Annotated in this window: 116 protein-coding genes, 4 tRNA genes and 1 pseudogene; 81 read left to right on the forward strand and 40 right to left on the reverse strand. The window is 39.8% G+C overall.

The window, feature by feature from the left end; all coding sequences use genetic code 11:
- The 3 genes from AC1M86_RS13090 to AC1M86_RS13100 form a co-directional block, all read left to right on the forward strand.
- Nucleotides 1-779, forward strand: a 779-nt coding sequence (locus AC1M86_RS13090) for a DUF2345 domain-containing protein (RefSeq protein WP_481596535.1), incomplete at its 5' end; no start/stop codon positions are given.
- A complete protein-coding gene (locus AC1M86_RS13095; RefSeq protein ID WP_481608144.1) occupies nt 776-2,224 on the forward strand; it encodes a hypothetical protein in 1,449 nt (482 codons plus the stop codon). The genes AC1M86_RS13090 and AC1M86_RS13095, both read left to right, overlap by 4 nt.
- Before the next feature lie 4 nt (nt 2,225-2,228).
- Nucleotides 2,229-3,296 (forward strand): PoNe immunity protein domain-containing protein, encoded by a 1,068-nt coding sequence (locus AC1M86_RS13100; protein ID WP_481608145.1) that lies wholly within the window; start codon nt 2,229-2,231, stop codon nt 3,294-3,296.
- 86 nt (nt 3,297-3,382) lie between these two features.
- Here the strand turns inward: AC1M86_RS13100 and AC1M86_RS13105 are convergent, their stop codons facing one another.
- Nucleotides 3,383-5,095, reverse strand: a complete 1,713-nt coding sequence (locus AC1M86_RS13105) for an electron transfer flavoprotein-ubiquinone oxidoreductase (RefSeq protein WP_481608146.1) — start codon at nt 5,093-5,095, stop codon at nt 3,383-3,385.
- Nucleotides 5,096-5,278: 183 nt separating this feature from the next.
- Here AC1M86_RS13105 and AC1M86_RS13110 point away from each other — a divergent pair, with 183 nt between their 5' ends.
- The 5 genes from AC1M86_RS13110 to AC1M86_RS13130 all read left to right on the forward strand — a co-directional run bounded on the left by AC1M86_RS13110 (nt 5,279) and on the right by AC1M86_RS13130 (nt 9,660).
- Nucleotides 5,279-5,890, forward strand: coding sequence for a DUF1285 domain-containing protein (locus AC1M86_RS13110; protein WP_035264966.1), 612 nt, complete (start codon nt 5,279-5,281; stop codon nt 5,888-5,890).
- 49 nt (nt 5,891-5,939) lie between these two features.
- Nucleotides 5,940-6,824, forward strand: coding sequence for a glutamate racemase (murI, locus tag AC1M86_RS13115; protein ID WP_481592062.1), 885 nt, complete (start codon nt 5,940-5,942; stop codon nt 6,822-6,824).
- A gap of 72 nt (nt 6,825-6,896) precedes the next feature.
- Entirely contained in the window at nt 6,897-7,859 is a 963-nt protein-coding gene (locus tag AC1M86_RS13120) for a DUF4062 domain-containing protein (RefSeq protein ID WP_481608147.1), read from the forward strand.
- A 125-nt stretch (nt 7,860-7,984) separates the two neighbouring features.
- The gene (gene hemH / locus AC1M86_RS13125) at nt 7,985-9,001 is read left to right on the forward strand and encodes a ferrochelatase (RefSeq protein WP_481596527.1); all 1,017 of its coding nucleotides are present in this window, start codon (nt 7,985-7,987) and stop codon (nt 8,999-9,001) included.
- 14 nt (nt 9,002-9,015) lie between these two features.
- Nucleotides 9,016-9,660: an MBL fold metallo-hydrolase gene (locus tag AC1M86_RS13130; RefSeq protein WP_092768141.1), complete on the forward strand. Its 645-nt coding sequence runs from the start codon at nt 9,016-9,018 to the stop codon at nt 9,658-9,660.
- Nucleotides 9,661-10,011: 351 nt separating this feature from the next.
- On the opposite strand, the gene AC1M86_RS13135 is transcribed toward AC1M86_RS13130, so the two are convergent.
- On the reverse strand, nt 10,012-10,191 hold the full coding sequence (locus AC1M86_RS13135) for a DNA gyrase inhibitor YacG (protein WP_481608148.1): 180 nt from the start codon (nt 10,189-10,191) through the stop codon (nt 10,012-10,014).
- 84 nt (nt 10,192-10,275) lie between these two features.
- On the opposite strand from AC1M86_RS13135, the gene AC1M86_RS13140 reads away from it, so the two are divergent.
- Together AC1M86_RS13140 and AC1M86_RS13145 are read left to right on the forward strand one after the other, a co-directional pair.
- Nucleotides 10,276-10,941: a class I SAM-dependent methyltransferase gene (locus AC1M86_RS13140; RefSeq protein ID WP_481608174.1), complete on the forward strand. Its 666-nt coding sequence runs from the start codon at nt 10,276-10,278 to the stop codon at nt 10,939-10,941.
- A complete protein-coding gene (locus AC1M86_RS13145) occupies nt 10,938-12,164 on the forward strand; it encodes a TIGR03862 family flavoprotein (RefSeq protein ID WP_481608149.1) in 1,227 nt (408 codons plus the stop codon). Before AC1M86_RS13140 ends, AC1M86_RS13145 begins: the two co-directional genes overlap by 4 nt.
- Before the next feature lie 24 nt (nt 12,165-12,188).
- Here the strand turns inward: AC1M86_RS13145 and AC1M86_RS13150 are convergent, their stop codons facing one another.
- Nucleotides 12,189-12,521 carry a HopJ type III effector protein gene (locus AC1M86_RS13150; RefSeq protein WP_035264987.1) on the reverse strand — a complete coding sequence of 111 codons (333 nt, stop codon included), beginning with the start codon at nt 12,519-12,521 and terminating at the stop codon, nt 12,189-12,191.
- A 118-nt stretch (nt 12,522-12,639) separates the two neighbouring features.
- Here AC1M86_RS13150 and crcB point away from each other — a divergent pair, with 118 nt between their 5' ends.
- Nucleotides 12,640-13,020 (forward strand): fluoride efflux transporter CrcB, encoded by a 381-nt coding sequence (gene crcB / locus AC1M86_RS13155; protein ID WP_481608150.1) that lies wholly within the window; start codon nt 12,640-12,642, stop codon nt 13,018-13,020.
- 73 nt (nt 13,021-13,093) lie between these two features.
- Here the strand turns inward: crcB and AC1M86_RS13160 are convergent, their stop codons facing one another.
- The 4 genes from AC1M86_RS13160 to AC1M86_RS13175 all read right to left on the reverse strand — a co-directional run bounded on the left by AC1M86_RS13160 (nt 13,094) and on the right by AC1M86_RS13175 (nt 16,726).
- On the reverse strand, nt 13,094-13,345 hold the full coding sequence (locus tag AC1M86_RS13160; RefSeq protein ID WP_035264993.1) for a type B 50S ribosomal protein L31: 252 nt from the start codon (nt 13,343-13,345) through the stop codon (nt 13,094-13,096).
- A gap of 78 nt (nt 13,346-13,423) precedes the next feature.
- Nucleotides 13,424-14,716, reverse strand: a complete 1,293-nt coding sequence (locus AC1M86_RS13165; protein WP_481608175.1) for an ABC1 kinase family protein — start codon at nt 14,714-14,716, stop codon at nt 13,424-13,426.
- A 144-nt stretch (nt 14,717-14,860) separates the two neighbouring features.
- Nucleotides 14,861-16,165 (reverse strand): MATE family efflux transporter, encoded by a 1,305-nt coding sequence (locus AC1M86_RS13170; protein WP_481608176.1) that lies wholly within the window; start codon nt 16,163-16,165, stop codon nt 14,861-14,863.
- 99 nt (nt 16,166-16,264) lie between these two features.
- Entirely contained in the window at nt 16,265-16,726 is a 462-nt protein-coding gene (locus tag AC1M86_RS13175) for a DMT family transporter (protein WP_035264998.1), read from the reverse strand.
- Nucleotides 16,727-16,838: 112 nt separating this feature from the next.
- Between AC1M86_RS13175 and hemW the strand changes: the two genes are divergently transcribed.
- Together hemW and AC1M86_RS13185 are read left to right on the forward strand one after the other, a co-directional pair.
- Nucleotides 16,839-17,993 (forward strand): radical SAM family heme chaperone HemW, encoded by a 1,155-nt coding sequence (gene hemW / locus AC1M86_RS13180; protein ID WP_481592059.1) that lies wholly within the window; start codon nt 16,839-16,841, stop codon nt 17,991-17,993.
- Between the two features lie 125 nt (nt 17,994-18,118).
- The gene (locus tag AC1M86_RS13185; RefSeq protein WP_481592058.1) at nt 18,119-18,532 is read left to right on the forward strand and encodes a hypothetical protein; all 414 of its coding nucleotides are present in this window, start codon (nt 18,119-18,121) and stop codon (nt 18,530-18,532) included.
- Between the two features lie 60 nt (nt 18,533-18,592).
- Here the strand turns inward: AC1M86_RS13185 and AC1M86_RS13190 are convergent, their stop codons facing one another.
- The 5 genes from AC1M86_RS13190 to hemF all read right to left on the reverse strand — a co-directional run bounded on the left by AC1M86_RS13190 (nt 18,593) and on the right by hemF (nt 23,844).
- Complete coding sequence (locus AC1M86_RS13190) at nt 18,593-19,198, reverse strand: SRPBCC family protein (RefSeq protein ID WP_481608151.1); 606 nt, start codon at nt 19,196-19,198, stop codon at nt 18,593-18,595.
- A 172-nt stretch (nt 19,199-19,370) separates the two neighbouring features.
- Complete coding sequence (locus AC1M86_RS13195; RefSeq protein WP_481597859.1) at nt 19,371-21,194, reverse strand: acyl-CoA dehydrogenase C-terminal domain-containing protein; 1,824 nt, start codon at nt 21,192-21,194, stop codon at nt 19,371-19,373.
- A 380-nt stretch (nt 21,195-21,574) separates the two neighbouring features.
- Nucleotides 21,575-22,363, reverse strand: a complete 789-nt coding sequence (aroE, locus tag AC1M86_RS13200) for a shikimate dehydrogenase (RefSeq protein ID WP_481586772.1) — start codon at nt 22,361-22,363, stop codon at nt 21,575-21,577.
- An 84-nt stretch (nt 22,364-22,447) separates the two neighbouring features.
- A complete protein-coding gene (locus tag AC1M86_RS13205; RefSeq protein ID WP_481608152.1) occupies nt 22,448-22,660 on the reverse strand; it encodes a hypothetical protein in 213 nt (70 codons plus the stop codon).
- A gap of 242 nt (nt 22,661-22,902) precedes the next feature.
- Complete coding sequence (gene hemF / locus AC1M86_RS13210) at nt 22,903-23,844, reverse strand: oxygen-dependent coproporphyrinogen oxidase (RefSeq protein WP_035265021.1); 942 nt, start codon at nt 23,842-23,844, stop codon at nt 22,903-22,905.
- Nucleotides 23,845-24,089: 245 nt separating this feature from the next.
- Here hemF and hemN point away from each other — a divergent pair, with 245 nt between their 5' ends.
- Nucleotides 24,090-25,460: an oxygen-independent coproporphyrinogen III oxidase gene (hemN, locus tag AC1M86_RS13215; RefSeq protein WP_481586773.1), complete on the forward strand. Its 1,371-nt coding sequence runs from the start codon at nt 24,090-24,092 to the stop codon at nt 25,458-25,460.
- An 86-nt stretch (nt 25,461-25,546) separates the two neighbouring features.
- On the opposite strand, the gene ribA is transcribed toward hemN, so the two are convergent.
- Complete coding sequence (gene ribA / locus AC1M86_RS13220; protein ID WP_179999334.1) at nt 25,547-26,149, reverse strand: GTP cyclohydrolase II; 603 nt, start codon at nt 26,147-26,149, stop codon at nt 25,547-25,549.
- Between the two features lie 317 nt (nt 26,150-26,466).
- On the opposite strand from ribA, the gene dxs reads away from it, so the two are divergent.
- The 8 genes from dxs to AC1M86_RS13260 all read left to right on the forward strand — a co-directional run bounded on the left by dxs (nt 26,467) and on the right by AC1M86_RS13260 (nt 35,192).
- On the forward strand, nt 26,467-28,371 hold the full coding sequence (gene dxs, locus AC1M86_RS13225) for a 1-deoxy-D-xylulose-5-phosphate synthase (RefSeq protein ID WP_481586774.1): 1,905 nt from the start codon (nt 26,467-26,469) through the stop codon (nt 28,369-28,371).
- Nucleotides 28,372-28,489: 118 nt separating this feature from the next.
- Nucleotides 28,490-29,320, forward strand: coding sequence for an inositol monophosphatase family protein (locus tag AC1M86_RS13230; protein ID WP_035265030.1), 831 nt, complete (start codon nt 28,490-28,492; stop codon nt 29,318-29,320).
- Nucleotides 29,321-29,728: 408 nt separating this feature from the next.
- Entirely contained in the window at nt 29,729-31,543 is a 1,815-nt protein-coding gene (locus AC1M86_RS13235; protein WP_180028266.1) for a DEAD/DEAH box helicase, read from the forward strand.
- A 422-nt stretch (nt 31,544-31,965) separates the two neighbouring features.
- Nucleotides 31,966-32,784, forward strand: coding sequence for an ABC transporter ATP-binding protein (locus AC1M86_RS13240; protein WP_481586775.1), 819 nt, complete (start codon nt 31,966-31,968; stop codon nt 32,782-32,784).
- Nucleotides 32,781-33,560: a lipid asymmetry maintenance ABC transporter permease subunit MlaE gene (mlaE, locus tag AC1M86_RS13245; protein WP_035265034.1), complete on the forward strand. Its 780-nt coding sequence runs from the start codon at nt 32,781-32,783 to the stop codon at nt 33,558-33,560. Before AC1M86_RS13240 ends, mlaE begins: the two co-directional genes overlap by 4 nt.
- Nucleotides 33,560-34,240, forward strand: coding sequence for an outer membrane lipid asymmetry maintenance protein MlaD (mlaD, locus tag AC1M86_RS13250; protein WP_481586776.1), 681 nt, complete (start codon nt 33,560-33,562; stop codon nt 34,238-34,240). Before mlaE ends, mlaD begins: the two co-directional genes overlap by 1 nt.
- 19 nt (nt 34,241-34,259) lie before the next feature.
- Complete coding sequence (locus AC1M86_RS13255; protein ID WP_035265038.1) at nt 34,260-34,892, forward strand: MlaC/ttg2D family ABC transporter substrate-binding protein; 633 nt, start codon at nt 34,260-34,262, stop codon at nt 34,890-34,892.
- 39 nt (nt 34,893-34,931) lie between these two features.
- Nucleotides 34,932-35,192, forward strand: a complete 261-nt coding sequence (locus AC1M86_RS13260; RefSeq protein ID WP_218945337.1) for an STAS domain-containing protein — start codon at nt 34,932-34,934, stop codon at nt 35,190-35,192.
- 110 nt (nt 35,193-35,302) lie between these two features.
- On the opposite strand, the gene AC1M86_RS13265 is transcribed toward AC1M86_RS13260, so the two are convergent.
- On the reverse strand, nt 35,303-36,316 hold the full coding sequence (locus AC1M86_RS13265) for a CorA family divalent cation transporter (protein ID WP_035265042.1): 1,014 nt from the start codon (nt 36,314-36,316) through the stop codon (nt 35,303-35,305).
- A gap of 155 nt (nt 36,317-36,471) precedes the next feature.
- On the opposite strand from AC1M86_RS13265, the gene AC1M86_RS13270 reads away from it, so the two are divergent.
- Together AC1M86_RS13270 and AC1M86_RS13275 are read left to right on the forward strand one after the other, a co-directional pair.
- Nucleotides 36,472-37,071, forward strand: a complete 600-nt coding sequence (locus AC1M86_RS13270; protein WP_481586777.1) for an LOG family protein — start codon at nt 36,472-36,474, stop codon at nt 37,069-37,071.
- Nucleotides 37,068-37,469, forward strand: coding sequence for an NUDIX hydrolase (locus AC1M86_RS13275; RefSeq protein ID WP_092768106.1), 402 nt, complete (start codon nt 37,068-37,070; stop codon nt 37,467-37,469). The genes AC1M86_RS13270 and AC1M86_RS13275 overlap by 4 nt, the downstream gene beginning before the upstream one ends.
- A 17-nt stretch (nt 37,470-37,486) precedes the next feature.
- Here AC1M86_RS13275 and AC1M86_RS13280 read toward each other — a convergent pair whose 3' ends face one another.
- Nucleotides 37,487-38,119: a ComF family protein gene (locus AC1M86_RS13280; protein ID WP_481608153.1), complete on the reverse strand. Its 633-nt coding sequence runs from the start codon at nt 38,117-38,119 to the stop codon at nt 37,487-37,489.
- A gap of 67 nt (nt 38,120-38,186) precedes the next feature.
- Entirely contained in the window at nt 38,187-40,232 is a 2,046-nt protein-coding gene (gene recG / locus AC1M86_RS13285) for an ATP-dependent DNA helicase RecG (RefSeq protein WP_481592047.1), read from the reverse strand.
- Between the two features lie 53 nt (nt 40,233-40,285).
- Between recG and AC1M86_RS13290 the strand changes: the two genes are divergently transcribed.
- On the forward strand, nt 40,286-41,083 hold the full coding sequence (locus AC1M86_RS13290; RefSeq protein ID WP_481592046.1) for a Rossmann-fold NAD(P)-binding domain-containing protein: 798 nt from the start codon (nt 40,286-40,288) through the stop codon (nt 41,081-41,083).
- 36 nt (nt 41,084-41,119) lie between these two features.
- On the opposite strand, the gene plsB is transcribed toward AC1M86_RS13290, so the two are convergent.
- Nucleotides 41,120-43,693, reverse strand: a complete 2,574-nt coding sequence (plsB, locus tag AC1M86_RS13295; protein ID WP_481608154.1) for a glycerol-3-phosphate 1-O-acyltransferase PlsB — start codon at nt 43,691-43,693, stop codon at nt 41,120-41,122.
- A 301-nt stretch (nt 43,694-43,994) separates the two neighbouring features.
- On the opposite strand from plsB, the gene AC1M86_RS13300 reads away from it, so the two are divergent.
- A complete protein-coding gene (locus tag AC1M86_RS13300; RefSeq protein ID WP_035265059.1) occupies nt 43,995-44,867 on the forward strand; it encodes an acyl-CoA thioesterase in 873 nt (290 codons plus the stop codon).
- A 168-nt stretch (nt 44,868-45,035) separates the two neighbouring features.
- Nucleotides 45,036-46,289, forward strand: a complete 1,254-nt coding sequence (locus AC1M86_RS13305; RefSeq protein WP_481608155.1) for a dicarboxylate/amino acid:cation symporter — start codon at nt 45,036-45,038, stop codon at nt 46,287-46,289.
- Nucleotides 46,290-46,345: 56 nt separating this feature from the next.
- Here the strand turns inward: AC1M86_RS13305 and AC1M86_RS13310 are convergent, their stop codons facing one another.
- From AC1M86_RS13310 to AC1M86_RS13335, 6 genes are all read right to left on the reverse strand, one after another.
- Nucleotides 46,346-47,290 carry a metal-dependent hydrolase gene (locus tag AC1M86_RS13310; RefSeq protein WP_481592044.1) on the reverse strand — a complete coding sequence of 315 codons (945 nt, stop codon included), beginning with the start codon at nt 47,288-47,290 and terminating at the stop codon, nt 46,346-46,348.
- A gap of 133 nt (nt 47,291-47,423) precedes the next feature.
- The gene (gene yihA / locus AC1M86_RS13315) at nt 47,424-48,278 is read right to left on the reverse strand and encodes a ribosome biogenesis GTP-binding protein YihA/YsxC (protein WP_481592043.1); all 855 of its coding nucleotides are present in this window, start codon (nt 48,276-48,278) and stop codon (nt 47,424-47,426) included.
- Between the two features lie 86 nt (nt 48,279-48,364).
- On the reverse strand, nt 48,365-48,811 hold the full coding sequence (locus AC1M86_RS13320; protein ID WP_481608156.1) for an RrF2 family transcriptional regulator: 447 nt from the start codon (nt 48,809-48,811) through the stop codon (nt 48,365-48,367).
- A gap of 106 nt (nt 48,812-48,917) precedes the next feature.
- A complete protein-coding gene (locus AC1M86_RS13325; RefSeq protein WP_481608157.1) occupies nt 48,918-49,679 on the reverse strand; it encodes a globin domain-containing protein in 762 nt (253 codons plus the stop codon).
- 149 nt (nt 49,680-49,828) lie between these two features.
- Nucleotides 49,829-51,412, reverse strand: a complete 1,584-nt coding sequence (locus tag AC1M86_RS13330; RefSeq protein WP_481608158.1) for a helicase HerA-like domain-containing protein — start codon at nt 51,410-51,412, stop codon at nt 49,829-49,831.
- Between the two features lie 12 nt (nt 51,413-51,424).
- On the reverse strand, nt 51,425-52,627 hold the full coding sequence (locus tag AC1M86_RS13335; RefSeq protein ID WP_481608159.1) for a PLP-dependent transferase: 1,203 nt from the start codon (nt 52,625-52,627) through the stop codon (nt 51,425-51,427).
- Between the two features lie 152 nt (nt 52,628-52,779).
- Between AC1M86_RS13335 and AC1M86_RS13340 the strand changes: the two genes are divergently transcribed.
- The 30 genes and pseudogenes from AC1M86_RS13340 to AC1M86_RS13485 all read left to right on the forward strand — a co-directional run bounded on the left by AC1M86_RS13340 (nt 52,780) and on the right by AC1M86_RS13485 (nt 69,010).
- Complete coding sequence (locus AC1M86_RS13340; RefSeq protein ID WP_481597845.1) at nt 52,780-53,538, forward strand: type 1 glutamine amidotransferase; 759 nt, start codon at nt 52,780-52,782, stop codon at nt 53,536-53,538.
- Nucleotides 53,539-53,773: 235 nt separating this feature from the next.
- The gene (gene rpsJ, locus AC1M86_RS13345; RefSeq protein WP_004725677.1) at nt 53,774-54,085 is read left to right on the forward strand and encodes a 30S ribosomal protein S10; all 312 of its coding nucleotides are present in this window, start codon (nt 53,774-53,776) and stop codon (nt 54,083-54,085) included.
- 59 nt (nt 54,086-54,144) lie between these two features.
- Nucleotides 54,145-54,783 carry a 50S ribosomal protein L3 gene (rplC, locus tag AC1M86_RS13350; protein ID WP_035265091.1) on the forward strand — a complete coding sequence of 213 codons (639 nt, stop codon included), beginning with the start codon at nt 54,145-54,147 and terminating at the stop codon, nt 54,781-54,783.
- A gap of 11 nt (nt 54,784-54,794) precedes the next feature.
- A complete protein-coding gene (gene rplD / locus AC1M86_RS13355; protein ID WP_035265093.1) occupies nt 54,795-55,397 on the forward strand; it encodes a 50S ribosomal protein L4 in 603 nt (200 codons plus the stop codon).
- Nucleotides 55,394-55,714, forward strand: a complete 321-nt coding sequence (rplW, locus tag AC1M86_RS13360; RefSeq protein WP_035265097.1) for a 50S ribosomal protein L23 — start codon at nt 55,394-55,396, stop codon at nt 55,712-55,714. Before rplD ends, rplW begins: the two co-directional genes overlap by 4 nt.
- 11 nt (nt 55,715-55,725) lie before the next feature.
- Nucleotides 55,726-56,550 (forward strand): 50S ribosomal protein L2, encoded by an 825-nt coding sequence (rplB, locus tag AC1M86_RS13365; RefSeq protein WP_035265099.1) that lies wholly within the window; start codon nt 55,726-55,728, stop codon nt 56,548-56,550.
- A gap of 19 nt (nt 56,551-56,569) precedes the next feature.
- The gene (rpsS, locus tag AC1M86_RS13370) at nt 56,570-56,845 is read left to right on the forward strand and encodes a 30S ribosomal protein S19 (protein WP_004281508.1); all 276 of its coding nucleotides are present in this window, start codon (nt 56,570-56,572) and stop codon (nt 56,843-56,845) included.
- An 11-nt stretch (nt 56,846-56,856) separates the two neighbouring features.
- Nucleotides 56,857-57,186 carry a 50S ribosomal protein L22 gene (gene rplV, locus AC1M86_RS13375; protein ID WP_035265103.1) on the forward strand — a complete coding sequence of 110 codons (330 nt, stop codon included), beginning with the start codon at nt 56,857-56,859 and terminating at the stop codon, nt 57,184-57,186.
- A gap of 1 nt (nt 57,187) precedes the next feature.
- Nucleotides 57,188-58,004 (forward strand): annotated as a pseudogene (rpsC, locus tag AC1M86_RS13380) (30S ribosomal protein S3).
- Nucleotides 57,944-58,357 (forward strand): 50S ribosomal protein L16, encoded by a 414-nt coding sequence (rplP, locus tag AC1M86_RS13385; protein ID WP_035265110.1) that lies wholly within the window; start codon nt 57,944-57,946, stop codon nt 58,355-58,357. The pseudogene rpsC and the gene rplP overlap by 61 nt, the downstream one beginning before the upstream one ends.
- Nucleotides 58,357-58,554: a 50S ribosomal protein L29 gene (gene rpmC, locus AC1M86_RS13390; protein ID WP_035265113.1), complete on the forward strand. Its 198-nt coding sequence runs from the start codon at nt 58,357-58,359 to the stop codon at nt 58,552-58,554. The genes rplP and rpmC overlap by 1 nt, the downstream gene beginning before the upstream one ends.
- Nucleotides 58,551-58,808 (forward strand): 30S ribosomal protein S17, encoded by a 258-nt coding sequence (gene rpsQ / locus AC1M86_RS13395; RefSeq protein WP_004691314.1) that lies wholly within the window; start codon nt 58,551-58,553, stop codon nt 58,806-58,808. Before rpmC ends, rpsQ begins: the two co-directional genes overlap by 4 nt.
- 91 nt (nt 58,809-58,899) lie before the next feature.
- Nucleotides 58,900-59,268, forward strand: coding sequence for a 50S ribosomal protein L14 (gene rplN, locus AC1M86_RS13400; RefSeq protein WP_035265119.1), 369 nt, complete (start codon nt 58,900-58,902; stop codon nt 59,266-59,268).
- An 11-nt stretch (nt 59,269-59,279) separates the two neighbouring features.
- Nucleotides 59,280-59,597 carry a 50S ribosomal protein L24 gene (gene rplX / locus AC1M86_RS13405; protein ID WP_035265122.1) on the forward strand — a complete coding sequence of 106 codons (318 nt, stop codon included), beginning with the start codon at nt 59,280-59,282 and terminating at the stop codon, nt 59,595-59,597.
- Between the two features lie 16 nt (nt 59,598-59,613).
- Nucleotides 59,614-60,150, forward strand: a complete 537-nt coding sequence (gene rplE / locus AC1M86_RS13410) for a 50S ribosomal protein L5 (protein WP_004809796.1) — start codon at nt 59,614-59,616, stop codon at nt 60,148-60,150.
- Between the two features lie 9 nt (nt 60,151-60,159).
- Entirely contained in the window at nt 60,160-60,465 is a 306-nt protein-coding gene (gene rpsN, locus AC1M86_RS13415; RefSeq protein ID WP_067731180.1) for a 30S ribosomal protein S14, read from the forward strand.
- A gap of 12 nt (nt 60,466-60,477) precedes the next feature.
- On the forward strand, nt 60,478-60,873 hold the full coding sequence (gene rpsH, locus AC1M86_RS13420) for a 30S ribosomal protein S8 (RefSeq protein WP_035265132.1): 396 nt from the start codon (nt 60,478-60,480) through the stop codon (nt 60,871-60,873).
- Nucleotides 60,874-60,886: 13 nt separating this feature from the next.
- Entirely contained in the window at nt 60,887-61,420 is a 534-nt protein-coding gene (gene rplF, locus AC1M86_RS13425; protein WP_035265135.1) for a 50S ribosomal protein L6, read from the forward strand.
- Between the two features lie 14 nt (nt 61,421-61,434).
- Entirely contained in the window at nt 61,435-61,785 is a 351-nt protein-coding gene (gene rplR, locus AC1M86_RS13430; protein WP_035265138.1) for a 50S ribosomal protein L18, read from the forward strand.
- Between the two features lie 2 nt (nt 61,786-61,787).
- A complete protein-coding gene (gene rpsE / locus AC1M86_RS13435; RefSeq protein ID WP_035265141.1) occupies nt 61,788-62,285 on the forward strand; it encodes a 30S ribosomal protein S5 in 498 nt (165 codons plus the stop codon).
- A 6-nt stretch (nt 62,286-62,291) separates the two neighbouring features.
- Nucleotides 62,292-62,468: a 50S ribosomal protein L30 gene (gene rpmD, locus AC1M86_RS13440; protein ID WP_004786899.1), complete on the forward strand. Its 177-nt coding sequence runs from the start codon at nt 62,292-62,294 to the stop codon at nt 62,466-62,468.
- A gap of 3 nt (nt 62,469-62,471) precedes the next feature.
- Nucleotides 62,472-62,912 (forward strand): 50S ribosomal protein L15, encoded by a 441-nt coding sequence (rplO, locus tag AC1M86_RS13445; protein WP_179999269.1) that lies wholly within the window; start codon nt 62,472-62,474, stop codon nt 62,910-62,912.
- A 45-nt stretch (nt 62,913-62,957) separates the two neighbouring features.
- Nucleotides 62,958-64,277 (forward strand): preprotein translocase subunit SecY, encoded by a 1,320-nt coding sequence (gene secY, locus AC1M86_RS13450; RefSeq protein WP_171076742.1) that lies wholly within the window; start codon nt 62,958-62,960, stop codon nt 64,275-64,277.
- A gap of 20 nt (nt 64,278-64,297) precedes the next feature.
- Entirely contained in the window at nt 64,298-64,414 is a 117-nt protein-coding gene (rpmJ, locus tag AC1M86_RS13455) for a 50S ribosomal protein L36 (protein ID WP_000867907.1), read from the forward strand.
- A gap of 106 nt (nt 64,415-64,520) precedes the next feature.
- Complete coding sequence (gene rpsM, locus AC1M86_RS13460; protein WP_035265156.1) at nt 64,521-64,877, forward strand: 30S ribosomal protein S13; 357 nt, start codon at nt 64,521-64,523, stop codon at nt 64,875-64,877.
- 19 nt (nt 64,878-64,896) lie between these two features.
- Entirely contained in the window at nt 64,897-65,283 is a 387-nt protein-coding gene (rpsK, locus tag AC1M86_RS13465; RefSeq protein ID WP_001040166.1) for a 30S ribosomal protein S11, read from the forward strand.
- Nucleotides 65,284-65,295: 12 nt separating this feature from the next.
- Complete coding sequence (rpsD, locus tag AC1M86_RS13470) at nt 65,296-65,922, forward strand: 30S ribosomal protein S4 (RefSeq protein WP_035265160.1); 627 nt, start codon at nt 65,296-65,298, stop codon at nt 65,920-65,922.
- Between the two features lie 17 nt (nt 65,923-65,939).
- The gene (locus tag AC1M86_RS13475; protein ID WP_035265161.1) at nt 65,940-66,947 is read left to right on the forward strand and encodes a DNA-directed RNA polymerase subunit alpha; all 1,008 of its coding nucleotides are present in this window, start codon (nt 65,940-65,942) and stop codon (nt 66,945-66,947) included.
- Nucleotides 66,948-66,965: 18 nt separating this feature from the next.
- Complete coding sequence (rplQ, locus tag AC1M86_RS13480) at nt 66,966-67,331, forward strand: 50S ribosomal protein L17 (RefSeq protein WP_034587447.1); 366 nt, start codon at nt 66,966-66,968, stop codon at nt 67,329-67,331.
- Nucleotides 67,332-67,519: 188 nt separating this feature from the next.
- On the forward strand, nt 67,520-69,010 hold the full coding sequence (locus AC1M86_RS13485; protein WP_481608160.1) for a flavin-containing monooxygenase: 1,491 nt from the start codon (nt 67,520-67,522) through the stop codon (nt 69,008-69,010).
- A gap of 48 nt (nt 69,011-69,058) precedes the next feature.
- Here the strand turns inward: AC1M86_RS13485 and AC1M86_RS13490 are convergent, their stop codons facing one another.
- A complete protein-coding gene (locus AC1M86_RS13490) occupies nt 69,059-70,231 on the reverse strand; it encodes an acyl-CoA dehydrogenase family protein (RefSeq protein WP_035265167.1) in 1,173 nt (390 codons plus the stop codon).
- A 179-nt stretch (nt 70,232-70,410) separates the two neighbouring features.
- Between AC1M86_RS13490 and AC1M86_RS13495 the strand changes: the two genes are divergently transcribed.
- The 4 genes from AC1M86_RS13495 to AC1M86_RS13510 all read left to right on the forward strand — a co-directional run bounded on the left by AC1M86_RS13495 (nt 70,411) and on the right by AC1M86_RS13510 (nt 75,858).
- Nucleotides 70,411-70,671, forward strand: coding sequence for an FAD assembly factor SdhE (locus AC1M86_RS13495; protein ID WP_179999273.1), 261 nt, complete (start codon nt 70,411-70,413; stop codon nt 70,669-70,671).
- A gap of 913 nt (nt 70,672-71,584) precedes the next feature.
- Nucleotides 71,585-72,628, forward strand: a complete 1,044-nt coding sequence (locus AC1M86_RS13500; RefSeq protein WP_035265182.1) for a hypothetical protein — start codon at nt 71,585-71,587, stop codon at nt 72,626-72,628.
- An 84-nt stretch (nt 72,629-72,712) separates the two neighbouring features.
- Nucleotides 72,713-73,300, forward strand: a complete 588-nt coding sequence (gene rrtA / locus AC1M86_RS13505) for a rhombosortase (RefSeq protein ID WP_481608161.1) — start codon at nt 72,713-72,715, stop codon at nt 73,298-73,300.
- Between the two features lie 1,172 nt (nt 73,301-74,472).
- On the forward strand, nt 74,473-75,858 hold the full coding sequence (locus tag AC1M86_RS13510; RefSeq protein ID WP_373687203.1) for a TRAP transporter large permease subunit: 1,386 nt from the start codon (nt 74,473-74,475) through the stop codon (nt 75,856-75,858).
- A gap of 92 nt (nt 75,859-75,950) precedes the next feature.
- On the opposite strand, the gene AC1M86_RS13515 is transcribed toward AC1M86_RS13510, so the two are convergent.
- The 3 genes from AC1M86_RS13515 to rnr all read right to left on the reverse strand — a co-directional run bounded on the left by AC1M86_RS13515 (nt 75,951) and on the right by rnr (nt 80,851).
- Nucleotides 75,951-76,160 carry a YheV family putative zinc ribbon protein gene (locus AC1M86_RS13515; protein WP_481586819.1) on the reverse strand — a complete coding sequence of 70 codons (210 nt, stop codon included), beginning with the start codon at nt 76,158-76,160 and terminating at the stop codon, nt 75,951-75,953.
- Nucleotides 76,161-76,200: 40 nt separating this feature from the next.
- Nucleotides 76,201-78,240, reverse strand: a complete 2,040-nt coding sequence (locus AC1M86_RS13520) for a M3 family metallopeptidase (RefSeq protein ID WP_481608162.1) — start codon at nt 78,238-78,240, stop codon at nt 76,201-76,203.
- Between the two features lie 172 nt (nt 78,241-78,412).
- Nucleotides 78,413-80,851: a ribonuclease R gene (rnr, locus tag AC1M86_RS13525; RefSeq protein ID WP_481608177.1), complete on the reverse strand. Its 2,439-nt coding sequence runs from the start codon at nt 80,849-80,851 to the stop codon at nt 78,413-78,415.
- 262 nt (nt 80,852-81,113) lie between these two features.
- Between rnr and AC1M86_RS13530 the strand changes: the two genes are divergently transcribed.
- The 4 genes from AC1M86_RS13530 (at nt 81,114) to AC1M86_RS13545 (ending at nt 81,854) form a co-directional block, all read left to right on the forward strand.
- Nucleotides 81,114-81,204 (forward strand) — tRNA-Ser (locus AC1M86_RS13530).
- 16 nt (nt 81,205-81,220) lie between these two features.
- Nucleotides 81,221-81,297 (forward strand) — tRNA-Arg (locus AC1M86_RS13535).
- A 43-nt stretch (nt 81,298-81,340) separates the two neighbouring features.
- A tRNA-Arg gene (locus AC1M86_RS13540) sits at nt 81,341-81,417 on the forward strand.
- A 360-nt stretch (nt 81,418-81,777) separates the two neighbouring features.
- A tRNA-Arg gene (locus AC1M86_RS13545) sits at nt 81,778-81,854 on the forward strand.
- Nucleotides 81,855-81,928: 74 nt separating this feature from the next.
- Here the strand turns inward: AC1M86_RS13545 and AC1M86_RS13550 are convergent.
- Nucleotides 81,929-83,236, reverse strand: a complete 1,308-nt coding sequence (locus tag AC1M86_RS13550) for an SRPBCC family protein (RefSeq protein WP_481608163.1) — start codon at nt 83,234-83,236, stop codon at nt 81,929-81,931.
- A gap of 171 nt (nt 83,237-83,407) precedes the next feature.
- Between AC1M86_RS13550 and AC1M86_RS13555 the strand changes: the two genes are divergently transcribed.
- Together AC1M86_RS13555 and AC1M86_RS13560 are read left to right on the forward strand one after the other, a co-directional pair.
- Nucleotides 83,408-83,911: a YcxB family protein gene (locus AC1M86_RS13555; protein ID WP_035265193.1), complete on the forward strand. Its 504-nt coding sequence runs from the start codon at nt 83,408-83,410 to the stop codon at nt 83,909-83,911.
- Between the two features lie 45 nt (nt 83,912-83,956).
- Nucleotides 83,957-84,595 carry a fumarylacetoacetate hydrolase family protein gene (locus AC1M86_RS13560; protein WP_481592033.1) on the forward strand — a complete coding sequence of 213 codons (639 nt, stop codon included), beginning with the start codon at nt 83,957-83,959 and terminating at the stop codon, nt 84,593-84,595.
- Nucleotides 84,596-84,646: 51 nt separating this feature from the next.
- On the opposite strand, the gene AC1M86_RS13565 is transcribed toward AC1M86_RS13560, so the two are convergent.
- The gene (locus tag AC1M86_RS13565; RefSeq protein ID WP_092768062.1) at nt 84,647-85,450 is read right to left on the reverse strand and encodes an AraC family transcriptional regulator; all 804 of its coding nucleotides are present in this window, start codon (nt 85,448-85,450) and stop codon (nt 84,647-84,649) included.
- A 102-nt stretch (nt 85,451-85,552) separates the two neighbouring features.
- On the opposite strand from AC1M86_RS13565, the gene AC1M86_RS13570 reads away from it, so the two are divergent.
- Nucleotides 85,553-86,494: a DMT family transporter gene (locus tag AC1M86_RS13570; RefSeq protein ID WP_481608164.1), complete on the forward strand. Its 942-nt coding sequence runs from the start codon at nt 85,553-85,555 to the stop codon at nt 86,492-86,494.
- Complete coding sequence (gene yddG, locus AC1M86_RS13575) at nt 86,491-87,378, forward strand: aromatic amino acid DMT transporter YddG (RefSeq protein WP_481608165.1); 888 nt, start codon at nt 86,491-86,493, stop codon at nt 87,376-87,378. The genes AC1M86_RS13570 and yddG overlap by 4 nt, the downstream gene beginning before the upstream one ends.
- A 37-nt stretch (nt 87,379-87,415) precedes the next feature.
- Here yddG and AC1M86_RS13580 read toward each other — a convergent pair whose 3' ends face one another.
- Nucleotides 87,416-88,660, reverse strand: a complete 1,245-nt coding sequence (locus AC1M86_RS13580; RefSeq protein WP_481608166.1) for a YihY family inner membrane protein — start codon at nt 88,658-88,660, stop codon at nt 87,416-87,418.
- Nucleotides 88,661-88,774: 114 nt separating this feature from the next.
- Between AC1M86_RS13580 and wrbA the strand changes: the two genes are divergently transcribed.
- Nucleotides 88,775-89,371 (forward strand): NAD(P)H:quinone oxidoreductase, encoded by a 597-nt coding sequence (gene wrbA, locus AC1M86_RS13585; protein WP_481608167.1) that lies wholly within the window; start codon nt 88,775-88,777, stop codon nt 89,369-89,371.
- Nucleotides 89,372-89,422: 51 nt separating this feature from the next.
- On the opposite strand, the gene AC1M86_RS13590 is transcribed toward wrbA, so the two are convergent.
- Entirely contained in the window at nt 89,423-89,797 is a 375-nt protein-coding gene (locus tag AC1M86_RS13590; RefSeq protein ID WP_035265212.1) for a hypothetical protein, read from the reverse strand.
- A gap of 271 nt (nt 89,798-90,068) precedes the next feature.
- Here AC1M86_RS13590 and AC1M86_RS13595 point away from each other — a divergent pair, with 271 nt between their 5' ends.
- The 3 genes from AC1M86_RS13595 (at nt 90,069) to AC1M86_RS13605 (ending at nt 93,041) form a co-directional block, all read left to right on the forward strand.
- A complete protein-coding gene (locus tag AC1M86_RS13595; protein WP_481608168.1) occupies nt 90,069-91,049 on the forward strand; it encodes an aliphatic sulfonate ABC transporter substrate-binding protein in 981 nt (326 codons plus the stop codon).
- Nucleotides 91,050-91,164: 115 nt separating this feature from the next.
- Nucleotides 91,165-92,211, forward strand: a complete 1,047-nt coding sequence (locus tag AC1M86_RS13600; protein WP_481608169.1) for an isopenicillin N synthase family dioxygenase — start codon at nt 91,165-91,167, stop codon at nt 92,209-92,211.
- Complete coding sequence (locus AC1M86_RS13605) at nt 92,211-93,041, forward strand: MetQ/NlpA family ABC transporter substrate-binding protein (RefSeq protein WP_481608170.1); 831 nt, start codon at nt 92,211-92,213, stop codon at nt 93,039-93,041. The genes AC1M86_RS13600 and AC1M86_RS13605 overlap by 1 nt, the downstream gene beginning before the upstream one ends.
- A 65-nt stretch (nt 93,042-93,106) precedes the next feature.
- Here AC1M86_RS13605 and AC1M86_RS13610 read toward each other — a convergent pair whose 3' ends face one another.
- From AC1M86_RS13610 to miaB, 7 genes are all read right to left on the reverse strand, one after another.
- Nucleotides 93,107-93,682, reverse strand: a complete 576-nt coding sequence (locus tag AC1M86_RS13610; protein WP_035265221.1) for a xanthine phosphoribosyltransferase — start codon at nt 93,680-93,682, stop codon at nt 93,107-93,109.
- Nucleotides 93,683-93,764: 82 nt separating this feature from the next.
- Nucleotides 93,765-94,478: a DUF3108 domain-containing protein gene (locus tag AC1M86_RS13615; protein ID WP_035265223.1), complete on the reverse strand. Its 714-nt coding sequence runs from the start codon at nt 94,476-94,478 to the stop codon at nt 93,765-93,767.
- A 141-nt stretch (nt 94,479-94,619) separates the two neighbouring features.
- Complete coding sequence (locus AC1M86_RS13620) at nt 94,620-95,300, reverse strand: hypothetical protein (RefSeq protein WP_179999309.1); 681 nt, start codon at nt 95,298-95,300, stop codon at nt 94,620-94,622.
- Between the two features lie 258 nt (nt 95,301-95,558).
- Nucleotides 95,559-95,852, reverse strand: coding sequence for an antibiotic biosynthesis monooxygenase family protein (locus AC1M86_RS13625; protein ID WP_180028263.1), 294 nt, complete (start codon nt 95,850-95,852; stop codon nt 95,559-95,561).
- A gap of 74 nt (nt 95,853-95,926) precedes the next feature.
- Nucleotides 95,927-96,415: an rRNA maturation RNase YbeY gene (gene ybeY, locus AC1M86_RS13630; protein WP_035269880.1), complete on the reverse strand. Its 489-nt coding sequence runs from the start codon at nt 96,413-96,415 to the stop codon at nt 95,927-95,929.
- A 30-nt stretch (nt 96,416-96,445) separates the two neighbouring features.
- On the reverse strand, nt 96,446-97,531 hold the full coding sequence (locus tag AC1M86_RS13635) for a PhoH family protein (protein WP_481608171.1): 1,086 nt from the start codon (nt 97,529-97,531) through the stop codon (nt 96,446-96,448).
- A 38-nt stretch (nt 97,532-97,569) separates the two neighbouring features.
- Nucleotides 97,570-99,027 carry a tRNA (N6-isopentenyl adenosine(37)-C2)-methylthiotransferase MiaB gene (gene miaB / locus AC1M86_RS13640; protein WP_179999317.1) on the reverse strand — a complete coding sequence of 486 codons (1,458 nt, stop codon included), beginning with the start codon at nt 99,025-99,027 and terminating at the stop codon, nt 97,570-97,572.
- 360 nt (nt 99,028-99,387) lie between these two features.
- Here miaB and AC1M86_RS13645 point away from each other — a divergent pair, with 360 nt between their 5' ends.
- The 5 genes from AC1M86_RS13645 (at nt 99,388) to AC1M86_RS13665 (ending at nt 103,909) form a co-directional block, all read left to right on the forward strand.
- On the forward strand, nt 99,388-101,301 hold the full coding sequence (locus AC1M86_RS13645; RefSeq protein WP_481608178.1) for a lytic transglycosylase domain-containing protein: 1,914 nt from the start codon (nt 99,388-99,390) through the stop codon (nt 101,299-101,301).
- 26 nt (nt 101,302-101,327) lie between these two features.
- Nucleotides 101,328-101,990, forward strand: a complete 663-nt coding sequence (locus tag AC1M86_RS13650) for a ribonuclease T2 family protein (RefSeq protein WP_481608172.1) — start codon at nt 101,328-101,330, stop codon at nt 101,988-101,990.
- Nucleotides 101,991-102,163: 173 nt separating this feature from the next.
- Nucleotides 102,164-103,150, forward strand: a complete 987-nt coding sequence (locus AC1M86_RS13655; protein ID WP_035269892.1) for a malate dehydrogenase — start codon at nt 102,164-102,166, stop codon at nt 103,148-103,150.
- A gap of 148 nt (nt 103,151-103,298) precedes the next feature.
- The gene (locus tag AC1M86_RS13660; protein WP_179999322.1) at nt 103,299-103,538 is read left to right on the forward strand and encodes a DUF2789 family protein; all 240 of its coding nucleotides are present in this window, start codon (nt 103,299-103,301) and stop codon (nt 103,536-103,538) included.
- A 119-nt stretch (nt 103,539-103,657) separates the two neighbouring features.
- Nucleotides 103,658-103,909 carry a DUF2789 family protein gene (locus AC1M86_RS13665; RefSeq protein ID WP_481586807.1) on the forward strand — a complete coding sequence of 84 codons (252 nt, stop codon included), beginning with the start codon at nt 103,658-103,660 and terminating at the stop codon, nt 103,907-103,909.
- Between the two features lie 27 nt (nt 103,910-103,936).
- Here the strand turns inward: AC1M86_RS13665 and AC1M86_RS13670 are convergent, their stop codons facing one another.
- Nucleotides 103,937-104,464: a hypothetical protein gene (locus AC1M86_RS13670; protein WP_035269895.1), complete on the reverse strand. Its 528-nt coding sequence runs from the start codon at nt 104,462-104,464 to the stop codon at nt 103,937-103,939.
- 58 nt (nt 104,465-104,522) lie between these two features.
- Entirely contained in the window at nt 104,523-105,125 is a 603-nt protein-coding gene (locus tag AC1M86_RS13675) for a 2OG-Fe(II) oxygenase (RefSeq protein ID WP_092768036.1), read from the reverse strand.
- 117 nt (nt 105,126-105,242) lie between these two features.
- Between AC1M86_RS13675 and AC1M86_RS13680 the strand changes: the two genes are divergently transcribed.
- Genes AC1M86_RS13680 through AC1M86_RS13690 form a run of 3 tightly spaced genes read left to right on the forward strand, consistent with a single transcriptional unit; the run spans nt 105,243 to nt 108,050 of the window.
- On the forward strand, nt 105,243-106,100 hold the full coding sequence (locus AC1M86_RS13680) for a 23S rRNA (adenine(2030)-N(6))-methyltransferase RlmJ (RefSeq protein ID WP_092768034.1): 858 nt from the start codon (nt 105,243-105,245) through the stop codon (nt 106,098-106,100).
- A gap of 39 nt (nt 106,101-106,139) precedes the next feature.
- Nucleotides 106,140-106,964 carry a CDP-diacylglycerol--serine O-phosphatidyltransferase gene (gene pssA, locus AC1M86_RS13685; RefSeq protein ID WP_035269898.1) on the forward strand — a complete coding sequence of 275 codons (825 nt, stop codon included), beginning with the start codon at nt 106,140-106,142 and terminating at the stop codon, nt 106,962-106,964.
- Nucleotides 106,965-106,982: 18 nt separating this feature from the next.
- Nucleotides 106,983-108,050, forward strand: coding sequence for a DUF6670 family protein (locus tag AC1M86_RS13690; protein WP_481608173.1), 1,068 nt, complete (start codon nt 106,983-106,985; stop codon nt 108,048-108,050).
- Nucleotides 108,051-108,264: the final 214 nt, after the last annotated feature.

The following is a 108,264-nucleotide window of genomic DNA, read 5'->3' on the forward strand; positions in this document are numbered from 1 at the left end:
TGTATGCAGGGAAAGGCAAGATCGAGATTCAAGCTCAAGGGGATGGTGCTGATCTGATTGCCAGAAAGGGTGTGCAGATTATTTCCACGGAGGCAAATGTCGACATCACGAGTGCGAAAGAAATCGTACTGACCGCAGGCGGTTCACAGCTAAAAATAAATGCTTCAGGGGTATTTCCTACGACTGCAAGTAAGTTTGAGGTTAAGGCAGGGCAGCATCAGTTTGTGAATGGAAAGAATGTATCAGCAAAATTTCCAGCTTTACCTACCTTTAAATTATTACCTAATAAAGTGGAATTAAAATACATTTATGATGACTTAAAACCTGTTGCACAAGCTCCATTTAAACTGATTTTTGCTGATGGTTCTGCCCAAGAAGGTGTATTGGATGCCGAAGGTTATGCCAAAGTCACTATTCCTAGTGATAAAACTCAACCTAAAGTCTACTATGGCTTTAGTAGTGTTGAGGCGAAACCAGATAGAGAAAAAATTGATAATCCTTTTAAAGATCAAAAAGTGATGAGTGTTAGTGAAGCTGAACAACTTATTGAGCAATACAACCAACAAGAATTAGATGCATTATTAGATGAATATTTCCCTGATGAAATTGAAGACATGCTCATGTCGAATAATATCGAATACGATGATCATGTAAGCGATTATGAAGAACAATTAATACCACAACAAAATAATGTAGATGATGCAATAGCAGATGATTTAGAAGAAATTTTACTTACAGATGATTCTACTTCTAGATTAGACCTAGGAGATAAACAATGAATACTGCCGTAGCCAAGGGTTCAACGCAAGCTGTAAGAGTAACAGCTAAAGGGGAAGAATCGGCGGCTCAATGGATTAAAGGTGTACTTGATGGTAGTGGCTCCAGTCCCGCTCAAATTATTGTTGCAGTTGTGATAGGTTGTATACCCTTTGTTGGTCAAGGCGTTGATGTCGGGAATGTGATTGTCTCAGTCGTTAAAATATCAGAAAAGCCAGATAATAAAGAGAATTGGTTTGATTTGGTATTTAATCTTGTTGCATTTGTTCCAATTGCTGGTGATGGATTAAAAATTGTTTTTAAACAATTGCGTTCAGGTAAAGCTATGGGAGCTATTTTGGATGCAATACCAAGCAAAACATTACGTGGTGATGTAGATAAATGGTTTAGAACCTTAAATTGGAATACATACACAAGAGAGCTGCAAACAACTAGTAATAAAATTATTGATGGTTTAATTGGCGTTTTTGATAGTTGGATGACACGAGCTGTTCTCGGCAATGCTAAGTTAAAAACATTAGTAACTCAGCTTCAGCAAATGAAGAAAGTTGCCAATCAAAAAATTGATATGGTTATGAAAGAAATGCAAGCAGCCCATAAAAAGGCACTAGCAACTCCTTATCCTAACACTACAGCTAGAGCTCCAATTACGACTCGAACACCGACAACAACCAGTAGACCAAATCAAAATCCAGCCCCACGAACTCAGCAAAATGGCAATGTTCCAAGAAATACTGGTGGTAATAATGCAAGTCCAGGGCGTCAAAATACGTCAACTAAACGGCAACAATTAAAACGTAAGCGAAGATCGAATCAAGAACTTGGTTCAGGTGGTGAGCACATTACGGATTATTACTATGTAAAACGCATGAAAAGTCGCTCTAAAATTAATAATAATGGCGTGCTGTACGAATATCACGATACGGGTCATAACGGACTTGATCATGTATGGCATAGTGCTCGACTAGCACATAAGTATCGTATTACAGACAGTAAAGCGACCAATGCACTAAGCCATAGAACACTCATGACACCAAAGGCAGCCATGATGGCATTGAAAATGGGTCTCGATGTTTATATGGCATCAGACCAAGATGATAAGGTTAAGCGTTCAGTGGGGACGACTGTGAGTGATGGTGTGCAGATGTCGCATTTATGGATTGCTAGTAAAATAGATTCAGCCAAAATAGTATCAAAACATGACAATTTATTGGATAAAATAGAAGATTGGCGACGAGTTAAATTCAAACCATCCACAGAAAGAAAACTAGGTAAAACCATCGCAATTCGATGCCCATATGATCGAAGTTTGGTCACTATTACTGGTGATAAATTCGATCATCATGAAAAATGTAAAGGCTTAAATAAACCTAAGTGTACACGGACAGTAACTGCACACGGTATTAAATTAGAATTTGTTTTACCAAACGAGATGTTGGAGAGATGAAAGTATGTCAATACAAGTAAATGATCAAGAAATAGATTGGCAAAAATGGTTGAGTTTAGAAGTAAAAGATACAAGTTTATTTAGAGATAAGTTGCTTGAGCAAGAAATGTATCACAAGAGATTTGATACGTTTGTTAATGGTATATATACAGTTGTTGATGGATTTAGCCATTATAAAAATGATTCTAAATTTGGTGGATATATAGCATCTGGTCATCAAAGATTAAAAGATGTTCTGAACTTGATATCTTTACAATATTCAGCAGGCGGGGATTTAAATTTTATAAAAGAACTTTATCCATATCTTCTTCATTGGACAGAAGAATATGCTGAAACGAGTCATCTTTATAATTTAAGCCCTGATGCAGGTGGACGTTATGTCTGGCATATTTCCTTGGGAACTGAAGATTATTGGTATATTGCTTTACGACTGATATGCTTTGGTTTACTGACAGGGTATGCAGATCAAATGAGTCGAATTATGACGATTATCGACTACACAGAAGCAACGCCTGAAGGACAAGAAAAAGATGGCTTAATCGAGCGATTGGTTGCTCCATTTGTAACAGATCGAGGCATACCACCAAATGAAGCACGTCGTCATTTACCTTATCGTAAGCTCATTAAAGTTTTTGATACTGCACCTGAAAAACGTCCAGCGATGATGTTGCAATACTTAGAAGATTGGTATGAAGCCAGTCGGCGTGAACCATACTTTGAACAGCACCCAGAAACCGACTTAAGATCTGGTAGGAGTTATTATGGTTATTGGTCATGGGAAGCAGCAGCAGTGACATGGCTATTAGATATTGATGACACCATTTATCGAGAGCATCAATTTTATCCAAAAGATTTAGTCGATTTTGCTAAAGCACAATCAGAAAAAGTACAAGCACAAGATTCGGTAGAAAAAATTAAAGTACGAGGCGGTGAAAAATGTTCTAAAACTGGTTTTTGGACGACACCTGCTCAGCCAAATCAACGTCTGCACTTTAATAAAGGTGACATTTTACCAATGCTTTCAGAACAAGACTGGGGTCAAGTATATTGGTATTTTGATGGTGAAGAATAAAACTATATCGCTCAAGGGGAAACTTTCGTATTTATCGAAGTTTAATAAAAAACCCGCTTACGCGGGTTTTTTGATCTCAAACGAGATTACATATTCGGATAGTTCGGACCACCCGCACCCTCAGGTACAACCCAAGTAATGTTTTGTGACGGATCTTTAATATCACAAGTCTTACAGTGAACACAGTTCGCAGCATTAATTTGGAAACGCTTAGAACCATCATCATTTTCCATGATTTCGTATACGCCAGCAGGACAGTAGCGCTGAGCAGGCTCATCCCATTGAGGAAGGTTAACGTTTACTGGAATTGATGGATCAGTTAATTTTAAATGCGCTGGCTGGTTTTCTTCGTGTACTGTATTTGAAACAAACACTGAAGATAAACGGTCAAATGTAAGCTTACCATCTGGTTTTGGATAGTTTGGTTTGAAGTTCACTGCATCAACAGTTTTTAAAGCACTGTAGTCAGGTGTCAAATCACGTAAAGTGAACGGAACTTTAAATACATTTTGATCGATAAAGTTGAATGCACCACCGAAGAATGTACCAAACTTATGCATTGCAGGGCCAAAGTTACGAGCATTATATAACTCTTCTTTTAACCAACTGTTGTTAAATTTCTCTGTATATGACGTTAACTCTTTAGCAAAGAAATCTTCGCCTTCTGTCACACGAGCAATTGCAAGGTCACCGCCTTTTTCTACACCAGCTTTAATTGCTTCAAATACAGCTTCACCACATAACATGCCTGATTTCATAGCTGTGTGTGAACCTTTAATTTTTGCAAAGTTCAAGAAGCCAGCATCATCACCAATTAAGCTTCCACCTGGGAAGGTGAATTTAGGAAGAGAGTTAAAACCACCTTTAACCACTGCACGTGCACCGTAAGAAATACGTTTACCGCCTTCCAATACATCTTTAATTAATGGATGTGTTTTCCAACGTTGCATTTCCATGAATGGATACATATGAGGGTTTTGGTAAGATAAGTCGACAATCATACCCAATGATACTTGGTTATTTTCAGCGTGATATAACCACCAACCACCAGATGAACCAGTTTCAGTTAAAGGCCAACCCGCACCGTGCATGACTTTACCTGATTTGTGCTTCGCTGGATCGATTTCCCAAAGTTCTTTAATACCGATACCGTAATGTTGAGGATCAGCGTCTTTATCTAAGCCGAATTGAGCGATTAGGCGTTTACCTAAATGACCACGGCAGCCTTCAGCGAATAACGTGTATTTCGCATGGAGCTCATAGCCTGGGGTAAAGTTATGTGTTGGCTCACCATCTTTACCAATACCCATATCACCTGTTTGGATACCTTTTACAGTACCATCAGCATGATACAGAATTTCCGCTGCTGCGAAGCCCGGGAAAATGGATACTTCAAGCTCTTCAGCTTTTTGTCCTAACCAGCGTACGACGTTACCAAGAGAGATGATATAGTTACCGTCGTTGTGCATTGTTTTAGGCACAAAAGCATGAGGCATTTTTTGAGATTTTTGATCTGAAAGAAGGAAGTACGTTTCATCTTCTGTAACAGGTACGTTTAAAGGCGCACCTTCTTCTTTCCAATTTGGGAACAATTCATTAATAGCGCGTGGTTCAAGCACAGCACCAGAAAGAATATGCGCACCTACTTCAGAGCCTTTTTCAACGACACATACAGATAAATCGTTGAGGTTGTTTTCAATTGCAAGTTGACGGATTTTGATCGCAGCTGAAAGACCCGCAGGGCCCGCTCCAACGATTACAACGTCAAACTCCATCGATTCACGTTCGATGTGTTCCATAAAGGACTCCTCATAAAGTAAAGGGTGGCAACCGATAATTCCGACGGTGCTGCCATGAGTGTTCTTAGTTGCAGGTACAATTTTGCTCTCGTACCTTTTATATATTTTGCGCTAGTATAGGTTCAAACCTTGATCAAGCCAATTGGCTGAGTCGCTTTATTTTCCGTCAGCAGGGCATAAACCATGGTAAAACAAAATGATTCTATAACAGCACAGCCTGATTCACTTGTACCTGATGATAAAAACTTAATCAATATCGTACAATATCTAAAAGATGCACAGTCAAGTCACAAAAGGTCAATCCCACCTCTTGAACAATGGAACCCAAAGCATTGTGGCTCAATGGATTTGAAAGTAAAAGCGAATGGTGAATGGTGGCACGAAGGTCAATTGATTAAAAGACAAAGCCTCATTGACCTATTCTCGACAGTACTGTGGAAAGAAGACAACAAATTTTACTTAAAAACACCCGTTGAGCAAATCGAAATTGAAGTCGAAGATGAACCTTTATTGGTCAATCAGGTAGATCAAGTCGAGATTCAAGGGCTTTCTTATCTACAGCTAACAACGACCACTCAAGATCTCATTATTGTGGATCAAGATCATCCAATCTTTATGCGTGATTTTCAAGGAGAGATGCGTCCTTACGTGCATGTGCGTTTCGGCATCAACGCATTGATACAACGATCAACTTTTTTTCATTTAGTTGAAATGGGGGAGTTGAGCGAAAATGAGCAAGGTGAATCAGTTTTGAATTTAAAAAGTGGTAATCTGCTATTGCAATTAGGGACTTGAGGTTTAAGCTTAGCCCATTCATTTAAGCATTATAAAAGTAGTCGTTGAGATGTCTGCAATTTTACCCCAACCGAGCTCTAATGAGCCTATGCCTCATGCACTTGAACATGCCCCTATTGGGATTTTCGACTCGGGGATTGGTGGTTTATCAGTTGCATTGGAAATAGCAAAATATTTACCCAATGAGCATATCCTTTACTATGCAGATACAGCTCATGTCCCTTATGGTCCGCGCGAAGATCAAGATATTCGTCAGCTCACAGCACATGCAATTGAGTGGTTGTATCGTCAAGGATGTAAAGTTGCGGTTGTTGCGTGTAATACGGCATCAGCTTTTAGTCTGGATTACTTAAGGACACATTATGGTGAGCGATTTCCGATCATTGGGTTGGTTCCTGCGTTAAAACCTGCAGTGTTACAGACACAGTCTAAAGTAGTGGCTGTATTGGCGACTCCAGCGACTTTTAGAGGCCAGTTAATCAAGGATGTAATGCAGAATTTTGCAGATCCTTTAGGTGTTAAAGTTCATCAAGTCACCAGTTTGGATTTGGTTCCTTTCGTGGAAGCAGGGCAACAAAATTCGCAAGCCTGTATTGCAACATTACAACGGATACTTGATCCCGTCATGCAAGATCAAGCCGATTATTTGGTGTTGGGTTGTACGCATTATCCATTTTTAAAATCAGCAATTGAGCATCTTTATACAGAGCGACTGACTTTGGTTGATTCAGGATTTGCTGTTGCACGCCAAACAGCAAGAGTCCTTATCAAAAATAAATTCAATGCTACTCAACCATATGACAAATCAGTGCAGTTGCGTTGTGTCGTCAGTGGCGGAAATGCGCTTGAACTTCAGCCTGTACTTCAAAATATGATCGGGCATGAAATACTATGGTCAATTGAAAATTTAACTGATACATTCGAAGAAGAATGATCAATATCAAGCTATATATTTTAAGCCTTATGAGTAAGGCATTTTTACCTAGATGCAGGATTGGATTAAGGCATGCTAGATAAGCGTTACCAAGTGTTTATTACAACTTCTGGTAAAGAGATGCAGCCAGAACGTATGGTTGTGTCTCAAACGCTGATCGGTATGGGTTTTTTTTCATGGGGTTTAGAACAAAGAACACCTGTAACAACCGCTTTTGCACGCCGTCAAATTGATGATTGTGATTATGTACTTCTGCTTTTAGGAAGCCAGTATGGTGAGCAATCTGTCTCTGGCATTAGTTACATGCACTTGGAATATATCTATGCAGTGACTAAGCAAAAGCCCATCATTGTATTTATGCATGAACAGCCAGAATCGCGTGCGGAGCATTTACGAGAGCATGAAGCGGATCTTCAACAGCGCTTTCAAAATTTCCGTCAACAGATCGTGAAAGAAGTTGATCAGGTCGTATGTTTTAAAAGTGCTCGTGAATTAGAGCTTGCACTCAGGTCTCATATGCCTCAAATGCTTGAGCGTTACCCTGTTTTGGGTTGGGTAAGACCACAAAGCATTCAAGCAAAACAAGATGAGATTGATCGATTAAGAGCTCAGCTGGCACAAGCAAAAATGGAACAAACCAAATCTGAAGTCGATCCTTTTCTATCTTTGCCTAGAATAGAGTGGGATGATCAATTCAGTTTTGATTATCGTATGCATGCCTATGTTGATAGTCATTTTAAAGAAATTATTTGTATACGTTCCATGCGATGGCATGAAATTTATACTGTTCTTGAGTCTCAATTTTCCCAAGCAACACCAGAAGATTTTTATTCTAAAGTGTTGAATCAGTATTTGACTGATACGGGGCTGGTCGATGCTCAATTGCAACTTCCTAAGGCACATATGGTATCTAGAGCACAGATTAATGTACGTGCATTGCATACCATCAAGCAACAAATGCGTAATAATGAATGGATCGTTCCTGTAGGACGAGATGATCGTCAGCGGATGTTATGGAAATGCATGAATAAATAGATCAAGTTCATATGATAGTTTTTCTCTTTCATTCACATTTTAAAAAGCAATCATAAAATCACGCCGAATTTACTTAGACTCTGATAAAGTATTTCTTAATTAAACAGTGAATTGATGTGGATCAGATGTCTGAGTTAAAGCCGAAAATCACCGTAATTATTGCCAACTTGGGAACACCAGATGCCCCTACAGTGCCTGCGGTACGAACTTTTCTAAAACAGTTTTTATCTGATCAGCGTGTGATTGAGATTCCATCGTTTTTGTGGAAAATTATCTTACATTGTTTTGTTTTACCATTTCGACCAAAGCATGTTTCTGAAGCATATGCGCAGGTGTGGAATGAAGATTCACCTATGCGTGAAATTCTGTTAAAGCAAACAGATTTAATCCGTCAAAAAGTTATTCAAGATTATCCAGATTTTGAGGTTCAGGTCGTTCCTGCGATGACTTATGGTCATCCTAGTATTCATGATGTTCTAAAAAAACTCTCTCAGACACCGCAAGATCACGTCATTTTATTTCCACTTTTTCCTCAATATTCAGCGACATCTACAGCACCTTTGTATGATGCATTGGCGAAATGGGTTTTAACGCAGAGAAATTTACCTGGCTTAAGTTTAATACGCGATTATTATCAACATCCAAAATTTATTCAGGCTTTGGCAAAGAGTGTTCAGGTTTTTCAGGCGCAACACGGTAAAGCGGAAAAATTATTAATGTCTTTCCATGGGATTCCTCAGCCTTATGCAGATAAAGGTGATCCATATGCCGACCGTTGTAGAGTTACAGCGAAAAAAGTCGCAGAGGCTCTGGGATTACGTGACGATGAATGGGCTATCAGTTTCCAATCACGATTCGGTAAACAGGAGTGGGTCAAGCCATATACAGATGCGTTGCTGACTGAATGGGGACAACAAGGAGTTCAATCTGTCCATGTGCTCAGCCCTGCTTTTTCAGCAGATTGCTTAGAGACTTTAGAAGAGTTGGCTGTGGAAAATGCCGAAACCTTTAAAACGGCTGGCGGGAAAGATTATGTCTATATTCCAGCATTAAACACTGATGCAGCACATATTGATTTGTTGGTCGATTTAGTAGAAGCTCAACTGGATGCACTCAAGATTACCCTTCAACATTCTGCATAAATTTAAAGGTTCCTATGCTTCAAGTTAAAATTATTCCTGTGACAGCATTTCAGCAAAATTGTTCCTTGGTTTGGGATCAAGAGACCAAAGAAGCTGTGTTAATTGATGCTGGAGGTGAGCCTGAAAAAATTATGCAAGTTGTGCAAGAGTTAGACTTAACCGTGAAGGAGCTATGGTTAACTCATGGTCATCTTGATCATGCTGGTGCGGTCGGAGCATTGGCGCGAGAGTGGGGTATTCCAGTAATTGGTCCTCATAAAGAAGATGCATTTTGGTTAGATATGATTCAGGAAGTTTCAGCACGATATGGGTTTCCGATACCTGAACCTGTTGTGGTTGATCAGTGGCTTGAAGGTGGTGAAACTTTAAAATTGGGGGATGAGTCCTTTGAGGTTCGATTCGCTCCCGGTCATACGCCTGGCCACGTCATGTTCTATAATGCTAACTATGGCTTGTTATGGACTGGCGATGTTCTTTTCAAGGGTTCAATTGGTCGAACAGATTTTCCCAAGGGAAATCATCAACAGTTGCTGGATTCGATTGAGAGAGAATGTTTTAGTTTGCCAGATGAAACACAGTTTATTTCAGGGCATGGTCCAATCAGTACCATTGGCTATGAGAAAAAGTTTAACCCGTTTGTGGCAGGTAAAGCTGGTTAATTAAAAACGAAAAAAGTGATCTCGATTGATGTCATTCAATTCCCAAAAGAGAAGGGCAGCGGCTAACACAAATAGTGCAGAGATTAAAATCAAGACGAAATCATGTTGATAAATGCCTAGACCTGCAAAAAGGAGGCCTAGGCAAGATAAAATTATACTGAGTGTGAATGTGAATTTATAAAGTCTCATGTATTTATGAAGGTAGAATTGTTGTTTTAATGTGATTATCATCACAATATCACAACATAAACTTAAATAAAATCACATTTATTGAGTTTTCTTAAAAAAGCTAATTTTTTTGTTTGTGTAAATATAATTGAATTATTCTTTTAATATTGAGCAAAGTTGGCATTATTCATGATATTCCCCTTGATCAGCTTGAGGAGAATCCTGTGTCGGAAGGCGATATTCATCATTTGCCCAAGCCCCTAAATCGATAAGTTTGCATCGTTCAGAACAAAATGGACGAAATTCATTGCCAGTCCATTGACTAGGCTGTCCACAGCGTGGGCACGGAAATGTTTTTGACATAAATGAATCCTAGTAAAATAAAACAGCTAAAATAGGCAAAAGCATCTAGAGTTGCTAGACTTGTCGCGTTTTCATAAGTTTGATCTGATTATGCCGATTCGTCAATTTCAAGCACAGCGTATGCATGCGCCACGCGACTTTCAACCGATTCTAGCTGAACCACTATGTGTTGAGATTGGGGCGGGTAAAGGTAAACATGCTTTATTGTTTACGCAACAAAATCCGCAAAGACAACTAATCGCGATTGAACGAACTAGAGAAAAATTTCTAGCGATGCAAAAACAGCATCAACTAGAGGGACAAACCAATTTGCGACCTGTACATGCAGATGCAATCCCTTGGATCGTACATGCGCTATTTCCACAGCAAGTTGAAGATTTTTTTATTTTATATCCGAATCCTGAACCTCATAATCCAGCGCAACGTTGGTTGAATATGCCTTTTTTTGAATTTTTACTGTCTCGATTGCAACCGAATGGTACGATCACTTTAGCCAGCAATATTCCTGAATATATTGACGAGGCAGAGCAACAACTGATTAATGTTTGGAACCTTTCTTATGTTAAAGAACGAATCTCTTCAACTTCGGCAAGAACGCATTTTGAAGTAAAGTATCTAGAGCGTGGTGAATTATGCCAGCAGTTGATTATTCAAAAACCTGAAGCGTACCAAACTCGCTTCGATCACTTTATGCCTCTGCAAGGGCAAATGCCGATCTCTTCTGAAAATCAACAAACGAATAATCTATGAATTTGGAATATTCAAAGCGAATCGCAATCGTAGGCGCAGGTCCAGCAGGTTTAATGGCTGCTGAAGTTTTATCTGCTCATCCTGCATTTGAAGTTCATATTTTTGAACAAAAGCCTTCAGCTGCACGTAAATTTTTGATGGCAGGTAAAACAGGTTTAAATATTTCTCATGCCGAACCTATCGATCAATTTATTGGTCGTTATGATCATGCCGAATGGCTTGCACCTTGGGTAAAAAAATGGGATGCGCGTTGGATTCGAAATTGGATGAAAAACCTAGGGATTGAATCCTATGTTGGAAGCTCTGGTCGTATATTTCCCAATGAAATGAAAGCAGCTCCATTACTGCGTGCTTGGTTAAAAAGTTTAGTAGATACCAAGGTCAATTTTCATTATCGGCATCAAATTACCGCGCTTAATCAAAATGAACTGACAGTTTTTGATACTCAATCCAATTCAATACGAACTGAGCAATTTGATGCGATTGTATTGGCGTGTGGCGCTGTGTCATGGGCACAGTTGGGTAGTGATGGGGCTTGGCAGTCATGGTTGGCTAAAGAAGAGTTAAAAGCGTTTTCCCCGAGTAATGCTGGTGTAGTCAGAGCTTGGTCTTCGTATATGGAACCTATATTTGGCTCGCCACTCAAACGAGTTGAAGCTTGGGTGGATCATCAGCCCAAAGCTAAGGGTGATATCGTGATCACCCATTATGGTTTGGAGAGTGGGTTGGTCTATAAGCATGGTCGGGCACTTCGAACACAATTGCAATATCAAGATTCCATGGTTTTAAATTTAGATTTACTGCCAGAATTATCTGAGCATGAAATCATCTCTAAACTTAAGAATGCTAAGAAGCAAAGTATTAATAATATTTGGCGAAAAATGGGATTAGACACTGCAAAGTCAAATTTATTACGTGAATTAACCCCAAAGCATGATTGGGCGATTGCAGAGAAAATGGCTCAGCATATTAAACATTTATCTATCAAACTAGATGGTTTTAGACCCATTGAAGAAGCCATTAGCTGCGCAGGTGGTGTACGGGAAATTGCCTTGACTAAACAGTTACAGTTGAAAAGTAATCCAATTGTTTTCTGCTGTGGAGAGATGTTGGATTGGGATGCCCCGACAGGTGGTTATTTACTTACAGCATGTTTTGCAACAGGTCGAGCAGCAGGATTAGGTGTAATTGAATACCTAAATAAAACTGTTGAAAAAGACTAGCCAAGCGCTAGTCTTTATTTATGATTATTTCGCAGTGAGTGCATTTCCTTCAAATTTAATGCCATCCCATCCATGAATCATGAATTGACGGATATTTTGATGATCTGATGCTTCAGGTGTCGCCAGAACAGAAGCGTAGTGTTCTGCAAAAAGCTGTAATGTTTGTTCTTGAGAAAGACCATTTAATTTGGCAAAGGAAAAAACTTTAGCACTCCCTTGATTTTCATTACTGGCATTATATTGTTGACCATTACTAAATGCGGTTGGCGTATGTGTATAACCTGCTTCAATAAATGAAATTACGTCGGCAAATTTTGCTTCGCCATTTTTTAATTGTTCCAATAATGCTTGAGCCATAATTGAGTCCTTACACGTTTAAATTTGCTACATCTTAACGAAAAAAGCGTGAATCCAAGACAATAATTCGTTACTTTTTAAGGTAAAAATATGATCAATACACGAGAACGGACATAATATGAGTTGGTTATGGGTAGCATGTGGTGGAGCGATTGGTGCAACACTTCGATATATGACCAGTATGTGGTTCATGCAAAATGCAGATCAATTTCCATGGGCAACTTGGATTGTGAATATCTTGGGCTGTGTTCTAGCAGGGGGATTTTTTGCATTCAGTTTACAATATCCTGTATTACAACATGAGGCTCGCCTATTTTTTATGGTTGGCATATTAGGTGGTTTTACCACATTCTCAAGTTTTGGCTTGGAAACTTTTCAATTGATAAAATCTGGGCAATACAATTTGGCACTGATGTATGTTGTGAGTAGTATCATGATTGGACTCTTGGGATTGGTTTTGAGTTTTTTCTTTACTCAATTTTATTTAACCAATAAATAACGATAAGAATAAAAAAAAGCCTAAATTGGAGGAGTAAATTTAGGCTTTAAAATAGTGAGAGTCGAAAATTTTTTTATTTACGTTTAAAGCGACCGAAACGCTTATTGAAACTTGCCACACGACCTTCATTATTGGCCTGACGGACCTCACCAGTATAGAAAGGGTGCGAAGCACTTGAAATATCTAGCGTGACATAGGGGTAAGTTTTCCCTTGATATTCTTTTGTTTGCTTTGACTGAATCGTACTACCGATGATGAAATACTGATCTGCGTTGGTATCATGAAATAGTACTTCATGGTATTCAGGATGAATATTGGGACGCATGAAAACACTCCGAATTATTTATATAATGTTATAATATAACATAACAATAATGAGGATTGTAAGGTCTTGTTAGTTTTTTCAAATCGGAACGAGCGTTTCAAACAAATCATTGAGATTGTCATCGACCTTTAAGTTAATCAGATTCCAATAGTGTCCAGAAATCGTACGATTGACCATTAATGTGTCTGGAGAGGGCTTAAATGTATCCCAATACTTAAGTGATTTTTTCACTAAAATGACGCCATCATGATGAGATGAGTTTTCAGCAAAATTGTATTGAGTGGTAAGGGGTCTGAGCAACACTTCTAACCATTGTTTGTAAAGTTCCTCAGGGAATTTTCCTGTTTCAGCAAGAGCATCCAACGCGAATAGATGTTGTTCAATCTCTTGGATATTTTCAGCACGACCAGCGCGAACTAATTTTTTAAATCGATCCACCAGTTCAGCAGATAAGGTTTTAACACCACCAAAATCATAGATGATGACACTACCATCTGAGCGGAAAGCAAAATTGCCAGGATGCGGATCACAATGAAAGCGTTTTAGATAGAAAATCTGATGGCCAAGAGCCTGAATTAGTCGACGACCAATTTCGTTACGTGTTTCAAGCGGCCAAGTGCTTGCGGTTTCAATATTGTCACCTGCTTCTAAGCTCAATGTAAGAACTCGTCTGCTGGAATAATCTTTGAAAACTTGTGGGATAATAATTTTAGAATCCAATGCTTGATGGAAGGTTCTAAATACCTCTAAATTTTGCGCTTCAATTTCATAGTTGAGCTCTTCGTGTAAGCTGTCTTGAATTTCTGCAAATAATCGATCTTGTAATTTTTTATCGACTTTTAATACACCCATCAAACGTAAAGCCAAGCGGACTTGTTTTAAATCGCTTTCGCATGCTTCATCTACGCCTGGGTACTGTACTTTTACAACGACTTCTTGGCCATTTTTTAAGGTTGCTTTATGAACTTGCCCAATCGAAGCTGCTGCAAAAGGTTGTTCATCAAATGTTTTAAAAACATCTAACAGTGGCTGACCAAGTTCTTTTTCAACTTGTTGCTTGATTTGCTGGAAGGGCATCGCAGGGGCTTGACGTTGTAATTTAGCAATAGCCTTTGCGACTTCAGGCGGGAAAATATCTTTGTATTGTGATGCAATTTGACCAACTTTCATTACAGCACCTTTCATTTCCCCAAGGGTATCTGCAATTTGAACACCAATGTCTTGAAAGAGCTTACTGCGTGCTTCATTTTTTTTATCATCATCTGCGTTAAAGGTGCGGATAGAGTTGGACACGGTTTTAGTAGCAATACTTGCAGTCATACCTGCGAGTTTCATGAAACGACGGCCGGGAGAGCTCGCTTTGTTTGCCATGAGTTGAGAACCTCGATTCATTATTTTCATCTTCTGATTTGATCATAGGCGACAAATCAAAAGATGCATATTTGAAATTGTTAATGAGTTGTAAGTAAATGATTGGCATAAAAAAATAAATCCCGAGCATTCGGGATTTATTGTTCATGATGATTGACTACGCTCAAGTCGCTGATTATTCATATATAAACGTCCGAGTAAGAGTACACAGGCAATACTTAACCCCACGATCAATCCAATCCATACACCCGCAGGACCAATGTTGGTAAATCTAGAGAGATATACGCCTACAGGGAATGCAATCACCCAATAGGCAAGCATAGTAATCCACATAGGACCCTTCGTATCTTGCATGCCTCTTAGACATCCTGCAGCACTGATTTGCCAAGCGTCCATCAGTTGGTAAGCAACAGCGAATAGAACCAAGTAAACCGCAATTTGAGTCACCAATACATCAGAGGTATATAACGCGACAATTTGATGGCGGAAGACCCACAATAAAACCATGGTCATTACTGCCAGTACAGTACTTGTTGCTAAACCCAACCATTGGACTTTACGCATAGATTGGTAATCCTTTTCACCATAATACGTTCCCACTCGGATGGTAAGTGCGATCGCGAGAGACATCGGGATCATAAATAATTGTGACGTAATGGAGATGGCGATCTGATGCGCTGCTACCGTAATTTCACCCAATGGACTCAATACAATTGCTGCAGTACTGAAAATACTGACCTCAAAGAAAATAGCCAAGCCAATTGGGAAACCTAAAGCAAGGATGCGTTTTAACCAGTAGCGATCAATTTTTTCAAAATGACTAAAGGGTTGGGTTTTTTGATATGCCTGATTATTCAAGATATACAATGCCAACGTGATCAGCATCAGCCATTGTAGAATTGCCGTTGCAAATCCACATCCAGCACTTCCTAATGCAGGAATTGGACCTAGACCATACATAAACACAAAATTAAGCGGAATAAGTACGACTAAGGCCATTAAACTGATCACAGTCACTGGGCGTGGATTACCAATCGCCTCAGAGTATCCTCGTAGTGCAGCAAACATGGTGACCGCTGGCATACCGAATCCAATCGCATGTAAAAATAGGCCAGCTTTATGGTGAAGTGAATCTGGAACGCCAAGAAGAGGAAGCGTATAGGGAAGAATCTGTAAGACTAGACCAGCAATAATCCCGAGAACTAAAGCAACCCATAATGCTTGTCGTGTAATAGTGGCAATTTTCTCTGGAGTCCTCGCACCGTTTGCTTCAGCAACCAACGGCGTTGTTGCAATCATAATACCGCTAAATAGCAACATGACAGGAATCCAAAGACCGACCCCGACAGCAATTGCCGCTAAGTCTAATGCAGATAAATGTCCTGCCATAATGGTATCAATCAGTCCTAATCCTGCTTGCGAAAATTGCGTAATCAAGATTGGGATCATGAGATGAAATAGTTTTTTTAATTCATAACTGATGTTGGAAGTTGCAGTCACATTAGACACAAAAATTACTCATCGTTTTTATGTGCTTAGAATGAAGGTTTAGCGTTGTAAAGTGAGAAGCACACCTATAAAAATCACCACGCCACCCAAAATGCGCTGCCAATTAATGGCAATTTTTTCTGTACCTAAAATTCCAAAATGGTCGACTATCATGGACATAACAATCTGTCCAAAAATAATTAATGCCGATAAGGTTAAGAAACCTAATTTAGGTGCGGAATAAATACTAATACTGATGGCATAAACACCTAAAAAACCGCCAAGCCAAAGATGCCAAGGAATTTGTACAATTTCGCTCAATTGTGGTTTTTCAGTCTGTTGAAAAAAAACCAGTATTGCGAGAACTATTGTACCAATCAAAAATGATAAAAGTGCAGCTTGTAATGGAGAATATAAATATTCACGTAATTGTGTGTTAATCGCAGTTTGGAAGGTCATTGCGATTCCGATCCCCAGCGCTAAAGGGATAAAGAATAAAAATTGGCTCGCGACTTTAAACATAAATGCACCCACGTCCTTGTTTTATATTGAGTGTAAAGTAAAAACTGAATCAGTTCTGAGCGTTATGGTGTAGTCATGTTAAAATAAGTTTTTTAAGTTTTGAGCTGTACGTTTGGCTACTTTGAATCCACAAGATATTCCATTGTCACTTTATATTCATATGCCGTGGTGTGTGCGTAAATGTCCATATTGCGACTTTAATTCGCATGCAGTACCCAATGGGGCATTGTCCATGGCGTTGGAGAAAGAATATTTACAAGCATTGGTTGAGGATTTCAAAACACAGATAAATTTTGCTCAGGGTCGTCAAATTCATAGCGTGTTCATAGGTGGAGGTACTCCTTCTCTCATTTCTGCTCAAGGGTATCAATGGCTATTTGCTCAGCTAAGCGCTTTGATTCCGTTTGAGGATGATTGTGAAATTACCTTAGAAGCCAACCCGGGAACGGTAGAACATGATCCATTTGCAGATTATTTAAAGGCGGGGATCAATCGGTTGTCTTTAGGTGTCCAAAGCTTTAACTCGAATCATCTTCAAAAACTGGGGCGTATTCATTCCAACCAAGATGCAATTTCAGCAATTGGTTTGGCGAAAGATGCAGGCTTTAAGCGAATTAATGTCGATTTAATGCACGGCTTACCTGAACAAACGCTTGAACAAGCATTACTTGACTTAAAACTTGCCGTGGAGCACGGTGCTACACATATCTCGTGGTATCAGTTAACCATTGAGCCCAATACCGTATTTTTTCGAACTCAACCTATATTGCCTGTCGATGATGTATTAGAAGAAATTCAGGTACAGGGTGAGGCCTATTTAATCGAAAATGGTTTTACTAACTACGAAGTGTCGGCTTGGCGTAAAGAAAAACCTTCAGCACATAATTTAAATTATTGGCAATTTGGCGATTACTTAGCAATTGGTGCTGGTGCGCATGCTAAAGTGACGCTAAGTGATGGTGTATATCGTTACCAAAAAACACGATTACCGAAAGATTATCTGGCGAAAGTCCCTGCAGAGCATTTACAGTTTAAGAAAATTGAAGCTGATGAAATGCCATTCGAATTTATGATGAATGCACTTCGACTTAATCAAGGTGTACCAACCTCACATTATGAAGCTCGTACAGGTTTATCTTTGCAAACAATCCAAGATCAAGTTCAATCATTGATTGACAGAAAATTAATGGTAGATGATCGAAATCGTTTGTCATGCACTGCTCAAGGACATTTATATTTGAACTCATTGCTTGAGGAGTTTCTGTAAGTTCTATAGTTAAACTCCAATGTAATTTTTAACACTGAAACTGTTAAATCCACATTTATTTCGCTTTTTTACTGTGAAAATAATGATGAGTCTTTTAATGGTTCTCATCACGATAGGTATTAAAAATGAAATTGGTTCTAGTGGCTTCAATCTTGGGATTGGCATTCGTTGGTTGTGCTGATAAAAACAAAAATAGTGATCAAATGTCAGAACAAGAGAGACCAGCGCATTTAAATGCTGAAGCTTCAGCGCCTGTTGATCAAGTTGCTCGTGCTGAAGGTGAACAGGTGATCCATTTTACTGGACCAATGGATTTAACATTAGAGCTAAAAACAAAAGACAATTTTCAGACGGCAGAACTCAGGGATAACTCGGATGCGGTTTATCACTTGAAGAGCGCGGTTGCTGCAAGTGGTGTAAAACTTGCAAATAGAGATGGTATTTCAATTCATTTTAAAAATTTCAATGGTTTGAATGAGGGAACAGTTGAACTCGTGAAAGATAAGCCAATAGAGATTAAAGAGTACCGTGAGCATTAAAATATATGCATTAATTTACAACACCTGATTGGTTGTTCAATCAGGTGCTTTTTTAATTCCTTAATTTGAGCTTTGATCTTCAACATACTTTTTTAAATGATTGGCCATTTCCCACTGAGAACCAATAAAACGATACAGGGCTTCAACTTCTTGTTTTGTCGCGCCTTGAATAAATTGATCGTCTAAAGTTACTTCAATAGTTCGTTCAAATTCTGTGCTATTGGCGTTGATACGATCAAATTCATAGGTAATTTTTGAATGGATTGGGACTTGAGCAAATTGTTCTATGGTTGCGATAACAAACTTCTTATCTTTCTCAAACTCAATCACATGCCATTCATTACTCCAATCTTTTATGCCTGGAATCGGGCTGCTAATAAATTCTTTGAAAGTCGTACCTTTTTGAACACGAATATTCTTAGGCTCAATGGCTTGAGTTGCACCCACATTAATTTTTGGCCAAAGATTCACATTGGTTAAAATATTGAAGACTTCACTCACAGGGCGATGAATAATGACCTCAGCAGATCCACTCGTCGAGTAATTCAAATGCTTTGTTGAATACGTCGTGGTTTTTTTGTGATTTTTAATATCCGATTCAGCGAAGCTATTTGTAGCGAGAAAGACTGCACTGAGTAAAGAGAAGGAGATCAATGTCTTATGCATATTATTTTCCTTTTTGTATATTGATAAAAGCTCATTTGGAATATTTATATCGCTTGATCAAGATACCACTGTTGTATTCTTGCTCTAAATGTAATTTCGTATTCTTAAAGTACAATGGTTTATTGAATTAATAAAAAAAGACCGCCTTGGCGGTCTTTTTTTCTATGAAATCTTAGTAATCAAAACTGAAGTGTTCAGCTTCTAAAGACATTAAAGTTTTCGAAGGGTTAACCATAGATTCAGCATGACCTTGGGCACGTGGAAGTAAACGCTCAAAGTAGAAATCTGCAACTTTGATTTTCGCTTTATAAAACTCAGGAGTTTCTTGACCATCACCTGATGCTAACTTCGCTGATGCCACTGCCGCTTGTTGAGCCCAGTAATATGCCATCATTGCATAACCAGAGAACATTAAGTAATCCACAGAAGCACTTGAAACGATGTCGCGATCTTTGCGTGCAGCAAGCATAATACGTACAGTTAATGCGTTCCATTGTGCACAAATCTTAGTTAAGTCCCAAGCAAAACGGCGCATGTATTTATTGCGTGCGTGCTGGCCACAGAATTTTAAGATTTCAGCTGTATAGTCACGAACGACTTTACCTTTAGAAGATAACAGTACTTTACGACCGATTAAGTCTAGTGCTTGAACACCAGTTGTACCTTCGTAAAGCGTTGAAATACGCGCGTCACGAACGATCTGCTCCATACCATGTTCTTTGATATAACCATGGCCACCAAAGACTTGCATACCGTGATTTGCTGCTTCTAAGCCTAACTCAGTTAAGAAGCCTTTCAAAATTGGTGTGTAGAAACCTAGTTTATCATCGTAATCATCAAACTTCGCTTGATCACCTTGAGCTAAAGCATCAGTCATTTTGTCAGCAAGCTGTGCAGCATGATAGATCATTGCACGGCCACCTTCAGCAATCGCTTTTTGAGTCAAAAGCATACGACGAACATCAGCATGATGGATAATTGAGTCAGCTACTTTTTCAGGCTCTTTTTTACCTGAGAGTGCGCGCATTGACATACGTTCTTTTGCATAAGGTAATGCACCTTGGAATGCAAGTTCTGCATGTGCTAAACCTTGAACAGCAGTTCCGATACGCGCCGTATTCATGAAGGTAAACATTGCGTGTAAGCCTTTGTTGACTTCACCAATCAGATAACCCGTTGCAGCATCAAAGTTCAGTACGGCAGTAGCAGACGCTCTGATCCCCATTTTGTGTTCAATAGAACCGCAAGTCACAGGATTGCGTTCGCCTACACCACCATCAGCAGTTGGGATGAATTTTGGAACAATGAATAAAGAAATACCACGTGTACCAGCTGGAGAGTCTGGAAGACGTGCCAACACAATATGAATGATATTTTCAGTTAAATCGTGCTCACCCGCAGAAATAAAGATTTTAGTACCTGTGATAGCATAAGTACCGTCACCTTTAGGCTCAGCTTTAGTTTTAACTTGACCCAAGTCTGTACCACATTGTGGTTCAGTTAAACACATTGTGCCTGACCATGTACCAGCAGTGAGGTGAGGCATGTAGGTGTTTTTCTGTTCTTCAGTACCAAATTGCATGATGGTATTCATACAACCCATACTTAAGCCCGGATACATCGTGAAAGACCAGTTTGCTGTACCCATCATTTCTGATTTGATCAGGTTCAGCGACATAGGCAGTGCTTGACCACCAAACTCTTCAGGATACGAAAGACCTTGCCAGCCACCTTGTACAAACTGCTCGTAAGCTTCTTTGAAACCTTTAGGCGTTTTGACTTCGCCATCTTTAAAATGACAGCCTTCTTCATCTCCAGGCTGATTAAGTGGAGATAATACATTTTCACAGAAATCTGCAGCACCTTCGATAATCATATCGACAGTATCAGAGTCAGCAGCTTCGCCGTTGCTTAGAGTTTTATAGTGCGCAGGATAATCAAAAACTTCGTTCATTAAGAAACGAATATCACGTACGGGCGCTTTATATGCAGGCATTGAACTTTTCCTAATTTGAATAGAGAAAATACTTTTTAGATGATCCGATTATTGACCTACAACACTAAAAAAACATTGATGTAAGTCACGGAAATAAATGTCAGAATTGCGAATTAGTGTTTAGGCTCTAGAATGAATATAAACTGAATTCATTTGTTGTAGTAGGAGTTTATTAGAAAAAATAATATTATTAATACATAAGCTTAGGTTGGTTTTGTTGTGTGGATGATCATATGTTTAATTTGAATTTATTCAATTTGAATATGCACTAAAAATATGTCACTAAAATCAATTCGAAGAGATTTAATCGATATTATAGAGAGAAAAAAGTGCAATTTAAAAAATTGCACTGTTCACAAGGCACTAAACGTGTGCAAAAACTAAATAAAATCTTTTAATTCTGGACGCACACCATTCCAAATCGCGAAAGATTCAATCGCTTGTCCAACGAGCATTCCAAATCCTTCTGCAGTCGGAATTCCACGCTGTTTCGCTTGATCAAGGAAAGTGGAAGGTTTGCCATAGGCCATTTCATAGGCATATTTGAATTTTAACTGTTGAGGTAGATTGATTGCATCGCCAGATAAGCTTGCCGAGGTAGCATTAATAACAATATCAAATTCACCTGCTATGTGATCAAGACCACAAGCGTTTAGCTCTAGATCTGGGACAGCAGGTTGTAAGTCCTGAATCAATTGCTCTGCGCGAGCAACCGTTCGATTAGCAATCATGATTTTATTTACACCAGCTTTATGCAGTGGATAAATCACGCCACGTGTTGCACCACCTGCACCTAAAATAAGCACGCTTGCTTGCTCAAGAGGCCAATTTAAATGTTGAATGGCTGCAACAAGTCCTTGGCCATCGGTATTGTCGCCATGCAATATACCATCTTTCATCCATAGTGTATTTACTGCTTTTGCAATTTTGGCACGTTCAGTGAGTACATCACATTGTGCAAAAGCTTGTTCTTTAAACGGCACCGTGACATTCAGACCAATACCACCAGCCTTAAAAAATTCATTGATACTCTGTGTAAAACCATCGAGAGGAGCAAGGCGTTTGCTATATTCAAGGATCACCCCAGTCTTTTGTGCGAACGCATGATGAAGCTCTGGAGATCGAGATTGTTCAATGGGATTTCCAATTACGGCAAATTGTTTGCGCATTGCTCTAATTCCTGATGAAGAAGTGGCAAACAATATACGTCAAATGCAGAAAGTTCCCAATATGAACATATTTAATGAAGTGTATTAATGACTTGGGTTACAAATTTCAAATAGGGTATGAAGTAAAATATGCGTAATGTTGAGCAGTAGACCAACAGCTGCAAACATCATCAAGCTAAAACCAAAGCTATCATTGAGTAGTGTTTCTGAAAATATAGTGGTACTGATTGCACTCAAAAGAGCGATAACCAGTGTCCAAAATACGACAACACGTGCGCGAATAGAGTTGTGTTGCATATCGATTCCTTATGCAGAAGTAAAAACTTCCATGAGTAATACAAGTAAAAATTGATTGTACAGTACTTTGCTTAAATTAAACTTAAGAGCTGTGTCAGAAGTGTGACAAAATTTAATCAATTTTATCTATTGTGCCTTTTTTTTTAAGAAAATGTAATGGAATTATTCAATTTCGTTAGACAATGGGATGAATATATTGCTCAACAAAAAAGCCCTGTTTTAACAGGGCGAGTGATTTACATTTAATGCAGTTCAGCGAGCCAATCTCTCGGTTTTAAATAGTAGTCGGTTAATTTTTTTTCAGCAGAGCCTTCATCCCATTCAGGTCTGTATTTCCAACCCGTTAATGGAGGAAGACTTACTAAAATAGACTCAATTCGACCGCCAGTTTGTAATCCAAATAACGTCCCTCGATCGTAAACTAAGTTATATTCCACATAGCGCCCACGACGATACAATTGGAAATCGCGTTGAGCTTCACTATAGGGTTTATCTTGATTACGTTGGAAGATTGGTAGAATCGCATTGAGATATCCATTGCCTACAGCTTGCATGTATTTAAAACAAGTTTCGAAATCCCACTGATTTAAGTCATCAAAAAATAACCCACCGACACCACGTTGTTCATCACGATGCTTCAAATAAAAATAATCATCACACCATTTTTTATGATCTTGGTAGACATGATCGCCAAAAGGTGCACAAAGATCGTGCGCAGTTTGATGCCATGATTTAACATCTTCATCATTCGGATAAAATGGCGTTAAATCAAAACCGCCGCCAAACCACCAAATAGGATCTTGTCCTTCTTTTTCTGCGACAAATAGTCTTACGTTGGCATGTGAGGTCGGCACATTTGGATTTCTAGGATGGATCACTAAAGAAACCCCCATGGCTTGTGCTTGTGCGCCAGCTATATGTGGGTGCCGTTCGGTAGCAGATGCTGGTAACTTTGAGATATTGATGTGCGAGAACATCACACCACCTTTTTCGATCACTGTACCATCTTGCAATACGCGTGATCTGCCACCACCACCTTCGGGACGTTCCCAATCATCGATCTCAAATTGGGCATTACCGCCACCTTGTTGTTCTTGTTGTTCAAGCGCAGCACAAATTCGAGTTTGTAAGTCGAGTAAAAATTCACGAACACGTTGAATATCTGCAGAAGTCGGGTGTGACATACCAAGCCTCTTGGGCAATGAAAAACTAGCTACATCAAAACATAAATTGTATGAAAGATTAAGGTGATTTTATCGATATAGCAGATCGAGATTTAAGTTTAGTCAGGGTAAACGTACTTTGTGATTTGAATTTGCTTATGAATCCTGACCAAGCTACTAGGTTGAATTAAAAGAATAAGCTCCTCAAAATAGGACGACTGAAAGCAGTTAAGCTTTTAATATGTGGTGATTTTAAAGGTGGGGATATGTTCGAAAACGTTGTTTCACTGGTGCAAAAATATAATGTTCCAGGTCCTCGATATACGAGCTATCCCACAGTTCCGTATTGGGAGCAGTCGACTTTTGATCGAGTACTATGGCAGCAAAAACTAAAAATACGTTTTGATAAATCGAATAGCCAACATGGTATTAGCCTTTACATTCACTTACCTTTTTGCGAGTCCTTATGTACTTTTTGTGGATGTCATAAAAAAATCACTAAAAAACATGAAATGGAACAGCCCTATATTTTGGCTCTGTTAAAAGAATGGAAATTGTATTGTGAGTTATTTGTAGAGCGTCCTTTGATTAAAGAGATACATCTAGGCGGAGGGACACCTACATTTTTTTCTCCTCAGCATCTTAAACAGTTGATTGATGGGCTTTTAGCGTTATCACAAGTAGCTGAAGATCATCAATTTAGTTTTGAAGGACATCCTAATAATACTTCCTACGAACATTTAAAGACGCTGTTTGAATTGGGTTTTAGACGCGTTAGCTTTGGTGTGCAGGATTATAATGAAACCGTGCAGAAAGCGATCCACCGAATTCAACCTTTTGAACACGTAAAGCAGGTTACAGAATGGGCGCGTGAAATTGGTTATACGTCTATTTCGCATGATTTGGTCTACGGGCTGCCCTTTCAATATTTAGATGATGTTTTAAACACAATTGATCAAACCATTCAAATTAAGCCAGATCGTTTAGCCTTTTACAGTTATGCACATGTACCATGGATCAAAGGTAATGGGCAACGTGGTTTTAAAGACCATGATGTTCCGCGCGATGAAGAGAAAAGACAGTGTTATGAGCAAGGAAAACAAAAATTATTGTCTGCTGGATATCATGAAATAGGGATGGATCATTTTGCGCTTGAGCATGATGATATGTATCAGGTATTTCAAGCCCAACAGTTACATCGTAATTTTATGGGATATACCGTTTCAAAAACAGAAGTGATGATTGGCTTAGGGATGTCAGCTATTGGTGATTGTTGGCAAGGTTTTGCTCAAAATGAAAAGAAGCTTGAAGATTACTATGCTCGATTAGAACAAAACGAAATTCCAGTTTTTAAAGGTCATCTTTTAACAGAAGAAGATTTGAAAATCAGAAAGCATATTTTAAATCTCATGTGCCATTTTGAGACGAATTGGCAAGGTGACATGGATTTTGCACAGCGACCACAAGTTTTAGAAGATTTAGCTGAAATGCAAAATGACCAACTTGTGAAGATGAGTGAATATGGATTGAAGGTAACGGAAGCTGGAAAACCATTTGTACGAAATATCTGTATGGCGTTCGATTTAAGGTTAAAAAGAAACAAACCTGAAAATCGGATATTTTCTATGACGATATAGTCATCTTCACAAATTGGGCTGAGTCTAAGTAAAAAAATACCCCTAAGCATCGGGGTATTTTTTACAGCGATTAAATTATGCTTTAGTTAAAAATCATCCTTTTGATACATATGTGACATGCGCTCATGTTTGGTTTTTAAGTATTCTTCATTGAATTTATTCAAACCGACCGTTAACGGGACACGATCAACTACATCAATTCCTAAATCAGTTAAAGCTTTAATTTTGAGAGGATTGTTTGTGACAAGTTTGACTTGTTTCACTTGTAAGTGATCCAGCATGATACTGCACATATCGTATTTACGCGCATCAGCGGGTAAGTTGAGCATCAGGTTAGCATCTACTGTGTCATGTCCTTGATCTTGCAAGGCATAAGCACGAATTTTATTGGTTAAACCAATACCACGACCTTCTTGGCGTAAATATAAAATTACGCCTTGTCCTGCTTCGTTAATCAGTTTTTGAGTTGCTTGAAGTTGTGGGCCACAATCACATTTTAATGAAGCAAAAGCATCACCTGTTAAACATTCGGAATGGATTCGTACCAAGACAGGAGAGGTGGGTGCTGTATCTAATCCTTTTGACAATGCTACGTGTTCTTCACCTGTTTTAGGATCTTGAAAAACAGTGATTTTAAAATCACCAAAGGCAGTGGGTAATTTAGATGTGGCAACAAACTCTATAGGCACAGCGACTTCCATTACATGTTCATAATTTGGCTAAAGTATAGCTGAATGATCAGACCATAGTTGAGTATCATTGTGCAAATTTACACAGAAGATTTCCTTTTTTTTGCAAAGCACAAGATAATAGTTGATAAGTAGCATCGATATTCAGGATAATCTAGCTACCTAACAACGCCCGTTTAGCGAAAGCTCAACACTGGACCAATATAAATGTGGTTGATTTAAGGTGTTTTTTTTCGATTTCTCGATCAATAAGAAGAATCGAGCTAACCCATTTACCTAGCTTAGGATTTGCCAGGCTTTAGAAGGCATTGCCACATATGTTGTATACCGAAATACCTAGTCAACGTCCTGTTACGCCTTTATTGGATGCGATTAATCATCCAATGCAATTGCGTCAACTAGCCAAAGAACAATTGAGTCAAGTGTCGGACGAGCTACGTCAATTTATTTTGTATGCTGCTGGACAAAGTGGTGGGCATTTCGGTGCCAATCTAGGTGTAATCGAATTAACTGTTGCCTTGCATTATTGTTTCAATACACCGCATGATCGTCTTATCTGGGATGTGGGACATCAAGCATATCCACATAAAGCTTTGACTGGACGTCGTGAGCAACTGACTACAATTCGTGCAAAAAATGGCTTGGCGGCGTTTCCAGCTCGTGAAGAGTCTGAATTTGATACTTTTGGTGTGGGCCACTCATCGACTGCTATTTCAGCGGGTTTGGGAATGGCTTTAGCTCGTCGTTATCAAAAAGATCCTTGTGAAGTGGTTGCAATTATCGGTGATGGTGCAATGACAGCAGGGATGGCATTCGAAGCCATGAATGATGCTGTTGCACATAATGCTGATCTCATGGTGGTGCTGAATGACAATGATATGTCGATTTCATGTAGCACGGGTGGTTTTGCAAAACATTTGGCTGCTATTTGGGAAAAAGGGCAATCTGTACACATTGATGAGCAGGGTAATCCATTTATTCAGGACTATCCTGAGTGGGACTACACTTCACGTTTACATTGTGCTGCTACCGAGGCTGCGGATAACTTATTTAAAGCGATTGGATTTGACTATTTTGGTCCATTCGATGGTCATAACGTCGATGAACTTGTTAATGTATTTAGTGCCTTAAAAAAACGTAAGGGGCCGCGCTTAATTCATATCTATACCAAGAAGGGTAAGGGCTTCGCACCTGCTGAAGCAGATCAAATAAAATATCACGCAATTGCTAAATTAAATGCTGCAGCAGTTTCAACAAAAGCACCCAAATATTCTGATGTTTTTGGGCAGTGGTTGTGTGAGGAAGCCCAGTTAGATGATAAGTTGTTAGCCATTACACCTGCCATGTGTGAAGGTTCAGGTATGGTGCAATTCGCCAAACAATATCCTGATCGTTATTTTGATGTGGCAATTGCAGAACAACATGCAGTGACTTTAGCTGCAGGTATGGCATGTGAAGGTTTAAAACCAGTAGTGGCAATTTATTCAACCTTCTTACAGCGTGGTTATGATCAGCTTATTCATGATGTGGCATTACAAAACCTTGATGTCACATTTGGTATCGATCGTGCAGGTTTAGTGGGTGAAGATGGACCAACCCATGCTGGTGCATACGATTACGCATTTATGCGTACAGTTCCGAATATCGTGATTATGGCACCAAAAGATGAAAATGAATGCCGTCAAATGCTACATACCGCTTATTTGCACCCGGGTCCTGCTGCAGTACGTTATCCACGCGGAAATGGTTTAGGTGTTGAAATTCAAAAAGAACTGACAGCGCTTGAAATTGGTAAAGCTGAGTTAACTTTGGAGCTGAATGTAAAAGCCGAAGAAGTGATTACTATTTTAGCTTTCGGTAGCCGCGTGAGTGTTGCAGAACATGCTGCTCAGCTTTTAGTTGATCAATTGGATGTTGCAGTACGCGTTGTGAATATGCGTTTTGTTAAACCCCTAGATGGTCAAATCATTCGACAATATGCAGATCAAACCCAACTTTTTGTAACGGTTGAAGAGCATGCAGTCATGGGTGGTGCTGGAAGTGCTGTGAATGAATTTATAATGGCCGAACACATTCTCAAGCCAGTTTTGAACATAGGCTTACCTGATCAATTCTTGGCACAAGCCAGTCATGGTGAGATGCTTAAAGATTGTGGATTGGATGCAGAAGGTATCCAATCTTCAATTCAACAAGCTTGGTTAAAGCTTGTACAGGTGGTTTAAATACAAGTCATAAAATTTTAGAAACATTTTTTACCTAAAAGCGCCGATATTTGATAAAATGTCGGCGCTTTTATGCATTATTCTTTATCAGTATCTTCAAATTTGTAGTGGGTGTTCAATGGAACCTATGGTGGTGATGGCTGCGCGTGCGGCTCAAACAGTTGGTCAAGAGCTTTTAAAAGCGCATCAGAATCGTCATAAACTTGATCTGCAAGTTGAAGAAAAAGGTATCGAAGGTCCTGTGACTCGCGTTGATCGCTATGTTGAAGAGTTGACGATCGATATCTTGCGCAAAAGCTATAAAAATCACAGCTTCCTTGGTGAAGAGTTTGGTATGCAAGAAGGTAAAGGTCACGATGCTGATTGGTGTTGGGTGATCGATCCTTTAGATGGTACTTTAAACTTCATTAATGGTGTCCCACACTTCTGTATTTCTATTGCAGTTCAACACAAAGGCGTGACTCAACACGGTGTTGTGTATGACCCAATCAAAGATGAATTGTTCTCTGCGAGTCGCGGTCGCGGTGCAATGATGAACCAACGTCGTATTCGTGTGAATGTAAAAGATAGTTTAGATCGTACATTCTTGGCTGTTGGTCATGCATATCGTGCTAAACGTGATGGCGAAGTAGTTTCTTATGCAAAAAATCACTTCGATTCTTTGTTGGCAGTATCTGAACAAGGCGCTCAATTCCGCCGTTTAGGTTCAGCAGCACTCGACTTAGCTTATGTTGCTGCTGGTCGTTACGATGGTTATTTCGAACTTGGTTTGAAACCATGGGATATCGCAGCGGGTGAGCTAATTGTTAAAGAAGCTGGTGGTACAGTAGTTGATGCGCGCGGTGGTTCAAACTCAATGGAAAATGGTCAAGTCTTGGCTTGTTCTATGAAATTATTGAAACCATTGATGCAAGCAGTTGTCCCAGCTTGGGGTGCTGCTGCTAAATAAGCAGATCAAATTTATGAAAGCTCCCTAATAGGGAGCTTTTTTATCTCCAAAACATGATAAATTTGAATATTTGTACTTGAATGCACCAAAAAGCAATTAAACTTAATGACATTATAAAAAAATCTGTTATACTCCGCGCACGCACTAAATTTCGTTCATTACCTGAACATTTCTCTTCTATATTGTGTATGCGCGTCCGGTCCAAAGAGAGGACATTATTTCGCGCCCCACCCAATCGCTAAAAGCGATTCCTTCAGGTTCAGGCTGTAATCATGTGTGCGTTATACGCATCGTCGTTCTCGGATCGCCGCTGATTCTATATTTTCAGCGATTATTGCTGTACCGCTTTTTGCCGATGTCCATCAGACTTTATTTAATGGAGCACCCAATTTTCGGGTGAAAAACTCTATGAGCAAAACTTTTGCTGATTTTCCACTACACGAATCACTTCAACAAGCATTACAAGCATTAGGCTTTACATCGCCTACTCCTGTTCAGGAACAATCAATTCCTGCTGCTTTAGATGGTAAAGATCTTTTAGTATCAAGCCAAACAGGTTCTGGTAAAACTGCTGCATTCTTATTACCTACACTTCACGCTTTAGCGGGTAGTGAAGATACGTTGCTTTCTTTCAAAGAGCGTATGCGTGCTGTAACTGCACCTACAATTTTAGTACTTTGCCCAACACGTGAATTGGCTCAACAGGTGAGCCAAGATGCGATTGCATTTGTACGTCACATGAAAGGTGTTCGTATTGCTGCGATTATGGGTGGTATGCCTTTTGGTAAACAAATCCAACAATTAAAAGGTGCACAAGTTGTTGTAGCGACTCCAGGTCGTTTACTTGATCTTGTAAACCGTCGTCAAATCAAATTGGACAAAGTTAAATCATTAATCGTAGATGAAGCAGACCGTATGCTTGATCTTGGTTTCTCTGAAGATTTAGAGGCGATCAGTGATTTAGCGGGTAACCGTGATCAAACATTAATGTTCTCTGCGACTTTCGCACCACGTATTATTACGTTGGCAGAACGTATGATGAATGAGCCTGAACGTATTGCGATTGAAACTGGTCACACGACGAATACTGACATCACTCAGACTTTACATTGGACTGATGGTTTTGAGCACAAGAAAAAGCTTTTAACACATTGGTTAAATGAAGAAGATCTTGATCAAGCCGTTGTATTTGCTTCTACGCAAGAAGATACAGATATGCTTGCAGAAGAACTGTCTGAAGCTGGTCTTTCAGTTGTAGCACTTCATGGTGCAATGCCACAGACTGTACGTAACCGTCGTTTGCGCAGCATCCGTGAAGGTCGCGCAAAAATTTTAGTTGCAACTGATGTTGCAGCACGTGGTCTAGATGTACCAACAATTTCACACGTGATTAACTTTGGTCTTCCAATGAAGAACGAAGATTATGTACACCGTATTGGTCGTACAGGTCGTGCAGGTCGTACTGGTAAAGCAATCACATTAGCGACTTACCGTGAACGTGGCAAAATTCGTGCTTTAGAAGACTACTTAGATGCACGTCTAGAAGTTTCTGAAATTGAAGGTCTTGAGCCATCTCCACCTCCAGCACGCGGTAGTCGTGATGGCGCTGGTCGCGGTCGTGGCCGTGGTGGTGAAGGCCGTGGCCGTGGTGGTTTCGGCGGTGGTCGTCGTTTTGAAGGTGAATCAAACTTCAAACGTCGCGAAGGTAATCGTGATGGTGAACGCCGTTCGTTTGGTGAAGATCGTCCACGTCGTGAATTCAATGGTGAGGATCGTCCACGTCGCGAGTTCAACAACGACCGTCCACGTCGTGAGTTTAATGGCGAAGATCGTCCGCGTCGCGAGTTCAACAATGATCGTCCACGTCGTGAATTCAATGGTGAAGATCGTCCACGTCGCGAGTTTAACAATGACCGTCCACGTCGTGAGTTTAATGGCGAAGATCGTCCACGTCGCGATTTCGGTGACCGTCCGCAACGTTCATTTGATGATCGTCCAAAGCGTGATTTCGGTGATCGCCCTCGTTCTAACGATGACAATCGTGGTAACCGTGTAGATTATAAACCTCGTGAAAACAGTTTTGGTGACCGTCCAAAACGTGATTTCGGTGACCGTCCAGCACGTCGTGAAGGTGGTTTTGATCGTCCAAAACGTACATTTGGTGATGACCGTCCAAAGCGTGAATTCAATAGCGATCGCCCACGTCGTAAATTTAACGACTAATCGGTATAGCTAAATAAACCAGCCTTCGGGCTGGTTTTTTATTGCTCATATAAAAAAATCTGTTAGAATAAAAGTGAATAAGTTCACATTATTTATGGTAAATGTAAAATATGAATAATAAGATTGTAATGCTTGAGACGAAGCAAATGAATGTGGGTGCAATCATGATGTACGTGTTCTTTTTATTGGTATTACTTAATCTTGCCTATTATTTTTTTAGTATCACATTATAAATTTTTAAAAAAGAATAATTTCAAATCATTGTTTCATAAATAAAACACATCTTTCTATAAGCAAAATTAATAAAAATGATCAATAATGCTACAATGTCCGCTTAACCTTGTATTTTATAAATAACATTTAAATTCAGTTATTTCAGAGTATAGTATGCAAGCTGAAAAATTGTAGGAACACGCTCAGCTATGAATAATCAAATACAAATCGATGAGCAAGCATTGATCGAAGTAAAAAATTTAAGCTTTAATCGTGGTGATCGTGTTATTTACGACCAAGTCAATTTAAAGATTCGTAAGGGGCAAATTACTGCCATTATGGGTCCTTCAGGGACGGGGAAAACCACGCTTCTTAGACTCATTGGGGGGCAACTTGTACCTGATGCAGGCGAGGTCTTGTTGGATGGCAAAAATATTAGCCAAATGAGTCGTCAGGAATTGTTTAAAGCACGTGCTCGTATGGGGATGCTCTTTCAGAGTGGTGCGCTTTTCACTGATATGACTGTCTATGAAAATGTAGCTTTCCCTATCCGCGCCCATACTCAATTGCCTGAACATCTGATTGCAGAACTGGTCGCTTTAAAACTCGAATCTGTGGGATTACGTGGCGCTGAGCAAATGATGCCTTCTGAGCTTTCAGGGGGGATGAATCGCCGTGTGGCGTTAGCTCGTGCAATTGCACTAGATCCAGATTTGATTATGTACGATGAACCATTTGCTGGTCAGGATCCCATCGTAATGGGGGTTTTAACCCGATTGATTCGTTCTTTACGAGAAGCGTTAGACCTAACGACCATTATTGTGTCTCACGATGTTGCTGAAACATTATCTATTGCAGATTACATTTATGTGGTTGCGGAAGGTAAAGTACAAGGCGAGGGTACACCTGATCAGTTAAAGAGTCATAGTTCGCCTTTCGTTCGTCAATTCTTAACAGGTTCGGTCGAAGGTCCTGTGGATTATCAATTTAGTCATCAAGCATATTTAAGTGATGAGGTGCGTACATGAATGCGATAGCCTCACTAGGTAGACGCGTTATAGAACGTGTTCAAGGTATTGGCGTTGCAGCCATTATGCTAGTTCAAATTTTATTTTCGATGCCGACTTGGATTGGAGTCAAACTCTTTATCTATCAAATGTACCGTGTTGGCGTATTATCATTGCTTATCATTGTGGTTTCAGGACTGTTTATAGGTGCAGTCTTGGGTTTGCAGATGTATAGCATTTTGGTCACTTTCGGCAGTGAAGCGATGCTTGGTGCAGCAGTTTCGTTGACCTTGTTGCGTGAACTTGCGCCAGTGGTTGCTGCACTTCTTTTTGCGGGGCGTGCAGGATCTGCTTTAACCGCCGAAATTGGTTTGATGAAAGCGACTGAGCAATTGTCTAGTATGGAAATGATCGGTGTTGATCCACTTAAACGCATTATTTCACCACGTTTATGGGCGGGTATATTTAGTTTGCCTATGCTTGCCGTAATTTTTGCTGCTGTGGGGATCATGGGCGGAAAAATGGTCGGTGTGGATTTTTTAGGTGCTGATGAAGGTTCGTATTGGAGTGGTATGGAAAGTGCCGTTCAATTTTATAAAGATGTATTTAATGGCACGATCATCAAAAGCTTTGTATTTGCTTTAATCTGTACGTGGATTGCCGTATATCAGGGATATTCATGCGAGCCTACATCAGAAGGCATTGCGACAGCAACAACAAGAACGGTAGTGTATTCATCACTATGTGTTTTAGGATTTGATTTTGTTTTGACTGCGGTCATGTTTGGAGGTGTGTAATGAAATCACGTACGAGTGAGCTCGCAGTTGGAATATTCGTGATTCTATTTGGTTGTGCATTATTTTTCTTGGCAATGAAAGTAAGTGGCTTAGCTGGGACAAATTTAAAAGATAGTTATAGCATGACGGCAACTTTTGATAATGTTAATGGTATTAAACCACGTGCTAAAGTTGCACTAAGCGGCGTAAAAGTAGGTGAAGTTGAGTCAATCACATTAGATCCGTTAACACGTCTTGCTACAGTGAAAATTAATTTAGATGGTGAGCTGACATCTTTCAATGATGAACAACTTAAAACTGTGCAAGAAGGTGCTTTAGAAGAGTTGCGCTATAGCAGTGACTATGAAGCTGCTACGCCATCGCAACAAAAAGAAATGGAAAAGCAACTGATCGCTAACATGAACTCCATCACCAATATTGATGAAGATGCTTACATTATGGTAGCGACAAATGGCTTACTGGGCGAGAAGTATCTCAAAATTGTTCCAGGTGGTGGTCTAAATTATTTAAAACGTGGTGATCAAATTGGCAACACACAAAGCACAATGGAAATTGAAGACTTAGTGTCTAAATTTGTGACAGGTGGTGCTGGTGACTCAGCTGCGAAAAAAGATTCAAATGGTTCATCAGATGCAGAGACTGTGGAATTCACAGATGAAACTGCTTCTTTTGTTAAATGATTAAATAGAGGAAAAATAAATGAATACGTTCGTAAAGCAAACACTGACTGTTAGCGTTTTATCGACGATGATTGCGAGTACAGCATTTGCTGCACCTACGGAGACTCCTCCTGCATTTATCAAAAAAGTAGCTGATGGCTTAATTTCACGTTTAAAAGCAGACCAAGCTAAGTTACAAAATAACCCTGCTGCGGTACGCGCAATTGTTCGTCAAAATTTAGATCCATATATTGATTCACAATCATTTACTCGTATCGTGATGGGAACTTATGCAACGAATCAATATAGTAATGCTGCTCAACGCGCACAGTTTGAGAAGAACTTCCGTGAAACATTGATTGAAAACTATGGTAGTGCTTTCTCTAAGTTTTCTAATCAGACATATACAATTCGTCCGTATAAAGCATCTAACACTAAAAACCCTGTTGTAACGATTGATTTTATTAACAAGGGTGAGAAGATCCCTGTATCGTTCCAATTGGCTGATAAAGGTGATCAGTGGAAGATTCGCAATATCAACGTTTCTGGAATTGACTTAGGTTTGCAATTCCGTAATCAGTTTGCTGCTACTGTGAAGCGTAATGGTGGCGATATCAATAAAGCAATTGCAAACTTCAAGCCTGATGCTGAAGCTGCAGTTGAGAAAAAATAACAGAGAACAATTGTGATTTCACTCAAAGATCAAGAAATTATGGTTTCTGGAAAAATTAGCTTCGACAATGCTGAACAGTATTATCAACAAGGTTTAATGTTGATTCAACAGGCAAAGCAGTTTCCACTTACTGTAAATTTATCAGGTCTTGAACATGGTAGTACTCTGGCGCTAGCTGTTTTAGTGCGTTTATTGCGTCAAGCACCTGGAACATCGAGTTTACAGTTTAAATCTGTGCCAGAAAAAATGATGAAAATCATTCAATCTTGCCATTTAGAAAATGATTTAAAATTGATTTGATTGAAAAATAAAAAAGCACCTTAGGGTGCTTTTTTATCGCTTTAAAATAGTAATTTACTCAACAGAAGGTACTTCATACGTTGTTTAAAAAACGCGACATCAAAGCGTACTCAAATCCATTTTTTCCATCTAAAATAAATCAGTGGTCCAAATAAGAATACTAGGATAATCAGACTGACAACAACAAAGCTCGTCGTTCCTTGAGCAAAGGGCAGTACATCAGTGTTCATACCATAAATACTGGCCACCAACATCGGGGGAGCAAGCATGCTAGGTAAAATCGAGAATCGACGAATCGTATCATTCTGTTCAGTATTAATGAAACCCGAAGTGGTATCCAATAGGAATCGAACCTTCTGGAACAAGAATGCATCATGTTCTACTAATGAGCGAACATCCTCACTGAGTTCTCGAATATCAGCATCATAAATATGACTGCCTAAGGCACGGGGTCTTGCTAAGAAGGTCAGAACGCGGCGTAAGTCTATTAAACAGAGTTGCGCTTTACCCAACATATCTTCTTTTTGAGCAAGACGGGTAATCATATCATCGAGATCAAGAATTTGTTCACGGTGGCGAACATTCAATACTTCTGTAGAGTAGAGTTCTAAATCCTTGTGGATATCTTCTAAGATATCCGCAAGCTCATCGAGTTTAGCTTCGAGTAAACCCAAAAGTATCCAAGTCGGATCTTTATAGTCAATGTCGTAATCATTACGGCGAGCACGTGCTCGAAAGGCACGGAAAGCAACGAGCTTTTCACCACGTAAAGTAAATAGTCGATCTTTATGTAGAATAAATGCAACGGTTTGAACCGTTCCTAGCATATTGGATGACTCTTCAGGGTCACCATCGACTTGGTAGTTTTTATTTTTCGTTAAAAAATACGTACTGATATGTAAAATGCCATCATCATCACGGTAGAATCGTGCAGATGATGAAATATCTTCTAATGATTTTAGTGTTGGAAGATTTTGTTTATAGGCATCTAAAACCCATTCTTGCTCATCTTGAGAGGGTGCAATTAAATCGATCCAAACCAATTCAGGGTGTAAATCAAACCCACCATTGATCGTTGCATCTTCTAGACTACCGCGCTCTGTGGCATAAAAGGCTTCAAGCATTTTATCTTTTCTCCCTTGCGCAGTTTGTGTGTGAACGATGGGTGTATTTTAGACAAGGATGCCATGAAAAAAAACTGATTCCATCATTAATTAGGTTAAAAAACACAGAACATATCATTTTAATTGTTGTTATAAAAACTTAAGGCTAATTTTAAATGAATTCTATTGCAATATTTTGTGGTTCAACATTAGGTTCCGATCCTGTTTATGCTGATGCAGCAAAGAAAACAGGGAAATATTTAGCGCAACAAGGCAAGACCTTGGTGTATGGTGGCGGTCGTTCAGGATTAATGGGGATTGTTGCGGATAGTGCATTAGAGGCTGGTGGAAAGGTCATTGGCGTGATTCCACAAGGATTGGTGGATCGTGAATTAGCACATCCAAATTTGACTGAACTTCACGTTGTTACCAGTATGCATGAGCGTAAAACGCTGATGGCAGATTTGTCGGATGGTTTTATTGCCTTACCGGGTGGTGCAGGAACAATTGAAGAAATTTTTGAACAATGGACATGGGCGCAACTCGGTATTCATCTTAAACCCTGCGCATTTTTAAACATTAACGGGTTTTATGATGATCTATTACAATTCATTCAACATACGACAGATCAAGAGTTTACTCGAGCTCGCTTTACCAATGCATTAATCAATTCAACTTCAATCGAGGATATTGTGTCAAAATTCGAGTCTTATCAGGCACCACAACCGAAATGGGGTGTCCAAGATCGAGAAGATTTGGTGAAACTAGATACATGAGCAAAGTCATTACTGTCGCAGCAGCGATTATTTCCAATGAGGATCAGCAGTTGTTGTTGGTTCGAAAAAAGAATACCCAGTTTTTCATGCAAGTTGGTGGGAAGTTAGAGGAGAATGAGCCTTCTGAGGACACGATTCTGCGAGAAATTAAAGAAGAAATTGGCGCTGAGGCAGTAATAGATCAATATATAGGTCGTTTTGAAACCAAAGCTGCAAATGAAGCGGATCATCAGTTGATTAGTTATCTCTATCGAGTTCAGCTTAAACAAGAGCCTCATATTCATGCAGAAATTGCTGAAATGAAATGGATCGATTTAGATGATGATGCTACGCCTTTAGCACCGTTAACTCGAGAAATCGTGATTCCTTGGTGTAGGCAGCATTTTAATGCCGATTAAAACTTAAAGTGACTGTGTCAATATTCTGCGGCTGCAATGCATGCGATCTGAATGTTCTGACAGCCGAGCTTTTCTAGTGCATTGGTCAACGCATTGACTGAACTCCCTGTGGTCACGACATCGTCAATAATCAGGATATTTCTAAACTTTCCTTTTTCTGAACGTATAGGTTTGAATTGAGATTGAATATCCTCGATTCTTTCTACACGTGTTAAGCCTTTCTGTGAGTGTTGTGCTGAACGTTCAATTGGCTGCCAAATGGGTATTTGCAGTTTTTTGGAAAGAATTTTTCCGATGACCATCATTTGATTATAACCACGCTCTTTCAAGCGCTCGTTTGAAATAGGCATAGGTACAATCGCTTGAAAACGTTTCAGTTTAAGTTCTAGCAATGTGTGTGCTAGAAAAGTTTGATAATGAAGTTGTTGTTCATATTTGAATAAGTGAATAATGCGATCTATAGGAAAGCTATAGTCGAAACAAGCATAAATATTTCTTTCATGTCGATGAATGAGTGAAGGGCTTTTCCATGGAAGCATTGTCCAACAGTCATCACATAGTCTGTGGGTTTGAGTTGGAGAGAATCCGCATAATTGGCAAGCGCGTCGTGATAATAATGTGTGATAGAGGTTATGAATAGGGCTCAGCATCATGGCTCAAGTTATTTTTATTGTGAGTACCTATGATTATAACTGAGCTCGTTGATTAAGGAACATATTAAACATACGCATATCTAGGCGCTTCTGGTAACCATCGTTTAAGAAGAGCATCCGCTTGATGTGGGTAATCTTTTAAAATTTGAGTCGCGACATAGTGCGCTTGAGTTAACAGATGGTCATCCCGTTCCAATTTAGCCACGCGAAAGCCCATGTCTCCAGTCTGTTTCGTTCCTAACAGTTCGCCTGGGCCGCGGATTTCCAAATCTTTTTCTGCTATTAAAAAGCCATCATTGGTTTCACGCATAATGCGTAAACGCTCTTGTCCATTCTGCGATAAAGGACTTTTATATAATAATGCGCAAAAACTTGCTTTAGCACCTCGACCCACACGGCCCCTTAATTGATGTAGTTGAGATAGACCCAGTCGCTCCGCATTTTCAATGACCATGATGGATGCATTTGGTACATCCACTCCAACTTCGATCACAGTTGTTGCGATCAGCAGTTGTAATTGATTGTCTTTGAACTGTTGCATGACAGCTTGTTTTTCATCAGCTTTCATTTTGCCATGAACCAAACCAATATTGAGGTGCGGAAAGCGTTCTTTAATCTCCTGATAAGTCGCTTCAGCAGCTTGGGCATCTAACGTCTCTGATTGTTCCACTAATGTACAGACCCAATAAGCCTGCTTACCTTCAGCGCAGTTTGTCGCAATACGCTGCAGGACCTCTTCACGACGATCGAGTGGAATAGTGACTGTTTGGATTGGGGTACGCCCTGGGGGTAACTCATCAATCACAGAAGTATCTAAATCTCCGTACGCTGACATTGCTAACGTACGTGGGATAGGGGTGGCGGTCATTACTAACTGATGTGGTGTCGTATCCTGTGCCCCTTTATTTCGTAATGCTAGACGCTGGTCAACTCCAAACCGATGCTGTTCATCAATGATGACAAGACCCAATTTATGAAACTGGACGTTATCCTGAAATAGTGCATGAGTGCCGACGACCAATTGGGCAGAGCCTTCTCTAATCTGCTGTTCTGCAGCAGCGCGTGCTTTCCCTTTTTGTTTGCCTGATAACCAAGAAACTTGGATGCTGAGTGGTTCGAACCATTTTTTAAAATTTAAATAATGTTGTTCTGCGAGGATTTCAGTCGGTGCCATAAGAGCAACTTGCCATCCCTCTTCGAGTGGATGACATGCCGCAATGCCTGCTACTAGGGTTTTGCCTGCGCCTACATCACCTTGCACCAGTCTGAGCATCGGTTTGTTTTGTTTAAGATCTTTCACAATTTCATTTGAAACACGTTTTTGAGCATTCGTCATTTCAAAGGGAAGTGTGGAGAGAAGTTGTTTGGCAAATGTTCGACTGGCTGAAAATGCAGGTGCGGAGATCTGTTGAATGTATGCACGACGAGTCAACAAACTAATTTGATGACTGACTAATTCTTCAAAGATGAGACGTTGCTGCGCAGGATGCTGCCCTTCAGCCAGTTGCAACATATTGGCATCGGTGGGAGGGTGATGAATATATTCTAGTGCTTCTTTTAAAGCATACCCATTGGTAAATTTTGCAGGAATCAGTTCTGGTAAATCATGGGCATGTTGTGCTAAAGCTTGTTTAATATATTCGCGCAGTTTAGGTTGAGTGAGTCCTTCCGTTGATGGGTAAATTGCGGTTAGCTGCGTTTTTGGAAGTGGGGTATGCTCCGTAATCAATTGAATTTCTGGGTGATACATTTCTAGGCCACGAGCGCCTACTCGGACTTCACCAAACACTCTTAAACGATTTCCAGGCTTTGCGCGATCCATCAATGCTTTATAAATATGATAAAAACGTAAGGTGACTTTTCCAAAATCATCTTGTAATAATATTGCCATGGATTTGCGTTTACCGGGCGGCATATCCATTGATGCGACAGTGCCTTCAAGTAAATAGCTTCGACCTACTTGAAGTTGATTCATGGGCACAATAGTACTGCGATCTTCATAATCTCGAGGCAGATGAAACAAAAGATCATCCGTATTCCAGATATTTAATTTTTCGAGTAAAGCGGCAGCGGCGTTTCCTACACCTTGCAACTGATGGACTGCAGTCATGTCCCCTCAACTTTGCTTAAATTGACTTTATAACACTAGAGAATAGGTCTTACATGCATATTCTATTTATCGGTTATGGTAAAACATCCCAACATGTTGCTAAACAATTATTTCAACAAAGACATCAAATTACCACAGTCAGTTTAAGCAGGAAAGATCAAGCAGGTGCTATGCATCTTCAACAAGATATACACCAACTTGATTTATCGACATTGTCGCCTATTGATGCAGTATACGTGTTGATTGCACCCAAAGACCCATCACTAGACGGGTATAAAGCTGCTTTCATAGATGCGATTCCACATATGAGAAATCAGCTGGCATTGCATCCCATCCAAAAGATTATTGTTGTCTCATCAACACGCGTTTACGGACAAGATCAAGGGGAGGAGATTGATGACCAAACAGAGATCAATCCGAAAGATGAGAAAGCATTAGTGTTAGCCACAATGGAGAAACTTTGGCAAGACGCCTTCCCACAGCAATGTATCATTGTGAGACCCACTGGTATTTATGGCGTATCCGTGAAGAGAATGATGCAGCTTGCTCAAAATACAATGACCTATCCCAATGTGCATTGGTCGAATCGAATTCATATCGAAGATTTAGCGGGTTTTCTTGTCCATTTACTTCACGTGGAACATCCAGAAAAAACTTATATTTGTAGTAATAATCAACCCATTCCATTACATGAAATTATTCTGTGGTTCCAAAAGCAGTTAAACATCCTTCCATTAAAATTATTGAGTGAGGCACAGCATGGAAAGAAAATTTATGCCTCTCGAATGTTAAGCACTGGTTTTAAATTGAAACATAATCAATTTTTTAAGGATTATCGAGAACTCATTTAGGCATAAAAAAACCCTCGCTGGGGAGGGTTTTAGATACTATTTTTTCTTGCGTTTTAAGCGTTTTTTGGCTTGTTGATCAGCAACTGCATCCAAAGCTTCTTTGAGCTCTTCATCGTTAAATGAAGTGATATGTTGCAACATTTGTAAGGTTACATCATCTAGTACCAAGTTGGCATATTGAGCAACCTCTTTGAATTGTGCATCAAAGACTATTGCGCCTTCTTCGTTATTACTGATATAGCCTTGTTGAGTCAGAACTTTGATAAAACTTTGGAAGAGCGCTTTATCAAAGAATTCAGGTGAGTTGAACTCATAAAGTACAGATAAACGCTGACCTAATAGATGGCTTAAATCTTCGACCTGCTTGGTCGTAATATTTCCAGAGCCACGTTGAGTAATTAGGGCAAGTGTCATGTAGTAGCGTTCAATACTTTGCTTCACTGGAGCAGCAAGCACGACTAACTGATTGTGTTGTTCAGAGTTAGGTGCAGGGCTACATAAATTTCCATGTTCATCAATCGTAATCAACTGTGCTTCTACCAGACCTTGAACATAGTTACAGATCTGTTCTTTAAGTTCATCCGTATTCCACTTAAGGAAAAGTTCAGCTTTCAAGAATGGATAAAGTGTACGAATGACATTAATCAAATCGCCCTGTGAAATTTTACCATTGTGCTCGACCATCGCAGCAATCAGTGATGGCAAGACATAAGCATGCAAAATATTATTGCGGAAATATGTCAGTAATACTGCTTGACCATCTTCAATCGCAATGATGTCGCCAAGGACATGTTTTACACGCTTAATCAACTTGAGTTTTAAACCATAAGCAATGATTTCTTTACCAGACAGTGGTGTGATTTGAACTCGATAATCATAAGGTAAAGCTGTTAGAAGATTGCGATAGGTATCTAACTGTTTAATGCAAATCTCTTCATCAAGCGTGTGCTTGGAAGTCGATAAAAGAATAAGTGACAATAACGAAACTGGGTTGATAACAGCAGCACGGTTAATATTTTCAAGAATTGCATTTGCTGAGGTGTTGACTGCATCAGAAACTTCTTGAGGAATCGGGTCATCATTCTTCTCAATTTTGATATTTTCAGCACCATGCTGTTTCAAAATCTCATCAAGGAAGACGGGTTCACCAAAGTTTACGTGTACTTTACCGAAGATGCGTTCAATCTTTCTTAAGGTTTGTAAAATACCAAAGATAGATTCGGCCTCTTTAGGCTTACCATTCATTTCACCGACGTAAGTTGCACCTTCCATCAGGCGTTCATAACCAAAATAGGTCGGGACAAATACAATAGGTTTAGCACGACCACGCAAATGACTATGCACAGTCATTGCCAACATACCTGTTTTCGGCGGTAATAAACGTCCAGTACGTGAACGTCCACCTTCAATAAAGTATTCTAATGGCGTGTTGCGCGATAGGATACTGTATAGATATTCTTTGAATACAGTGGTGTATAACGCATTTCCACGGAAGGTTCGACGTATAAAAAATGCACCGCCACCACGTAAAAGCTGACCAACGAATGGCATATTCAGGTTATCACCTGCAGCAATGTACGGTACCATCATCCCACGCTTATAAATCACATAAGAGAGTAATAGGTAGTCAATATGGCTACGATGACAAGGTGTATAAATAATTTCGTAGTCTTTCGCTAATTCACGAACTGTATTGAAATTATGTACTTCTACGCCGTCATAGAGTTGAGTCCAAAGACGCGTCAGGGCTTGTTCTGCAAAACGTACGGTTGCATGAGAATAGTCTGATGCAATTTCATTCACGTAGCCGATCGCACGGCGCTCAGCTTCAATCAAACTGATTTTAGAGCGAATACTTTCTTTGCGAATTCCGTCCTGAACATCTTGAGATTTAATCAATGATTGCATCACGTTTCGACGATCTGACAAATCTGGACCTAATACAACTTCACGCTGACGATCTAGATAATCATTGAGTTGATTGACGATATATGTTGCAGGAGACAAGTTTGGATGTGTTACACGTGCGTAATCTACCAATTCGCGCAGTGATTTTGGTTCATGGAATTCAAGAAAAGATTGGCGACCATGTAAACCAATATTCATCAGTTGTTTAACAGTACTTGGTGTTGCCCAAGTGTCCGTAAATAGCAATTTAAATAATGAATCTTCTTTGTCCGGTGAGCGGCCCCACAATACAGTCACTGGTACAAGTTCAATGTCAGTATCTGGGTGCTTATCCAATATCTCGATCAATCTGAGGAGACGAGGTGGAAATGCATGGGGTGGCGGATTAAGTAAGTTTGTTTCATCTTGATGTTGTAAAAATAATACAGCAGCTTTCTCTTTATGGTCCCCGATCATGAGTGGGTCAAGTGCTGGCGCGAGATTTAATCGACGAGTTTCGCCGTCAACCACTAACGCATTACTACGCGAGTAATTTTGTAATACATAGCACACCACTTTTTTGTGAGTCGTGTTATTTTCAGTGGGTGGTGTTGAAGGTTGGGTTTCAGTAGGAACCTCTCCAAGAACATGCGGTGTTACTACGAGGTCAAGCAACTTACTGGAAAGTCGACGATACATTTGACCAAAGCCATTCTTGGACATACATACTCCTAGCCAAAGACGAATTTCGCATGACGCGAATGAAGGCAATTATTTTCTTAAATCTGTGATCAAAACAATATGTCATTTTCTAACAAAATGCACAGAATTTGGATGAATTTTCGTTAATAATCGTATTTTTAGCCAAAATATCAAATTTGTTTTATGACAATATAGTCAAGCAAAGTTTAGTTGTTTACTCGGAAATTATGGCAAGATAGAGATTGAGTCATTAAATTGGAAAATCTGTTTAAATTCAACAGGACCAATTTAATGTCGTAGCAATGAAATATATAGGTCCGATATGAATCAGCTCACGCAAGAACTCGTAGATTTACTCACGCTAGAACGACTTGAAGAAAACATTTTTAGAGGCAAAAGCCAAAATTTGGTTGGCAAACGCGTCTTTGGTGGACAAGTTCTAGGTCAAGCTTTACGTGCTGCTTCATATACAACTGATCGCCCTGCACATTCATTGCATGCATATTTCTTATTTGGTGGAGATGTTAATGCACCCATTATTTATGAAGTAGATCGAATCCGAGATGGGCGTAGTTTCGTGAGTCGCCAAGTTCGTGCGATTCAACATGGCAAGACGATATTCATGTGTATGGTATCTTTTGCAGACCAAGAAGAGGGTCTCAATTATCAAGTTGCTGAACCAGAATACCCGCCAGTAGATGGGCTAAAATCTGAAGCTGAACTCAAGAAAATGATTGTCGATTTCGTACCAGAGAATGTGCGTGCCAGCTTTATGCGTGATCGTCATGTTGAAATTAAGCCTGTAATGCCAGTCAATCCATTCCAACCACAACCTGAAGCGCCGTCTTACGCGCACTATATTCGTACACACGATCGTTTGGCTGATGATGTAGATGAAAATGCATTACATCAGGCGATCGCTGCTTTTTATTCAGACTTTACTTTGATGACAACTGCACTACGACCACACGGACTCAGTTATATTTCACCGAGTTTACAATGTGCCAGCATTGACCATACCATGTACTTTCATAAACCATTTCGTGTAGATGATTGGATGCTCTATGACATGGAAGCAACGATTAGTGCAAGTTCTAGAGGATTGAACTTTGGAAGAATGTGGCAAAATGGACAATTGGTCTGTAGTACAGTGCAAGAAGGTCTAATTCGAATTCGTGAAATCGAAACGCAATAAGATAATTGATCCATGCTTCAAGCCAAATCTTCAGATTTGGCTTTTTACTTCATATTTGTATTTATAAATTATTCGTTTCGGTTGCAAAGCTAACAAGAAAAAATGATCGATTCTTGAGGGCGCTCATGGCATAGTGCGACTAATAAATCAAAATGAAAAGCACATGACATGAGTCTAAATACGCAAATTTTAATTGCTGCAATTTTAGGTGTGGCTTTTGGCTTCTTGTTAAATGTATTCCCTCATACAGCATTTTTTAACGGAAGTTTATATGGCTTAGGGATTGCCAGTAGTATCTTTATCGGCCTACTGAAACTATTACTGATTCCTCTCATTTTTAGTTCTATTGTTGTCGGAGTTTCCAATCTACAGACTGGTGGCCAACTTGGTAGAACTTGGAAAATTACCCTCGCTTGTTGTGTCACAACCACAACGTTGGCGCTGATTTTGGGGCTTGCGTGTGCGCATCTTTTTGAGGTCGGGAAGGGTGTAGACATCACTATTTTTCAAGAGACCATGAATCAGCATCAGACGCCTGATACTTTGACGCCCTCGAGTTTTTTTACCAACTTTATCCAAAATACACTAATAAACCCGTTTAAAGCATTTGCTGAAGGTAATGTGTTAGCCGTTGTCGTTTTTGCACTTTTAATTGGGGTGGCTCTTGTTAAAGGTGGTGAAAAATTTGAAACAGTGAAAGCGTTGAGTCAGCAATTTTTTGAAATCATGATGTTGATGATTGGTTGGGTGATGAAGCTCGCACCAATAGGGATTTTTGCGTTACTGGCAAAGTTAATCGCGACGGAGGACCTATCTGTTCTGAGTCGATTAGCAGAATTTGCAGCAGTAGTCACGGGAACGACCATCTTTCATGGTCTTGTTGTTTTGCCTTTGTTGCTCTGGATTTTCGGGAGAATGAATCCAATTACATTTTTTAAGGGAACACGAGCAGCCTTGATTACGGCGTTTGCTACCAGCTCAAGTTCCGCAACCATGCCGCTATCAATGAAGTGTGCTCAGGAAAATTTAGGAGTAAGACCCCAGACTGCAGGATTTGTGATCCCTCTCGGGACACAGTTGAATATGGATGGGACGGCATTGTATGAGGCTGCGGCGGCGCTGTTTATTGCGAATTTAATGGGGCTTGACTTAACGTTAGGACAACAATTGATTGTGTGTGCGACAGCAATGATTGCATCTTTAGGGGCACCAGGTATACCTAGCGCAGGTATGGTTACCATGATTATGGTTTTACAATCAGTTGGACTCCCAGCAGAAGCAATCGCGATATTATTGCCGATTGACCGTTTATTAGATACTGTCAGAACAGTGGTGAATGTGCAAGGGGATATGATGATTAGTGTTGTTGTAGATCGTTACACGAATCCTGATCATGAACCCATTGCAAAAAATACAGCTTAAAAGATTAGATCAGATATAAAAAAAGCAGGGATCACCCTGCATTTTTATTGAATACATTATGCAACTTTCAGTGCTGCGCGTTCCGCTGCTGGTGATTGATTTAGATAGTTGATCGCATCTTCAGTTTTTGCTTCATGAACAGGGTCGTACCAAGGCATTAAATAGCCGAGTTGTTGAGAAACAAGCCAGAATGGGTGTGGGAGTAAACCATTGTCTTTTTGGGCAATTCGTGCCCATTCACGCCAAATCCAAGGTTTGTAAACAGCTGGTTTAATTGATTTAAAGCGAGGGTCTTGACCCATAATATGAGCAGCACCATCAACCCATAAACCTAATACAGCAGCAATCACAACTACACTTTGATAATAACGAGAAATATAACCACCGCCGAGATGACGATATAAGTCAAATGCAACGGTACGGTGTTCAATTTCCTCAGCACCATGCCATTTTACGAGATCGAGCATATTGGCATCAGCGCCCAATTCACCCCATTTTTTGTTGTACAAGGCATATTTGCCGAGGACACAAGTCATATGTTCAACAGTAGCAATAATACCTAATCTGAATAAATCCCACTGATGATCTAAGGCTTTTGGGATGTTTAGACCTAAAGGTTTATCCGCTAAAAGTTTTCCAAAAAGAAAGTCCATGATATCGAGGTTACGTTGAATATCGATATGACGTGCGCTGAGATATTCTTTATTTGCTGAATTATGTGCTTGAGCGTGCATCGCTTCTTGGCGAATAAAAGCTTTCACATCTTCTGCAAGTTTTTCATCAGTAATTTTGGGCAAAACTTTGTTGTACAGACGACAAAACCAGAATTCGCCTGCTGGTAAGATGTTATTGATTTCATTGATAAAATAACTAACGAAAGGCTGATTTGGAACCCAATCTACTGGTGTATCCGCCCACTCAAATTTAACTTTACGAGGTTTGATGTGATACTCAATAGAAGATCCAATCTTACTATTTCTTAATCGAGACAATAATTTCATCACACTTTCCTGAATTTTTGTTGTGATTATCATTTTTCAGTATAAAAAAATGCCCTCAAATAACCTTAGCATTTGGGGACATTGATGTATCAATTAGTGAATGTAATGATTTAACCATTCGGTAGGGTAGATACTATTCGGCTTTGTTGGATTTTAGTTCGGTTGTTTCGCTTGGTGATTCATCATCTTCTTGAATAACATGATCAAAATCTTCATCGATGTCTGATTCACTTACTTCAGGAATTGCACTTAGATCAAATCCGTTAGGCTGCTCAAGCGTAAAATTTAAACGACCAGCAATAACGCTTGCGAGTTCTTCAAGACCATGCTTATTGAGGGATGAGAACAATTGGATAGAGAAGTTAAGCTTCATTTTCTTTAATTGAGCTTTGACTTCTTGCAATGCTTTGGAAGCTGGACCACGATTTAACTTATCTGATTTTGTTAATAAAACATGGACAAATAATTTACGTGAATAAGCCCATTCTAACATCATAACATCGAAATGTTGTAAAGGGTGTCGTATGTCCATTAACAGTACAAGCCCTTGTAAACTTTCACGATGAATGAGGTAGTTTTCAAGCTCTTTTTGCCAAACGATTTTCATGCTTTCAGGTACAGCAGCATAGCCATATCCAGGAAGGTCAACTAATCTTTGTTCGGCATTGCCCATGCTAAAAAAGTTAATCATTTGTGTGCGACCAGGTTTTTTAGACGCACGTGCAAGTTGTTTTTGATTGGTTAATGCATTAATCGCACTCGATTTACCAGCATTCGAGCGACCTGCAAAAGCAATCTCATAACCTGTGTCTTCTACACATAAATTCAGTTTTGGTGCACTCATTAAGAATTCGGCTTTGCGCAACCAGTTGAGCGCTTGAACCGAATATTCAGTAATCGCTGGATCGGCTTTTTTCTCATAGCTGATCTTTTGCTTTGGGGCATTTGACGCCTTACTGTTTTTCGACTTTCCTCTGCTGTGATGCATAGCTCAACTTCAATAACTCAATTTACAATCAGCTATTATAAAGGAAGTCGCGCATGCAAGCGAATACTCAATCGAATTGAGTCAATCTATGGTGTAACTTGAATGAAAGGAATGGGTGAATCTGAATTGAATTTTATACCTGAGGTGGTTATAACATCCTTCAGTTTAAATTGATCTAAATGCTGATAAAACTGTTGGACTGCATGATCTAAAATGCCTTTTAATCCACAGTCACTTCTTAATATGCATGGTGGATTATGACACTCAACAATTTGCTGATCGCCTTGAAGTGTTCTCACTAAAGTCCCTAATGAGATATTCAGAGTTTGAGGGGCTAGACGTATACCGCCACCTTTGCCTCGAGTGGTTATTAGCCAACTTTGTTTTGCCATATAGTGAACGATTTTCATGGCGTGGTTTTCTGAGACCTGCAATTGGTTTGCCAGTTCTGCAATGGTATAAGGCAAGTCGCGAGGGTGTGCGACATACATCAATATACGCAGCGCATAGTCGGTAAATTTATTCAGTTGCATAGATCATCATCAAAGATAGCTTATTTCTATCTTAACATTGAAAGCCCCGCGAACGGAGCTTTCAATGATCTCTTAAAATCTTATTTCGGTTAAAGATTTAGATGAATTAATTTTTTAGTGGTGCAGATACCTCAACCACATCACCTACTTGATAGTGGTTTAATAAGATATTTGCCACAGAATATTCAGTTGCTTCATCTACCGCTTTTACTGTGATTTGATACTGGTCAGCTTGTGCAGCATCAAAGCTAAATTGTTGTGGTTGGCGAATCTCTTGCCCCGGTACTTGGACTCGCACCGAAATATATTCACCTGCTTCAGCCGTCGCAATGGTGTGACCGTCTTTGGCAGCTAAAGTTAAGGTTTTGGTGTTAGCTTCAGCTTCAATCGCTGTAATTTTAAATTCACGCCAGCCAGCCCAACCGCCATCTTGTGCAGTCAAAGCTTCATATTTTGATTTTTCGACACCGATTAAAATGTCTGCCAATTGCATATACGCGGCTTTCCAAGCAGCAATCAGATCAGAGTCCATTGGCACATCTAATACTTCGCTGATTGAATGCAGAAGGTTTTCACCCACAATCGAGTATTGATCCGCTTGAATGTCTAAACTTACGTGTTTAGTGGTAATTCGCTCAATCGCTTTTGCCAAAACTGTAGGATTTTCAATATTTTCAGCATATGCCAAAACAGCAGCAGCTAAAGCACGTGGCTGACGACCAGTACTTTGGTGATCCATGTTAAATGTATTTTTTAACTCGGGGTTGTTGTTCAGCATGCGATTATAGAAATAGGTTGTAAGGGCTACACCATTCTCACGCAGGACGGGAACAGTCGCTTTTACAAGTTCAATATGTTGTGGCGTCATGAGCTTCAACTTTAGTTTTATTAAAAGATATATTTAAAATACATCTTTTAGGGTCGAGCTGCAATATGACTTGCATAGAAAACCTTAAAATAATTATGGGATATTAAAATATCCCATAATGAAGTTAGAAATGATGGGTAAAGGGAGGGCTATTTTTTTCCAAATAATGAGCCCAGTAGACCGCGTACGATTTTTTGCCCAGTGCTTCCGCCGAGGCTTCGTGCAGCACTTTTAGCAAACGTACCGACAATATCTTGGGTGAGTTTTTCGCGTTGTTTGGCTGCACGTTCTGCTTCTTTTTGTTGTTCACGGGCAAGGCGTTCTTGTTCTTTGGCTTGCTGTTTTGCGAAAGCTTCTTGCTCTTTAGCAATTTGCTTCGCGTAGGCCTCTTGTTCCTTAGCTTGTTGTTTTGCTAACGCTTCTTGTTCGGATTGTTGTTGACGCTGAACTACTTTGTTTTGCAGCATTTCAAAAGCACTTTCTCGATCAAGTACTTGCTCATAAACACCTGCAATCACACTGTTTGTCATGAGCGTCTTACGCTCTTCAAGCGTGATAGGTGTAAAAGATGAATATGGGGGCATAACCCAACCGCGTTCAACCATTTGTGGCGTACCTTGCTCATCTAGACAGCTAATCAGCGCTTCACCAACTGCCAGCTCCGTAATAGCATCTTGTACATTGAATGCAGGATTTGCTCTAAAAGTATCAGCTGCAGTTTTTACTGCTTTTTGATCTTTTGGTGTGAAGGCACGAAGTGCATGCTGAACACGGTTGCCCAGTTGTCCTAAAACACTTTCAGGTAAATCCAGAGGATTTTGGGTGACAAAATAAATACCTACTCCCTTAGAGCGGATTAAGCGTACCACTTGTTCGATCTTTTCTTGCAAAGCAGGGCTGGCATTGTCAAACAGTAAATGAGCTTCATCGAAGAAAAATACCAATTTCGGTTTATCCATATCACCGACTTCAGGTAATTGTTCAAAGAGTTCGGAAAGCATCCACAGTAAGAAAGTCGCATAAAGCTTTGGGGTATTCATTAATTTATCGGCAGCGAGCAAATTAATATTGCCGTGACCTTGTGCATCGGTTTGGATAAAATCCATGAGGTCTAATGCAGGCTCACCAAAAAATTGATCACCGCCTTGATCGGACAGTGCTAGCAAATTACGTTGGATTGCACCCAGGCTGGCAGGGGAAAGATTGCCGTATTCTGCTTTAAAGTCAGCTGCATGCTCAGTCACATAAGTGATCATCGCTTTGAGGTCTTTAAAGTCGATCAGTAATAAACCTTGATCATCCGCGATGCGGAAAATCGCAGAAAGCACACCTTCTTGGGTGTCATTCAAATTCAGCATTCGGGCTAAAAGCAATGGACCAATTTCTGATACTGTAGTCCGAATCGGGTGACCTTGTTCGCCAAATAAATCCCAAAAAACCACAGGTGATGCGCGAAATGGGATTGATTCAATATTGAGGCTCTTGATGCGTTCATCAAATTTTGAATTATTTTCACCTGCTTTGGCAAGGCTAGAGACATCACCTTTTGCATCGGCTAAAAATACCGGCACACCAATACGAGAAAAGTTTTCTGCCAAGACCTTTAAAGTGACTGTTTTGCCTGTTCCTGTTGCGCCGGCAATCAAGCCATGTCGGTTTGCCAGTTGCGAATGTAAAACAATCTCTTGGGATGTATCTGAGGTTTTTTTTGCGATGACAATTGGTGTGCCCATAATTATTCCTTTTTATTCGATCTTTTGTTGTTGCATTATTTTGAGTGCTTGTTGAATATCTTCTATCAAATCGTGAGGATGTTCCAGTCCTATACAAAAACGAACCAATATTCCTTCTTGTAAATGTGGATGTGCAAGCTCACGCATTTGATCAATTTGATAGAGCATTACTAAACTCACTGGGCCACCCCAGCTAAAACCTAATTTAAACAGGTGGAGAGCATCACAAAAATGGCGTATATCTTGAAGATTATATTTTTTATCAAAAATTACACTGATTAAACCTGCACTTAATTCTGATATGCAAACTTCCTTCCAAAAAGTATGACCTGCAGATTTTGGATTGGCAGGGTGTAACACTTGTGCAAACTCATTTTGCTGTTGAAGCCAGCTCAATAAAGTTAGCGCTGATTTAGATTGGTGCGTATAACGGAGTTCCATTGAAGATAGGCTGCGCTGAATCTGTGCAGTATCATCGCCTGATATTGAAATCCCTTGAATTGCATGCATACGAAATAGCTTGTGGTATAAATCCTTGGTTTTTGTAACGACACTCCCCATGAGAATGTCACCACCACCGCTTGGATATTTGGTGAGTGCATGGACGGTGATATCGACTGCTAAATGTTCTGTACCAAAATCAAAAGCATTAAAAGCCAGACCTGCTCCCCAAGTATTATCAAGTGCGGTAAGGATCTTATGCGTTTGAGCTTTTTTGACCAGATTCTTTAAATCTGGAAATTCGAGTGTTACAGATCCTGCAGCTTCTAACCAAATTAACTTAGCTTTATCACTGGGTTTAAAGCTCTCAACATCAATTGGGTTATAGACCTTAACGGCAATACCATAACGTGATTCTAGGTTTCGCAAATGCTCCATATTTGGACCGTAAATATTGTCAGCGACCCAAACTTCATCACCATGTGCTAAAAAACAAGAATTCACCAAGTTGATTGCAGAGAGTCCGCTTGGTGCAAGGAGGCAGTATTCTCCGCCTTCTAATTGTGCAATATTGTCGCCTAGCGTAAACGTAGTGGGGGTGCCATGCGTTCCGTAACTATAGTCATAAGCATTGGTCCAATGGCGATTGAAAAGAGCATCGGTATTTTCAAAAATGATCGTTGATGCACGATAAATAGGAGGTTGAATACTATTTAAAAGTTGAGGTGCTTTTCTAGGGCTATGTATGAGTTGAGTTTGCGTATTTATTTTCACAATTTACCTGTATAAACCGTCATTTTATAACTAACAAAACATACTACTAAAAAACTGCATAGCTGTGCTTTGTTTAAAATTATTTAACAGCCTATAGGTTGGCTTCATTTTTGCAACTGCTAGTGCAATATAAGAAAAGTTCGGGTTGGAAAATGAAGCCATTAAAAGTGCATTACTTTCAGCATATTGCTGGTGAAGGGTTCGGAAGTTGTTATGAGTATTTAAAATCAATTGGAGCACAAATTAGTGCTACCGAGTTTTTTGCATTACCTGTTGAGATGGCATTAGAAATCGAGGCGTTACCAGCAATTGAAGATATTGATTTACTAATCATCATGGGTGGAGCAATGAGTGTAAATGATGAGGCAAATTATCCATGGCTAAAAATAGAAAAAAGATGGATCCGTCGATATTTATCACTAGGCAAGCCAGCAATTGGTTTGTGTCTCGGAGGTCAGCTTATAGCCAATGCTTTGGGAGCAAGTGTACGTTTAAATGAACAACAAGAGTTAGGTTGGACTAAAGTCTTCAGAACTCAACATGGTTTATCAGATTACTTTGAAATACCTAAAGAATTGGAAATAATGCAATGGCACAGTGAAACTTTTGAGATTCCTAAAGGAGGCGTCAGACTGGCTGAAAATAATGTGTGTGCAAACCAAATGTACCAAATTGGAAAGAATGTGCTGGGTTTTCAGTTTCATCCAGAAATAACGCCGAAAGTTTTACAAATGTATATTGAGAATGAAGAGCATGAGAAGGTATTTTCTGGCACTTATGTACAATCATTAGATACCTTAAAACAAACAAAAAAAACGAGGTTTCAAAAAGGGAATGAATTGCTGATCGATGCAATTAATTATGTATTGGGGTTCGGGCAGGGTGTACAAAAGAAAGCCGCCAACGCTTAACCGTAAATTGAGAAAAAATGATAAATAGGTTTGCTTAACAGTTAAACAATCGTTATAATGGGCGACCCTTTGATATTAAGGGCTAAACAACGTTGATTGTTGTTTAGATCGTTACAGTCGTGGCATCGATCACGACCTTAGTGATTTTCACTGCCTCTGACACTTGCCTTGTTTTCGGACAGGGGGAGATGCGTCATGGGTGATTCTTTATATATTTGGCTTGGAGTTTACTGGTATGTCTAACCAGAGAATCCGTATCCGTTTGAAGTCTTTTGATCACCGTTTAATTGATCAATCTTCTCAAGAGATCGTAGAAACAGCAAAACGTACTGGCGCACAAGTTTGTGGTCCAATCCCGATGCCAACTCGCATCGAGCGTTTTAACGTTCTAACTTCACCGCACGTTAACAAAGACGCGCGTGATCAGTATGAAATCCGCACTTACAAGCGTTTGATCGACATCGTTCAACCTACAGACAAAACTGTAGATGCATTGATGAAATTAGATCTTGCAGCTGGTGTAGACGTTCAGATCGCATTGGGTTAAGGCTTTCGGTTAATTAACACTCTAAGTTAATTAAGCCGCTTTTTTAGAGGTTTATGCACATGGCTATTGGTTTAGTCGGTCGCAAGTGCGGTATGACACGTATCTTTACAGATGCTGGTGTTTCTGTACCTGTTACAGTGATTGAGGTTGATCCTAACCGCATCACTCAAATCAAAACGCTTGAAACTGATGGTTATCAAGCGATTCAAATCACTACTGGTGAACGTCGCGAATCTCGCGTTACTAATGCTCAGAAAGGTCACTTCGCTAAAGCGGGTGTTGCTGCTGGTCGTTTAGTTCAAGAGTTCCGTGTTACAGAAGCTGATCTTGAAGGTCGTGAAGTTGGCGGAACTATCGGTGTAGATTTGTTCACAGTGGGTCAAATCGTTGACGTAACTGGTCAGTCTAAAGGTAAAGGTTTCCAAGGTGGTGTTAAGCGTTGGAACTTCCGTACTCAAGACGCTACTCACGGTAACTCTGTTTCTCACCGTGTTTTAGGTTCTACAGGTCAAAACCAGACTCCTGGTCGCGTATTCAAAGGCAAAAAAATGGCTGGCCATTTAGGTGCTGAACGCGTAACTACACAGGGTCTTGAAATCGTTGCTATCGATACAGAGCGTTCAGTTCTTGTAGTTAAAGGCGCGGTTCCTGGTGCTACCGGTGGTGACGTAACTGTTCGTCCTACTATCAAGGCTTGAGGGGAAATAACGTGAATTTAAATACTGTTTCCGGCTCTGCTGTTGAATTATCAGAAGTTGCGTTCGGTCGTGAATTCAATGAAGCTCTTGTACACCAAGTTGTTACAGCTTATTTAGCTGGTGGTCGTCAAGGTTCAAAAGCTCAGAAATCACGTGCAGACGTTTCTGGCGGTGGTAAAAAACCATTCCGTCAAAAAGGTACTGGTCGCGCTCGTGCTGGTTCTATTCGTAGCCCAATCTGGGTTGGCGGTGGTAAAACTTTTGCTGCTCGTCCACAAGACTGGTCTCAAAAAGTAAACCGTAAAATGTATCGCGGTGCTATGCAATGCATCCTAGCTGAACTTGTTCGTCAAGATCGCTTAGTTTTAGTTGAAGAGTTTGCTGTAGCTGCTCCAAAAACTAAAGAATTGCTTGCAAAACTTAACGACTTGAATGCTACTCGTGCATTAATCGTTACTGATGCTGTTGATGAGAACTTGTATCTAGCTGCTCGTAACCTTCCACACGTTGATGTGGTTGATGCTGCTGCTATCGATCCTGTTAGCTTGATCGCGTTCGATAAAGTTGTTATGTCTGTAGCTGCTGCTAAGAAAATTGAGGTAGAACTCGGATGAACAACGAACGTATCTATCAAGTCCTAAAAGGACCTGTATTCTCAGAAAAAGCACAAGTTTTAGGTGAAACTGCTGGTGTTCAAGTGTTTAAAGTTGCTATCGATGCAAACAAACTTGAAATCAAAAAAGCAGTTGAACAATTATTTGGTGTAGAAGTTGTTAAAGTTAACACGACTATCACTAAAGGTAAGACTAAACGCTTTGGTAAAACTATCGGACGTCGTTCTGATGTTAAAAAAGCATACGTCACCCTGAAAGCTGGCCAAGATGTAGAAATGGCTGACTTGGGCGATACCGCTGAAAGCACAGCGGAATAAGGACGAGAATTATGCCTATTCAAAAATGTAAGCCAACGTCTCCAGGACGTCGCTTTGTAGAGAAAGTCGTTCACGACCATCTTCACAAAGGTGCGCCTTATGCTCCGTTGGTAGAAGCTAAAAAACGTACTGGTGGTCGTAATAACAACGGTCACATTACTACACGTCACGTTGGTGGTGGTCACAAGCAACATTACCGTATTGTTGACTTTAAACGTAACAAAGATGGCATTCCTGCGACTGTAGAGCGTATCGAATACGATCCTAACCGTACTGCACACATTGCATTAGTTTTGTATGCTGACGGTGAGCGTCGTTATATCATTGCGCCTAAAGGTCTACGTGCTGGTGATAAAGTTCAATCTGGTAACGATGCTCCAATTCGTCCAGGTAACTGCTTACCACTTCGTAACATGCCTATCGGTTCTACTCTTCACAATATCGAGCTTAAAATCGGTAAAGGCGCTCAATTAGTGCGTTCTGCTGGTGCTTCTGCTCAGTTATTGGGTCGTGACGGTTCTTACGCAATTATTCGTCTACGTTCTGGCGAAATGCGTAAAGTACACGTTGAATGTCGCGCAGTTCTTGGTGAAGTTTCTAACCAAGAAAGCAACTTACGTTCACTAGGTAAAGCTGGTGCTTCACGCTGGCGTGGTGTTCGTCCTACCGTTCGTGGTATGGCGATGAACCCGGTAGATCACCCGCATGGTGGTGGTGAAGGGCGTAACAAAGGTATTCAACCTGTAAGCCCATGGGGTCAAAAAGCTAAAGGGTACAAGACACGTACCAATAAGCGTACGACTAAGATGATCATTCGCGACCGTCGCGTTAAGTAACAAGTAAAGGAATCTGACAATGCCTCGTTCTCTGAAAAAAGGCCCATTCGTCGATGCGCACTTGTTCGCTAAGGTTGAAGCGGCTATCGCGGCTAATAACCGTAAGCCGATCAAAACTTGGTCGCGTCGTTCGATGATCCTCCCGGATTTTGTTGGTTTAACAATTTCTGTACACAATGGTCGTAACCATGTTCCGGTAATCGTATCTGAGCATATGGTTGGTCACAAGCTTGGTGAATTTGCACCGACTCGTACTTACCGTGGTCACGGTGTTGACAAGAAATCTAAACGTTAATAGGTGCTATGATGGAAGTAACTGCTAAATTACGCGGTGCCGCTATCTCGGCACAAAAAGCTCGTTTGGTTGCAGACTTGATTCGCGGCAAATCTGTTGCGCACGCTCTTAACATCCTAAACTTCAGCAACAAAAAAGCTGCAGTTTTAGTTAAGAAAGCGTTGGAATCTGCGATTGCAAATGCTGAACATAATAACAGTTTAGATGTAGACGATCTTAAAGTTTCTACGATCTACGTTGATGAAGGCATGAGCCTTAAACGTATTTTGCCACGTGCTAAAGGCCGTGCAGATCGTATTACTAAGCGTACTTGTCACATCACCGTTAAGGTAGGGGTTTGATATGGGTCAGAAGGTTCATCCAATCGGTATCCGCCTAGGTGTTGTGAAACGTCATAACGCTAACTGGTATGCGAATCCGAAACAATACGCTGAATACTTGCTTAAAGATCTTCAAGTTCGTGAGTTTTTAAACAAAAAACTTAAGAATGCGATGGTGAGCAATATTCTTATCGAACGTCCAACAGGCGCTGCTAAAGTAACAATTAGCACTGCTCGTCCTGGTATCGTGATCGGTAAAAAAGGCGAAGACATTGAAAAATTACAGCGCGAACTTACCAATATTATGGGTGTTCCAGCGCAAGTAAGTATCAACGAAATTGATCGTCCAGATTTAGACGCTCGTCTAGTTGGTGAAGCAATTGCTTCTCAATTAGAAAAACGTGTAATGTTCCGTCGTGCTATGAAGCGTGCGGTTCAAAACACTATGCGTGCTGGTGCGAAAGGTATCAAAGTTGAGGTTTCTGGTCGTTTAGGCGGTGCAGAGATTGCACGTACTGAATGGTATCGTGAGGGTCGTGTACCTCTACATACTCTTCGTGCTGACATCGACTATTCAGCGGTTCGCGCAGAAACTACTTACGGTACGATCGGCGTTAAAGTTTGGATCTTCCGTGGTGAGATCTTGGGCGGCATGAAACAAGTCATGAACCCAGCTCCAGCTGAAGAACGTCCAGCTAAACGTGGTCGCGGTCGTGGTGAAGGTCAAGAGCGTCGTGGTCGTCGCAATGATCGTTCTGCTGAAAAAGGAGAATAATCCATGTTGCAACCTAAACGTACTAAATTCCGTAAAGTGCAAAAAGGCCGTAACACTGGTCTAGCACATCGCGGTAGCACAGTATCTTTTGGTACTATCGCACTTAAATCAGTTGAACGTGGTCGCATGACTGCGCGTCAAATTGAAGCAGCGCGTCGTACAATCAGCCGTCGTGTAAAACGTGGTGGTAAGATCTTTATCCGTGTATTCCCGGACAAACCAATTACTGAAAAACCATTAGAAGTTCGTATGGGTAAAGGTAAAGGTTCTGTGGAATATTGGGTTTGTGAAATCAAACCAGGTAAGATCCTGTACGAAATGGAAGGTGTGAACGAAGAATTAGCGCGTGAAGCATTTACGCTTGCTGCTGCTAAACTTCCGTTTAAAACCACTATCGTGACTCGGACGGTAATGTAATGAAAACTAAAGATCTACGTGAAAAGTCGGTAGAAGAATTGACAGCTTTGCTTGATGAGCAACAGTTGAACCAATTCCGTCTTCGCATGGCTAAAGCAACTGGTCAATTGGGTAAATCGCACGAAGTGCAATTAACTCGTAAAACTATTGCTCGCATCAAGACCCTCCTTACCGAAAAACAGGGGAACGCACAATGAGTGAGCAAACAGTTCGCACGTTAACAGGCAAAGTAGTAAGCGACAAGATGGACAAGTCTATCGTTGTTCTTATCGAACGCCGCGTTCAACACCCGTTGTATGGCAAATCAATCCGCCGTTCAACAAAATTACACGCTCATGATGAGAACAACACTGCTAAAACTGGCGATGTTGTAACTATCAAAGAAAGCCGCCCAATTTCTAAAACTAAGTCTTGGACTTTAGTTGAAGTTGTTGAAGCAGCTGCTGAGTAAATAACGTTCTTGTTGCATCATCGGTCAATTTCGAGTACTCTTTGAGCCTTTCGAAATTGTGACCGGTGATGCTCGGTTTTGGAGTAGGGCAATGATTCAGACCGAAACTATGCTCGACGTAGCAGACAACAGTGGTGCTCGCCGCGTACAATGTATTAAAGTACTTGGTGGTTCACATCGTCGTTATGCTTCAGTTGGCGACATTATTAAAGTTACTGTAAAAGAAGCAATTCCACGTGGCCGTGTTAAAAAAGGCGACGTAATGAATGCAGTAGTTGTACGTACAAAATTCGGTATCCGTCGTCCAGATGGTTCTGTTATTCGTTTCGATGATAACGCTGCTGTTATTTTGAACAACAACAAAGCTCCGATTGCTACTCGTATTTTCGGACCAGTGACTCGTGAACTTCGTACTGAACAGTTCATGAAAATCATTTCATTGGCTCCTGAAGTTCTATAATAGAGGCAATCATGGCTAAGATTAAAAAAGGCGATCAAGTAATCGTGATCGCAGGTAAAGAAAAAGGCAAACAAGGTACTGTTTTGTCTGTTTCTAATGACCGAGTTAAGGTTGAAGGTCTTAACTTAGTTAAGAAGCATCAAAAGCCTAACCGTGCAACAGGTGCTGAAGGCGCTATCGTTACACAAGAAGCTTTGCTTCATATCTCTAACGTGGCAATTTTTAATGCTACAACCCAAAAGGCTGACCGTGTTGGTTACCAAGTGATTGATGGCGTGAAAACTCGCGTTTACAAATCAAATGGTGAATCAGTGGCGGTAGCGAAGTAATAGGTTGAAATAGGCAATGGCCAGACTTAAAGCGCGTTACAACGACGAACTTAAAGCTCAATTACAAGAACAATTGGGCGTTAAGAATGTGATGGAGATCCCTCGCATCACTAAAATCACGATCAATATGGGTGTTGGTGCAGCAGCTGCTGACAAAAAACTCCTTGATGGTGCTCTTTCTGATATGCAAGCTATCGCTGGTCAAAAACCAGTTCTTACGTTAGCTCGTAAATCTATCGCTGGTTTCAAAATCCGTGATGGTTGGCCGATTGGTTGTAAAGTTACTTTACGCGGCGAACGCATGTACGAATTCTTAGACCGTTTGATCTCTATCGCGATCCCTCGTATCCGTGACTTCCGTGGTTTCTCTGCGAAATCATTTGACGGTCGTGGTAACTACTCTATGGGTCTTAAAGAACAGATCATGTTCCCTGAGATCGATTTTGATAAGATTGACCGTATTCGTGGTATGGATATTACCATCACTACGACTGCTCGCACCGATGACGAAGGCCGTGCGCTTATGCGTGCATTCGGCTTCCCGTTCAAATAAGAGGTCGATATGGCTAAGAAAGGTATGATTAATCGCGAATTGAAACGCGAAGCTACTGTTGCTAAATACGCTGCAAAACGTGCTGAATTAAAAGCTGTTATTGCAAACGTAAATGCAAGCGACGAAGAGCGTTTCGAAGCGATGATGAAGTTACAAGCATTACCACGTAATGCATCTCCAGTACGTCTTCGTAACCGTTGTGGTTTAACTGGTCGTCCTCATGGTTACTTCCGTAAGTTCGGTTTAAGCCGTAACAAATTACGTGACACAGTAATGCAAGGTGATGTACCGGGCGTTGTTAAGGCAAGCTGGTAAGGAGCACTATAAATGAGTATGCAAGATACCGTTGCCGACATGTTAACACGTGTTCGTAACGCACAAATGGCGAAGAAACAAACTGTTTCTATGCCAAACTCAAAGTTAAAAGTTGCGATTGCTAACGTTCTTCAACAAGAAGGTTATATCGCTGATGTAGCTGTTGCAGATGCTGAAGGCAAACCAACACTTACTTTGACTTTAAAATATTTCGAAGGCAAACCAGTTATTGAAACTGTGAAGCGCGTTAGCCGTCCAGGTTTACGTCAATATCGCGGTAAAGATAACCTTCCAAGCGTTAAGCAGGGTTTAGGTATTGCAATTGTTTCTACAAGCAAAGGCATCATGACTGATCGCGCTGCACGTGCTGCAGGTATCGGTGGTGAAGTTATTGCTTTTGTTTCTTAATAGGTGATTCCTCATGTCTCGTGTGGCTAAAGCCCCAGTAACTGTACCTAACGGTGTAACAGTTACTCAGAACGGCCGGCAGGTCGAAGTGAAAGGCAGCAAAGGTACTTTGTCTTTCAACCTGCATGCGCTGGTCGAGCTAAAACAGGAAGACGGTATTCTAGCTGTTGCTCCTAAAGCTGAATCTAAAGATGCTTGGATGCAAGCTGGTACTGCTCGCGCTGTGCTTAACAACCTTGTTAAAGGTGTTAGCGAAGGTTTCGAACGTAAGTTACAACTTATCGGTGTTGGTTATAAAGCTGCGGTTAAAGGGAACACAGTTCACCTTAACCTAGGTTTCTCTCACCCGATCGATTACAACCTTCCTGAAGGTGTAACTGCTGAAACTCCTACAGCTACTGAAATCGTGCTTAAATCTGCTGATAAAGCAGCTTTAGGTCAAGTTGCTGCAGATATCCGTGGTTACCGTCCACCAGAGCCATATAAAGGTAAAGGTGTTCGTTATTCTGATGAAGTTGTACTTCGTAAAGAAGCTAAGAAGAAATAAGGCGCGAGGTTCTTATGAACGAAAAGAAACAAACCCGTTTGCGTCGTGCGAAAAGCACACGCTTGCACATCCGTGCATTGGGTGCGACTCGTTTGTGTGTAAACCGCACTCCGCGTCACATCTATGCTCAAGTAATCTCAGCAGATGGTGGCAAAGTATTAGCGCAAGCTTCTACTTTAGATGCTACGTTACGTAGTGGTACTACAGGTAACGTTGAAGCAGCTACTAAAGTTGGTGCTTTAATCGCTGAACGTGCTAAAGCAGCTGGCGTAACTAAAGTTGCATTTGACCGTTCTGGTTTCAAATATCATGGTCGTATCAAAGCCTTGGCTGATGCTGCTCGTGAAAACGGCTTGGAGTTCTAATCATGGCTAAAGTTGAACAAAACGAAGGTCTTGTTGAAAAGCTGGTTGCCGTTGATCGTGTAGCCAAAGTTGTTAAGGGTGGTCGTATCTTCTCTTTCACAGCATTAACTGTTGTGGGTGATGGTAATGGTCGCGTAGGTTTTGGTCGTGGTAAAGCTCGTGAAGTTCCAGCTGCTATTTCTAAAGCACTTGAAGCTGCTCGTCGCAACATGATTACTGTTGAACTTGTTGATGGTACTGTTCAGCACCCTATCAACGCTCGTCACGGTGCTAGCCGTGTTTACATGCAACCTGCTTCTGAAGGTACTGGTGTAATTGCTGGTGGCGCTATGCGTGCTGTTTTAGAAGCTGTTGGTGTGCGTAACGTATTAACTAAATGTTATGGTTCTACTAACGCTGCGAACGTAGTAAACGCGACTTTTAATGGTCTGCGTGATATGACTTCTCCTGAGAAAGTTGCTGCGAAACGTGGTCTTTCAGTAGCACAAATTCAAGGGTAATCAATCATGAAAACGATTAAAGTTACCCAGACTAAATCTGCATCGCATCGCTTGAAAAATCACAAGCTTAGCCTTAAAGGTTTAGGTCTGCGTCGTATTGGTCACACTGTAGAAGTTCAAGATACTCCTTCTAACCGTGGTATGATCAATCAAGTTTACTATATGGTTAGTGTAGAGGAATAAGCCATGACTCTGCGTTTAAATACAATTGCACCTGCAGAAGGTGCTAAACGTGATAACCTTCGTTTAGGCCGTGGTATTGGTTCTGGCGTTGGTAAGACTGGTGGCCGTGGTGTCAAAGGTCAAAACTCACGTAAGAGCGGTGGTACTCGTCCAGGTTTTGAGGGTGGTCAAACTGCATTATATCGTCGTCTACCTAAGTTCGGTTTCACTAGTCAATTGGCTTTGAAAACTGCTGAAGTACGTTTGTCTGAACTTAACAAAGTTGAAGGCGATATCGTGTCTCTTGAAACTTTAAAAGCAGCGAACGTTGTACGTAAAGATATGATTCGTGCTCGTATCGTTCTTTCTGGTGAAATCACTCGTGCATTCACTGTTCAAGGTGTTGCATTGACTAAAGGCGCTAAAGCTGCTGTTGAAGCTGCTGGCGGTAAAGTCGAGGAGTAATCGCGAGTGTCTATGTCTCCTAGTTCTACAGGTCATGTTCACATGATGAAAGGTCAACCATTTCACGTTAAATATCGTGAAATTATACGCCGATTAATGTTTTTAATTGGTGCTTTGGTGGTCTTTCGACTAGGAGCGCATATTCCGCTGCCAGGTATTGATAATGTCGCTTTAGAACGTTTCTTTAATGCAAACCAGGGTACTTTCCTTGGTTTGTTTAATATGTTCTCAGGCGGGGCATTGGAACGAATGTCCATTCTTGCGTTGGGGATCATGCCGTATATTTCTGCATCGATTATCGTGCAGTTAATGTCAACGGTTGTTCCTTCGCTGGAAGCATTGAAAAAAGAAGGCGAGCAGGGCAAGCGTAAGATTAACCAATATACGCGTTACGGCACATTATTCCTTGCAATTGTACAAGGTATTGGTATGTGTGCGGGTCTGATCAGTCAAGGGATTACCTTTACTTCAGGTTTAGCATTCTATATTCCTGCATTAACGTCTTTAGTTGCAGGTACCATGTTCTTAATGTGGTTGGGAGAGCAAATTACCGAACGTGGTGTTGGTAATGGGATCTCTATGATCATCTTTGCAGGTATTGTTGCTGGTTTACCAAGTATGGTTGTGCAATCATTTACCCTTGTGGAAAATGGTCAATCAAGTTTAATTGGTATTGCTATATTTGGCTTATTGTCTTTAGCTGTTTTAGCTGCGATTGTGTTTATTGAAAAAGCACAACGTCGTATACCTGTTAACTATGCTCAAAAGCAGCAAGGTCGCCGAGTATTTACTGCACAGCAGACTCACTTACCATTAAAAATAAATATGGCGGGTGTAATTCCAGCAATTTTCGCAAGTTCGTTATTGCTGTTTCCTGCAAGTTTAGGTCAATGGTTAGGTAGTTCTGATCCTAATGCAGGGATCGTTAAGCGTACACTACAAGATTTGGCATTAGTTTTATCGCCTGGACAACCATTATATTTGGTGCTATTCGGTGCGCTTATTATTTTCTTCTGTTATTTTTATACGGCACTAGTTTTCAGTCCTAAAGAAGTATCAGAAAACTTAAAGCGTAGTGGAGCTTATGTACCTGGTATCCGCCCAGGTGAGCAAACTGCTCGTTATTTAGATCATATTCTTAGTCGTTTAACATTTATCGGTTCGATTTATATCACTGTTGTATGTTTAATGCCGATGGTGCTTCAAAGTTCTTTCGGTATTCCATTCCATTTGGGTGGTACATCGCTGTTGATCGTGGTTGTTGTAGTTATGGACTTTATGGCTCAGCTACAGGCACACCTCACATCGCGCCAATATGATAATCAAACACTAATGAGTAAAACGACTGCTCATCCTAAGGGATAAGCGCACTTAGAGGTTTCATCATGAAAGTTCAAGCTTCTGTAAAGAAAATTTGTGGTAGCTGTAAAGTTATCCGTCGTAATGGGGTAATCCGCGTGATTTGTAGCGCTGAACCTCGTCATAAGCAGCGTCAAGGTTAATCTGATCAAGACCTGTTGATTTCAGTAGGCTAATTAGGTTATTATCCGCCCCTCAAAGATTTTGTGGGGCGGTTGATTATCTCTACTGCCTTTTTGGAGAAAGTGAATGGCTCGTATTGCCGGTGTAAACATTCCGGATAACAAGCATGCTGTTATCTCTCTTACGTATATCTTTGGTATTGGTCGCCATACTGCTAAGCAAATCTTAGCTGCAACTGGTATTGCACCAACTACTAAGATCCGTGAATTAGATGACGCTCAGCTTGATGCGATTCGTGCAGAAGTTGCTAAGGTTCCGACCGAAGGTGACTTACGTCGCGAAATTTCCATGAACATTAAACGTTTAATGGATTTAGGCTGCTACCGCGGTCTTCGTCATCGTCGCAGCTTGCCTGTCCGCGGACAACGCACCAAAACTAACGCACGTACCCGTAAAGGTCCGCGCAAACCTATTAAGAAATAAGATTTCTGGAAGCTAAAAGATGGCTAAAGATACTCGCACACGCAAGAAGGTCACTCGTACCGTCTCTGAAGGTGTTGCACACATTCACGCTTCTTTTAATAACACCATTGTGACTATTACCGATCGTCAAGGTAATGCACTGGCTTGGGCCACTTCAGGTGGACAAGGCTTCCGTGGATCACGTAAATCAACTCCGTTTGCTGCTCAGGTAGCTGCTGAAGTTGCTGGTAAAGCTGCTTTAGATTACGGTTTGAAAAACTTGGACGTCCTTGTTAAAGGTCCTGGTCCAGGTCGTGAATCTGCGGTTCGTGCTTTAGGTGCAGTGGGTTATAAAATTAATAGCATTACCGATGTGACTCCAATTCCTCACAACGGTTGCCGTCCACCTAAAAAACGTCGCGTGTAAGGAGAAACATTCATGGCTCGTTATATTGGTCCAAAATGCAAACTCTCTCGCCGCGAAGGGACAGACCTGCAACTTAAATCAGGCGTTAAACCGTTTGATGTTAAGACAAAAAAACATGCTAAAGCTCCTGGCCAACATGGTGGAGCTCGTGGTGGTAAACAATCAGAGTACTCACTACAATTACGTGAAAAACAAAAAGTACGTCGTATGTACGGTGTTTTAGAACGTCAATTTAGTAACTACTATAAAGAAGCTGCTCGTGTTAAAGGCGCAACAGGTGAAAACTTGTTGAAATTGCTTGAAAGCCGTTTAGATAACGTTGTTTATCGTATGGGCTTTGGTTCTACACGTGCAGAAGCTCGTCAGCTTGTATCTCACCGTTCAATCACTTTAAATGGTCGTCGTGTTAACATCGCGTCAATCCAAGTTAAAGCTGGTGACGTGATTGCAGTACACGAAGGCGCTAAACAACAATTACGTATTAAAAACGCAATTGAATTGGCTGCTCAACGTGGAACTCCTTCTTGGATGGAAGTTGACCATTCTAAATTAGAAGGTACATTCAAATCTGCACCTGATCGTTCTGATTTACCTGCTGAAATCAACGAAAGCTTGATTGTTGAATTGTATTCTAAATAATCCTTGAGGTAGCAATAATGACGCGTACTGCAAACGAGTTTCTAACTCCGCAAGCGATCAAGGTCGAAGCGGCAAGCGGGACCTCGGCAAAAGTGATTCTAGAACCTTTAGAGCGTGGCTTTGGTCATACTCTAGGTAATGCTTTACGTCGCATTCTTTTATCATCTTTACCTGGCGCTGCTGTGGTTGAAGTTGAGATTGAAGGCGTCGAGCACGAGTACAGTACTTTAGAAGGCTTGCAGCAGGACATCGTCGAGCTCTTGCTGAACCTTAAAGGATTGTCTATTAAGCTGTTCGATCAAAATGAAGCATATTTGACATTAGAGAAACAAGGTCCTGGCGATGTAACTGCCGCTGATCTTCGTTTACCTCACAATGTTGAAGTGGTTAACCCTGAACATTTGATCGGCACGTTAAGTGCTTCAGGCTCATTGAAAATGCGCTTGAAAGTTGTTCAAGGTCGTGGTTATGAGACTTCTGATTCTCGCTTCCCAGAAGGTGAAACTCGCCCAGTGGGACGTTTACAATTAGATGCGTCTTATAGCCCGATTAAACGTGTTTCTTACACAGTTGAAAATGCTCGTGTAGAACAACGTACAGACCTTGACAAGTTGGTCATTGATCTTGAAACAAACGGGACTGTTGATCCTGAAGAAGCGATCCGTAAAGCGGCAACAATCTTGCAACAACAAATTGCAATCTTTGTTGATCTTCAGAAAGATCAAGCTCCAGTTGCTCAAGAACCTCGTGAAGAAGTTGACCCAATCTTGCTTCGTCCAGTAGATGATCTAGAGCTTACTGTTCGTTCTGCTAACTGTTTGAAAGCAGAAAATATTTACTACATTGGTGATCTTGTTCAACGTACTGAGGTTGAGTTGTTAAAAACTCCTAACTTAGGTAAAAAATCGTTGACTGAGATCAAAGATGTTCTGGCTTCAAAAGGCTTACAACTCGGCATGCGTTTAGAAAACTGGCCACCAGCTAGTTTACGTATGGACGATCGTTTTGCCTATCGTAGTCGTTAATTAAGTAGGACTATCACCATGCGTCATCGTAATAGTGGTGTGAAATTAGGCCGTACAAGCAGTCATCGTAAAGCGATGTTCCAAAACATGGCTAATTCTTTGTTTGAACACGAGTTGATCAAAACAACTGTGCCTAAAGCAAAAGAGTTACGTCGTGTAGCTGAGCCTTTAATCACTTTAGCTAAAGTCGATACAGTAGCAAACCGTCGTTTAGCGTTTGCTCGTACTCGTTCAGCAGCAACTGTTGGTAAATTATTTACCGTTCTTGGCCCTCGTTACAAAGAACGTAACGGCGGTTATCTACGTGTTCTTAAAGCGGGCTTCCGTGCAGGTGATGCTGCACCGATGGCTTACGTTGAGCTAGTAGATCGCGAAGTTAAATAATTTCGTGTAGAACATCGCAAGTTGTTCAAAAAAGGTCGGTTGAATAAACCGGCCTTTTTTTGTCTAACAATTGGCATTACTTGACCTCAATTGATATGTTTTTTGCAACTTTTAGTCAAACTTGACATTGTGTATTGTCAAAAATATGTTTTAATAAAAATGTTCTTATAAAAAGGTTAATAAAAGAAATGGATAAGCAAGTCGATATTCTTATTGTTGGTGCTGGTATCTCTGGAATTGGAATTGCAGCACATTTAATTAAAAATAATCCGAACCGTAAATTTGAAATACTCGAACGTCGTAAAAGTTTCGGTGGAACGTGGGATTTGTTTAAATACCCAGGTATTCGCTCCGACTCAGATATGTCTACTTTTGGCTACAATTTTAAGCCGTGGCGTAAAGCGAATGTGCTTGCAGATGGCGCTTCGATTAAAGGTTACTTGGGCGAAGTTGTTAGTGAGTACAATATTAAAGAAAAAATTCATTTTGAACATCGTGTACTTTCAGCGAATTACGATACTTCAATTAAAAAATGGATTGTAGAAATCCAAGATCAAAATGAAAAGAAACAAACTTGGCAAGCTAATTTCGTCTTAGGATGTACAGGCTATTATAACTACGATCAAGGTTTCCAACCTGATTTTCCAAATCAAGATAAATTTAAAGGTCAATTGATTCATCCACAATTTTGGCCTGAAAATTTAGATTATACCGGTAAGAAAGTAGTTATCATTGGTAGTGGAGCAACTGCAATCACTTTAGTACCAGCAATGGCAAAACGTGGGGCTGGGCATGTAACAATGTTACAACGTTCACCAACGTATATTGCTTCAATTCCTTCGATTGATTTTGTTTATGACAAAACACGTAAATTTATGACAGAGGACATGGCATATAAGTTCACGCGTGCTCGTAATATCGGAATGCAACGTGCGATTTTTGCTTTGTCAAAAAAACAACCTCAATTGGTTCGCAAGTTACTTCTTAAATCTATTGAAATGCAGTTGAAAGGTAAAGTGGATATGAAGCACTTTACCCCAAGTTACAATCCTTGGGATCAACGTTTATGTGTAGTGCCAGACGGTGATTTATTCAAAATTTTACGTAGTGGTAAAGCAAGTGTTGAAACAGATCATATTGAATCCTTCACTGAAAATGGTATTCAATTAAAATCTGGTAAACACTTAGATGCAGATATCATTGTTTCTGCAACTGGTCTAGAAATTCAAATTATGGGCGGTATCAAAGCGACTGTTGATGGTCAGCCGATCAAGACTAGCGAACATATGCTTTATAATGGTGTGATGGTAAGTGATGTACCAAATATGGCGATGGTTATTGGTTATGTGAACGCGTCATGGACCTTAAAAGTAGATGTCGTTGCTGATTATATTTGCCGTTTATTCAAATATATGGATCAGAACGGTTATGATGAAGTTGTCGCACCAACTGACCATTCTGCAATGCTCGATGAAACAGTTATGGGTGAAATGTCATCAGGTTATATCGCGCGAGCGGCTGATCAACTTCCAAAACAAGGTACTAAGGCACCTTGGATGGCAACGCATAACTATTTAGCTGATCGTAAAGATCTCAAAAATGCGACTTTTAACGATGGTATTTTAAAATTTTCGAAGGCTCCCGCACAGTCTGTAAAAAAGCCTAAATTAGTATCTTAATGAATAGCTATTAAAATAAAAAAGGAAGCGAAAGCTTCCTTTTTCTATTTATAAAGAACGTGATATGAGTTCTTTCATGATTTCATTGGTGCCTGCATATATACGATTTGCACGGTTATCAATATATGCGCGTGCAATAGGGTATTCAAGCATGAAGCCATAGCCACCATGTAACTGCAAGCATTCATCGACGACTTTAGAGAACATATCAGAAATTTTATATTTTGCAGCTGCGGCCGCATCTACACCTAACGTACCCTCAAGTTGTAATTCCATACAACGATCTAAATAAGAACGACAGAAGTCTATTTCAGTTCGAAGTTCTGCTAGCTTAAAACGTGTATTTTGAAATGCACCAATTGGCTTACCAAATGCTTTACGATCTTTTGTATATTGTACTGTGTGCGCAAAGGCAGCTTCTGCACCTGCTTGGCAGATAATTGCAACAAGCATACGTTCCCAAGCGAGTTCTTTCATAAGCATGATGAAGCCCATGCCTTCCATACCAATCAAATTTTCCTTTGGTACACGAACATTATCAAAGAACAATTCACAAGTATCTTGTCCTTTCATACCAATTTTATTGAGTGGTTTACCTTTAGTGAATCCAGCTCGATCAGCTTCGACAATAATGAGAGATAAGTTGGCTGAACCTTTATCACTATTACCTGTTTTGCACACAACAATTGCCATATCACATAGATAACCGTTGGTAATAAAAATTTTAGAACCATTGATGACATATTCATCGCCATCTAAAACTGCAGAAGTTCGTACAGCTTGTAAGTCTGAACCTGTACCAGGCTCAGTCATCGCAATGGCAGTGACAACTTCGCCAGAAGCCATTTTAGGGAGCCATTTTTTCTTTTGCTCTTCGTTGGCAAAATTATTCAGGTAATTCGCAACAATATCCGAATGCAATGAAAAACCAGTTGATGAATCCATTGCATAAGCTTGTTCTTCAATGAGGATCATACTGTAGAGTCGATCTACACCATATCCACCATATTCTTCAGGCATTGTGGTGCACAATAGACCCATTTCACCCGCTTTATTCCATAAGTCACGATCTACATGTTGTTGTTCTTCATATTTTGCAATATTTGGAACGACTTCTTTTTCATAGAATTTTCGGACAGTATCACGAAAGGCTTCATGTTCTGCATTGAATAATTTTCGAGGCAACATATTAGGAATTGGTCGAATTGCGCCTGATTGCATATTTATATTTCCATAAGTGTTATTAGAATAGCCACAACATAAGAGAGCCTGAACATTGGTGCAATGTGTTGAATGCTCAAAACACAAGAATTGCTGATGAATTTGGTCAATTGATATTTTTAAAACACAAAGCTCATGGCTTCAGTTAAAATGGAATGAACACAGATTAGGGGATAAAAATGTACGATGAATTAACGCTTGAAGAGCGTAAAGTTATCTATCGCGCACGTCGTGGTTTAAAAGAAATTGACGTGTATTTTGATCCTTATGTAAAGCAATACTATTTGCAAGCTGAACCTGAAGAGAAAGCAATGTTTGCTGAATTGGTTGAGCAAGAAGATCCTGATTTATTGGATTGGTTTATGGAGGTTTCTGAACCACCTCGACCTGAATTGCGCCATTTTATTCAAAAATTAAAAGATTATGTCCATAATCCATGAGCGCTATTCACTGAAACACAGCTTTTATTCGGCTGTGTTTCATGTTTTCTTTATGCTCATCACGAGTATTACTTTATTAATCTGTATTGAGCTCATTTATGCTTTGGGCAGTATTATATTTATACTGATTATCTGGTGGAATTTTAGAAAAAAACCACAATTAAAAGAATTACAAAAAATAGACAAAGATTTATGGTCGATTCAAATGACTTCAAATCCAATAATATACCAAGCAAAACTGAATCGAGTTTTTCATTTTCATTACTTCGTAGTACTCAGTTTTAACGAAAATAAATTCGACTCTTTGGTGATTTGGAGAGATCAAATAGATGAAAAACAATGGAAAAGCTTGATTACTCATGCAAATTTTGGCTAATTGTTAGACAATAAGTCTTTTATTTTTAAATTTAAAACATGATAAAAAACAATTATTTAAAAATATATAATATGTATAAAAAATAAATTGTTTGACGAAAGTGAAAGAAAATCTAATTGTTAGACAAAAATACGGTGAAATCTTAATTTCTAAAGTACATTAAATATACCAACAGCTAATGAGGAATTTCAAAATGAGCGAAATTCATATGTGGTTGTTTCTAGTGGTTGCTGCTGTTATGGCAATTATAATTGGAAGACTAGGAACTGTGCTGAAGGAACGAATTGAACACCACAACAACGAACAAAATAAACTCTCTTGAGTTTACCATTTAATAAGTAGCATGTGCCGAACCGTCGCAATGCTACTTTTTTTTGCCCAAAATTTTAACAATTCAAAAAATAAGTCAATTATTTCAATTCAGATCAATGACAGACTAATTGTTAATGAAGTGCATTGCTGCACTTTTATTCAGCGATTGCATCTGATATTTTAAATCGCAAGGATGACAAAATTATAAAATTGAGGACAGGAAGTATGTCTAAATTAAAGACTCAAGGTCTTTTCACGGCAATTGCGGTTGTAGCAGCTACAACTTTATCTGGATGTTCATACGTAATCAAAACTGGTGCGAATGCATCACTTGCGTTTAGTGAAAAACACATCTTACCGCCAGTACTCTCAATGGGTGATGTGGATATGGTGTGTAATCAGGGCACAGCTTTGACTCCTGTGATTATGGCGACTAAAGATATGGGTGCTGATCCGACCCGTATGGCAGTTCTTTTATATTCAGCTTCAGGGATGTGCGCAGAAAATCGTGCCTTAGATGCAGAATTAAGATACCTAAGAGCATCAAAAGCAGGTCAAGTGACAGAAGCACAAGATGCGCGTATTGAACAAAAGCGTTGGGCTGCTGTTGCTGCCGAACGTCAATATACGGGTTATCAATTGTTTGCGGAGCGTTGGCAGTCTAAATATAAATATAATTTAGGTGACTCATGTCCAACTATGCGTCGTAATCTTGACCAAACAGTATATCTGTTAGGTATGTTAAGTGGCTTACAAGCGATGACCAATGATATTGCTTCTGGTGGTCAAGTGCATGTTCCTAAAGATATCGCAGCAATTGTTGAACGTGGCATGGTCTGCCTCGATAACAACAAGTTCTGGGGCGTACCGAATGCTACTCGAGCAGTGATTTGGACATTATTACCTGGAGCTGATGCAGGCAAACCAGATCCATACCAAACGCTTAAACAATCTATGCAAATTGGTGAGCAAAAAGGAGTACGCTTATCGCATGCCTTGTATGCTGTTGCAGCACAAGCCAGTGGTGACGATGCAAAAATACGTGATGCATTACGTTCTTATGCTGCTTCACGTGCAGAAGAAGTTCCTGTAAATCCAGAGTTTAAGTTATTGGATAATATGGCAGGACAAATGATTCAAGCGATCTCAGACCGTTATTGGACGGAGAATACAGGTGTTCGAACTGAAGCAGATGGAATGTCGAGCTTCTGGGATGATCAAGCGACCAATGAAGCCGATGATCTTTTCGAGAACACATTAGGCGAATAAGGTTTTTTAATTTTGTTCAAAATTAAAAATGGAGTTATTCAAGAAAAAGAGCTTAAAGCTCTTTTTCTTTTAGGAATACGAAAGATGAAAGATACTATCCTGATTCGAAAAATACTGTTTATTGCATGCTGTATCAGTATTGCTGCTAGTTTGCAGATTTTTCAGGAGTATTTTTTCTATTGGCGTCCTGTATTGGATGAAGAAATTTGGCGAGTATGGACAGCCCACTATGTACATGTGGGCTGGATACACTATGCATTGAATATGGTGGGTTTAGCCTGTCTGCCATTCATCTTCCCATATGTCAAAATTAGGTACATGTTGTACTTGTTGATCGCACTCCCGCCATTAGTTAGTTTAAGTTTTTATTATGTTTATCCTCACGTTGAAGCTTATGCAGGTCTATCAGGGGTACTACATGGTATGTATACGGCTTTGGCAGTTTATTTTTTAAAATTTGAAAAAGAACGTAAATTCTCGCTGCTTGTATTAGCTTTAATCACGGGCAAAATTTTGTGGGAAAATATCTTTGGTTCTCTCGATACTGCGCAAATGATTGGTAGCCCAGTATTGGTTGAAGCACATTTAACAGGTGCAATATGGGGGGCATTACTCAGCATGCTCTTTTTAATTTATCAGCATATCTCCGTGAAGGACACACACATCTCTTAATTCCTCTGATGCTTAATTATCACTTTTTTAATGTGTGATCAGATTCAAATCTTTTGCATTTATTTTTTTAAGGTCATATTTGTTTAAAAAAAGAAATACAGTATGGTATAGCCTACTGATTTAGTTGGTTTTTATCTCGCTCTTAAGAGGTGAATTGATGAAAATTGGCATAAATTTAAAAAAAATGGAAAAGTCAGTCATTCTTTTTTAAAAAAAAATCAGTCAGATTCATGTGATAAAAGTGGTAAGGAAATTAGGTAAAGGATTTTGCCTAAGCCCGAATTAGAAAAGATGAGCTGTACAGGCAATGTATAGCAGTATTAAATAATGGAATAACAATGCAAGAGCCTTCTAAAAAGAGATCTGGGTTAGGTCTACTTAGTTATATATGGACTGAGTGGATATCTGCGTTTACGATTTTGCTTCTACTGTTACTGACGCTCATCATCGGGACAGGAGAAATGATTCACGGGCAGATGTTACGTATAGGTGAAAGTCTATACGGTGACGAAAAAATTGGTATGCAGTATTCATTCTTGCGTGCCGAACCTGAAAAGCCAGTCTGTGATCGAAATCCAAATATTGACCTTTTGGTTCAAAACCAAATGCAAGCCAATGCAAAAGATGAATTTGCAGATATCTTTGGTACAACGTCTGAAGAAGATGTTCGTGCCTCTGTATTGGCTGGTCAACAGTTATGTGAAGAAAAATATGCCTTCTACGATAAATCAATTCAGTATTTAGAAGATAATCCTTCAATACGAACTTACCGAACCATGGAAACAACTTTCTTTGGTATTTTCCAATTTGGTACGGAAAATAAGGCAGTTCTATTGATTATCATGGTGGTACTTGCAGCGATAACTGCAACACTTAAAATCCACCACATTGGTCTACGCGGTCCAAGTTCTGTTTTAGATTATCGGGTTTACGCTGTCGCAATGATACTTGCGAACAGTTTCTTAACCAGTTCAGCGATCAGTCAGTATAGATCTGTATTGAACTCTGGTGTTCCGCCAACCAGTGAGATGACAATCATCTATTGGTTATGGATAATCTTGTTCAGTACACTGACATTAATTAGTTTGTACCAATTGTTCCGTGTACCAGAAAATGCGAAGCCAGGTGGTACGATTGGCATGGCATTATTGTCAGTCCCACTTTATGCCTATATGGCGATCACAACAGGATTTAACTTTACCTTTGTGATGGACTATCCAATGGGTCAAGGGATTTATTTAGGGCAGCTGGTTGAGTTCTCTACCATTTTCCTTAATTTATCACTGTTCATTTGGGCAGGTATGCTGCTAAAGCAGACCTTGATTGTTGATAAATTCCTAAACATTTTACGTCCATGGAATCTAGCGCCTGAAACGCTTACCTGGTTAATCTTACTTGCTGCTGCATTACCTACAGCTTATACAGGTGCATCAGGTATTTTTGTAATCGCTGCAGGTGCGATCATTTATAAAGAAGTTTGGAATGCGGGCGGACGCCGTCAATTCGCTTTGGCTACGGCTGCAATGTCAGGTTCGCTTGGTGTGGTACTCCGTCCATGTCTATTGATTGTTGTTGTTGCATCGCTGAACAAAGAAGTGACGACTGACTTGTTATACCAATATGGTATTGGTGTTTTCCTCATCACTTCAACTTTGTTCTTATTGATTTCACTGTTCTTTGCTGAGCAAAAATTCCGTATTGCAGCGCCATCAGTTGCATTCCCGAATTCAGCTAAGGCATTAGTGGCAGTAGTTCCTTATGTGATCGTATTCCTGATTGTGTGGGCATTCTACAAGTATGCGTTAAATACCAACTTGAATGAGTTTACTGCACCAGTCATGATGCCAATCATCTTACTTGTCATGGTGCTTTATGAAAAATTACGTCATGAACCAGCACCGCTCGCACCAGTAGGACATTGGGATACGACATTAAGCCATACTTCGGTTGAACAAGAAGCAGCTAAGGCGCGAGTGTCAGCATCTGAAATTGCAGCACAGGATAGTCCAGACAATCCTGCACGTAAAGTGAGTTTCTGGAAGTCAATTCATGTATCTGCAAGTGAAACAGTCGGACATATCGGGGCGCTTGTGATCTTAATGGCATTGTCTGTCAGCGTTGGTGGATACTTAGAGCGTATCGAGTTGATGGAACACTTCCCAACGGATATTGAAAATATCTATATCGTGATTACCTTGATCGTATGTCTCATGGTATTCGTCGGGATGATTATGGATCCGTTTGGTGCTGTCATCTTAATTTCAGCAACAGTTGCTCCTGTCGCCTACGCTTATGGTATAGATCCTGTTCACTTCTGGATGATTGCTTTAATTGGTTTCGAATTGGGTTATGTATCACCTCCAGTTGCACTCAATCACTTGCTCGCAAGGCAGTCGATTGGTGATGAAGAGGTGGCTGCTGCCGATGCAGAAGTGAAAGATAAAACGTTCTACTACAAATACGAACGTTGGATTCTTCCTCTGATTGTGATGATTCCAGCTATGTTAATTATCGCCTATGTACCTTATATCTTTAAGTTATTTGGTTGGTATCAATAATTAAATAAAATAAGCACCTTCGGGTGCTTATTTTTTAATGAATTTACAATAAAGCCAGCTCTATAGAGCTGGCTTTATTGACTTTAAGCATCTTAATTTCTTGGACTAGGTTTAAATTGAATAACACCAATTTCGTCTGCAACCTCAGGCATTTGAGGTTCGTCAATGTGTGTCGGACGATTTTCAGAATAGTTGCATTCAATACATTCGATCCATTCTGAATCACCTGAAGTGAGCATGACAATACGATCCATAGCTTCACATTTCGGACATTTTGCACCTGCAATGAAACGACGTTTGATCGACATAATGACTCTCACCTTCAAAAATTAGTAGCGTAGTTTAAGCAGTTTTAGTGTCATTCGTCCAACCTTGATGGCGTAATAATGCATCAATTTTAGGCTCACGACCTCTAAATTTAACAAAGGCATCAAGCGCTGTATCTTTACCGCCTACAGCCAGCACTGCCTTGCGGAAAGCAAGTCCAGTCTCTTGGTTGAAGATCCCTTCTTGTTCAAAGCGATCGAATGCATCACTTGCTAAAACTTCAGCCCATTTGTAAGAGTAGTAGCCTGCGGCATAACCCCCTGCGAAAATATGGCTAAAACTATTTTGGAATCGGTTGTATGGTGCTGTAGGGAGAACAGCATATTGTTCACGAATTTCGTTTAAGGATTGTTGAATACCTGTTGCATCTAAAGCAGGAGATTGTTTATGTATATTCAAATCAAACATGGCAAACTCAAGCTGTCGAAGGGTTTGCATGCCTGATTGGAAAAATCTCGCATCCAAAAGAGACTTAAGGAGTTCTTCAGGTAACGGTGTTTTGGTTTCAATGTGTTGGCTGATTAAAGCCAAGCTTTCATTATCCCAAGTCCAGAATTCCATAAACTGACTTGGCAGCTCGACGGCATCCCAAGCGACACCATGTGTGCCTGCTACAGAGATATGATCTACTTCTGTGAGCATATGATGCAGACCATGTCCAAACTCATGGAAAAGAGTAACGACTTCATCATGTGTCAAAAGCGCAGATTGTTGACCAATCGGTGGTGTAAAATTACCGACCATGTAACAAATCGGTTTCTGCATGCCATTGTTGGTTTGCATACGTGAGCGGAATCCGCTCATCCATGCTCCACCACGTTTCCCACTTCTAGCGTACAAGTCAAAATAGAATCCACCTATGACACTGCCTTGATCTTCAAGCTCATAATATCGTGCATCTGGATGCCATACTGGTGCTTCACGTTCAATGACTTGAATACCATATAAACGCTCCACAATTTTAAATAAACCTTGAATGACGACAGGGGTAGGGAAGTATGGCTTAAGTGCTTCCTGAGACAGATTAAACTGTTGAACTTTGAGTTTTTCCGAGAAATACGTCGTGTCCCAAGGTTGTAGTTCATCTACACCATGAGATTGAGCAATTGCTTTTAATGCCTCAATTTCTTGTAGGGCAGGTTTACGAGCATGTTCTGCCAACTCAATCAGGAATTGATCTACAGCTTCAACACTTGGAGCCATCTTACTTGCCAGTGAATATGCTGCATAATGATCAAAACCTAAAAGTTGAGCCATTTCTTGGCGCAATTTGAGAATTTCTTCCATCACCGCAGTATTGTCATATTCAGGGTGATCTGACTGATCCGACGCTCGCGTGGTATATGCTTTATATAAGGCTTCGCGAAGCTCTCGATTATCTGCGTAAGTCATGATCGCAAGATAAGAAGGGAAATCCAATGTCGCCACGGCTTGATCGAGTTCACGTTGTTGACCGTATTGCTTTAGCAGTTCGATACTGCTCGCAGGTAAACCAGCAAGTTCATCTTCAGTTAATGGTTTGAAATATGATTGTGTGGCATCAAGAACGTGGTTAGAAAAATCTGAAGAAAGCTGCGATAAACGAGCTGATATTTCTGCGTAGCGTTTTTTTGCATCGCCTTCTAGAGCCACGCCTGAGAGTTTAAAGTCTCTAAGTGCAAGTTTAATCGCACTCTGTTGAGCTTCTGGTAAATCCGAAAAAATAGGTGCATCATGCACATGTTGGTAGGTTTGATAGAGCGCAGTATGTTGCCCTAATTGTGTGTAGTATTCACTTAAGCTAGGTAAAAGAGACTGATAAATCTCGCGGGTTTCAGGATTGTTCATCACAGCATTTAAGTGAGACAAAATTCCCCAAGATTCGCTCATTTGGTTTTCTAATTCATCGATTTGATCGAGCACATTTAGTTGTAATTGTACCGTGTCTGGGACTTTCTCGAGTTGGTTTATAAAGTGTTGACCATTTTGAATCGCTTGTTCAATCTGTGCTTTAAGTTGATCAAGTGTAATTTGAGAAAAATCGGGTACAGGCAAAGTTGCCTTTTCTAAAGTCATTCAAGGACCTAATTGATTCATTTACTTCATTTAGATGTAGGGGTTTATGGACTTTAAATCAAGTGATACATTCAATTATTTACGTAAGTGCTAAATAAAGAATCGGTGCACTTGATTATAAATTAAAAAAATAAAGCTTAAAAAAAAGAGCGCCGTAGCGCTCTTTAAAGATTTAGTCTAATTTAGCTTTCGCATTCGACTTTTTCTTTTTCACTTTAGCTTTCTTTTTCGCTTTATCTTTTACTTTTCCATCAGATTTTTTGTCTGATTTTTTAGAATAAGAGCTTGGTTTTGCCTTGGACTTTTTCTTACGAACAGGGCGTTCACCGTTTTCATCTTTATCTTTTAGGAGTTCGACAGGCTCATTCAACATGCGATTTAACGCTTCTTGCTTGGTGACCGGTTTTTCCTTTACGACACGTGGTGCTCGACTACGAATAGCGCGACCTGCATGGCTGAGTTGTTGAATCAATTCAAAATCAATCTTACGTTCTTCTAAATTGACACCTGCAACCTTGATGCGTACTTCATCACCCAAACCGAAGGTCTGACCACGATTTTGCCCAACTAAACTTTGACTCGCTTGATCGAAGACAAAGAAGTCATCGCCAAGCTGGCTTACATGGACCATACCATCGACATATAAATCTTTTAAAGTGACAAATAGACCAAACTCAGCCGTAGCACTAATGACGCCAACAAACTCTTCACCAAGATGCTGTTGCATATAATGGCATTTTAACCAAGTGGTTACTGAGCGAGAAGCTTCATCAGCTCGACGTTCTGTTGCCGAGAAATGATTACCGGCTTCTTCTAGTGCGCCACCTGAGACTGGTGCAGGTTTATTTTTCAGGTGTGCTTTGATAGCACGATGTAATAATAAATCTGGATAACGACGAATTGGAGAGGTGAAATGAGTGTATGCCTCATACGCCAAACCATAGTGACCAGCGTTATTTGGCCCATAATAAGCTTGCATCATGGAGCGAAGAAGCACAGCATGAATACTTGGCGCATCAATACGGTCTTTAGTGGCTTCAATGACCGCTTGGTAGTCCGCTTGCGTAGGTTGATCAGGGAATTTCAAACCTAATAACTTAACAAAGTCGCGAACTTTTTGAATGCGTGAGAATTCTGGTGGCTCATGCACACGATACAACATTGGAATTTCGTGTTTTAAAGCAAATTCAGCAGCAGCGACATTGGCTAACAACATACATTCTTCAATGAGTTTATGAGCATCGTTACGTGATCTTGGTAGAATTTCTTTAATTCCACCAAGTTCATCAAAGGTCATGTACGTTTCAACGGTTTCAAATTCCATTGCATGGCGTTCTGCACGTAAACCTTTTAATACTTGGTAAAGTTGGAATAATGTATTCAGTGATTTACGCACTGTACGATCTTCAGGTACAGCTTGACTATCACCTTCAAAATATTTTGCAACTTGGTCATAGGTGAGTCGTGCTTTAGAGTGCATCACCGACGGATAGAATTCAAATTTTGTGACTTTACCTGCGCGACTTAAATTCAAATCACAGACCATACATAGACGATCGACATTTGGGTTGAGTGAGCATAAGCCATTTGAAAGTGCTTCAGGCAACATCGGTAAGACAAAGTGAGGGAAGTACACAGACGTACCGCGTTCTTGTGCTTCATCATCTAAAGGTTTACCAATACGAACATAATGACTGACATCTGCAATTGCAACCACGACGCGATAGCCGCCACCAGGACGTTTTTCTGCATAGACAGCATCGTCGAAGTCACGCGCATCTTCACCGTCAATTGTGACTAAGGGTAAATCTCTTAAATCAATGCGTCCTTGACGATCTCGTGCTGTCGGTTCTTTAAAACTTTCAGCTTCTTGAACTACTTCTTCTGGAAATTCGTAAGGTAAACCATATTCTAAAATGGTTTGAGGAATAATAATTTCAGTATCAGATTTGTCGGCCATAGATTGAATAATATGACCTGTAGCAAACTCTTCACGATTTGGAAAATCATCAATTTCAACTCGAAGAGAATCACCAACTTTAGCTTTCGCATGCGCAATGAGTTCTTTTTCTAAGGTAATCGGTTGATGCGCATTTGGATTTGCTGGTTGAATGAAGTATTCACCTTCATATTCTGCGAGTTTTCCAATGATTTGTTTGACGCGTCGTTGGGTAATTTCAGTAATGAAACCCCATGGTTTACCTTTACGGTCAACAGAGGTCTGTTGAACTTTAACTCGGTCACCATGGAAGACTTGACGTAATTCACGCTCAGGTAACAAATATTCTTCTTTCTTACCATCTATACTCGCAACCCCTAAACCTTTGCTATTGATATAGATGGTCGCATCATGAACAGGTTGATCTGCCATAAGCTGGAACTTATAACCTTCTTTCGTCAATTGACCATCACGAACCATCGCACTTAAACGGTGACTAAGTGCTTCAATACTTTTTTGATCCGCAATTTCGAAGTGTTCCACAAGGTCTGCATGAGACAATGCTTTTTTCTTATTCTCAATCGTTTCTAGAATCAGAACACGGCTTGGAATAGGATTATCGTAACGTTCAGCTTCCGCTTTGGCTTCAGGGTCGACCCAATTTTTCATAATGTCTTTGGCTTCATATCAGAAGATAAGTTTAGCATAAGACATGATGAGAAATACTGCACGTAAATGATTGCAATAAAGTGTTTTTAGTTCATAAATTATAAAAGAGATGCAGAATAGACAGTATTAAAGTGAAATTAATGCAGATTAAAGGCAAAAAACCTGAAAATTGTTTAAAAAATATATGATTGAACAAAAAACATAGAATTTTTTAAATTCTCACTTGAAGAGTAGGGACGAAGTTTGTATTATGGCGTCTCGTTACGGTGAGGTGGATGAGTGGCTGAAATCACTTCCCTGCTAAGGAAGCATACCTATTACTGGTATCGAGGGTTCGAATCCCTCTCTCACCGCCAACGATAAACTTGAAATGCGCTCATAGCTCAGCTGGATAGAGCACTTGGCTACGAACTAAGGGGTCGGGAGTTCGAATCTCTCTGAGCGCACCAATCAAGTTAATCGATGTAACGAAGTCGTAAGACACTCAAGTACGCGCTCATAGCTCAGCTGGATAGAGCACTTGGCTACGAACTAAGGGGTCGGGAGTTCGAATCTCTCTGAGCGCACCAACTTGATCATCTCTAAGATGTAAAAAAGAGAAGAAACCGCTTAATTGCGGTTTTTTTGTTTCTAGAATGAAGTGATGCTATAAATCATCATATTTTATTAGCTACTTAAGAAAGAAATAAATTTTAAAATTTCTACACATATTATTTTTAATTAATAGATATTAGCTCTTATAAAAACATCATCAATCCAACTCAGGATTGTTTGGAATTTGGATTGATCTTGTTGACCATCTCTTAAATTGTTGATTATCTAGCCATAATTTACATTTACGTATAAATACTGTTCGCTTGATTTAAATTTTATTAAAAAGTACTTAACAAATAATAATATTCATATATAATGCACTCCATCAAGACGTCGCGCTCATAGCTCAGCTGGATAGAGCACTTGGCTACGAACTAAGGGGTCGGGAGTTCGAATCTCTCTGAGCGCACCAACTTGATCATCTCTAAGATGTAAAAAAGAGAAGAAACCGCTTAATTGCGGTTTTTTTGTGTCTATTTTTTTATCTTATTTCTTCTGCTCTTCGTTTTTGACTTTCAATGCAAAGACGACATTCGCCCCAACTGTAGGGAGCACATCATGATAAGGCAAGCTCCGTGCTGCACGAATCAGGAACGGTGCTTTTTCATCTATTTTTCCAGCATTCGTCATTTTCAATAAAGTACCTTGTTGAAACTTATCAAATTGCATTTTTCCTTTAATGTATTTCAGATCACCGCCTTGAGCATAAAAACTATTCTGATTCGACTGAGGAAAGCTAAAATTTAGTTTAAATCGGAATGGAATTTGAATAACTCCTAACCCGAGTTCAACTTTAAAATCTGCCAATTGTGTTTGGTCTTTTAGGGTTTCGATATCAATAGATTTGAGTTGGCGGGGAAACAACTTTTTATAATGTACAGGCTGTGTCCATTTTTGTAATTGTTGCACTGGTTGGGAATAATACTGATACGTCGTCACAAAACGCATTGATTCTGCACTGTGTTGATAAGGCACGGTTGTCGGTGTATGGACAAAACTTACAGGGTGTCCGGTGATACGACTGATTTGTGCGATTTTGGCCAATTGATTTGTCGTTAATTGGTCGGATGGAAATTGCCCTGGTTTGAGCGCACTCGAAGAAGGCGCTGTTAATTTTTTTCGAATTGATTCAAGTAAAAATGCATGTGTACCACTTGGAATTCCCATTTTTGCTTCAGGCACTGCATTCAGAACTTTGCTAAATAGAAAACCTTTAGGTTGGTTTAAATCTCCCCATTGCGTTAGGGTTAGAAGGGTATGATTCTGATCCAATTTGAACCATTCAAATTTGCCTAGACCATAAGGAACAGGTGCATCCACAATCAAGCTCGAAATACTGTTGGCTTCAATATGATGCTGAAACACTATGGTCTCATTAAAGTTGAGCACTGGTATCGGTGTTGGAATGGAAATTTTATATTGAACCTGAGTGATATTTTTATCTTGATCTAATATTTTAGCTGATTTCAATGTCGGGAATAATCCAACAAAATTTTCAAACTGTGAAAGCGTTTTGGCGACCTTTTCTTCATTAACAGGCAATACGATGGCAGATGATGTGAACTTCACATTTGGATTGGGTTGTTTTTTGCGTGTCGGAATAGATGTTTGGGTATTTGTGTGCGCATAGATGAGAATCTGATCTTTTGCGATGCTGGCGAGTTCGGTACTATTATTTTGAAATGGTTTTAACGCACTGGGTATATTTTCTTTCCATTCAATAATCGCACTGTACGACAAGCTAGGTACAAAAATAAGGCTTAAGCACAATGCTCGATAGTTAAAGTATTTCATTTTCATCCTGAACTATGAATTTAGACTTTTTATTTTGTGTCATTTTAAATCGTGTGATGCTTTCATCAATAGTGCGATGATGTAATCAACAGTATTCATTAAAACGACAATTCGATTTCAGGTAAAGTGGTGTAATATCTTTGCTTAAGAAAATCGATTGTTGAATCCCCTATGTCTGATACTCAACCAGTTTTATCTGTCCGTTACTTCTTAAATTTACAAGAGTCTCAGGATGGTTTTGCATTAGCTACTTTTGGCAAAAAACAATTTACGCGTTTTTTAACGCCACTTGTCAGTATTGCGATCGTGATTTGGGGGCTTTATCTTGGATTAGAGGGTGTAGGACGCTATTACGTGGCTTTAGGCACGTTCTTTATCTTTTTACAAATCGTTATGCGTTACTGGTTCTTACCTATGATGTTCAAGCGTCAGTTTGAAAAATATCAATTTGGTAAGACTGAACAAGGTATCGATTTGTTTCAAAACTCTGCCGAGCTTTTTTCAAGTGGTCGTCCTAAACAAGCATTTGCCTACAGTGAAGTACAAAAATTTGTAGTGGGTAAATTGACCTATATGCTTGAACTCAAAAATCATACAGTGGTCATTATTCCAAAACGTGCATTTGAGTCTGATGTAGATAGAACACTGTTTGAAAATACATTCCAAAAACGTTAAGTTTAGATGAGTTCATTATTCAAACTATAAATAAGAGAGATTTTCATGAGTGCAGTTCCATCAAAAATTGTATGTGTCGGTCGCAGTTATGCTGCGCATGCTCAAGAATTAGGTAATGCGATTCCTGATCAACCTGTCTTATTTATCAAGCCGCCGAGTAGCTTGGTGTCCTTAGCAGAAGGGATTGATTGGAATCGTGCATTGGGACAGTGTCATCATGAATGTGAACTTTCATTACGAATAGATCGACCGCTCAAAAACGTTAAGGATCCTCAAGAGGCATTAGCAGCAGTAGGTGCAGTCACCCTTGGTTTGGATTTGACTTTAAGAGATCAACAAGATCAGCTTAAAAAGAAAGGACAACCTTGGGAACGTGCGAAAGCATTTGATGGATCTTGTATTTTGGCAGATTGGATTTCGCTTGATCAGGTCCCAGCATTAGATCAAGTCCAGTTTAAGCTCGAAATTAATGATCAACTTAGGCAACATGGTGATACGGGGTTACTGATTTTTAAATTAGGAGCGCTTTTGGCAGAAATCAGTCAAAACTTTAGCTTAATGTCTGGTGATGTTGTCATGACGGGTACGCCTGCAGGTGTGGGACCATTAGAATCGGGTGATCAGCTCAAAATGACTTTGACTGGCTTAAAACAAGATTTTGTGTGGACTACGCAAGTGCATTAATGATGCATCAAGCTCAATTAAAAAGGATGATGGTTCATCCTTTTTTTATGGCTAGAGATTGTCTGAGTTGATGTTTTTACGAAACTGTTGGGGCGTGATGTGCATCCAGCGTTTAAACATATTGATAAAGGCTGAGGCGTTGGCATAGCCCAAATCTAGAGCAATATGTTCAACGGTTTTATTTTCAGACAATAAGCTTAATGCTCGTGTAATTTTAAAGCGTTGACGCCATTCATTGAGCGACATCGAAATTTCAGCTTCACATAGGCGAGATAAAGTGCGCTCACTCATATTCACCATTTGAGCATAATCTCTCAGTGGACGCTGATCACTGAGATGCTCATGCATGTAGGTAAATATCGTTTGTAATGCAGGATGATCAGAATGGGGTAAGTAGCTTTTGAGCAGTGGTGAACTTTTTAATTGATCCAGCAAAACCATTAAGAGTCGTTGATATTCGGGTTGATCATATTTGAAATAAGTTTTTCTGAGTTCATTGAGTAGCGCCGTCACTAAGGGGGAGCTTAGTAAAATACCTGATTGTTTGGGCAGTGCATCACACAGGCTTTCATGCACGTATAAGGTGGCATGAGAAACAGCTGTGAGATTAATACTGCTGTGATGCAGATGCGGCGGTAGCCAAATTCCGTAGGGCGGAGGTGTTAAATATTGATTTTGATCAATATGAACTTCCATTACACCATCAAATGCATAGATAAATTCGCCCCATGCATGACCGTGTTTAGGATATTCCGAATGGGCTGGATCATTACGGAATGTTAGCCAAAGATTCTCTTGGATATGATCATAATTATCTAACTGAACGAATGATTCATGTGGATGGCGTTTTGGCATATTAAATTGCCTGAATAAATGTATTTGTTGTCTATTTTGAATTATATATTCTAATTCAGTCAGCAGTATAGTGACGACTTGTTTGTGTGAAGAGTGCCACTCATGGGTGAGCGAAGAGGTCTTGACCTTCAGGCGTCAAGCTTAATGATCGTATTGTGTTTAGTCTGGGGTTTACAGCAAATTGTCTTGAAACTTGCAGCTACTGATATTAGTCCTCTGATGCAAATCGCATTGCGCTGTGGTTTGGCAACCTTGCTTGTCGTTCCATTATTGTATCGACAACGAGTGCAACAACTGTTCAATTACCGTTATGTTGTTCCTGGAATTTGGTTAGCCTTTTTATTTTCTGCAGAATTTTATTTGGTTGCTGAGGCACTCAGGTACACCAGTGCTGCGCACACTGTTGTTCTGCTCTATACCGCGCCTATTTTTGTGGCTTTAGGCTTACATTGGAAAGTCAAAGCTGAAAAATTGAATAATCTGCAGTGGTTTGGTATTTGTTTCGCATTTCTTGGCATCGCTTATACTTTTTTAGTGCGTGATCAAGCTCAGAGCCAACTCAGCCTTATTTTATGGGGAGATTTTCTTGCTCTAATGGCGGGGATGATGTGGGCATTGACTACGATTTCTTTAAAATTTTCAACGCTTTCAGAGGCACCGCCTACTCAAACATTATTTTATCAATTGCTTGGGGGCTTTATTTTTTTATTACCCTTAGCTTTTTGGACTGGACAAGCAGATGTGCGCTGGTCACAACTGACGTTTCTGAGCTTAACATTTCATGCGGTTGTCATGTCTTTTTTAAGTTTACTGTTATGGTTTTGGTTGTTACGAACTTATTTAGCAAATGGCTTAGGTGTGTTTTCGTTTTTAACCCCCATGTTCGGCATGTTGTTTGGTGTCTGGCTATTAGATGAGGAGATCGAAACGAGTTTCTTGGTCGGTTCTTGTATGGTTCTTGCAGGGATTATGATTGTATCTTTGCACCGTTATTTGAGAATTTATCTTGATCGAATCAGCGCAAGAATTGGAGCATTCCATTGAATCAGTATACATGGCTGGGATTAAGCTCGATTTTGATTTGGGCCTCGTTGGTTGCGGTGGTGAAACTTGTAACTGAATCATTAAGCCCGGTACAGGCGGTGGCACTGATCTATAGTTTTAGTGCATTGTTCATGTTATGGAAAAATGGCTTTCCCAAGCTTTTACTCATGCCTAAAAAATACCTATTGGGCTGTGGTGCTCTTTTTGTTGGCTATGAAATCCTATTTTTAATTTCGATTGCTCTTTCAACACATCGAGAACAGGTATTAATTATTGCAATGATTAATTATCTTTGGCCTCCTTTGCTGATTGTATTTTCGATTCTTGCACGGCAATTGAGCGCGAATATTTGGGTGATTACTGGCTTTGCATGTGCCATTCTTGGGTTAATGATGGTTGTTAATCCAGATATTCTCGAGCCGAAAAGCATATTGGTGGCCGTGCTTGAAAATCCATTGGCGTACTCATTTGCTTTCATCGGCGCCGTACTATGGCCTTTGTACAGTATATTTACCAAGAAATATGCAGAAGGTCATAATGCTGTTCCATTTCTTTTTCTAATGACTGCAGTTGGGTTGTGGGCTGTACATTTTGTGATGCGAGAACCGTTTGTTGAGCTGAATTTGATGACATGGCTGATGGTTGTAGTCATTGGCAGCTTAATTGGCTTGGCTTACAGCAATTGGAACCAAAGCATGCAATATGGACATCTCAAAATTTTAATTTTGGCAACGTATTTTATGCCCATTTTTTCAAGTCTGATGTCGATGCTGATTCTAGATGTGCAACCTCTAATGAGCTTTTGGATCGGTTGTGTCTTAGTGACCTTAGGCGCACTTATTTGTTGGCAATCTACACGTCCATATAATCCGTCTACGAAATAAGAAAAGACCTATAGAGGTCTTTTCTTATTGCAAGAGTTTATTTTTCTTCAAGTATGGTCGATAGCGGTACGGAGAGCTTTGCAGCCAGATAATCATCAGCTTCAATCAGTGCAGGACCAATACGGTTCATCCATACATCATCTTCATGAATTTTTCCGATATCATTTTTATCAGGCAGCGTATAAGGCAATGATTTATAAAATGACCAAAAATCAAGATGATCTAAATTTCTAACCAAAACATATTCATTATTATCTGTACGTTTAATAATATTCTGCTGTTCCAATAGATTGACATATTTAGGCCAGCGGCCAATTTCACCGCGTCCTAAAATATCAAGTGCCTCCAGATCGGTTACGGTTTTACCTTGTTTTTGTTTTTTATAGAATAACTCAAGCATATCTAGAAGCATGAGAATTGGATGGCGCGTTTCGGTCTTACCTGTATGAAATGCTGTGAGGGCATAACTTATCTCAACACCAAGCAGTACGATGTTCCAAGAGAGATAAATCCACAACAGGAAAATTGGAACTGCTGCAAAAGCACCGTAAACCAACTGATAACTGGTAAAGTTAGTCATCACGAAGCCGAATAAATTTTTCAGTAACTCGAAGGTAACAGCACTAAAAATCGCAGCAATCATGGCTGCTTTTATTGGAACAGAGCGGTTTGGAATCGTCCAATACAAGGCAAAAAAACCAAATGCGGTGAGTGCAAATGAGATGACCCATAAAATAAAAGTGCCATTCAATTCATAACCTGCAAAATTATTGCTTAGGATGTTCATAGACGCTAAAGTCGATGAAATCACAAAAGCCGAACCCAGCAGGATTGGTCCCAGTGAAATGATGGTCCAATAGCGCATAAAACCAATAATGCCATTACGCGTTTCTGTCACACGCCAAATACGATTGAATGCTGTCTCAATGCTAGTGAGCATCATTACTGTGGTAAAGAATAAAAACAGCACACCAATAATGGTTAAGTTGCTCGAATTGTCAGTAAATGCATTCAATGCTTTGTCAAACGCGATACTGGTTTTAGGCAGAAAATTACTGTAGATCAATTGTTGTAATTGTTGCCGAGCAGGTTCTAATGCTTTAATCGATGAAATGATAACCAAGAATACGGTCAACATCGGCACGACAGCGAAAAGTGTGGTGTAAGTTAAAGAGCCTGCTTGCTCACGACAATTGTTAGCTTCAAAGCGTCGTAGTACAAACAAAATAAACTGAAACCATATTTTATTGTAGAAAGGTAACTTTTTTAAGATTTCCGCCATAAATAATGAGTCTCGAGTATTTTTTAGTTAAAATTCTGTACGTTCGTTGCACAGCTTAACCAAATTTTAAAAAAAATACCGTATAGTTTTCTTTTTTCATTGGATGATCTTTTTATGCAAGCATATGTTCTAGTTTTGTATTACAGCAAATATGGTTCAACCAAGGAAATGGCACATTTAATTGCTCAAGGAATTGAATCTACTGGAATGCTTGCGAAAATTAGAACAGTTCCACAGTTGGCAACAGTGGTGACCGAAGCAGCACCAAGTATTCCAGAGGAGGGCGATATTTATGCGACTTTGGATGATCTTCAACATTGTTCGGGACTTGCATTAGGATCACCAACTCGATTTGGCAATATGGCATCAGAAATGAAATATTTTTGGGATCAAACAACGAGTTTATGGCTCAGTGGTGCATTGCATAATAAACCTGCTTGTGTATTTGGTTCATCGGGCTCTATGCACGGCGGGCAGGAAAGTACATTACTGACTATGTTGCCACCTTTGTTTCATCATGGAATGTTGATTTTGGGTTTAACCAATGCCAACCCAGCTTTATCGAATACAAAATCAGGTGGGACACCCTACGGTGCTACACATGTCAGTGGTCCTAGACACGATCAATCTCTAAGCCAAGATGAAAAATCACTGTGTATCGAGCAAGGGAAACGATTAGGTGAAGTGGCGTTGCAAATGTTAAAGAAATAATTTTAAAGATTATTTTATCATGCATAAAAAAAGTGAGCTTCTCGCTCACTTTTATTTTGAAATATGTTTTTGTTCAAACCGGTGTTTGCACTTTTTGCATTGGTAATCGAGGAAAACATTTTTATCGACGATTTCTCCCGCTTTTTTTCCAAAACGATGACCTAAAAAGCCACCAGTCACACCCACACTGATTGCACCAACAAAAGTGCCAATTGTGCCACCCATGATTACACCTAAAGGGCCCGCAACAGCACCAATGGAAGCACCAATAGAAGCCCCTGATGCAGCACCACCCACAGTACCCGCAGTTGTACCTGCTGCGGAAAGAAGAACACCACCTGTTTTTTGCAGTAATTGTTCATGGTTGCGTTTTTCAATATCAGTTGAACCGCATTTTGGACAGTGTATTTCTAAGTTTTCAGTCATTTAGGATTGCTCTAATCTATACATCCATTTATTTAAAAGATTCTAGCATTGCGCTTAAAGTTGCAACATGGCCGAATGTAGAAAAACTGTAATGCCAGACAAAATAAAAAATTGATTTGAAAATAGATTAATTTAATTTTTAAGGATAAAACCATATTTTATGAGCAGGATGGCTTAGATCTTGAACTGAATAACTAAGCGCAAATAGTGATTTAATTTTTTTCGAAGTTTGGCTTATTTTTTTATTCCAATCAAAAAAATTACCAAGACAATGAAAAAATTATTTGTACTAAGCACCATTGTGACATTGAGTTTTAGCCTCATTGCATGCTCAAAGGAAAAGCCTACTGAGCTTAAGGGTCAAGATGAATCAAAAGAAAAGTTAACAACCTTGAATATTGGTTATCAAAAAGCGGCGCTTAAATTCATCGTTGCAAAACAAAATAAAACTTTTGAGCAGGCATTCCCTGGTGTGAAAATTCAATGGAAAGAATTCCCGGCAGGTCCTCAAACACTAGAAGCATTAAATGTCGGTGCTATAGATGTGGGGTATACAGGGGATACACCTGTAATTTTCGCACTTTCTGCAGGTAAACCAATTCAATATTTAGCTTATGAAAATGGATCTAAAAACTCACATAGCTTGCTCTTACCCAAAGACAGTACGATTCAAAGCTTAAAGGATCTAAAAGGTAAGCGCATTGGTGTTACACAAGGTTCAAGTGCGCATTACTTTCTCTCACAAATATTAGATCAAGCTCAATTGAGCTGGTCTGATATTCAACCCGTCTGGTTAACGCCTGCAGATGCACGAGCTGCTATTGATAAAAAATCACTCGATGCTTGGGCGATTTGGGATCCTTATGCAAGTGCTGCTTCGCTTAAAGGTGATACACGTGTTCTTATTGATTCAAAAGCTTTGCCATTGGCATATAGCTTCTATTTGTCTTCACCAAAATTTTTAAAACAACATGCGGTTGAAGCCCAAAAAATTGTGCAAACATTAAATCAAGTAGATGATTGGATCAATCAACACCCAGATCAAGCCGCAAAAATTTTGGCGCAAAGTACAAGCTTGGACGAAAATATTACCAAACTGGTTTTAGAAAAAAGAAATATTCCTGCTTATGCCAAACTGGTCGATACAGATACAGTCACGGCGCAACAAAAAATTGCAGATTTGTTTTATCAACTTAAACTCATTCCGAATGCCGTGTCTTTAAAAGATCATGTGTGGACTGGGCAAGAGTAAGTGATTGAACGTGAATCATATTTTTATAGACGCATAAGTATCCAATTTAAATGATTTCAAAAGCATTCATCTTTCAGTCATTAATACAATGAAGTATTAGAAAGATGAGTGCATCATGACTCAACCATTAAAACAAAGCTTAAACGCATTTCCTATTCTGAATTTAAGTCAATTTGATCAATCATCAACGCAAGCAGATTTTCTGCAACGACTTGCACATATCGCCAAGGATATTGGTTTTTTTTATTTGACAGGTCATGGCATTTCAGCTGTAAAAATTTCAGAGATTCAGCGTATTACTCGGCAGTTTTTTTCGCTGCCACAAGAACAAAAAGATGAAATCGCTATGATTCATTCCCCGCATTTTCGAGGGTATAGTCGAGTAAATGCCGAAGTTACACGTCTGCAACCTGATTTTAGAGAACAAATAGACATTGGTTTTGAACTAGCAGCATTAGAACCTGAAACTGGACCGATATGGAGACGTTTGCAGGGACCAAATCAGTGGCCTTCGAATTGGCCTGAGTTTCAACGCGTAGTCACCGCATGGCAACGAGATCTCAGACAAGTTGCAATTAAATTATTAAAAGCTTTGTTGCTTTCATTGGGGCAGCAGGACACAGCACTTGATCAATTGATTACAGGCAGTCCACATGAACTACTCAAGCTGATTCATTATCCCCCAATTGATCAAATGAATCATCAGGGTGTAGGGCCTCATAAAGACTCCAATATTTTAACTTTACTTTTACAAGACCAGATCGGAGGACTTCAGGTCTTAAGTCAAGGCAAATGGATTGAAGTACCATTTGTTGAACACGCATTTGTCGTCAATATCGGTGAGGTTTTAGAGCTTGCTACGAATGGTTATTTGATTGCAAATCAACATCGAGTCATATCTCCAACGAATGCAGATCGGTATTCGGTTGCTTATTTTCTTTCTCCCAATTTATTTGCTGGTGAAATTCCGCTTTTAAATCTTGCAGATAATTTAAAAGCGCTTGCACAAGGACCAGAGACAGATCCGCTGAATCCTTTACTGAGAAATGTAGGAGAAAACTGTATCAAAGGTCGACTTAGATCTCATTTAGACGTTACTGAAAAATATTATCCAGCGCAATTTAAACAACTCAAACAATCAACAACAATATCGAGTAAATGATGAAGTCAAAATACGCCCAATTTTTATTTATTATTTTTGCAATTCTCATTATCAGTGCATGTAGTGCTCAACCTGAATCTCAAAAAACAAAGCAAACACAACCAACAATCGTGATTGGATCACATGGATCGGATGTTGATATTTGGAGATATATCGCGGATTCTGATCAGGCGAAAACAGCAAATGTTGGCATTGAGGTGAAAGAAATTAATGACGGTGTGGCTTTGAATCAAGCTTTGCTCGATGGTGAAATTGATGTAAATGCATTTCAGTCTTGGGCGTATTTCAAAGAATTTAATGACTTGAATCATCATAAGCTTGCTGTCTTGGCGACCACTTATTTAGAGCCTATGGGTTTATATTCTCAAAACTACAAGTCACTAACTGCTTTGCCTGATCGGGCCTTAATTGCAATTCCAAATGATGTGGCGAATACAGCACGTGCATTAAGGTTATTAGAAAGTGCTCAGCTAATTACACTTAAGCCTGATTTTAATACGATTTCTGGAACTCTTGAAAGTATCCAGTCAAATCCGAAATCACTTCAATTTAAATTGGTCAAAGGTGCACAACTACCACGTGTATTGTCTGAGGTGGATTTAGCCGCAATTGGAAATACTATTGCTCTAGAAAGTGGACTAAATGTAATAACAAATGCGATATTTAAAGAAGAGGTTACTGATAAAGCTTTAGAAAATGTCAATATACTTGCAGTGCGTAAAGATCGATTGAATGATCCACAATTTCAAAAACTTTCAAATCTTTACCATCAGCCTTACGTTGAAGATTATATTCAAAAGCATTTTGGTGGTACAAAATTGGGTATTTAACTTGATCCTGCCACATTAAAATAAAAAAAGCGCCGTTAGGCGCTTTTTTTAATTGATGTTCAAAATTATTCTTGAACAAAAGTCACTGTCCCATTTGCAAGTGATTCAACACGAGCAAGTGATTCAACTCGGTAACCTTTTTCAAGTAAAAGATCACGGCCAGGTTGGAACGACTTTTCAATCACGATACCAATCCCGACAACCTCAGCTTCAGCTTGGTGAATCAAATCAGCTAAACCTAAAGCTGCTTGTCCATTCGCAAGAAAGTCATCGATCACAAGAACCTTATCTGTTGCTGCAATGTGCTTCTTAGAAATAGCAATTGTGCTTTCTACTTGCTTTGTAAATGAGAATACTTTTGAACGATATAAATCATCTTTTAAAGTTAAAGATTGATACTTACGTGCAAAAATTACCGGTACACCAAGTTCCAAGCCAGCCATCACAGCAGGTGCGATACCTGAAGCTTCAATTGTGATGATTTTGGTGATGCCTGCATCTTTGAATAGACGAGCAAATTCTTGACCAATTTGTTGCATCATCACTGGGTCGATTTGGTGGTTTAGAAAAGAATCAACTTTTAAAACCTGATCAGATAGAACGATACCTTCGTTTAAGATTTTCTGTTCTAGTGCGTACACGGGAGAATCCTCTAGGGCAGGTGCCTTTTTAAGCAAAGACGTATTTTAAAAAGCATCTGCAAAAAAGCAAGTAAAAAATGCCTTAATTTTGTGGACCGTTATACCCTGTCAGTAAGAGCCCGTATGAAGATTTCTTATCTTGGTGTGTGACTTTCACTGGTAGATAGTCCAATTTCGGAGACAGCCAAAAAATCGTTTCACGACCTGGTTTATCATGTTTCATCACTACTTTGATGGTATCAAACGTGCCGTACTTGGTTTCCACTTTTTCAGTGCCTTGTTTGACGAATCGACGTGATTCAACTTCTTTAGCATCTGCAATCCAATATTGCGATTTTAAACCGTTATTTTTGAGGTCTTCACGAATTTGCAATTCTGCATTTAACTCATCCAGTACACCAGATTTCCATGCAAATGAGCGTTGCTCTTTATCTTTGGTGGTGTTAATGGTTTTGGCACTCGGATTAAATTTAATGCTCATTGTATTGTTATGAACCAAAATTTTACTGGTGCGACTGAAATTGGATGATTGAATCTGATTATTGTTGAATGTGAAGTTACTGGTTTCAGTCGCTGAAGCAATACCACCTGCTTTAGCTGCAAAAACGTAATTCCATGTGTTACCTGATTTTTTCAAGGTTCGTGTTGCTGACCCCAAGTTTTTACCATTGTATGCAAACTGATAAGAGGCTTGGAAGGGCGTCATGGCAAGCGCTTGACTTGAATAGCCTGTGAAAAGCACGGCTGTACCTACACTTGCAATCACACTCAAAGTTTTAAACGATTTAAATGCCATAAATATTTTCCTTTACCTTCGTATCGAAGGATCACTTGAAGTTTTATTATCTCTGATAAATAAGGAGAAATAATCAATAATCACAGTGAAAATGTATTTTTCTGTAGCTTAAGCTTTATGACGACATCAAAACGCTGCGCTCTAGTCGTCCTTTTGTTTAATTGGTGTAATGTGATCACTTTCCACTTCATCAGATTTAGATTTGAATCGATCAGTATTCATTTTGCTGAATAAAGCCATCAAATTTACATTACCAATCACCACCAATTCTGTTTCACGAAGTTCTGCATGGTTGACGTGTACTTTGCCCAATGTTTCAATGATCGAGCGATTTTTTCCGAGCCACTGATTTAAATCGAGATGTAAGAGATCGTCCTTGACTTTAATGACATTAAACCGCTCTAAAATCATGCCAAGTGGATCTTTACGAAGAATTTTTTGATAGAAAAATAGGGCAGAGCGGAATGCAATTTTCATCCAAAAGGTTTGAAATTTTGCTTCAATGACTTCGGTTTCACTAATTTGTTCAAATACAATCAGTTGTACATCTTTATTCAATTCCATTTGAATCAGCTTTAAATCTACAGAGAGAATGGTATAAAGCCCTTTCACATTCAAAGTGGCATAGAGTCGAAGCCAATCGTCGTGTAAATCAGCATGTAAGTCTTCAAGGATGCTGACATTGTCGGTCACAAAGCGCTTGAAAGTCGCATTTAAAAAAACTTGAGAGACAGGAAATTCACGTTCTTCTTCAATAAACCCTTCAGCCTTTTGATAGACTTTACGAAATTTGTTCGCGATATTTGAAATAATCGTTGGCATAAGTGAAGTTCCATTACCTCTAAATCTTGTGAGATGTCAGCTAGTGTATATCTTGTAGGTGATTACTGCCGAAGGATAACAGCTTATCCAATTGCGATGTAATGTTTACAAAGACGTTTATTATGGTTTTGATGGTCAGGCGTTATTTAAGTTTAATCTATTGGTTTCGCATGACTTTATCTTATTTTATCTGAAGAACTTGCTCAATATTTAACTCATTTGTCTAAAATATGTCATCAATATAAAGATCAACTCGATTTATTCAGATTGATAAGCGCGCTGAATCTGACAGACCTCAATCGAATACGTGTCATACCATGATAGGCGACCTTTTTGTTGGGCATAAAGATGTTGGGTGTCTTGATGCCAAGCTTGAATATCTTCTAACCGACTCCAATAAGAAAGACTGACTTCATTATCCTTCTCTTGATAGCTTTCAAACTTTGTACAATGGTAATCATGCATCGCTTTATGCCGCATTTGGCTAGCCAATATTACATATTCATCATCAATATTTTTTATTTTAGCTTTGAAGATGACAACGAAGTTCATTTTTGAATACTCATTTATTATTTTAATTTGCTTCCCGAATAACGGGAAGCATAGACCGAAGTCATTGAGGAGTGTTATTCGTCATCCAAAAGCAGGTAAGGATTTTCAAAACCTAGTTTTTGTAAAATCTCAATCTCAATTGCTTCCATTTCCTCAGCATCTTGTTCAGAAGTTTCATGATCATAGCCCATCAGATGTAAAGTACCGTGAACCAACATATGAGTGAAATGTGTTAATGGTGCTTTAAATTGTTCTTCTGCTTCACGAAGCACAACGGGAATACAAATCACCAGATCTCCGATAGGGAAACTGTCTAGAATTTCAGCCATTTCATCTGGTAAGTCGCTTGGAAAAGATAAAACATTGGTTGGCTTATCTTTACCACGATATTCAAGGTTAAGTTTGTGACTTTCTTCGACATCTACGCAAGCTATACCAATTTCACAATCGCTTTGTGTATCAATATGACGAAGGGTGGTTTCAATAATTTTTTTAACATACGCACGTTTGAGCACCAAGCTTGATGCTTCAAACGATTGTTGTAATGAGAGACTGAGTTTCAAAATCTTGCCTTGAGCGTGATTAGATTTAAATTACTCTGCATCTTGATGCTGAGCATCAGCAGCAGAATCATTTTCTGATATGAGTACTTCTTGACGCGCTTTACGTTCCGCACGTGCTTCAGCAGTTAAACGATGTTGTTCACTGTCCCAACCTTCGTATGCTTCTACAATTTTTTGTACAAGCTGGTGTCTTACAACATCACGTGAGTGAAAACGTGTGATATGGATTTCTTTAATCTTTTCAAGCACACGTAATGAATGTGCCAAACCAGACTGTTGTCCACGTGGTAAATCCACTTGAGTAATGTCACCGGTAATGACTGCACGCGAACCAAAACCAAGACGAGTTAAGAACATTTTCATCTGTTCTGGCGTTGTATTTTGAGCTTCATCTAAAATGACAAAGGAGTGATTGAGTGTACGACCACGCATATATGCAAGTGGGGCTACTTCAATAATTTGACGCTCAATTAATTTTGCCACTTTTTCAAAGCCAAGCATTTCATACAGGGCATCATAGAGTGGGCGTAAATAAGGATCAATTTTCTGTGATAAGTCACCTGGCAAGAAGCCAAGTTTTTCACCAGCTTCCACAGCAGGGCGAACTAAAAGAATACGTTGAATTTCATTGCGTTCAAGCATATCAACGGCAGCAGCTACAGCCAAATAGGTCTTACCTGTACCCGCTGGACCAATCCCGAAAGAAATATCACTTTGAAGAATACGTTGTACATAGCGTTTTTGGTTGGCCCCCCGTGGATTAATGCGGCCCTTACGGGTTTGGAGCCAGACTTCGTCAAGTCCTGTGTGTTCTTGATTAGGATCCAATTGTAATTCATGATCAGTCTGGCTGCCTTGAATCATTAAATGAATCAAATCAGAGCTGATTTGTTGAGAAACTTCAGCTTCGGCGTATAAGCGCTGAAGTAAGCTTTCAACTCTCTCGACTTCATCAATTCCACCGTCAATAAAAAAACTATCGCCACGCTGACTGATTTTTACATCTAAACGTTGTTCAATTTGTTTCATATGACCGTTGTACGCGCCAAGCATGGTTTGTAAACGGTCCATTGAAACACCGGGAAAAGCCACTGTACGTCGAATCGCTGCAGTCAAGAGATTTCCTTTAGAGTCTATTAATCTATACCTCTACATTACGCCACGTCAGGTTCAAGATTCAAGAGTTCACCGTAAACTAAATTTAAGGTTTTAATCTCTGTAATCTCAATCTCTGCAAAGCGTCCAAGCCAAGAGGCATCACCAATAAATGTTACTAAACGTGTATTGTCTGCGGTTCCTACCAATAAGTTTGGATCGTGTTTTGAAACGCTCTCAATGAGCACACGTTGGACAGTACCAAGCATAGCATCAGTTTTTTGGATACTTGACTGCTTAATCCATTGTTGAACTTTAGCCAAGCGCTCTTTTTTAACATCTTCAGGTGTTAAATCTTCCAGCTCTGATGCTGGTGTACCAGGACGTTTCGAGTAGATGAAACTATAAGAATGATCAAAATCTAAGTCTTGAATAAATTGATATGTCTCTTCAAAGTTAGCATCAGTTTCACCAGGGAAGCCAATAATAAAGTCTGAAGACAAATGCATATCAGGGCGTACCTGGCGTAATTTAGCAATCTTATCGATATAAACGTCAATCGTGTGGTTACGCTTCATCGCCTTCAATACATCATTTGAACCACTTTGAACTGGTAAATGAAGGTGAGAAACCATCTGTGGTAGGTCACGATAGCATTGGATAAGGTCATCATTGAATTCTAATGGATGAGATGTCGTATAGCGAATACGACCAATGCCTGGAATTTCCGCCACTAGACGAAGAAGATCAGCAAACGTACAGATTTCACCTTCGAATGTTTCTCCGCGGTAACCATTTACGTTTTGACCGAGTAAAGAAACCTCACGTACGCCCTTTTCCGCAAGACCAGCAATTTCAGCAAGTACATCATCTAGGGGACGAGAGACTTCCTCACCACGAGTGTATGGCACCACGCAGAATGAACAGTATTTTGAACAGCCTTCCATAATCGATACGAAAGCTTTATAACCTTCAACGCGAGGTTCAGGTAAGAAGTCGAACTTTTCGATATCTGGAAATGAGATGTCTACCAGTTTGATTTTCTCTTTTTTCGGCTTTTCAATTTGATCCGTATGCTGATCAAGCATTTGTGGCAAACGGTGAAGTGTTTGTGGACCAAATACCATGTCGACATAAGGTGCACGTTTTTGGATATTGTCACCTTCTTGAGATGCAACACATCCACCTACACCAATCACCAAATCAGGATTTTTTTCTTTCAGCTTGCGCCAGCGACCTAATTCTGAAAATACTTTTTCTTGCGCTTTTTCACGAATTGAACAGGTATTCATTAAAAGAATATCTGCATCAGCAGGGTCTGTTGTTAATACATAACCGTGTGAATCACCTAGCAAGTCGGCCATACGATGACTGTCATACTCATTCATCTGACACCCTTGCGTTTCGATATACAGTTTTTTGACTGCACCATCGATGGCTGGGGTGTGCTGTGGCTGGGTAACAGTGTTTTCTGAGGCAGCTGGGGCACTATTCGGAATGAAGGTTTGAACCGTCATGAAGGCTCCTATCCTATAAAAAGGGATAAATATGTTCCGGTGAAGTATGGGGGAATCCCACACTCGATAAAAGCGAGCTATTTTACAGTATTTGTACTACGGGTTGAACAAATATATAAATCAGATCAAGTTTATGGATTTACAGTAAAAATACTTTAAAATAATAGTGGTTAATCAGCGCTTTACATAACAGAACAGTACTTGATCATTAGAGTATTTAAAATACATTTTAAAATTGCCAAGCGCTGCAAAAGAGTTGATCATGCAAAAAAGCATGTCCAAATGTAGCGACGAGTTAAAGTTGAGAAGAGAAGCGTGTTAAAAAAAGCAGTGAAGCAAAACCAGTTAAAACAATATTTAATGGGGCTGATAACACTAGGTTGTTTGCCCGTTGCTCATGCGGCTGAAGAGCAATTTAATGAGGCGATTAAATTTGCGAACTCGGGTAATACAGCTCAGCTCGAATATTATCGTTCTGCAATGCAAAATGATGCGCTTGGATATTATCCAGAATATTGGATGTTGAATAATAATTTAGGCTTCCAACCCGCAACGAATATTATCAGCTTTGCACAGCGCTATCCTCAATCTGCAATGGCTGAAAAATTAGCTGCTGATTATGTCGAAGAAAAGGTAAAACAAGCGGATTTCAAGACAGCTCAACCTGTTTTACCTTATGTCACCAATCCTGACCAAGCTGAAAGCTGTGCGGTTGCGCAAGTACGAGCAAAAAATGGCGATACATTGGTGTACGCGGAATACAAAGATGTCTGGCTTACAACAGAGTCGCAGCCAGAATCGTGTAATGGTTTAGGTCGCTTAATGCTAAGTAGTCCCTTACTCACCACCACTGATCGTCAACAGCGCTTGTTTGCGCAACTTAGAGCGGGCCAGTCTGGTCCAGCGATCGCAACAGCACAAACTCTGGGTTTAAACTTGTCATTAGCACAATTAAATCAAATTCAGGCAGATCCTTTGAATTATTTATGGTCTGCGACCAAAGGAACAACAGTAGATTATGCTTATTTGGTGTTTGCTTTAGGTCGTGCTGCAGATGCTGACTTGAACACGGCGCTTCAAAATCTTCCTCGTGTCGTGCAAGGTGTTCCTGCAGATGTTCAAAAGTATATGTACCGCACGGTGGCGTATATTGGAGGCACGACAGTGATGAAAAATAATTTTAATCCTGAAGTGCTGAAGAACTTTGATTACAGTTATGGCGTGCCTTTTACACCAGAAGAGGCTGAAATTTACGCGCGTCAAGCGATTCGTTTTGGTGAGTGGGAAAGTGTGTTGCGCGCCATAGATAGTATGAGCGTTACGCAAAAACAAGAAGATCGCTGGCAATATTGGATGGCGAGAGCGTATGAAAATCGCAAAGATCAAGCTTCCAAGCAAGCTGCAAAAAGTATTTATCAACGATTAGCTGCCGCTGGCGATGATTATCACAATCTGTTGGCAAAAGATCATTTAGGTATTCGTTATAATGAAGCACATGATCGGGCACAACCAAGCGCACAGGATATTCAACGTTTAGATCAAGATATTCACTTTAGACGTGCTTTTGCATTACGCAATATCAATGCTTCAGCAACTTACACAAACCGTGAATGGAATTGGGCTGTCCGCCAAGCTTATCTTAAGCAAGATGATGGTCTATTACTGGCTGCGGCAAAACGTGCCACAGAAATGGGGTGGTATGACCGTGCTATTTATGCGGCGGAAAGAACACTTAAACGTCATAACTATGCATATCGTTATGCGACACCACATCAAAATCTAGTGGTGACGCATAGTAAAAATGCAGGGATTGATCCTTCGTGGGCTTATGGTTTAATGCGTCAAGAAAGTCGCTTTGTAACCACGGCCCGTTCACATGTAGGTGCTGGTGGATTGATGCAAATTATGCCTGCAACAGCAAAAGATGTGGCACGAAAAATGGGTGAAACGTATAATCCTGCTGCATTATCAGATCCGAATACCAATATTCGTTATGGGACATATTACCTGTCAATGATTCAAGGTATGCTGAGTAACAGTCCAGTTCTAGCTACGGCTGGCTATAATGCAGGGCTGACTAGAGCACGCCGTTGGCAACCAGAGTTTAAAAGTATTGCGGCGGATCAATACACAGAGTCAATACCACTTCATGAAACACGTGACTATGTGAAGAAAGTTATGACCAATGCTGCTCATTATGGTGTTTTGCTTGGACAGGGGCCGCAAGCGATCGAAAGTCGTATGCCGCCTATTCCAGTAAGAAATACGCAATAGCATTTCAACTATTTTTGTGAGCTTTGATGAATCACACAAAACTGCTGTTTAGTCGTCAACACACTTACCTCCTCAGTAGTTTGAGCGTAGGGGCTTTGTTGTGTTCAGCAGATGTGATGGCATCAGGGAAAGGTTTACAAGGATATGTGCTTCAAGTACAGATGACACCTGCCATTTGTGCATTAGATCGAACAAAAGCGAAACACCGTAAATGCCTAGAAGGATATTCACTGACGATAAAGGGTCTTATCCCAGAAACCAGTCGTCATGATTGCCAAACGAGTTCATCTGCCACCTTGGCACCGCTACAGAAGAGGGTTGTTGCTAGGGTGATGCCTGATGAGCAGGCTAGAATTAGGCTGTGGGCCAACTATGGTGGTTGCGTTCCAATGAATGCCAGTCAGTATTTTCGTACCATTATTAATCATGCAGACCAATTAAAAGTTCCTGATTACTTAACAGGAGTGGATCGTAAAACAGTCTCTATCGCGACATTACGATCGCAATTCATCAAACTCAACCCAAAATTACCCAGCCAAGGTATTGAATTTCAATGCCAAAGCTTAAATGGTCGCCCGGTGTTAACGGGGGTTGAAATCTGTTATCGCACGAATGGTCAATTCAAGTCATGTGCATCTGATATTGTCTCAACATGCCCAAATACATTTGACATAGAGGGCGCCTACTAATTTATTTCCGCGAAGTTAATTTATATTTCCTATCAGACTTTTGTTGAAATTCATTCTCTTTTCAATGCATCTGTCAAAGTATTGGAGTACAATCTTCGCCGTTTATGATTATTAAGATTAGATAGAACAGCTATTTAATCGCATTGACTATCCTCTCAACTGGAGATAATTACATGAAGCAACCTGTTCGCGTTGCCGTTACTGGCGCTGCTGGTCAAATTGGTTACAGCCTTTTATTCCGTATCGCTAGCGGTGAAATGTTGGGTAAAGACCAACCAGTTATTCTTCAATTATTAGAAATTCCTGTTGAGAAAGCTCAACAAGCGCTTAAAGGCGTGATGATGGAACTTGACGACTGTGCTTTCCCATTATTGGCTGGCATGATCGGTACTGATGATCCTAAAGTTGCATTCAAAGATGCTGACTACGCGCTTCTTGTTGGTTCACGTCCACGTGGTCCTGGTATGGAACGTGCTGACCTTCTTAAAGTCAACGGTGAAATCTTCATCGGTCAAGGTCAAGCGCTTAACGAAGTTGCTAGCCGTGACGTTAAAGTTCTCGTTGTAGGTAACCCTGCTAACACGAATGCTTATATCGCAATGAAATCTGCTCCAGATCTTCCAGCGAAAAACTTCACAGCAATGTTACGTCTTGACCACAACCGTGCGTTAACTCAACTTGCTCAAAAAGCTGGTGTTGCAGTTTCAGACATCAAAAACATGACAGTTTGGGGTAACCACTCTCCAACAATGTATGCTGACTACCGTTTTGCTAACGTAAACGGCGAAAGCTTAAAAGACAAAATCAACGATGCTGCATGGAATAAAGACGTATTCCTTCCAACTGTTGGTAAGCGTGGTGCTGCGATCATCGAAGCACGTGGTCTTTCTTCTGCTGCTTCTGCTGCAAACGCTGCAATCGACCATATGCGCGATTGGGCTCTTGGCACAAACGGCGAATGGGTAACTATGGGTATTCCTTCTGATGGTTCTTACGGTATCCCTGAAGGCGTAATGTTCGGTTTCCCTGTAACTTGTGAAAATGGCGAGTACAAAATCGTTCAAGGTCTTGAAATTGACGAATTCAGCCGTGAGCGTATCAACTTCACGCTTAATGAGTTAGAAGAAGAACGTGCAGCGATTGCTGACATGGTTAAATAATTTAGTTTTCAACTAAATTAAAAAAGCACTCCGAATGGAGTGCTTTTTTAATGCACAAAACTTAACAATGCTTAAGAAATCCTTCTACATAGAACTTTGTACTGACATGTTATCTTGAACAAAATCATGAAAATTCAAGGAGCAATCCATGTTGGATATGGAAGTAAATCAAGAATTACTTTTTGAGCAATTGGGCTTAGATAGCTCACCTGAAGGGATTGATCAATTTATACAAACACATCGGCTTGATCCCAATACGCCGATGCATGAAGCTGATTTTTGGAATCCATCGCAACGCGATTTTATTATTAGTCATTGGAAAAAAGATAATGAATGGGCCATTGTCATTGACCAATTGAGTGAGCAGCTCACAAACGATACAAAGTGATGAAAATATAATCACAAATTGAAACAATAAACCCAGACTAAAAGCTGGGTTTTTTCATGGATTTTTTATAAGTTATTTAAATAATAATTTTATTAAAATCTGATAAGGGGAGTCTCTTGATGGAACATAAACCTTCCTTAGCGTTATTATTTTCTCAATTGGGGTTGGCAAATAGTCCAGCGGCAATTGAACTCTATATCCGTACACATCAGCTTTCCGCGCAACAAAATTTACATGATGCACCATTTTGGAATAAAGGTCAGCGTGACTTCTTAATTAGTCATTTAGTACAAGATGATGATTGGGCAATATGGATAGATGAACTTAATCAACAATTACATATGGATGCATATAAATTAAGAATGGCCTAAAAAAAAGCCCCTTTCATGGGGCTTTTTTTAATGCATCTTAGGTTTGGTTAACTGGATAAACCACTCTTGGTCATGAAATTGTTTGAAAGCAGGGTGAGTTCTTATCACCTCTAAATCATGATCAATAGTTTTAAAATATTTATTTAGCCAATGGCGTGTAAGTGCTGATTCTTTACGAGAAGCGCAAGCATACGCGAGATTAAAATAAACATCACTATGATTGGTCGATGTTAATGATTTTAAAATTTGCTGAGTGATGATCGCAAATTTTTCATCTTGAGTAATCTCAAAATACATCATGTAGGCTCTGGCTAACATCAGGGTAAGATTAATATACAAACGCATTGGCATTTCTTCGAAATCTACTCGACCTTGTTCAAGAAGAACAATCGCTTCTTGAAGAAAATGAATTTGTTCCTGACGAAGCTTACTCATACTGACCAGCTCTAAACGCAATTCGGCACGTTCAAAGGCAAGCTCAGGCGTATTTTTTTGTAAGTAAAGTTGGTCTGTTTCACCAATGCGTTGAATAATTAGCTTGGTATTTGATTGCATGGATGAGTCCTCATCAGGTTTAAAACCTATATGGAGGCAACTTCGAAAAAATAAAGCGCTAAATTAAAGTTCGTGCGGTCCTTAACCAAGCTGTAATCGAAAGACGTTGGTGGTGTGCAACAAGAACTTCATGTAATAAATCGCTTTGAAATAGAGCGATGCGATTAGGTTTAGGTTCAATAATATGCCACTGATTATTCTTATCTTGGAGCTTTAGTTGACCACCCCAATGCTGATGCCATTCCTCATGCAGATAAAAAACTGTCGACATCACACGACCATTTTTGCCTTGAGGGTTGTCTCGATGTAAAGCATAGAAATCACCAGGATTATAACAAGCGAAGTGGGCTTCGACTTCTTGAATGCCTAGATAAAATGCACGATTTAATTCCTGAGAGAGTAAATCTAAGGTTTTTATGTGTTGATGGGAAATTGATAGTTTTGGATCTAACCACAAAATGTGATCGCTGCGGATTGTGCTGACAATGCCATTTTGAATTGCTGCATTTCGAAAATCATCAAGATGGATTTGGCATTCATTTACAACGTTTTTTAAATAGCTTGGTGGGTATGCATGATCGATGATACTGAAGCCATGTTGATCTAAATCATCAAGGATTTGATCAACATTCCAATCCCCTGGGATGACAACTGCTTCCATATTTATCTCGCTATTTACTGTATAAAAAAAAGGTCAGCTATTTTAGAGTAATAATCGATTCTGAATGAAACACTTTTTCATGTTAAAATGATTGTTGATCTTAGGAATAATTGAAACATGAATTACCGTCACCATTTCCATGCTGGAAACTTTGCCGATGTCATGAAGCATGTATTGTTGCTTCAGATTTTGTCACGTCTTAATCAAAAAGATAAGCCGTATCGTTACATTGATACACATGGTGGTGCAGGTAAATACGATTTATCAACGTCTGCAGCACAGAAGTCGGGAGAGTTTTTAAATGGTATTCACCGTTTAGTTAAACTTGATGACTCAATTAAGCGTAATGCCCCTGAAGGTGTTAAGCAATATCTTAAAGTTGTAGAAGATATGCGTGCAGGTGCCGGAAAAGGCGCTTATCCGGGTTCGCCATGGTTCGCTTTGGAAGGAATGCGCGAAACAGATAAAGCAACAATTTTTGAGATGCAACGAGATGTATTTCAGCAACTTTACATGAATGTGCGTGATCGTCGGGCAGGTTTGCATGAGCGTGATGCTTATGAAGGTTTGCTCGGTGTGATTCCTCCAAAAGAAAAACGTGGATTGGTCATGATTGATCCACCATATGAGGTGGAGCGAAAGGATTTTCCGCAGTTGGTTGAACTCATCGCTACGGCATATAAGAAATGGCCTACAGGCGTATTTGCAATTTGGTACCCAATTAAAGATCGCGCAATGATTGATCGTTTTGAGAAAAAAATGATTAAGACTGGTATTCGCCGTCAATTGGTTTGTGAAGTATGTGTATGGCCAGACGATACACCTGTAGGATTAAACGGTTGTGGTTTATTGGTGATTAATCCACCTTGGAAGTTTTCTGAAGATGCAGATGAAGCATTGCAATGGCTTTTCCCGCACTTAAGAATGAGTGAAAATGGTGGTCATGCTGCCGTTCGTTGGTTGGTCGGCGAATAAGAATATTGAGAGATAAGGCTACAGTTAGGACGAATGACAATGACAAATATAAATAAACCTGAAACTGAATCTTCTCCAAGAAATGTTCCGGGCTTTGATGGTATTACTTTCGAAGTTGAAGAAGAGGAACATACGCAAGAAGGGCAAAAGGTTAAGCGTCGTGGGATTTATCTGTGGCCAAATCTGATTACTACTGCGGCATTGTTGTCAGGGTTTTACTCAATTATTGCAAGTATGAATGGCGAATTCACACAAGCTATTTATGCCATTTTTATCGCTGCTTTATTTGATGGTTTAGATGGTCGGGTCGCACGAGCAATTGGAGCGCAAAGCCCTTTTGGTGAGCAGTTTGATTCATTATCAGATATGTTGGCATTTGGTGTTGCGCCTGCAATTTTGATGTATAGCTGGAGCCTCCATGATCTAGGTCGAATCGGTTTGGCTGCATGTTTTGTCTATACTGCTTGTGCTGCATTCCGATTGGCACGTTTCAATGTGCAAATAGGTGTGGTTGATAAACGCTATTTTATTGGTGTAGCTAGCCCTCTAGCCGCAGTAATGATCATTTCTTTGGTTTGGGTGGGGCGTGATTTCCCTGAAATTTTTGTCCTATCTGATCCAATGATTCAGACCATAAATGCAGTCATTATTATTGCAGTTGGCTTGCTGATGATTTCGAATATTAAATACTATTCGTTTAAAACCGTAGATCGTAAACGTGTGCCGTTTGCAGTCTTGCCTATTGTTGTGTTTATCTTTGCTGCGATTACGTACAATATTCCTGTCGGTATTTTAGTGCTTTCGATTATTTATGCACTTTCAGGTTTCGTCACTACATTTTTGGCTCGAGAAAAGACAATATAAATAAAAAAGGAGTTTGGTATGCAGTTGTTGATGAGTTTAGCGGACGATTCAAAACAGCTGAATCAGGCTCCTTTTCCTCTTCGGTTGGATTATCACGGTCCACGAGGAATCTATAAAATTATTCATCAAGGACTGATGATTCCAGGATTACCATCTCCACTTTATTATTTTAATTTTTTAACCATTATCGGACAGCCGAATGTTCCAATGCTGCGTAATGATTATGCAATTAAAACAAGAGCCTTGGATACTGTTTCACTCATTACGAGCATTAGTCCACATATGGTTGGACATTTTCATGGTTATTCAATCATCAATGATTGCGAGATTAAAGAGAATAGATTTGTATTCGGACAAAGAGAGCAACTAGAAGGCTCAATCCCAAACTTCAAATTAATAAGAAAGGACAATGAACTTTCCGTTGATCTGAATATTCAAACTCAGCCAATTATTTCGCACTTTACCAAACTAAAATTAGGTTTATTTGATCACTGGTCATTAGTGTGTCAATGCAAAGGAACAGTAACCTATAAAGAACAAACATATAAAATTGACCAGTTAGGATCATTTGAATTTGCCAGAGCGATCAATATTCCTTATCTACCGCTTCATTTTTTTACCTATCAGATAATTAACTTAATCAACCAAAGACAGTTACTTCTTGCTCATATACGCAATGGTTTAAATCAAATTGTGCAATCAAGGATGTATCTAAGAGATTTAAAAGCTCAGACATCTGAAATGTTTGATGATGTTTATTTCAAAGTCCATCGTGTATACCCAAAAATAAAGACCCCTAATGGACATGAGATGTATTTAGCGCGCGTATTTGAATGGTCATTTGAAAATAAAAAAAGAAAAATAATCGTGAAAGGTGAAAGTCGTGGAGATTTTAAATTCGGTCTTGCCGCAGGTTATGTCGGTAGTTTTAGTTATCAGGTGCAGATTGATGGAATTAAAGAAGTGGGACAATCTGGGTATTGTGAATATATAGATTGCCGTAGTTTAAAGTGGCAAGAAATTAATAAAGATGAAAAATTAATGGATAATTTTGCAAGTATTGTGCCATGCACGCTTAAAAAATAGCTCCAAAAGCATAAAAATCACGTAAATTGAACAATAAATATCCAGTTAATCATATTTTTTTTAAATATTTAAAAAACATGGTTGCATTGGGGGAGGAATACTGTAGAATGCACATCCATCGGCGGTGATGTTGATTAAAACTTGTTGAAAAACAAGGATTTAGCTGAATAGGTTGGATCTAAGTTTTGAGAATGAGTTAGAAAATAAATTAACA

The sequence above is a fragment of the Acinetobacter sp. ANC_7654 genome, from assembly GCF_056779855.1.

What these genes read in the sequence shown, in the direction of transcription:
- rpsH (WP_035265132.1), top strand. Translation starts at nt 60,478, where the DNA reads ATGAGTATGCAAGATACCGTTGCCGACATGTTAACACGTGTTCGTAAC.
- rplF (WP_035265135.1), top strand. Translation starts at nt 60,887, where the DNA reads ATGTCTCGTGTGGCTAAAGCCCCAGTAACTGTACCTAACGGTGTAACA.
- AC1M86_RS13110 (WP_035264966.1), top strand. Translation starts at nt 5,279, where the DNA reads ATGGTAAAACAAAATGATTCTATAACAGCACAGCCTGATTCACTTGTA.
- AC1M86_RS13495 (WP_179999273.1), top strand. Translation starts at nt 70,411, where the DNA reads ATGTACGATGAATTAACGCTTGAAGAGCGTAAAGTTATCTATCGCGCA.
- rplB (WP_035265099.1), top strand. Translation starts at nt 55,726, where the DNA reads ATGCCTATTCAAAAATGTAAGCCAACGTCTCCAGGACGTCGCTTTGTA.
- rpmC (WP_035265113.1), top strand. Translation starts at nt 58,357, where the DNA reads ATGAAAACTAAAGATCTACGTGAAAAGTCGGTAGAAGAATTGACAGCT.
- AC1M86_RS13120 (WP_481608147.1), top strand. Translation starts at nt 6,897, where the DNA reads ATGCTAGATAAGCGTTACCAAGTGTTTATTACAACTTCTGGTAAAGAG.
- AC1M86_RS13675 (WP_092768036.1), bottom strand. Translation starts at nt 105,125, where the DNA reads ATGGAAGCAGTTGTCATCCCAGGGGATTGGAATGTTGATCAAATCCTT.
- AC1M86_RS13655 (WP_035269892.1), top strand. Translation starts at nt 102,164, where the DNA reads ATGAAGCAACCTGTTCGCGTTGCCGTTACTGGCGCTGCTGGTCAAATT.
- AC1M86_RS13595 (WP_481608168.1), top strand. Translation starts at nt 90,069, where the DNA reads ATGAAAAAATTATTTGTACTAAGCACCATTGTGACATTGAGTTTTAGC.
- rpsN (WP_067731180.1), top strand. Translation starts at nt 60,160, where the DNA reads ATGGCTAAGAAAGGTATGATTAATCGCGAATTGAAACGCGAAGCTACT.
- hemF (WP_035265021.1), bottom strand. Translation starts at nt 23,844, where the DNA reads ATGTCACACCCGACTTCTGCAGATATTCAACGTGTTCGTGAATTTTTA.
- AC1M86_RS13175 (WP_035264998.1), bottom strand. Translation starts at nt 16,726, where the DNA reads ATGTTTAAAGTCGCGAGCCAATTTTTATTCTTTATCCCTTTAGCGCTG.
- AC1M86_RS13565 (WP_092768062.1), bottom strand. Translation starts at nt 85,450, where the DNA reads ATGCCAAAACGCCATCCACATGAATCATTCGTTCAGTTAGATAATTAT.
- AC1M86_RS13265 (WP_035265042.1), bottom strand. Translation starts at nt 36,316, where the DNA reads ATGCTTGAAGCCTTTTATGCCACAGAGCGCGGTAGTCTAGAAGATGCA.
- rpsS (WP_004281508.1), top strand. Translation starts at nt 56,570, where the DNA reads ATGCCTCGTTCTCTGAAAAAAGGCCCATTCGTCGATGCGCACTTGTTC.
- rpsD (WP_035265160.1), top strand. Translation starts at nt 65,296, where the DNA reads ATGGCTCGTTATATTGGTCCAAAATGCAAACTCTCTCGCCGCGAAGGG.
- AC1M86_RS13340 (WP_481597845.1), top strand. Translation starts at nt 52,780, where the DNA reads ATGAAGCCATTAAAAGTGCATTACTTTCAGCATATTGCTGGTGAAGGG.
- AC1M86_RS13600 (WP_481608169.1), top strand. Translation starts at nt 91,165, where the DNA reads ATGACTCAACCATTAAAACAAAGCTTAAACGCATTTCCTATTCTGAAT.
- rrtA (WP_481608161.1), top strand. Translation starts at nt 72,713, where the DNA reads ATGAAAGATACTATCCTGATTCGAAAAATACTGTTTATTGCATGCTGT.
- aroE (WP_481586772.1), bottom strand. Translation starts at nt 22,363, where the DNA reads ATGCGCAAACAATTTGCCGTAATTGGAAATCCCATTGAACAATCTCGA.
- AC1M86_RS13145 (WP_481608149.1), top strand. Translation starts at nt 10,938, where the DNA reads ATGAATTTGGAATATTCAAAGCGAATCGCAATCGTAGGCGCAGGTCCA.
- murI (WP_481592062.1), top strand. Translation starts at nt 5,940, where the DNA reads ATGTCTGCAATTTTACCCCAACCGAGCTCTAATGAGCCTATGCCTCAT.
- dxs (WP_481586774.1), top strand. Translation starts at nt 26,467, where the DNA reads ATGTTGTATACCGAAATACCTAGTCAACGTCCTGTTACGCCTTTATTG.
- AC1M86_RS13645 (WP_481608178.1), top strand. Translation starts at nt 99,388, where the DNA reads ATGGGGCTGATAACACTAGGTTGTTTGCCCGTTGCTCATGCGGCTGAA.
- AC1M86_RS13305 (WP_481608155.1), top strand. Translation starts at nt 45,036, where the DNA reads ATGAGTCTAAATACGCAAATTTTAATTGCTGCAATTTTAGGTGTGGCT.
- AC1M86_RS13195 (WP_481597859.1), bottom strand. Translation starts at nt 21,194, where the DNA reads ATGCCTGCATATAAAGCGCCCGTACGTGATATTCGTTTCTTAATGAAC.
- rplO (WP_179999269.1), top strand. Translation starts at nt 62,472, where the DNA reads ATGACTCTGCGTTTAAATACAATTGCACCTGCAGAAGGTGCTAAACGT.
- AC1M86_RS13580 (WP_481608166.1), bottom strand. Translation starts at nt 88,660, where the DNA reads ATGGCGGAAATCTTAAAAAAGTTACCTTTCTACAATAAAATATGGTTT.
- AC1M86_RS13255 (WP_035265038.1), top strand. Translation starts at nt 34,260, where the DNA reads ATGAATACGTTCGTAAAGCAAACACTGACTGTTAGCGTTTTATCGACG.
- rplP (WP_035265110.1), top strand. Translation starts at nt 57,944, where the DNA reads ATGTTGCAACCTAAACGTACTAAATTCCGTAAAGTGCAAAAAGGCCGT.
- rplE (WP_004809796.1), top strand. Translation starts at nt 59,614, where the DNA reads ATGGCCAGACTTAAAGCGCGTTACAACGACGAACTTAAAGCTCAATTA.
- rpsM (WP_035265156.1), top strand. Translation starts at nt 64,521, where the DNA reads ATGGCTCGTATTGCCGGTGTAAACATTCCGGATAACAAGCATGCTGTT.
- AC1M86_RS13320 (WP_481608156.1), bottom strand. Translation starts at nt 48,811, where the DNA reads ATGCAACTGAATAAATTTACCGACTATGCGCTGCGTATATTGATGTAT.
- rpsJ (WP_004725677.1), top strand. Translation starts at nt 53,774, where the DNA reads ATGTCTAACCAGAGAATCCGTATCCGTTTGAAGTCTTTTGATCACCGT.
- AC1M86_RS13205 (WP_481608152.1), bottom strand. Translation starts at nt 22,660, where the DNA reads ATGCAACACAACTCTATTCGCGCACGTGTTGTCGTATTTTGGACACTG.
- AC1M86_RS13300 (WP_035265059.1), top strand. Translation starts at nt 43,995, where the DNA reads ATGAATCAGCTCACGCAAGAACTCGTAGATTTACTCACGCTAGAACGA.
- AC1M86_RS13150 (WP_035264987.1), bottom strand. Translation starts at nt 12,521, where the DNA reads ATGGCTCAAGCATTATTGGAACAATTAAAAAATGGCGAAGCAAAATTT.
- AC1M86_RS13280 (WP_481608153.1), bottom strand. Translation starts at nt 38,119, where the DNA reads ATGCTGAGCCCTATTCATAACCTCTATCACACATTATTATCACGACGC.
- AC1M86_RS13290 (WP_481592046.1), top strand. Translation starts at nt 40,286, where the DNA reads ATGCATATTCTATTTATCGGTTATGGTAAAACATCCCAACATGTTGCT.
- AC1M86_RS13590 (WP_035265212.1), bottom strand. Translation starts at nt 89,797, where the DNA reads ATGACTGAAAACTTAGAAATACACTGTCCAAAATGCGGTTCAACTGAT.
- AC1M86_RS13260 (WP_218945337.1), top strand. Translation starts at nt 34,932, where the DNA reads ATGGTTTCTGGAAAAATTAGCTTCGACAATGCTGAACAGTATTATCAA.
- rplC (WP_035265091.1), top strand. Translation starts at nt 54,145, where the DNA reads ATGGCTATTGGTTTAGTCGGTCGCAAGTGCGGTATGACACGTATCTTT.
- AC1M86_RS13650 (WP_481608172.1), top strand. Translation starts at nt 101,328, where the DNA reads ATGAATCACACAAAACTGCTGTTTAGTCGTCAACACACTTACCTCCTC.
- AC1M86_RS13275 (WP_092768106.1), top strand. Translation starts at nt 37,068, where the DNA reads ATGAGCAAAGTCATTACTGTCGCAGCAGCGATTATTTCCAATGAGGAT.
- AC1M86_RS13500 (WP_035265182.1), top strand. Translation starts at nt 71,585, where the DNA reads ATGTCTAAATTAAAGACTCAAGGTCTTTTCACGGCAATTGCGGTTGTA.
- AC1M86_RS13690 (WP_481608173.1), top strand. Translation starts at nt 106,983, where the DNA reads ATGCAGTTGTTGATGAGTTTAGCGGACGATTCAAAACAGCTGAATCAG.
- AC1M86_RS13605 (WP_481608170.1), top strand. Translation starts at nt 92,211, where the DNA reads ATGAAGTCAAAATACGCCCAATTTTTATTTATTATTTTTGCAATTCTC.
- AC1M86_RS13170 (WP_481608176.1), bottom strand. Translation starts at nt 16,165, where the DNA reads ATGATCCCAATCTTGATTACGCAATTTTCGCAAGCAGGATTAGGACTG.
- recG (WP_481592047.1), bottom strand. Translation starts at nt 40,232, where the DNA reads ATGACTGCAGTCCATCAGTTGCAAGGTGTAGGAAACGCCGCTGCCGCT.
- rplR (WP_035265138.1), top strand. Translation starts at nt 61,435, where the DNA reads ATGAACGAAAAGAAACAAACCCGTTTGCGTCGTGCGAAAAGCACACGC.
- AC1M86_RS13235 (WP_180028266.1), top strand. Translation starts at nt 29,729, where the DNA reads ATGAGCAAAACTTTTGCTGATTTTCCACTACACGAATCACTTCAACAA.
- AC1M86_RS13485 (WP_481608160.1), top strand. Translation starts at nt 67,520, where the DNA reads ATGGATAAGCAAGTCGATATTCTTATTGTTGGTGCTGGTATCTCTGGA.
- AC1M86_RS13325 (WP_481608157.1), bottom strand. Translation starts at nt 49,679, where the DNA reads ATGACGCCACAACATATTGAACTTGTAAAAGCGACTGTTCCCGTCCTG.
- AC1M86_RS13510 (WP_373687203.1), top strand. Translation starts at nt 74,473, where the DNA reads ATGGCGATCACAACAGGATTTAACTTTACCTTTGTGATGGACTATCCA.
- AC1M86_RS13520 (WP_481608162.1), bottom strand. Translation starts at nt 78,240, where the DNA reads ATGACTTTAGAAAAGGCAACTTTGCCTGTACCCGATTTTTCTCAAATT.
- rplV (WP_035265103.1), top strand. Translation starts at nt 56,857, where the DNA reads ATGGAAGTAACTGCTAAATTACGCGGTGCCGCTATCTCGGCACAAAAA.
- AC1M86_RS13230 (WP_035265030.1), top strand. Translation starts at nt 28,490, where the DNA reads ATGGAACCTATGGTGGTGATGGCTGCGCGTGCGGCTCAAACAGTTGGT.
- AC1M86_RS13475 (WP_035265161.1), top strand. Translation starts at nt 65,940, where the DNA reads ATGACGCGTACTGCAAACGAGTTTCTAACTCCGCAAGCGATCAAGGTC.
- AC1M86_RS13105 (WP_481608146.1), bottom strand. Translation starts at nt 5,095, where the DNA reads ATGGAACACATCGAACGTGAATCGATGGAGTTTGACGTTGTAATCGTT.
- AC1M86_RS13670 (WP_035269895.1), bottom strand. Translation starts at nt 104,464, where the DNA reads ATGCAATCAAATACCAAGCTAATTATTCAACGCATTGGTGAAACAGAC.
- miaB (WP_179999317.1), bottom strand. Translation starts at nt 99,027, where the DNA reads ATGACGGTTCAAACCTTCATTCCGAATAGTGCCCCAGCTGCCTCAGAA.
- AC1M86_RS13620 (WP_179999309.1), bottom strand. Translation starts at nt 95,300, where the DNA reads ATGCCAACGATTATTTCAAATATCGCGAACAAATTTCGTAAAGTCTAT.
- rpmD (WP_004786899.1), top strand. Translation starts at nt 62,292, where the DNA reads ATGAAAACGATTAAAGTTACCCAGACTAAATCTGCATCGCATCGCTTG.
- rplX (WP_035265122.1), top strand. Translation starts at nt 59,280, where the DNA reads ATGGCTAAGATTAAAAAAGGCGATCAAGTAATCGTGATCGCAGGTAAA.
- rplW (WP_035265097.1), top strand. Translation starts at nt 55,394, where the DNA reads ATGAACAACGAACGTATCTATCAAGTCCTAAAAGGACCTGTATTCTCA.
- rpmJ (WP_000867907.1), top strand. Translation starts at nt 64,298, where the DNA reads ATGAAAGTTCAAGCTTCTGTAAAGAAAATTTGTGGTAGCTGTAAAGTT.
- pssA (WP_035269898.1), top strand. Translation starts at nt 106,140, where the DNA reads ATGACAAATATAAATAAACCTGAAACTGAATCTTCTCCAAGAAATGTT.
- AC1M86_RS13615 (WP_035265223.1), bottom strand. Translation starts at nt 94,478, where the DNA reads ATGGCATTTAAATCGTTTAAAACTTTGAGTGTGATTGCAAGTGTAGGT.
- rplQ (WP_034587447.1), top strand. Translation starts at nt 66,966, where the DNA reads ATGCGTCATCGTAATAGTGGTGTGAAATTAGGCCGTACAAGCAGTCAT.
- wrbA (WP_481608167.1), top strand. Translation starts at nt 88,775, where the DNA reads ATGCAAGCATATGTTCTAGTTTTGTATTACAGCAAATATGGTTCAACC.
- crcB (WP_481608150.1), top strand. Translation starts at nt 12,640, where the DNA reads ATGAGTTGGTTATGGGTAGCATGTGGTGGAGCGATTGGTGCAACACTT.
- rplN (WP_035265119.1), top strand. Translation starts at nt 58,900, where the DNA reads ATGATTCAGACCGAAACTATGCTCGACGTAGCAGACAACAGTGGTGCT.
- secY (WP_171076742.1), top strand. Translation starts at nt 62,958, where the DNA reads ATGAAAGGTCAACCATTTCACGTTAAATATCGTGAAATTATACGCCGA.
- AC1M86_RS13160 (WP_035264993.1), bottom strand. Translation starts at nt 13,345, where the DNA reads ATGCGTCCCAATATTCATCCTGAATACCATGAAGTACTATTTCATGAT.
- AC1M86_RS13555 (WP_035265193.1), top strand. Translation starts at nt 83,408, where the DNA reads ATGTCTGATACTCAACCAGTTTTATCTGTCCGTTACTTCTTAAATTTA.
- AC1M86_RS13270 (WP_481586777.1), top strand. Translation starts at nt 36,472, where the DNA reads ATGAATTCTATTGCAATATTTTGTGGTTCAACATTAGGTTCCGATCCT.
- AC1M86_RS13490 (WP_035265167.1), bottom strand. Translation starts at nt 70,231, where the DNA reads ATGCAATCAGGCGCAATTCGACCAATTCCTAATATGTTGCCTCGAAAA.
- AC1M86_RS13185 (WP_481592058.1), top strand. Translation starts at nt 18,119, where the DNA reads ATGAAATTGGTTCTAGTGGCTTCAATCTTGGGATTGGCATTCGTTGGT.
- mlaE (WP_035265034.1), top strand. Translation starts at nt 32,781, where the DNA reads ATGAATGCGATAGCCTCACTAGGTAGACGCGTTATAGAACGTGTTCAA.
- AC1M86_RS13330 (WP_481608158.1), bottom strand. Translation starts at nt 51,412, where the DNA reads ATGGGCACACCAATTGTCATCGCAAAAAAAACCTCAGATACATCCCAA.
- AC1M86_RS13240 (WP_481586775.1), top strand. Translation starts at nt 31,966, where the DNA reads ATGAATAATCAAATACAAATCGATGAGCAAGCATTGATCGAAGTAAAA.
- AC1M86_RS13680 (WP_092768034.1), top strand. Translation starts at nt 105,243, where the DNA reads ATGAATTACCGTCACCATTTCCATGCTGGAAACTTTGCCGATGTCATG.
- AC1M86_RS13100 (WP_481608145.1), top strand. Translation starts at nt 2,229, where the DNA reads ATGTCAATACAAGTAAATGATCAAGAAATAGATTGGCAAAAATGGTTG.
- rpsE (WP_035265141.1), top strand. Translation starts at nt 61,788, where the DNA reads ATGGCTAAAGTTGAACAAAACGAAGGTCTTGTTGAAAAGCTGGTTGCC.
- AC1M86_RS13625 (WP_180028263.1), bottom strand. Translation starts at nt 95,852, where the DNA reads ATGAACTTCGTTGTCATCTTCAAAGCTAAAATAAAAAATATTGATGAT.
- mlaD (WP_481586776.1), top strand. Translation starts at nt 33,560, where the DNA reads ATGAAATCACGTACGAGTGAGCTCGCAGTTGGAATATTCGTGATTCTA.
- rpsK (WP_001040166.1), top strand. Translation starts at nt 64,897, where the DNA reads ATGGCTAAAGATACTCGCACACGCAAGAAGGTCACTCGTACCGTCTCT.
- yihA (WP_481592043.1), bottom strand. Translation starts at nt 48,278, where the DNA reads ATGCATCACAGCAGAGGAAAGTCGAAAAACAGTAAGGCGTCAAATGCC.
- plsB (WP_481608154.1), bottom strand. Translation starts at nt 43,693, where the DNA reads ATGTCCAAGAATGGCTTTGGTCAAATGTATCGTCGACTTTCCAGTAAG.
- AC1M86_RS13190 (WP_481608151.1), bottom strand. Translation starts at nt 19,198, where the DNA reads ATGCATAAGACATTGATCTCCTTCTCTTTACTCAGTGCAGTCTTTCTC.
- AC1M86_RS13560 (WP_481592033.1), top strand. Translation starts at nt 83,957, where the DNA reads ATGAGTGCAGTTCCATCAAAAATTGTATGTGTCGGTCGCAGTTATGCT.
- AC1M86_RS13660 (WP_179999322.1), top strand. Translation starts at nt 103,299, where the DNA reads ATGTTGGATATGGAAGTAAATCAAGAATTACTTTTTGAGCAATTGGGC.
- hemH (WP_481596527.1), top strand. Translation starts at nt 7,985, where the DNA reads ATGTCTGAGTTAAAGCCGAAAATCACCGTAATTATTGCCAACTTGGGA.
- AC1M86_RS13550 (WP_481608163.1), bottom strand. Translation starts at nt 83,236, where the DNA reads ATGAAATACTTTAACTATCGAGCATTGTGCTTAAGCCTTATTTTTGTA.
- AC1M86_RS13165 (WP_481608175.1), bottom strand. Translation starts at nt 14,716, where the DNA reads ATGGCAAACAAAGCGAGCTCTCCCGGCCGTCGTTTCATGAAACTCGCA.
- AC1M86_RS13310 (WP_481592044.1), bottom strand. Translation starts at nt 47,290, where the DNA reads ATGAAATTATTGTCTCGATTAAGAAATAGTAAGATTGGATCTTCTATT.
- AC1M86_RS13135 (WP_481608148.1), bottom strand. Translation starts at nt 10,191, where the DNA reads ATGTCAAAAACATTTCCGTGCCCACGCTGTGGACAGCCTAGTCAATGG.
- AC1M86_RS13095 (WP_481608144.1), top strand. Translation starts at nt 776, where the DNA reads ATGAATACTGCCGTAGCCAAGGGTTCAACGCAAGCTGTAAGAGTAACA.
- AC1M86_RS13130 (WP_092768141.1), top strand. Translation starts at nt 9,016, where the DNA reads ATGCTTCAAGTTAAAATTATTCCTGTGACAGCATTTCAGCAAAATTGT.
- AC1M86_RS13665 (WP_481586807.1), top strand. Translation starts at nt 103,658, where the DNA reads ATGGAACATAAACCTTCCTTAGCGTTATTATTTTCTCAATTGGGGTTG.
- AC1M86_RS13570 (WP_481608164.1), top strand. Translation starts at nt 85,553, where the DNA reads ATGGGTGAGCGAAGAGGTCTTGACCTTCAGGCGTCAAGCTTAATGATC.
- hemN (WP_481586773.1), top strand. Translation starts at nt 24,090, where the DNA reads ATGTTCGAAAACGTTGTTTCACTGGTGCAAAAATATAATGTTCCAGGT.
- rpsQ (WP_004691314.1), top strand. Translation starts at nt 58,551, where the DNA reads ATGAGTGAGCAAACAGTTCGCACGTTAACAGGCAAAGTAGTAAGCGAC.